This is a genomic window from Rhodanobacter ginsengiterrae (assembly GCF_050026815.1).
Taxonomy (GTDB): Bacteria; Pseudomonadota; Gammaproteobacteria; order Xanthomonadales; family Rhodanobacteraceae; genus Rhodanobacter; species Rhodanobacter ginsengiterrae.
Genome location: NZ_JALBWO010000056.1, coordinates 277,651 through 389,457 on the forward strand (window position 1 = coordinate 277,651; position 111,807 = coordinate 389,457).

At 64.4% G+C, this 111,807-nt stretch carries 103 protein-coding genes, 4 tRNA genes, 1 pseudogene and 2 riboswitches (2 of these 110 cut by a window edge); of the genes and pseudogenes, 74 read left to right on the top strand and 34 right to left on the bottom strand.

The window, feature by feature from the left end; all coding sequences use genetic code 11:
* Both ahpC and ACQGNJ_RS14140 read right to left on the bottom strand, forming a co-directional pair.
* On the bottom strand, window positions 1–302 hold the 5' portion of the coding sequence (gene ahpC, locus ACQGNJ_RS14135) for an alkyl hydroperoxide reductase subunit C (RefSeq protein ID WP_426689882.1). The gene continues 262 nt to the left of window position 1, outside the view; 302 of the gene's 564 nt are visible here — the first part of the coding sequence; its start codon is at window positions 300–302; the stop codon falls past the left edge of the window.
* 172 nt (window positions 303–474) lie between these two features.
* Complete coding sequence (locus ACQGNJ_RS14140) at window positions 475–1,788, bottom strand: dicarboxylate/amino acid:cation symporter (RefSeq protein WP_426689883.1); 1,314 nt, start codon at window positions 1,786–1,788, stop codon at window positions 475–477.
* 162 nt (window positions 1,789–1,950) lie between these two features.
* On the opposite strand from ACQGNJ_RS14140, the gene prpB reads away from it, so the two are divergent.
* Both prpB and prpC read left to right on the top strand, forming a co-directional pair.
* Entirely contained in the window at window positions 1,951–2,835 is an 885-nt protein-coding gene (gene prpB / locus ACQGNJ_RS14145; RefSeq protein ID WP_426689884.1) for a methylisocitrate lyase, read from the top strand.
* A 72-nt stretch (window positions 2,836–2,907) separates the two neighbouring features.
* Window positions 2,908–4,053: a bifunctional 2-methylcitrate synthase/citrate synthase gene (gene prpC, locus ACQGNJ_RS14150; RefSeq protein WP_426689885.1), complete on the top strand. Its 1,146-nt coding sequence runs from the start codon at window positions 2,908–2,910 to the stop codon at window positions 4,051–4,053.
* Window positions 4,054–4,149: 96 nt separating this feature from the next.
* On the opposite strand, the gene ACQGNJ_RS14155 is transcribed toward prpC, so the two are convergent.
* Entirely contained in the window at window positions 4,150–4,839 is a 690-nt protein-coding gene (locus ACQGNJ_RS14155; protein ID WP_426689886.1) for a TerC family protein, read from the bottom strand.
* 271 nt (window positions 4,840–5,110) lie between these two features.
* On the opposite strand from ACQGNJ_RS14155, the gene ACQGNJ_RS14160 reads away from it, so the two are divergent.
* The 3 genes from ACQGNJ_RS14160 (at window position 5,111) to ACQGNJ_RS14170 (ending at window position 8,885) form a co-directional block, all read left to right on the top strand.
* Window positions 5,111–6,562, top strand: coding sequence for a bifunctional 2-methylcitrate dehydratase/aconitate hydratase (locus tag ACQGNJ_RS14160; protein WP_426689887.1), 1,452 nt, complete (start codon window positions 5,111–5,113; stop codon window positions 6,560–6,562).
* Between the two features lie 313 nt (window positions 6,563–6,875).
* A complete protein-coding gene (locus ACQGNJ_RS14165; protein ID WP_426689888.1) occupies window positions 6,876–7,994 on the top strand; it encodes an OmpA family protein in 1,119 nt (372 codons plus the stop codon).
* A gap of 186 nt (window positions 7,995–8,180) precedes the next feature.
* Window positions 8,181–8,885, top strand: coding sequence for a pseudouridine synthase (locus ACQGNJ_RS14170; RefSeq protein WP_426689889.1), 705 nt, complete (start codon window positions 8,181–8,183; stop codon window positions 8,883–8,885).
* Window positions 8,886–8,934: 49 nt separating this feature from the next.
* Here the strand turns inward: ACQGNJ_RS14170 and kbl are convergent, their stop codons facing one another.
* Window positions 8,935–10,134 (bottom strand): glycine C-acetyltransferase, encoded by a 1,200-nt coding sequence (gene kbl, locus ACQGNJ_RS14175; protein ID WP_426689890.1) that lies wholly within the window; start codon window positions 10,132–10,134, stop codon window positions 8,935–8,937.
* A gap of 1 nt (window position 10,135) precedes the next feature.
* A complete protein-coding gene (gene tdh / locus ACQGNJ_RS14180) occupies window positions 10,136–11,170 on the bottom strand; it encodes an L-threonine 3-dehydrogenase (RefSeq protein ID WP_426689891.1) in 1,035 nt (344 codons plus the stop codon).
* Window positions 11,171–11,374: 204 nt separating this feature from the next.
* Here tdh and ACQGNJ_RS14185 point away from each other — a divergent pair, with 204 nt between their 5' ends.
* The 7 genes from ACQGNJ_RS14185 (at window position 11,375) to ACQGNJ_RS14215 (ending at window position 20,164) form a co-directional block, all read left to right on the top strand.
* Entirely contained in the window at window positions 11,375–13,537 is a 2,163-nt protein-coding gene (locus ACQGNJ_RS14185) for a S46 family peptidase (RefSeq protein ID WP_426689892.1), read from the top strand.
* Between the two features lie 352 nt (window positions 13,538–13,889).
* Window positions 13,890–14,858 carry a tRNA (adenosine(37)-N6)-dimethylallyltransferase MiaA gene (gene miaA / locus ACQGNJ_RS14190; RefSeq protein WP_426689893.1) on the top strand — a complete coding sequence of 323 codons (969 nt, stop codon included), beginning with the start codon at window positions 13,890–13,892 and terminating at the stop codon, window positions 14,856–14,858.
* A gap of 131 nt (window positions 14,859–14,989) precedes the next feature.
* Window positions 14,990–15,274, top strand: coding sequence for an RNA chaperone Hfq (gene hfq, locus ACQGNJ_RS14195; protein ID WP_426690064.1), 285 nt, complete (start codon window positions 14,990–14,992; stop codon window positions 15,272–15,274).
* A gap of 57 nt (window positions 15,275–15,331) precedes the next feature.
* Window positions 15,332–16,633 carry a ribosome rescue GTPase HflX gene (hflX, locus tag ACQGNJ_RS14200; RefSeq protein WP_426689894.1) on the top strand — a complete coding sequence of 434 codons (1,302 nt, stop codon included), beginning with the start codon at window positions 15,332–15,334 and terminating at the stop codon, window positions 16,631–16,633.
* A 181-nt stretch (window positions 16,634–16,814) separates the two neighbouring features.
* On the top strand, window positions 16,815–17,885 hold the full coding sequence (gene hflK, locus ACQGNJ_RS14205) for an FtsH protease activity modulator HflK (protein ID WP_426689895.1): 1,071 nt from the start codon (window positions 16,815–16,817) through the stop codon (window positions 17,883–17,885).
* Window positions 17,882–18,754 (top strand): protease modulator HflC, encoded by an 873-nt coding sequence (gene hflC / locus ACQGNJ_RS14210; RefSeq protein ID WP_426689896.1) that lies wholly within the window; start codon window positions 17,882–17,884, stop codon window positions 18,752–18,754. The genes hflK and hflC overlap by 4 nt, the downstream gene beginning before the upstream one ends.
* Before the next feature lie 117 nt (window positions 18,755–18,871).
* Window positions 18,872–20,164: an adenylosuccinate synthase gene (locus tag ACQGNJ_RS14215; protein WP_426689897.1), complete on the top strand. Its 1,293-nt coding sequence runs from the start codon at window positions 18,872–18,874 to the stop codon at window positions 20,162–20,164.
* 173 nt (window positions 20,165–20,337) lie between these two features.
* Here ACQGNJ_RS14215 and ACQGNJ_RS14220 read toward each other — a convergent pair whose 3' ends face one another.
* Entirely contained in the window at window positions 20,338–20,787 is a 450-nt protein-coding gene (locus ACQGNJ_RS14220) for a DNA-binding protein (RefSeq protein WP_426689898.1), read from the bottom strand.
* Window positions 20,729–21,355: a MarR family transcriptional regulator gene (locus ACQGNJ_RS14225; protein ID WP_426689899.1), complete on the bottom strand. Its 627-nt coding sequence runs from the start codon at window positions 21,353–21,355 to the stop codon at window positions 20,729–20,731. The genes ACQGNJ_RS14220 and ACQGNJ_RS14225 overlap by 59 nt, the downstream gene beginning before the upstream one ends.
* Before the next feature lie 58 nt (window positions 21,356–21,413).
* Here ACQGNJ_RS14225 and ACQGNJ_RS14230 point away from each other — a divergent pair, with 58 nt between their 5' ends.
* From ACQGNJ_RS14230 to ACQGNJ_RS14255, 6 genes are all read left to right on the top strand, one after another.
* Complete coding sequence (locus ACQGNJ_RS14230) at window positions 21,414–21,650, top strand: DeoR family transcriptional regulator (protein ID WP_426689900.1); 237 nt, start codon at window positions 21,414–21,416, stop codon at window positions 21,648–21,650.
* Window positions 21,651–21,782: 132 nt separating this feature from the next.
* Entirely contained in the window at window positions 21,783–22,406 is a 624-nt protein-coding gene (locus tag ACQGNJ_RS14235) for an HD domain-containing protein (RefSeq protein WP_426689901.1), read from the top strand.
* 153 nt (window positions 22,407–22,559) lie between these two features.
* Complete coding sequence (locus ACQGNJ_RS14240; RefSeq protein ID WP_426689902.1) at window positions 22,560–24,401, top strand: type I restriction-modification system subunit M; 1,842 nt, start codon at window positions 22,560–22,562, stop codon at window positions 24,399–24,401.
* 85 nt (window positions 24,402–24,486) lie between these two features.
* Window positions 24,487–25,785 carry a restriction endonuclease subunit S gene (locus ACQGNJ_RS14245; protein ID WP_426689903.1) on the top strand — a complete coding sequence of 433 codons (1,299 nt, stop codon included), beginning with the start codon at window positions 24,487–24,489 and terminating at the stop codon, window positions 25,783–25,785.
* Window positions 25,782–26,237, top strand: coding sequence for a hypothetical protein (locus ACQGNJ_RS14250; RefSeq protein WP_426689904.1), 456 nt, complete (start codon window positions 25,782–25,784; stop codon window positions 26,235–26,237). The genes ACQGNJ_RS14245 and ACQGNJ_RS14250 overlap by 4 nt, the downstream gene beginning before the upstream one ends.
* Before the next feature lie 62 nt (window positions 26,238–26,299).
* Entirely contained in the window at window positions 26,300–27,187 is an 888-nt protein-coding gene (locus ACQGNJ_RS14255) for a GIY-YIG nuclease family protein (protein WP_426689905.1), read from the top strand.
* Window positions 27,188–27,233: 46 nt separating this feature from the next.
* On the opposite strand, the gene ACQGNJ_RS14260 is transcribed toward ACQGNJ_RS14255, so the two are convergent.
* Window positions 27,234–27,437, bottom strand: coding sequence for a hypothetical protein (locus ACQGNJ_RS14260; RefSeq protein WP_426689906.1), 204 nt, complete (start codon window positions 27,435–27,437; stop codon window positions 27,234–27,236).
* On the opposite strand from ACQGNJ_RS14260, the gene ACQGNJ_RS14265 reads away from it, so the two are divergent.
* Both ACQGNJ_RS14265 and ACQGNJ_RS14270 read left to right on the top strand, forming a co-directional pair.
* Complete coding sequence (locus tag ACQGNJ_RS14265; RefSeq protein WP_426689907.1) at window positions 27,436–28,608, top strand: Fic family protein; 1,173 nt, start codon at window positions 27,436–27,438, stop codon at window positions 28,606–28,608. The genes ACQGNJ_RS14260 and ACQGNJ_RS14265 overlap by 2 nt on opposite strands.
* Window positions 28,605–31,715 carry a type I restriction endonuclease subunit R gene (locus ACQGNJ_RS14270; protein ID WP_426689908.1) on the top strand — a complete coding sequence of 1,037 codons (3,111 nt, stop codon included), beginning with the start codon at window positions 28,605–28,607 and terminating at the stop codon, window positions 31,713–31,715. Before ACQGNJ_RS14265 ends, ACQGNJ_RS14270 begins: the two co-directional genes overlap by 4 nt.
* A gap of 71 nt (window positions 31,716–31,786) precedes the next feature.
* Here ACQGNJ_RS14270 and ACQGNJ_RS14275 read toward each other — a convergent pair whose 3' ends face one another.
* Both ACQGNJ_RS14275 and ACQGNJ_RS14280 read right to left on the bottom strand, forming a co-directional pair.
* A complete protein-coding gene (locus ACQGNJ_RS14275; RefSeq protein WP_426689909.1) occupies window positions 31,787–32,818 on the bottom strand; it encodes a hypothetical protein in 1,032 nt (343 codons plus the stop codon).
* Between the two features lie 106 nt (window positions 32,819–32,924).
* A complete protein-coding gene (locus tag ACQGNJ_RS14280) occupies window positions 32,925–34,172 on the bottom strand; it encodes a S8 family serine peptidase (protein WP_426689910.1) in 1,248 nt (415 codons plus the stop codon).
* 121 nt (window positions 34,173–34,293) lie between these two features.
* Between ACQGNJ_RS14280 and ACQGNJ_RS14285 the strand changes: the two genes are divergently transcribed.
* The 3 genes from ACQGNJ_RS14285 (at window position 34,294) to ACQGNJ_RS14295 (ending at window position 35,914) form a co-directional block, all read left to right on the top strand.
* On the top strand, window positions 34,294–34,785 hold the full coding sequence (locus tag ACQGNJ_RS14285) for an RNA polymerase sigma factor (protein ID WP_426689911.1): 492 nt from the start codon (window positions 34,294–34,296) through the stop codon (window positions 34,783–34,785).
* Window positions 34,782–35,576: an anti-sigma factor family protein gene (locus ACQGNJ_RS14290; RefSeq protein ID WP_426689912.1), complete on the top strand. Its 795-nt coding sequence runs from the start codon at window positions 34,782–34,784 to the stop codon at window positions 35,574–35,576. Before ACQGNJ_RS14285 ends, ACQGNJ_RS14290 begins: the two co-directional genes overlap by 4 nt.
* Window positions 35,577–35,641: 65 nt before the next feature.
* The gene (locus ACQGNJ_RS14295; protein WP_426689913.1) at window positions 35,642–35,914 is read left to right on the top strand and encodes a hypothetical protein; all 273 of its coding nucleotides are present in this window, start codon (window positions 35,642–35,644) and stop codon (window positions 35,912–35,914) included.
* An 81-nt stretch (window positions 35,915–35,995) separates the two neighbouring features.
* Here ACQGNJ_RS14295 and ACQGNJ_RS14300 read toward each other — a convergent pair whose 3' ends face one another.
* Complete coding sequence (locus ACQGNJ_RS14300) at window positions 35,996–36,343, bottom strand: hypothetical protein (protein WP_426689914.1); 348 nt, start codon at window positions 36,341–36,343, stop codon at window positions 35,996–35,998.
* Between the two features lie 245 nt (window positions 36,344–36,588).
* Complete coding sequence (locus ACQGNJ_RS14305) at window positions 36,589–38,691, bottom strand: catalase (protein WP_426689915.1); 2,103 nt, start codon at window positions 38,689–38,691, stop codon at window positions 36,589–36,591.
* A gap of 276 nt (window positions 38,692–38,967) precedes the next feature.
* On the opposite strand from ACQGNJ_RS14305, the gene ACQGNJ_RS14310 reads away from it, so the two are divergent.
* Both ACQGNJ_RS14310 and ACQGNJ_RS14315 read left to right on the top strand, forming a co-directional pair.
* The gene (locus ACQGNJ_RS14310; RefSeq protein WP_426689916.1) at window positions 38,968–41,622 is read left to right on the top strand and encodes a M1 family metallopeptidase; all 2,655 of its coding nucleotides are present in this window, start codon (window positions 38,968–38,970) and stop codon (window positions 41,620–41,622) included.
* A gap of 183 nt (window positions 41,623–41,805) precedes the next feature.
* Complete coding sequence (locus ACQGNJ_RS14315) at window positions 41,806–42,744, top strand: sensor domain-containing diguanylate cyclase (RefSeq protein WP_426689917.1); 939 nt, start codon at window positions 41,806–41,808, stop codon at window positions 42,742–42,744.
* Window positions 42,745–42,836: 92 nt separating this feature from the next.
* Here the strand turns inward: ACQGNJ_RS14315 and gcvP are convergent, their stop codons facing one another.
* Window positions 42,837–45,707 (bottom strand): aminomethyl-transferring glycine dehydrogenase, encoded by a 2,871-nt coding sequence (gene gcvP / locus ACQGNJ_RS14320; RefSeq protein WP_426689918.1) that lies wholly within the window; start codon window positions 45,705–45,707, stop codon window positions 42,837–42,839.
* Between the two features lie 46 nt (window positions 45,708–45,753).
* Window positions 45,754–45,842, bottom strand: a riboswitch (glycine riboswitch).
* Between the two features lies 1 nt (window position 45,843).
* Window positions 45,844–45,944: riboswitch (glycine riboswitch) on the bottom strand.
* A gap of 120 nt (window positions 45,945–46,064) precedes the next feature.
* On the opposite strand from gcvP, the gene ACQGNJ_RS14325 reads away from it, so the two are divergent.
* Complete coding sequence (locus tag ACQGNJ_RS14325) at window positions 46,065–46,472, top strand: VOC family protein (RefSeq protein WP_426689919.1); 408 nt, start codon at window positions 46,065–46,067, stop codon at window positions 46,470–46,472.
* A gap of 237 nt (window positions 46,473–46,709) precedes the next feature.
* Here the strand turns inward: ACQGNJ_RS14325 and ACQGNJ_RS14330 are convergent.
* Window positions 46,710–46,796, bottom strand: a tRNA-Leu gene (locus tag ACQGNJ_RS14330).
* Window positions 46,797–46,928: 132 nt separating this feature from the next.
* Here ACQGNJ_RS14330 and rnr point away from each other — a divergent pair.
* From rnr to sugE, 4 genes are all read left to right on the top strand, one after another.
* On the top strand, window positions 46,929–49,607 hold the full coding sequence (gene rnr, locus ACQGNJ_RS14335; protein ID WP_426689920.1) for a ribonuclease R: 2,679 nt from the start codon (window positions 46,929–46,931) through the stop codon (window positions 49,605–49,607).
* A complete protein-coding gene (gene rlmB, locus ACQGNJ_RS14340; RefSeq protein ID WP_426689921.1) occupies window positions 49,604–50,350 on the top strand; it encodes a 23S rRNA (guanosine(2251)-2'-O)-methyltransferase RlmB in 747 nt (248 codons plus the stop codon). Before rnr ends, rlmB begins: the two co-directional genes overlap by 4 nt.
* The gene (locus tag ACQGNJ_RS14345; protein ID WP_426689922.1) at window positions 50,347–50,616 is read left to right on the top strand and encodes a CBU_0592 family membrane protein; all 270 of its coding nucleotides are present in this window, start codon (window positions 50,347–50,349) and stop codon (window positions 50,614–50,616) included. The genes rlmB and ACQGNJ_RS14345 overlap by 4 nt, the downstream gene beginning before the upstream one ends.
* An 80-nt stretch (window positions 50,617–50,696) precedes the next feature.
* Window positions 50,697–51,017, top strand: coding sequence for a quaternary ammonium compound efflux SMR transporter SugE (gene sugE, locus ACQGNJ_RS14350; protein WP_426689923.1), 321 nt, complete (start codon window positions 50,697–50,699; stop codon window positions 51,015–51,017).
* 116 nt (window positions 51,018–51,133) lie between these two features.
* Here the strand turns inward: sugE and phoU are convergent, their stop codons facing one another.
* The 6 genes from phoU to rnt form a co-directional block, all read right to left on the bottom strand.
* Window positions 51,134–51,850 carry a phosphate signaling complex protein PhoU gene (gene phoU, locus ACQGNJ_RS14355; RefSeq protein WP_426689924.1) on the bottom strand — a complete coding sequence of 239 codons (717 nt, stop codon included), beginning with the start codon at window positions 51,848–51,850 and terminating at the stop codon, window positions 51,134–51,136.
* Between the two features lie 117 nt (window positions 51,851–51,967).
* Entirely contained in the window at window positions 51,968–52,777 is an 810-nt protein-coding gene (gene pstB / locus ACQGNJ_RS14360) for a phosphate ABC transporter ATP-binding protein PstB (protein ID WP_426689925.1), read from the bottom strand.
* A complete protein-coding gene (gene pstA, locus ACQGNJ_RS14365; RefSeq protein WP_426689926.1) occupies window positions 52,770–53,636 on the bottom strand; it encodes a phosphate ABC transporter permease PstA in 867 nt (288 codons plus the stop codon). Before pstA ends, pstB begins: the two co-directional genes overlap by 8 nt.
* Window positions 53,636–54,640 (bottom strand): phosphate ABC transporter permease subunit PstC, encoded by a 1,005-nt coding sequence (gene pstC, locus ACQGNJ_RS14370; protein WP_426689927.1) that lies wholly within the window; start codon window positions 54,638–54,640, stop codon window positions 53,636–53,638. Before pstC ends, pstA begins: the two co-directional genes overlap by 1 nt.
* A gap of 102 nt (window positions 54,641–54,742) precedes the next feature.
* Complete coding sequence (pstS, locus tag ACQGNJ_RS14375; RefSeq protein WP_426690065.1) at window positions 54,743–55,783, bottom strand: phosphate ABC transporter substrate-binding protein PstS; 1,041 nt, start codon at window positions 55,781–55,783, stop codon at window positions 54,743–54,745.
* 177 nt (window positions 55,784–55,960) lie between these two features.
* On the bottom strand, window positions 55,961–56,620 hold the full coding sequence (rnt, locus tag ACQGNJ_RS14380; RefSeq protein WP_426689928.1) for a ribonuclease T: 660 nt from the start codon (window positions 56,618–56,620) through the stop codon (window positions 55,961–55,963).
* 208 nt (window positions 56,621–56,828) lie between these two features.
* Here rnt and ACQGNJ_RS14385 point away from each other — a divergent pair, with 208 nt between their 5' ends.
* A complete protein-coding gene (locus ACQGNJ_RS14385) occupies window positions 56,829–58,094 on the top strand; it encodes a porin (protein WP_426689929.1) in 1,266 nt (421 codons plus the stop codon).
* A 132-nt stretch (window positions 58,095–58,226) separates the two neighbouring features.
* On the opposite strand, the gene hflD is transcribed toward ACQGNJ_RS14385, so the two are convergent.
* Genes hflD through ACQGNJ_RS14400 form a run of 3 tightly spaced genes read right to left on the bottom strand, consistent with a single transcriptional unit; the run spans window position 58,227 to window position 60,491 of the window.
* Window positions 58,227–58,850: a high frequency lysogenization protein HflD gene (gene hflD, locus ACQGNJ_RS14390; RefSeq protein ID WP_426689930.1), complete on the bottom strand. Its 624-nt coding sequence runs from the start codon at window positions 58,848–58,850 to the stop codon at window positions 58,227–58,229.
* A gap of 10 nt (window positions 58,851–58,860) precedes the next feature.
* Window positions 58,861–60,009, bottom strand: a complete 1,149-nt coding sequence (gene mnmA / locus ACQGNJ_RS14395) for a tRNA 2-thiouridine(34) synthase MnmA (RefSeq protein WP_426689931.1) — start codon at window positions 60,007–60,009, stop codon at window positions 58,861–58,863.
* Complete coding sequence (locus ACQGNJ_RS14400; RefSeq protein WP_426690066.1) at window positions 60,006–60,491, bottom strand: NUDIX hydrolase; 486 nt, start codon at window positions 60,489–60,491, stop codon at window positions 60,006–60,008. The genes mnmA and ACQGNJ_RS14400 overlap by 4 nt, the downstream gene beginning before the upstream one ends.
* A 123-nt stretch (window positions 60,492–60,614) precedes the next feature.
* Here ACQGNJ_RS14400 and clpS point away from each other — a divergent pair, with 123 nt between their 5' ends.
* Together clpS and clpA are read left to right on the top strand one after the other, a co-directional pair.
* Entirely contained in the window at window positions 60,615–60,941 is a 327-nt protein-coding gene (clpS, locus tag ACQGNJ_RS14405) for an ATP-dependent Clp protease adapter ClpS (RefSeq protein WP_426689932.1), read from the top strand.
* Between the two features lie 65 nt (window positions 60,942–61,006).
* The gene (gene clpA, locus ACQGNJ_RS14410; protein WP_426689933.1) at window positions 61,007–63,277 is read left to right on the top strand and encodes an ATP-dependent Clp protease ATP-binding subunit ClpA; all 2,271 of its coding nucleotides are present in this window, start codon (window positions 61,007–61,009) and stop codon (window positions 63,275–63,277) included.
* A 110-nt stretch (window positions 63,278–63,387) separates the two neighbouring features.
* Here the strand turns inward: clpA and infA are convergent, their stop codons facing one another.
* Window positions 63,388–63,606: a translation initiation factor IF-1 gene (gene infA, locus ACQGNJ_RS14415; protein ID WP_007508585.1), complete on the bottom strand. Its 219-nt coding sequence runs from the start codon at window positions 63,604–63,606 to the stop codon at window positions 63,388–63,390.
* Between the two features lie 107 nt (window positions 63,607–63,713).
* Window positions 63,714–63,989 (bottom strand): polyhydroxyalkanoic acid system family protein, encoded by a 276-nt coding sequence (locus tag ACQGNJ_RS14420; RefSeq protein WP_426689934.1) that lies wholly within the window; start codon window positions 63,987–63,989, stop codon window positions 63,714–63,716.
* Window positions 63,990–64,081: 92 nt separating this feature from the next.
* Here ACQGNJ_RS14420 and ACQGNJ_RS14425 point away from each other — a divergent pair, with 92 nt between their 5' ends.
* The 3 genes from ACQGNJ_RS14425 (at window position 64,082) to ACQGNJ_RS14435 (ending at window position 67,203) form a co-directional block, all read left to right on the top strand.
* Window positions 64,082–64,849, top strand: coding sequence for an FHA domain-containing protein (locus tag ACQGNJ_RS14425; RefSeq protein WP_426689935.1), 768 nt, complete (start codon window positions 64,082–64,084; stop codon window positions 64,847–64,849).
* Between the two features lie 115 nt (window positions 64,850–64,964).
* A complete protein-coding gene (locus ACQGNJ_RS14430; RefSeq protein ID WP_426689936.1) occupies window positions 64,965–65,492 on the top strand; it encodes an FHA domain-containing protein in 528 nt (175 codons plus the stop codon).
* Between the two features lie 10 nt (window positions 65,493–65,502).
* Window positions 65,503–67,203 (top strand): protein kinase domain-containing protein, encoded by a 1,701-nt coding sequence (locus ACQGNJ_RS14435; protein WP_426689937.1) that lies wholly within the window; start codon window positions 65,503–65,505, stop codon window positions 67,201–67,203.
* A gap of 51 nt (window positions 67,204–67,254) precedes the next feature.
* Here the strand turns inward: ACQGNJ_RS14435 and ACQGNJ_RS14440 are convergent, their stop codons facing one another.
* Window positions 67,255–68,073: a LysM peptidoglycan-binding domain-containing protein gene (locus ACQGNJ_RS14440; RefSeq protein ID WP_426689938.1), complete on the bottom strand. Its 819-nt coding sequence runs from the start codon at window positions 68,071–68,073 to the stop codon at window positions 67,255–67,257.
* Between the two features lie 263 nt (window positions 68,074–68,336).
* On the opposite strand from ACQGNJ_RS14440, the gene serC reads away from it, so the two are divergent.
* The 9 genes from serC (at window position 68,337) to ACQGNJ_RS14485 (ending at window position 75,852) form a co-directional block, all read left to right on the top strand.
* Window positions 68,337–69,422: a 3-phosphoserine/phosphohydroxythreonine transaminase gene (gene serC / locus ACQGNJ_RS14445; protein WP_426689939.1), complete on the top strand. Its 1,086-nt coding sequence runs from the start codon at window positions 68,337–68,339 to the stop codon at window positions 69,420–69,422.
* Between the two features lie 90 nt (window positions 69,423–69,512).
* The gene (gene pheA / locus ACQGNJ_RS14450; protein ID WP_426689940.1) at window positions 69,513–70,631 is read left to right on the top strand and encodes a prephenate dehydratase; all 1,119 of its coding nucleotides are present in this window, start codon (window positions 69,513–69,515) and stop codon (window positions 70,629–70,631) included.
* A complete protein-coding gene (gene aroA / locus ACQGNJ_RS14455; protein WP_426689941.1) occupies window positions 70,628–71,938 on the top strand; it encodes a 3-phosphoshikimate 1-carboxyvinyltransferase in 1,311 nt (436 codons plus the stop codon). The genes pheA and aroA overlap by 4 nt, the downstream gene beginning before the upstream one ends.
* Window positions 71,939–72,001: 63 nt before the next feature.
* Window positions 72,002–72,781, top strand: coding sequence for a 3-deoxy-manno-octulosonate cytidylyltransferase (kdsB, locus tag ACQGNJ_RS14460; RefSeq protein ID WP_426689942.1), 780 nt, complete (start codon window positions 72,002–72,004; stop codon window positions 72,779–72,781).
* A 38-nt stretch (window positions 72,782–72,819) separates the two neighbouring features.
* Complete coding sequence (uvrC, locus tag ACQGNJ_RS14465; RefSeq protein WP_426689943.1) at window positions 72,820–74,661, top strand: excinuclease ABC subunit UvrC; 1,842 nt, start codon at window positions 72,820–72,822, stop codon at window positions 74,659–74,661.
* Between the two features lie 72 nt (window positions 74,662–74,733).
* A complete protein-coding gene (pgsA, locus tag ACQGNJ_RS14470; RefSeq protein ID WP_426689944.1) occupies window positions 74,734–75,345 on the top strand; it encodes a CDP-diacylglycerol--glycerol-3-phosphate 3-phosphatidyltransferase in 612 nt (203 codons plus the stop codon).
* Between the two features lie 71 nt (window positions 75,346–75,416).
* Window positions 75,417–75,492 (top strand) — tRNA-Gly (locus ACQGNJ_RS14475).
* A 127-nt stretch (window positions 75,493–75,619) separates the two neighbouring features.
* A tRNA-Gly gene (locus ACQGNJ_RS14480) sits at window positions 75,620–75,695 on the top strand.
* Between the two features lie 83 nt (window positions 75,696–75,778).
* Window positions 75,779–75,852: transfer RNA gene (locus tag ACQGNJ_RS14485), tRNA-Cys, on the top strand.
* A 113-nt stretch (window positions 75,853–75,965) separates the two neighbouring features.
* Here ACQGNJ_RS14485 and ACQGNJ_RS14490 read toward each other — a convergent pair.
* The gene (locus ACQGNJ_RS14490) at window positions 75,966–78,101 is read right to left on the bottom strand and encodes a putative bifunctional diguanylate cyclase/phosphodiesterase (protein WP_426689945.1); all 2,136 of its coding nucleotides are present in this window, start codon (window positions 78,099–78,101) and stop codon (window positions 75,966–75,968) included.
* 232 nt (window positions 78,102–78,333) lie between these two features.
* Between ACQGNJ_RS14490 and ACQGNJ_RS14495 the strand changes: the two genes are divergently transcribed.
* From ACQGNJ_RS14495 to ACQGNJ_RS14510, 4 genes are all read left to right on the top strand, one after another.
* Window positions 78,334–78,720 (top strand): HU family DNA-binding protein, encoded by a 387-nt coding sequence (locus ACQGNJ_RS14495; protein WP_426689946.1) that lies wholly within the window; start codon window positions 78,334–78,336, stop codon window positions 78,718–78,720.
* A gap of 329 nt (window positions 78,721–79,049) precedes the next feature.
* The gene (locus ACQGNJ_RS14500) at window positions 79,050–80,252 is read left to right on the top strand and encodes a tyrosine-type recombinase/integrase (protein WP_426689947.1); all 1,203 of its coding nucleotides are present in this window, start codon (window positions 79,050–79,052) and stop codon (window positions 80,250–80,252) included.
* Window positions 80,253–80,391: 139 nt separating this feature from the next.
* Entirely contained in the window at window positions 80,392–80,775 is a 384-nt protein-coding gene (locus ACQGNJ_RS14505) for a type II toxin-antitoxin system RelE/ParE family toxin (protein WP_426689948.1), read from the top strand.
* Complete coding sequence (locus tag ACQGNJ_RS14510) at window positions 80,759–81,061, top strand: helix-turn-helix domain-containing protein (RefSeq protein WP_426689949.1); 303 nt, start codon at window positions 80,759–80,761, stop codon at window positions 81,059–81,061. Before ACQGNJ_RS14505 ends, ACQGNJ_RS14510 begins: the two co-directional genes overlap by 17 nt.
* A 30-nt stretch (window positions 81,062–81,091) precedes the next feature.
* Here ACQGNJ_RS14510 and ACQGNJ_RS14515 read toward each other — a convergent pair whose 3' ends face one another.
* From ACQGNJ_RS14515 to ACQGNJ_RS14530, 4 genes are read right to left on the bottom strand one after another with little or no spacing between them, the layout of a single operon-like run.
* Window positions 81,092–81,772: a hypothetical protein gene (locus tag ACQGNJ_RS14515; protein WP_426689950.1), complete on the bottom strand. Its 681-nt coding sequence runs from the start codon at window positions 81,770–81,772 to the stop codon at window positions 81,092–81,094.
* Complete coding sequence (locus ACQGNJ_RS14520) at window positions 81,769–82,644, bottom strand: ComEC/Rec2 family competence protein (protein ID WP_426689951.1); 876 nt, start codon at window positions 82,642–82,644, stop codon at window positions 81,769–81,771. Before ACQGNJ_RS14520 ends, ACQGNJ_RS14515 begins: the two co-directional genes overlap by 4 nt.
* A 1-nt stretch (window position 82,645) precedes the next feature.
* On the bottom strand, window positions 82,646–84,970 hold the full coding sequence (locus ACQGNJ_RS14525; RefSeq protein ID WP_426689952.1) for an anti-phage 6A-MBL system cap2_3 protein: 2,325 nt from the start codon (window positions 84,968–84,970) through the stop codon (window positions 82,646–82,648).
* Complete coding sequence (locus ACQGNJ_RS14530) at window positions 84,892–86,064, bottom strand: anti-phage 6A-MBL system MBL-fold protein (protein WP_426689953.1); 1,173 nt, start codon at window positions 86,062–86,064, stop codon at window positions 84,892–84,894. The genes ACQGNJ_RS14525 and ACQGNJ_RS14530 overlap by 79 nt, the downstream gene beginning before the upstream one ends.
* Window positions 86,065–87,265: 1,201 nt before the next feature.
* Here ACQGNJ_RS14530 and radC point away from each other — a divergent pair.
* A complete protein-coding gene (gene radC / locus ACQGNJ_RS14535; RefSeq protein ID WP_426689954.1) occupies window positions 87,266–87,913 on the top strand; it encodes a RadC family protein in 648 nt (215 codons plus the stop codon).
* 915 nt (window positions 87,914–88,828) lie between these two features.
* Window positions 88,829–89,146, top strand: coding sequence for a DUF736 domain-containing protein (locus ACQGNJ_RS14540; RefSeq protein ID WP_426689955.1), 318 nt, complete (start codon window positions 88,829–88,831; stop codon window positions 89,144–89,146).
* A gap of 65 nt (window positions 89,147–89,211) precedes the next feature.
* Here ACQGNJ_RS14540 and ACQGNJ_RS14545 read toward each other — a convergent pair whose 3' ends face one another.
* Window positions 89,212–89,502, bottom strand: a complete 291-nt coding sequence (locus ACQGNJ_RS14545; RefSeq protein ID WP_426689956.1) for a helix-turn-helix domain-containing protein — start codon at window positions 89,500–89,502, stop codon at window positions 89,212–89,214.
* Between the two features lie 296 nt (window positions 89,503–89,798).
* On the opposite strand from ACQGNJ_RS14545, the gene ACQGNJ_RS14550 reads away from it, so the two are divergent.
* From ACQGNJ_RS14550 to ACQGNJ_RS14595, 10 genes and pseudogenes are all read left to right on the top strand, one after another.
* Window positions 89,799–90,149 (top strand): DUF2958 domain-containing protein, encoded by a 351-nt coding sequence (locus ACQGNJ_RS14550; protein WP_426689957.1) that lies wholly within the window; start codon window positions 89,799–89,801, stop codon window positions 90,147–90,149.
* Between the two features lie 321 nt (window positions 90,150–90,470).
* Complete coding sequence (locus ACQGNJ_RS14555; RefSeq protein ID WP_426689958.1) at window positions 90,471–91,226, top strand: DUF7011 domain-containing protein; 756 nt, start codon at window positions 90,471–90,473, stop codon at window positions 91,224–91,226.
* 125 nt (window positions 91,227–91,351) lie between these two features.
* Complete coding sequence (locus ACQGNJ_RS14560; protein ID WP_426689959.1) at window positions 91,352–91,648, top strand: helix-turn-helix transcriptional regulator; 297 nt, start codon at window positions 91,352–91,354, stop codon at window positions 91,646–91,648.
* A gap of 26 nt (window positions 91,649–91,674) precedes the next feature.
* Complete coding sequence (locus tag ACQGNJ_RS14565; protein ID WP_426689960.1) at window positions 91,675–92,502, top strand: replication initiator protein A; 828 nt, start codon at window positions 91,675–91,677, stop codon at window positions 92,500–92,502.
* 277 nt (window positions 92,503–92,779) lie between these two features.
* Window positions 92,780–93,418: a ParA family partition ATPase gene (gene parA / locus ACQGNJ_RS14570; protein WP_426689961.1), complete on the top strand. Its 639-nt coding sequence runs from the start codon at window positions 92,780–92,782 to the stop codon at window positions 93,416–93,418.
* Entirely contained in the window at window positions 93,415–93,666 is a 252-nt protein-coding gene (locus ACQGNJ_RS14575; RefSeq protein ID WP_426689962.1) for a chromosome partitioning protein ParB, read from the top strand. The genes parA and ACQGNJ_RS14575 overlap by 4 nt, the downstream gene beginning before the upstream one ends.
* Window positions 93,663–94,190 (top strand): DUF2840 domain-containing protein, encoded by a 528-nt coding sequence (locus ACQGNJ_RS14580; RefSeq protein ID WP_426689963.1) that lies wholly within the window; start codon window positions 93,663–93,665, stop codon window positions 94,188–94,190. Before ACQGNJ_RS14575 ends, ACQGNJ_RS14580 begins: the two co-directional genes overlap by 4 nt.
* Entirely contained in the window at window positions 94,187–94,774 is a 588-nt protein-coding gene (locus ACQGNJ_RS14585; protein WP_426689964.1) for a S26 family signal peptidase, read from the top strand. Before ACQGNJ_RS14580 ends, ACQGNJ_RS14585 begins: the two co-directional genes overlap by 4 nt.
* A gap of 436 nt (window positions 94,775–95,210) precedes the next feature.
* Window positions 95,211–97,172 (top strand): DUF3363 domain-containing protein, encoded by a 1,962-nt coding sequence (locus ACQGNJ_RS14590; protein ID WP_426689965.1) that lies wholly within the window; start codon window positions 95,211–95,213, stop codon window positions 97,170–97,172.
* Between the two features lie 47 nt (window positions 97,173–97,219).
* Window positions 97,220–97,531: pseudogene (locus ACQGNJ_RS14595) on the top strand (efflux RND transporter permease subunit); the annotation flags it as partial.
* Window positions 97,532–97,853: 322 nt separating this feature from the next.
* Here the strand turns inward: ACQGNJ_RS14595 and ACQGNJ_RS14600 are convergent.
* Entirely contained in the window at window positions 97,854–98,753 is a 900-nt protein-coding gene (locus ACQGNJ_RS14600) for an AraC family transcriptional regulator (RefSeq protein WP_426689966.1), read from the bottom strand.
* Window positions 98,754–98,933: 180 nt separating this feature from the next.
* Between ACQGNJ_RS14600 and ACQGNJ_RS14605 the strand changes: the two genes are divergently transcribed.
* Window positions 98,934–99,680: an SDR family NAD(P)-dependent oxidoreductase gene (locus ACQGNJ_RS14605; RefSeq protein WP_426689967.1), complete on the top strand. Its 747-nt coding sequence runs from the start codon at window positions 98,934–98,936 to the stop codon at window positions 99,678–99,680.
* Window positions 99,681–99,797: 117 nt separating this feature from the next.
* The gene (locus tag ACQGNJ_RS14610; protein ID WP_426689968.1) at window positions 99,798–101,255 is read left to right on the top strand and encodes an MFS transporter; all 1,458 of its coding nucleotides are present in this window, start codon (window positions 99,798–99,800) and stop codon (window positions 101,253–101,255) included.
* Window positions 101,256–101,375: 120 nt separating this feature from the next.
* On the opposite strand, the gene ACQGNJ_RS14615 is transcribed toward ACQGNJ_RS14610, so the two are convergent.
* The gene (locus ACQGNJ_RS14615) at window positions 101,376–102,272 is read right to left on the bottom strand and encodes an AraC family transcriptional regulator (protein WP_426689969.1); all 897 of its coding nucleotides are present in this window, start codon (window positions 102,270–102,272) and stop codon (window positions 101,376–101,378) included.
* A 136-nt stretch (window positions 102,273–102,408) separates the two neighbouring features.
* On the opposite strand from ACQGNJ_RS14615, the gene ACQGNJ_RS14620 reads away from it, so the two are divergent.
* From ACQGNJ_RS14620 to trbE, 11 genes are all read left to right on the top strand, one after another.
* Window positions 102,409–103,161: an SDR family NAD(P)-dependent oxidoreductase gene (locus ACQGNJ_RS14620; RefSeq protein WP_426689970.1), complete on the top strand. Its 753-nt coding sequence runs from the start codon at window positions 102,409–102,411 to the stop codon at window positions 103,159–103,161.
* Between the two features lie 17 nt (window positions 103,162–103,178).
* Window positions 103,179–103,583: a VOC family protein gene (locus ACQGNJ_RS14625; protein WP_426689971.1), complete on the top strand. Its 405-nt coding sequence runs from the start codon at window positions 103,179–103,181 to the stop codon at window positions 103,581–103,583.
* A complete protein-coding gene (locus ACQGNJ_RS14630; RefSeq protein WP_426689972.1) occupies window positions 103,580–104,569 on the top strand; it encodes a saccharopine dehydrogenase family protein in 990 nt (329 codons plus the stop codon). Before ACQGNJ_RS14625 ends, ACQGNJ_RS14630 begins: the two co-directional genes overlap by 4 nt.
* A gap of 446 nt (window positions 104,570–105,015) precedes the next feature.
* The gene (locus ACQGNJ_RS14635) at window positions 105,016–105,921 is read left to right on the top strand and encodes a LysR family transcriptional regulator (protein WP_426689973.1); all 906 of its coding nucleotides are present in this window, start codon (window positions 105,016–105,018) and stop codon (window positions 105,919–105,921) included.
* A gap of 41 nt (window positions 105,922–105,962) precedes the next feature.
* The gene (locus ACQGNJ_RS14640; protein WP_426689974.1) at window positions 105,963–106,208 is read left to right on the top strand and encodes an EexN family lipoprotein; all 246 of its coding nucleotides are present in this window, start codon (window positions 105,963–105,965) and stop codon (window positions 106,206–106,208) included.
* Window positions 106,209–106,427: 219 nt separating this feature from the next.
* Entirely contained in the window at window positions 106,428–108,425 is a 1,998-nt protein-coding gene (locus ACQGNJ_RS14645; protein WP_426689975.1) for a conjugal transfer protein TraG, read from the top strand.
* On the top strand, window positions 108,422–108,892 hold the full coding sequence (locus tag ACQGNJ_RS14650; RefSeq protein ID WP_426689976.1) for a CopG family transcriptional regulator: 471 nt from the start codon (window positions 108,422–108,424) through the stop codon (window positions 108,890–108,892). Before ACQGNJ_RS14645 ends, ACQGNJ_RS14650 begins: the two co-directional genes overlap by 4 nt.
* Before the next feature lie 59 nt (window positions 108,893–108,951).
* Entirely contained in the window at window positions 108,952–109,914 is a 963-nt protein-coding gene (trbB, locus tag ACQGNJ_RS14655) for a P-type conjugative transfer ATPase TrbB (RefSeq protein ID WP_426690067.1), read from the top strand.
* Window positions 109,911–110,252, top strand: coding sequence for a TrbC/VirB2 family type IV secretion system protein (locus tag ACQGNJ_RS14660; protein WP_426689977.1), 342 nt, complete (start codon window positions 109,911–109,913; stop codon window positions 110,250–110,252). The genes trbB and ACQGNJ_RS14660 overlap by 4 nt, the downstream gene beginning before the upstream one ends.
* Window positions 110,249–110,515 (top strand): VirB3 family type IV secretion system protein, encoded by a 267-nt coding sequence (locus tag ACQGNJ_RS14665; protein WP_027484259.1) that lies wholly within the window; start codon window positions 110,249–110,251, stop codon window positions 110,513–110,515. Before ACQGNJ_RS14660 ends, ACQGNJ_RS14665 begins: the two co-directional genes overlap by 4 nt.
* Window positions 110,516–110,525: 10 nt before the next feature.
* Window positions 110,526–111,807: the 5' portion of a conjugal transfer protein TrbE gene (trbE, locus tag ACQGNJ_RS14670; RefSeq protein ID WP_426689978.1), read on the top strand. 1,145 nt of this gene lie beyond the right edge of the window; the window shows 1,282 of its 2,427 coding nt (coding positions 1–1,282); its start codon is at window positions 110,526–110,528; its stop codon lies beyond the right edge, outside the window.

Genomic DNA, 111,807 nt, shown 5'->3' on the forward strand with positions numbered 1-111,807 from the left:
GTCGGATCGCCGACCATGGTGTAGTTGATCTTCTTCACCGCATCGGAAGTGTCGTGCCAGGCCTTGTGGGCGAAATGCGTGTCGGTCGACACCGAGTAGATCTCGACGCCGAGCTTCTGGAATTCGGCGTAGTTGTCGGCCAGGTCTTCCAGCTCGGTCGGGCAGACAAAGGTGAAGTCGGCCGGGTAGAAGAACACCACCGACCACTTGCCCTTCAGGTCGGCATCCGACACCTGGACGAACTTGCCGGCCTTGAGCGCATCGGCCTTGAACGGTTTCACTTCGGTATTGATCAGGGACATCTTGGTTTTCCCGTGGTGGTTGAACAGTGGGGATGATGCTACGGGCCATGAGGCGATAAATCTAATTGATTATCAACATGGCACCGATTGGCCTGGACTATCGTTTGCCTGGCCCGGATCTGCGGCCGGACAGGCTTGCCTCAAGCCTGTTCTGCGGCCGCATCGAGGGTACTCACGGCGCGGCCAGTCGTCCACGCAGCTGGTGGTCCACCACGGTGGCCGTGACGACATCGCTGCCCACGTTCACCGTGGTGCGCATCATGTCGAGGATGCGGTCGACGCCGATGATGATGCCGATGCCTTCGGGTGGAATGCCGAAGGTGGCGAGCAGGCCGGCGATCATCGGCAGCGAACCACCCGGAATGCCGGCCACCGCCACCGCACTCAGCACGGACAGCAGCATCAGGATCGCCTGCTGGCTCAGGCTCAGTTCCACCCCGAACGCCTGTGCCACGAACAGCACCACACAACCTTCGAACAGTGCCGTGCCACTCATGTTCATCGTGGCGCCCAACGGCAACACGAAGCCGGCCGTGCTGGGGGCGAGCTTCAGATCATCGCGGGCCACCGCGAGGGACGCGGGCAGGCAGGCGCTGCTGGAACTGGTCGAAAAGGCGGTGATCAGCAGCGGCCGGATCTGCCGGAAGTAAGGCAAGGGTGAGCGTTTGGCCAGAAAGCGCAGCCACAGCGACATGGTGCCGAACAGGTGCAGTGCCAGCGCCACGGTGCAGCCGACCACGAACACCGACAACGCCAGCAGCACGTCCACGCCGACCTTGACGATCACGCTGTAGATCATCGCCGGCACGGCATACGGGGCCAGTTGCAGCGCGAAACCGACGATCTTCGTCATCAGGTCGGTGATCGTGTCCAGCGCCATCTGCACCCGCTTGCGTTCCTTTTCGCGCAGCTGGGTGGCGGCGGCGCCAACCAGGATCGCGAACAGGATCAGTGGCAGCACGTCGCCCAGTGCATTGCGGCTGGGGCCGGCCACCGCGCCGAGCAGGTTGCGCGGCATGAACATCTCGACCAGGGTGCCGAAGCTCATCGCGGGTTGCGCGGCCTTGGTGTCGATCGACTGCTGCGCAGTGTTGCCGTACTCCTGCATCAACTGGCTGCGCGCCTGCTCGCTGAGATGATGGCCTGGCTGCACCGTATTCATCATCACCAGACCGATGGCAACGGCAATCAGCATGTTCGCGGCAAACAACATGAAGGTGCGCCCTGCCAGCGGGCCGAGCCGGTCCAGCCGACCGAGTTGAGCCACGCCGGAGGCCAGCGAGGTGAACACCAGCGGGATCACCACGAAAAACAGCATGCGCAGAAAGATCTGTCCGAACGGGTCGAACGCCGCCGCGGAGATCTTCTGCATCAAGGCCAGTGCGGGCGGGTGCAGTTGGCCGATGCCCAGGGTGATGACGGCTGCGATCACGCCGATCACCAGGCCCCGGAGAATGCGTTTCGCAAGAGGAGTCGATGTGCCCATGCGCTGAATGTACGGGGCCGCGGCAGATTCGTCACGCAAGAAATTGCGATCCATGGCCGGCCTGGCACCCATGCACATTCGGGCAGGCGCCAGGACTGCCGGAAGGTCCAATCCCGGCAAGACCTTCCGGTGGGCTAAAATGTGCGTTTTGACGGAGGCGACATGACTCAGCCCGCATCCCCAGGTACACGTTTCCGTACGGCAGTTGCCGCCGAACAGCCACTGCAGGTGATGGGCGCGATCACTGCCTACGCCGGTCTGATGGCCCGGCGGGTTGGCTACAAGGCGCTGTATCTGTCCGGGGGCGGCGTGGCCGCCAACTCGCTGGGCGTGCCGGACCTGGGCATCAGCACCATGGAAGACGTGCTCACCGACGCGCGTCGCATCGTCGATGCCACCAGCTTGCCCCTGCTGGTCGACATAGATACCGGCTGGGGCGGAGCATTCAACATCGCGCGCACGATCCGTTCGTTCGAGCGCGTCGGCGTGGCCGCGGTGCACATGGAAGACCAGGTCGGCCAGAAGCGCTGCGGGCATCGCCCGGGCAAGGAAGTGGTGTCGAAGGAAGAGATGGTCGATCGGGTCAAGGCGGCGGTCGATGCACGTACCGATCCGGGCTTCGTGATCATGGCGCGCACCGACGCGGCTGCGGTGGAGGGCATCGATTCGGCGATCGAGCGCGCGGTGGCCTATGTCGAGGCCGGCGCTGACATGATCTTCCCCGAGGCAATGAAGACGCTGGCGGATTACCGCAAATTCAAGGGTGCAGTGAAGGTGCCGATCCTGGCCAACCTCACCGAGTTTGGCTCCACCCCGTTCTTCACCACCGACGAATTGCGCGAGGCCGGTGTGGACATCGCGCTGTACTGCTGTGGTGCCTATCGCGCGATGAACAAGGCCGCGCTCAATTTCTACGAGACCGTGCGCCGCGAAGGCACCCAGAAGAACGTCATCGACACCCTGCAGACGCGCGAGGAGTTGTACGACTTCCTCGGCTATCACGCCTACGAGCACAAGCTCGACGCGCTGTTTTCGAAGCAAAGCTGACCGTACACCTAGCGTGCGGAACCCGTAGGCGGGTTCCGCCGAAAAGAACAAACCTGCACCCTGGAGAACCCGATGAGCGAGCAAGCCCTTCCCAAGGCCAAGAAATCCGTCGCCCTGTCCGGCGTGGCCGCGGGCAATACCGCGCTGTGCACGGTCGGCCGCAGCGGCAATGACCTGCATTACCGCGGCTACGATATCCACGACCTGGCCGCCAAGGGCTGCTTCGAGGAAGTTGCCTACCTGCTGGTGCACGGCGTGCTGCCGACCTGGACCGAGTTGCAGAACTACAAGGCCAAGCTGAAGCGGCTGCGCGGCCTGCCGGCACCGGTCAAGGCCTCAATGGAGCTGCTGCCGGCCGCCACCCATCCGATGGACGTGTTGCGTACCGGCTGTTCAATCCTCGGCACGGTGTTGCCGGAGAAGGACGACCACAATGTCACCGGGGCGCGCGACATCGCCGACCGGCTGATGGCGAGCTTTGGCTCGATGCTGTTGTACTGGTACCACTTCAGCCACAACGGCAAGCGCATCGAGACCGAGACCGGGGACGACTCGATCGCCGCGCACTTCCTGCACCTGCTGCATGGCAGGAAGCCGAGCGACCTGCATGCGCAGGCGCTGGACAAGTCGCTGGTGCTCTACGCGGAGCACGAATTCAATGCCTCGACCTTCGCTGCGCGCGTCATCGCGGGCACCGGCTCGGACATCTATTCGGCGATCACCGGCGCGATCGGTGCGCTGCGCGGGCCGAAGCACGGCGGCGCCAACGAGGTGGCGATGGAGATCATCGCGCGCTATCGCAACGCCGACGATGCCGAGGCGGACATCCGTGCCCGTGTCGAGCGCAAGGAGATCATCATCGGTTTCGGCCACCCGGTTTACACCGTGTCCGATCCGCGCAACGAGATCATCAAGGAGGTGTCGCGCAAGCTGTGCACCGACGGCGGCAATCCGACGCTGTTCGACGTCTCCGAGCGGATCGAGAAGGTGATGGCCGAGGTCAAGAAGATGTTCCCCAACCTCGACTGGTTCTCTGCCAGCGCCTATCACATGATGGGCGTGCCCACGGCCATGTTCACGCCGCTGTTCGTGATTGCGCGTACCTCAGGCTGGAGTGCACATGTGATCGAGCAGCGCGAAGACGGCAAGATCATCCGCCCCAGCGCCAACTACACCGGGCCGGAAGACCAGACCTACGTGCCGATCGACAAGCGCTGAGCCGGCAGGTGGCGAATCCGGGAAGCCCCGGATTCGCCACCTGCCGCGTTGCAATCGCCGTTGCACGCTGCGCGTGGCAAGTCGCTTGCCAGGCGCCTACGCCAGGTTCGATTTGATGCGCTCCCTGCGCTTGTGCAGGAACCAGCCGCCCCCGCAGATGCTGATCACGGCCAGCGCATCCAGGCCATATTTTGCCCACGCATGGGCGTCGAACCAGTCGCTCAGCAGACGGTCGTGGGTAATCATGCGGCCTGCGGTGATCGCGATCGCCGCGGCGCCGATGTACATGATGACCGGATAGCGGTCGATCAGCTTCAGGATAAGCGTCGAGCCCCAGACCACCAGCGGCACGCTGATCAGCAGCCCGAGAATGACCAGCAGCAGGTGGCCCTTTGAGGCGCCGGCGATCGCCAGAACGTTGTCCAGTCCCATCAACGCGTCGGCGGCGATGATCGTGCGCAGCGCGCCCCAGAATGTATTGCCGGCCTTGATGTCGGGGCCGTGATCGTCGCCATGGTTCAACAGTTTCCAGGCGATCGGCAGCAGCAGCACACCGCCGGCCAGCATCAGTCCGGGCATTTTCAGCAGGTAGACCACCACCGCCGTCAGTGCGAAACGGATCGCGATGGCACCAAAGGTGCCCCAGAAAATGGCTTTCTTCTGCAGATGTTTCGGCAGTCGGCTGGCTGCCATCGCAATGACGATGGCGTTGTCGCCGGCCAGCACCAGATCGAGCAGGATGATGGCCAGCAGGCCGGAGAGAAAATCGGGAGCGGTGAAATCCATCGGGTTTTCCTTGCGCGTCGGACAATGCAGTGACCACGGACGCGCGCGGCCCGTGATCACCGCAAAAGTCTCGTTCGCAGGAGGACTGCTGGACGACCGGAGCGAAGCCTCGCTCGTGTTGACGATCGTCGCACCGGGCAGGCGAGCCTGCCGCGGGAACTACTCCCTTCTGGGTGAGTGCCGATTGTCGGGGGGATGCCTGATCGCGGTCAAGCAACGCTCAGCTCGCCAGTCGGCTAAAATGGCGGTTTTCCCTGCCGCGAGATCCATCATGAGTGCGCACGATATCCGTTCCGCCGTCCGTCCCGATCCCGACCAGCCGCTGGTCGACATCGCCGATTACGTGGTCGACTACCAGGTCGACTCGAAGGAGGCCTACGATACGGCGCGCTACATGCTGCTGGACTCGCTCGGCACCGCGATGCTGGCGATGAAGTTTCCTGAATGCGTCAAGCATCTGGGGCCGCTGGTGCCCGGTGCGAACCTGCCGGGTGGCGCGCGCGTGCCGGGTACCAGCCATGAGCTGGACCCGGTGCAGGCGGCGTTTGCCATCGGCACGCAGGTGCGCTGGCTCGACTTCAACGACACCTGGCTGGCGGCCGAATGGGGCCACCCGTCGGACAACCTTGGCAGCATCCTCGCCGTGGGTGACTACTTGAGCCGCAAGGCCGAACGCGAAGGCGGCCAGCCACTGACCGTGCGCGACGTGCTCGGCTACGCGATCAAGGCCCATGAGATCCAGGGCTGCTACGCGCTGCTGAACAGTTTCAACCGGGTTGGCCAGGACCACGTGATTCTGGTGCGGCTGGCGTCGACCGCCGTGGCCACCGCCATGCTTGGCGGCGGCAAGGAGCAGATCACCACCGCCGTGTCGCACAGTTGGATCGACAACGGGTCCTTGCGTACCTATCGGCACGCGCCGAACACCGGGCCACGCAAGAGCTGGGCCGCCGGTGACGCCTGCCGTCGCGCGGTGACTCACGCGATCAATGCCGTTTACCGCGGCGTAGTGGGCTATCCGTCGGCGCTGTCGGCGAAGACCTGGGGCTTCTACGACGTGGCCTTTGGTGGCAAGCCGTTCGAGTTCGAGCGTCCACTCGGCAGCTACGTAATGGAAAACGTGCTGTTCAAGATCAGCTATCCGGCCGAATTCCACGCGCAGACCGCAGTGGAATGCGCCATGCAACTGCACGCGCAGGTGGTGGACAGGATCGACCAGATCGAGCGAATCGCCATCGAGACCCAGGAGGCGGGTTGCCGCATCATCGACAAGACCGGGCCGTTGGCGAACTATGCCGATCGCGACCACTGCATCCAGTACATGGTGGCGGTGCCGCTGATCTTCGGCCGGCTGGTGGCCAGCGACTACAACGACGACATCGCGGCTGACCCGCGTATCGACGCGTTGCGGGACACGATGAGCGTGGTCGAGAACCCCCAGTTCACCCGCGACTACTTCGATCCGGCCAAGCGCTACATCGGCAACTCGGTCCAGGTGTTCTTCAAGGACGGCAGCAGCACGGAAAAGGTCTCGATCGACTACCCGATCGGCCATCGCAAGCGGCGCGTCGAGGGTATTCCCGTCCTGTTGCAGAAGTTCGAGGCGGCCATGCAGGGCCATCTGCCGGCGCACAAGGTCAAGGCGATCATGGCCGCAACCAGCGATCCGGCGCAGCTGGATGCCATGCCCCTGCACCACTTCCTGGGCCTCTTCACGTTGTAAAGACGGCGTGAGTGGAAAATTAACAGCGGGTCGGACGCCGCGATGGGTGCCTATTCGTCCCTGTCGCGCTAAATGTTCAACCAGTACCATTGCCGTTCAAATAACGACCTTCCTGAATGAAGCCTCACCGGAAGTTGTTTGAAATAGTGTTAATTCGATCACGGCTTAACACTTTTGCTACAATCTCGCCGCTTGTCGCATAAACGCCAAGCAGGGGCTTCTAAGAGCTCTGAGTGACGTGGTTCAGCTTTGATTCGCAATTTCCGGTCAGGGTTGAACGGACGCGAAATTCTAATAATTGAGGAGACACCTGATGAAACGTACGGGCTTGTATTTTCTGATCGCGCTGGCCCTGGGCGGCGTAGGTGCCGTTCATGCGCAGGACACCGCTGCTCCGGCCGACGCTGCTCCCTCGATGACCGCTCCGTCCTATGACGGTCGCTGGTACATCGCCCCCACCATCGGCGGTTACTACAACGATACCGATCGCAACACGAACAGCCGTCAGATCTACTACGGTCTGGGCGTGGGTCGTTTCATCTCGTCGAATACCTCGCTCGACCTGTTCGTCGATCGCACCAGCCGCGACGCTGATGGTGGCGGCACTTGGTCCAACAACAACGTGGGCGCCGCGGTCCGCTTCTACGCGGGTGACTGGAACGCTTGGCGTCCGTACCTGCTGGCCGGCGTGATGGGCAGCAATCACCACGGCATCCATGGCAATGGCTGGTCCCCGGCGGCCGAGCTGGGCGGTGGCTTGTCCAAGACCATCGACGACAGCTCCGACTTCCGCGTCGAAGCCGGCTACCGTTACGACTGGGACAACAAGAGCCAGCCGACCATGGATGGCTATGGTGACTGGTTCCTCGGCTTCAGCATCGTTTCGCGCTTTGGTGCCCCGGCCGCCGCTCCGGCTGCTGCGGTCGCCACCACTCCGCCGCCGGCTGACTGCTCGACGAAGGACAGCGACAGCGATGGCGTGAACGATTGCGAGGACAAGTGCCCGGCCACCGCCGCCGGCACGATCGTCGGTCCTGACGGTTGCGCTCAGAAGGTCGTGATCGACCTGCGTGGCGTGAACTTCAAGTTCGACCGCCCGAAGAAGGGTGAGACGGACATCTCCAAGTCGCTGGCCGAGCCGAGCGCCGATTCGATCGCCGTGCTGAACCAGGCTGTCGATACCCTGCAGCGCTATCCGCAGGTGAAGGTGACGGTTGCCGGTTACACCGACTCGAAGGGCACCGACGAGTACAACCAGAGCCTGTCCGAGCGTCGTGCGTCGATCGTCTACAACTACCTGACCAGCCATGGCATCGATGCCAGCCGTCTGGAAGGCCCGATCGGTCACGGTGAAGCCAACCCGATCGGCGACAATGCCACCGACGCGGGTCGTGCACAGAACCGTCGTACGGAGCTGCAGGTTCAGCAGTAATCGAACCGCGGTAACGCAGTAATGAAAAACCCGGCTTCGGCCGGGTTTTTTCTTGCCTGTCGGATGCCGATGTACCCTCCCGGGTTGTAGCACGATGGCGCAGGCCTATACGCTAGCGCGATGCTCCGTTCCCTTTCCTCCCGTCGCGCATCTCCCGCTGCGTCCGCACAATCGCCGCGGCATGGCTTGGCCCGTGTACTGTCCAAACTGGGTGCCTGTTCGCGCAGCCAGGCTGAACAGTGGGTCCGCGCCGGCCGGGTCAGCGTGGATGGGCGAGTGGTTCGCGATCCGTATCAGCCGACCTCGATCGACCAGCACGGCCTCGCCATCGATGGCCAACCGGTGAGGCGGAGCGAAAGCGTCTACGTCGCCTTCAACAAGCCGCGCGGCATCGTGGTCAGTGCCGCCGACGAACATGGTCGGGCGACGGTGTACACCGCGCTGGCGGCAGCCGGCCTGCCGTGGCTGGGTCCGGTCGGTCGCCTGGACAAGGCCAGCGAAGGGCTGTTGCTGCTGAGCAACGACACCAGTTGGGCAGCCGGCATCACCGACCCGGCAACGCACCTGGACAAGACCTACCATGTGCAGGTGGCCGGCCAGCCAGATGCGGCGGTGCTTGCGGCGATGCTGACGGGAGTTGAGGATGGCGGTGAGCGGCTGAAGGCGCGCAAGGCCACGCTTCTGCGCGTCGGCGAGAAGAATGCCTGGCTGGAAGTGGTGCTGGACGAAGGGCGCAACCGGCATATCCGCCGGTTGCTGGCTGCCTTGGGTTTCGATGTATTGAGGCTGATCCGGGTAGCGATCGGTCCACTCGTGCTGGGTGAGCTGGCGAAAGGTCAATGGCGCCGGCTCGACCAGACCGAAGTGCGGTCCCTCACCACGCGGTCGTGACGGCTCGCTGGCCGGCGATGCTCCCGGCCGCTATCTGGCACAAGATCAATCAGCCCGCAATCACGCCCAGCTTCCTGCCCACCTTGGTGAACGCGGCAATCGCCCGGTCAAGATGCTCGCGAGTATGCGCGGCGCTCATCTGCGTGCGGATGCGCGCCTGTCCCTGCGGCACCACCGGAAAAAAGAAGCCGGTGACATAGATGCCTTCGTCCAGCAGGGCGGTGGCCATCGCCTGCGCCTTCGGCGCGTCATAGATCATCACCGGCACGATCGGATGCACGCCCGGCTTGATGTCGAAGCCGGCGGCGGTCATCTGTTCGCGGAAGTAGCGGGTGTTCTGCTTGAGCTGCTCGCGCAGGTCACCGGCACTGGCCAGCATGTCGAACACCTTGATTGCGGCGGCGACCACGTGTGGCGGCAAGGAGTTGGAGAACAGGTAAGGGCGGGAACGCTGGCGCAGCAGCTCGATCACTTCCTTGCGGCCGGTGGTAAAGCCGCCCAGGGCGCCGCCCAGTGCCTTGCCCAGGGTGCCGGTGAAGATGTCGATCTTGTCCATCACGCCGTTGACCTCGGCCGCGCCGCGGCCGGTATCGCCGAGGAAGCCGGTGCAATGGCATTCGTCGATATGCACCATCGCGTTGTACTTCGCTGCCAATGCGGTGATTTCATCGAGCTTGGCGATGAAGCCGTCCATCGAGAACGCGCCATCGCTGGTGATCAGCTTGGTGCGCGCGCCGGCGGCGTCGGCGGCCTGCAGCTGTGTCTCCAGGTCGGCCATGTCACTGTTGGCGTAACGAAAACGCTTGGCCTTGCACAGGCGGATTCCGTCGATGATCGAAGCATGGTTCAGTGCGTCGGAAATCACGGCGTCTTCTTCACCCAGCAGCGGCTCGAACAGCCCGCCGTTGGCATCGAAGCAGGCGGCGTAGAGGATGGTGTCCTCGGTGCCGAAGAACGCGGCGATCTTCGCTTCCAGCTGCTTGTGCAGGTCCTGCGTGCCGCAGATGAAACGCACGCTGGCCATGCCGAAGCCGTGCGTGTCCAACGCATCCTTGGCGGCCTGGATCACCTCGGGATGGTCGGCCAGCCCCAGGTAATTGTTGGCGCAGAAATTCAATACCTTGCGGCCGCCCTCCAGCTCGATCTCGGCGGATTGCGGCGAGGTGATGATGCGCTCGGCCTTGAACAGGCCCTGCTCGCGGATGGATGCCAGCTCGGTGGCGTAGCGGTCTTTGGCGGTATAGGTCATGTCAATTCCAGGAGCAGACGACTTTGCCGCAGGTGCCGGCATCCATCAGGTCGAAACCCTTCTGGAAATCGTCTATGTGGATCTGGTGGGTCAGCACCTTCTGCAGCGGGAAGCCGGTCAGCACCATCTGGGTCATCTTGTACCAGGTCTCGTACATCTTGCGGCCGTAGATGCCCTGCAAGGTGAGACCCTTGAAGATCACCTTGTCCCAGTCGATGCCGGCGCCGCGCGGCATGATGCCGAGCATGGCGACCTTGCCGCCGTGGTACATGCAATCGAGCATGTCGCCGAACGCACGCGGGTTGCCGCTCATCTCCAGTCCCACGTCGAAGCCCTCCATGTGCAGGTCCTTCATCACATCCTTGAGCGACTGGTTGGTGACGTTGACCACGCGGGTCGCGCCCATGTCGGCGGCCAGCTTCAGGCGATAGTCGTTGACGTCGGTAACCACCACGTTGCGCGCGCCGATGTGTTTGCAGATGCCGGCAGCAATGATGCCGATCGGACCGGCGCCGGTGATCAGCACGTCCTCGCCGATCACGTTGAATTCCAGCGCGCAGTGCGCGGCGTTGCCGTAGGGGTCGAAGAACGCGGCCAGTTCGGACGGGATCTGGTCGGGGATTGGCCACAGGTTCGAGGCTGGCATGCTCATGTATTCGGCGAACGCGCCATTGCGGTTCACGCCGATGCCGATGGTGTTCGGGCACAAATGCTGGCGACCGCCGCGGCAGTTGCGGCAATGGCCGCAGACGATGTGGCCTTCGGCCGAGACGCGATCACCGATCTTGTAGCCGGTCACGCCCGGGCCGATCTCGACAATGCGACCAACGAATTCGTGGCCGATGGTGAGGCCCGGCTTGATCGTGCGCTGACTCCACTCGTCCCACTTGTAGATGTGCAGGTCGGTACCGCAGATCGCGGTCTTCTCGATCTTGATCAGCACCTCGTTCGGGCCGACCTGCGGCATCGGCACCTCTTCCATCCAGATGCCCTGTTCGGGCTTGCGCTTGACCAGGGCTTTCATCGTCTGCGACATGGGGAATCCATCGGTGGGCCCGCAGCGCGGGCGGGGTAAATCCCGATTATAGAGTGCCGCAGCGGTTCTGCAGCCGTGATTCTCGCGGTGCGCCACGCTCGGCTCGGCCGGCGTGACCTGTCTGCCCATGACTTGCGGCATATGCCGAATATGTCCGGCTCAGGCATAAATCGTAAGTTATTGCGATTTCACCAGGAGATCCCCTTGCGCCGTCCATTGCTTGCTGCCGCCATATCCGTCGGCCTCATCTCGTCTGCCCATGCCGTCGAAGGCATGTGGCAGCCTGCCCAGTTGCCTGGCATCGCCGCTACCTTGCAGCAGCACGGCCTGAAGCTGGATCCGAAGACGCTGACCGATCTCACCGCCTATCCGATGGGCGCGATCGTCAGCCTGGGCGGCTGCACCGCGTCGTTCGTCTCACCCGAAGGCCTGGTGGTGAGCAATCATCACTGCGTCTACGGCGCGCTGCAGCTGAACTCCACGCCGGAAAACAACCTCATCAAGAAGGGCTTCCTGGCCAGGACCCACGCGGATGAACTTTCTGCAGGTCCGTCCGCGCGCGTCTTCGTTACCGAGGAAATCCGTGACGTTACTCCGCAGATCAACGCCGGGATCAACGACGCGATGAGCGGCGCCGAGCGCTACAAGGCGATCGAGCTGGCGATCAAGGAACAGGTCAAGGCGTGCGAGAGCGAAGGCTACCGTTGCGACGTCTACACCTTCCATGGCGGCTACAGCTACCAGCTGATCAAGCAGCTGGAAATCAAGGACGTGCGCCTGGTCTATGCGCCGCCCGATTCCATCGGCAAGTTCGGCGGCGACGTCGACAACTGGATGTGGCCCCGCCACACCGGCGACTTCGGCTACCTGCGTGCTTACGTCTCGAAGGACGGCACATCGGCGGCGTACTCGAAGGAAAACGTGCCTTACCGGCCCAGGCACGTGCTCAAGGTGAATCCGCTGGGGGTGGAGCAGGGCGACTATGTGATGGTCGTCGGCTATCCCGGCCGTACCAACCGCTATCGTCTTGCCGAGGAAGTGCAGAGCTCCATCGACTGGACTTATCCGACCCAGATCAAGATCTACGAAGCCACGTTGAACATCATCAACACCGCCGGCAAGTCCGACCCCGAGGTCGCGGTGAAATACGCCAGCATGGTCGCCGGCCTCAACAACTATCTGAAGAACTTCGGCGGCCAGCTTGAGGGCCTGCATCGTGCCGACGCGGTCGAGGTGAAGCGTGCGCAGGAAGCCAAGCTGGAAGCCTGGCTGAAGCAGCAGGGCGGTGTGGAAAATGCCGCGCTGGCGGCGGACATCGGCAAGCTGCGTCAGCAGATCGCCGCCAACCAGGCCACTCGCGATCGTGATCTGGCGATCGGGCTGGTGACCCGCGCGTCGATGCTCGGCACCGCGGTGCGCCTGACCCATCTGGCGAAGGAGCGGCCGAAGGCCGATCTCGAGCGCGATGCCGGTTACCAGAAGCGCGACTGGGTGCGCATCGAGGGCGGCCTGAAGCAACTGGATCGTCGCTTCGATCCGAAGGTCGACCAGCAGCTCATGGTCTACGGCCTGCAGCGCTACGTGACCTTGCCGCCGGCGCAGCGCCTGCCTGCGCTTGACGCATGGCTGGATGGCGCCAGAACCGAGGCGCAGCTGACCGCCAAGGTCGCCACGCTGTATGCGGGCAGCCAGCTGGCCAATGTCGACGAACGCATGAAGTGGTTCGCTGCCGACAGCAAGGCGATCAACGCCAGCAACGACAGCATGATCAAGCTGGCCCGCGCGCTGCAACCCGAGCTGAAGGCGATTGAAGACACCGCCGATGCCCGCGACGGCGAGATGAGCAAGCTGCGCCCGCGCTATATGCAGGCGATGATCGCCTGGAAGGATTCGCAGAAGCTGCCGGTCTATCCGGATGCAAACGGCTCGCTGCGGGTCACCTTCGGCAATGTGCAGGGCGTGGCACCGCGCGATGGTGTGAGCTACGCGCCGTTCACTACCGCGCAGGGCATCGTCCAGAAGAACACCGGGGCGGAACCGTTCAATGCACCGAAGGCCGAGATTGCCGCGATCAAGGCCAAGGCATTCGACAGCTATGCTTCGCCGAAGCTGGGCACGCTGCCGGTCAATTTCCTGGCTGACCTGGACATCACCGGCGGCAACTCCGGCTCACCGGCGATGGACGCCAACGGCCAGCTGGTCGGCCTCGCGTTCGACGGCAACTGGGAATCAGTCAGTGGCGACTGGTTGTTCAACCCCGCGTTGAATCGGTCGATCCAGGTCGACGTGCGCTACATGCTGTGGGTGATGCATCACCTCGACCACGCCGACAACCTGCTCAAGGAAATGGGCGTGCCAGCGAAGTAGACGGCGCGCTGGCCTAACCGGGGCCCGCGTCACCGACGCGAGCCCTTCCGTTTCTGTCGTTCAGAACATCCACTCGCGCAGCTAGCGATAGATCAGCGCGAAGACCACGCTGATCACGATGCAGACGACATACCAGAACTCTGCATGGTCCTTGTGCCAGATCGGCGAATGCATGGCCTGTCTCCCCTCGTGGTGCATCCGGTCATGCAGCACGCATGCCAGACCGCTGGAGCGCGGGTGGGCTGCGGAATATGGGCTCCGCGGGCTGCTTTGCCAGCGGCAGCTTCATGCGCCCGCTGTAGCAGTCGTGAAACAACCTGTATCGGTCGGCCGTGCCACTTACAATGCGCGCATGCCTGTCGATCACCGTCCCCTCGCCATCTTTCTGATGGGTCCCACCGCCTCCGGCAAGACGGCGTTGGCGTGCGCGTTGAGCGAGCATTTCCCGCTGGATCTGGTCAGCGTCGACTCGGCCCTGGTCTATCGTGGCATGGACATCGGCACGGCCAAGCCCGATCCGGCCACGCTGGCGCGATATCCCCACGCGCTGGTCGATATCCGCGATCCGGCGCAGCCATACTCGGCGGCTGATTTTCGCGCCGATGCGATTCCGGTGATGGAGCAAATCAGCATGCGGGGCAGGGTGCCCTTGCTGGTCGGTGGTACCGGGTTGTACTTCCGCGCCTTGCAGCAGGGACTGTCCGACTTGCCCGAAGCCGATCCGGCCATGCGCGCCCGGCTGGGTGAGCAGGCCCGGCAGTCGGGCTGGCCGGCGATGCATGCGCGACTGGCGCAGATTGATCCGGTCGCCGCCAGCCGCATCGACAGCAACGACACCCAACGCCTGCAGCGGGCGCTCGAAGTATTCGAGCTGACCGGTCGCCCGCTGACCGAGTTGCAGCAGCGTGGCGTCACGGCACGCTTTCCCTGGCGGGTACTCAAGCTGGCGCTGCTGCCGACCGACCGGCAACTTCTGCACGAACGCATCGCGCAGCGCTTCGACGTCATGCTGGCAACGGGCTTTCTCGACGAAGTGCGCTCGCTGCGGGCGCGCGGCGATCTCGATCCCGAGCTGCCGGCGATCCGTGCAGTCGGCTACCGGCAGGCGTGGGAGCACCTGGATGGCCGGGCCAGTGCGGCGGCATTCCGCGACCGGGCCATCTTCGCCACCCGCCAGTTGGCCAAGCGCCAGATCACCTGGCTGCGCAGTGACCATGGCGCCCGCTTGTTCGAACCGGATCGGGCCGGCCTGGCAGCCCGCGTCGCGGACGCGGTGCAGCTGTTTGTCGCGGGCGCGGAGCGGGCGCCGTCGCGAATGTGATCGCCTGCACTTGCGCGACGCAAAAATCTTCTTTCATCAAGCATTTGAAAGCAGTTAACATCCAGTCATGTTGGGCCGGAGCGCCACTGGCGTTTTTTTCCGGTCTGTTCGAGGCAAGGGGAGAACAAGAAATGTCCAAGGGGCAATCGTTGCAGGATCCATTTTTGAATGCATTGCGGCGCGAACGCGTGCCGGTGGCCATCTATCTGGTCAATGGCATCAAGCTGCAGGGGACGGTGGAATCGTTCGACCAGTTTGTGGTGCTGCTGCGCAATCAGGTCAGCCAGATGGTCTACAAGCACGCCATTTCCACCGTGGTTCCCAGTCGCAATGTGAAAATCGGCAACGGTCACGATGGTCACGACGGTCCGGACCACGCGGCGGATGCATCGACAAACACTGACGCCGACGCTTGATACGGCGGCGGTCAGCCCGCATGAATGAGGTTTGCTCCTGAAGGATCATGCCTACTCGTGTTTGACCGTCAAAAGAAAGGTGACCGCGCCCTGCTGGTCCTGCCCCATTCGCGCGGCGAGGGCGATGCGGCACGCCGGGCCGAGGAATTCGCCGAACTGGTGAAATCCGCCGGCGCCGAAGTGCTGGGTGTCGTCAACGCCCGCGTCGAGGATCCCAATCCGCGCTATTACATCGGCAGCGGCAAGGCCAACGAAGTCGCCGAGGCGGCGCGTGCGCTGGAAGCCGACGTGGTGCTGGTCGACCATCTGCTCACGCCGGTGCAGGAACGCAACCTCGAAAAGCATCTGGGTGTGCGCGTGGTCGACCGCGCTGGTCTGATCCTCGACATTTTCGCCCAGCGTGCCCGGTCGCACGAAGGCAAGCTGGAAGTGGAGCTGGCCCAGCTCAAGCACCTGGCCACCCGGCTGGTGCGTGGATGGACCCATCTGGACGCGCAGCGCGGCGGCGCGATCGGCAATCGCGGTCCCGGTGAAACCCAGCTGGAAACCGACCGCCGCCTGCTCGGCGAGCGGGTCAAGCAGCTCACCAAGCGCCTGGAAAAGGTGCAGGTCCAGCGTGGCCAGCAACGTCGCGCCCGGCTGCGCAACACGGTGCCGCGAGTGGCCCTGGTCGGCTACACCAACGCCGGCAAGTCGACCCTGTTCAATGCGCTGACCACCGGCGATGTCTACGCCGCCAACCTGCTGTTCGCCACGCTCGATCCCACCGTGCGCAAGCTGGAGGATCTCAGCTGCGGCCCGGCGGTGATCGCCGACACGGTCGGCTTCATCCGCGAGCTGCCGCATGATCTGGTCGCCGCGTTCCGCGCCACCCTCGCCGAGGCGCGCGACGCCGACCTGCTGCTGCACGTCAGCGATGCGGCGGACGAGGAACGCGAGCGCCTGCACCAGGTCGTCGACAGCGTGCTGGAGGAGATCGAGGCCGGCGACGTGCCGCAGCTTCACGTGATGAACAAGATCGACCTGGCCGGGGCGCCGCCGCGGATCGAGCGCGACGCCACCGGCAAGCCGGTGCGGGTCTGGGTGTCGGCGGCCAGCGGGGACGGCCTCGACCTGCTGCGCCAGGCACTGGGCGAACTGCTCGGTGGCGAGCGGGTGCAGTCGGCACTGCACCTGCCGCTGTCGGCCGGGCGCCTGCATGCCCGACTCAAGGCCGCCGGCGCGATCAGCGGCGAATCGATCGACGAGCACGGCTGGCAGCTGCGCATCGACGCACCGCGCAGCGTGATTGCGCCGCTCAGCGGCGGCGATCCGACCGAGGCGAAACTGCTGCAGGAACTGCTGGCCGTGGCGGAATGACGCTCGCGCCACGTGCGCGGCGGTGTTCTTGCTCTGATAGAATGCGAAGTGTTTGTGCGGTCGCGAGAGGCGGCTCGTGCAGGACTTCGACAGCTTCGGCTGAATCTCTTGCGTAACCCGGTGCAACGCGTGTTCCGGCCGTGGTTGCCGGCCTCCGAACGTCCCCAAAGGAGACTGACTCGTGGCATGGAATGAACCCGGCAACAACGGGCAAAAAGATCCCTGGAACAGGAATCGCCAAGGCGGCAAATCGCCCGTGGAAGATCTGCTGAACAAGGCCAGGAACCGTGTCGGCAAGATGGGCCAGGGTCCCGGCAACATCCTCACCGGCGTGCTGGTCTTGCTGGTCATCGGCCTGCTGTTCAGCAGCTACACCATCATCGGCGCACGCCAGCAAGGCGTGGTGCTGCGCTTCGGCCAGTATTCGCGCACGCTGGCGCCAGGCTTCCACCTGAAGCTGCCGCAGCCGATCGAATCGGTCAACAAGGTTGAGGCCACGCGCATCCGTTCGGTCACCGACAAGGTGGCCATGCTGACCAAGGACGAGAACATCATCACGATCGACTTCACCGTGCAGTACCAGGTGGACGATTCGCGCAAATACCTGTTCTCGCTGAACGATCCTGACGGCACCATTGGCGCCGCGGCCGAGGCCGCCGTGCGCTCGGTGATCGGTAGCAGCGACATGGACCAGATCCTGTCCGCCGCCGGCGCCAGCCTGGTCGCGCAGGCGCAGCAGGCGTTGCAGCAAACCCTGGACACCTACGACTCCGGCTTGCGCGTCACCGAAGTCAGTTTCCAGAATGTGGCGCCGCCAAACGAGGTGAAGGATGCCTTCGACGACGTCAACAACGCCCGCGAAGACAAGCAGAGCATCGAGAACGGCGCCCTGGCGTACGCCAGCAAGGTGGTGCCGGTGGCCCGCGGCGAAGCGGCGCGCATCGCTGCCGAAGCCTCCGGCTACAAGGCCGAGCGCATTGCCCGCGCGCAGGGCGACACCGCACGCTTCGACCTGCTGCTGACCCAGTACAAGGCCGCCCCTGAAGTCACCCGCAAACGGTTGTGGCTGGAAACGATGGAACAGGTGATGGCCAAGAATCCGAAGGTGATCGACGGCTCCGGTGGCCGCAACATCATCAACCTGCCGGCGCTGCAGGGCGGCTCGACCCCGCCCTCGCCCGAGCCGGGCACGGTGGGTGCCGTCGTGGCGCCAGCCCCCAGCGATGCGAACAGCAAGGGAGCACAGCCATGATCAGGATCGGCTCCATCGTCCTCGCCGTCCTGCTGGTCCTGCTGGGCATCAACAGCATGTTCGTGGTCAGCGAGGGGCATAGCGCCTTGCTGCTGCAGTTTGGCCGCATCGTGCGCACGGATTATCAGCCGGGCCTGCATTTCAAGCTGCCGGTGATCCAGCAGGTCATGAATTTCGACAAGCGCATCCTGTCGCTGGACGCCGCGCCGGAACGCTATTTCACCTCCGAGAAGAAGAGCGTCAACGTCGACTTCTACGTGAAGTGGCGCGTGGCCGACAACGCCGCCTACTACCGCGCCACCGGCGGCGACCAGTTGCAGGCGGCGCAGCGGCTGACCCCGATCGTCAAGGACGCGCTGCGCTTCGAGTTCAACGCCCGCACCTTGCCCGACCTGATCTCCGGTGGCCGCAAGGACATCACCGAACGGGTGCGCGCGCAGACCGACGCCTCCGCGCGCAAGAACCTCGGCATTGCGGTGGTCGACGTGCGCATCAAGCGCATCGACCTGCCCAACGAAGTCAGCGAGTCCGTGTACAAGCGCATGCGCGCCGAACGCCTGCAACTGGCCAACGAACTGCGCTTCACCGGCCAGGAATCGGCCGAGACGATCCAGGCTGACGCCGACCGCCAGGGCCAGGTGCTGCGTGCCGATGCCCAGCGCGACGCGGCCAAGATCCGCGGCGAGGGCGACGCGCAGGCTGCTGCCATCTATGCGCAGGCGTACAACCAGGATCCGGAGTTCTTCACCTTCTATCGCAGTCTCGCCGCGTATCGAAAATCCTTCGAGGACGGCAAGGGCGTGATGATCATGAAGCCCGACGACGAGTTCCTGCGCTACTTCGGCAACCCGGCGTCCGGCAAGCGCTGAGCCGGCGCCAACCCACCGAAGCGTCGTTCCGGCCCGCGCCGGGACGACGCTGAATTCTTGACGACGCCCGTCAACGGGCACGACCAGCGAAACGAGCACATCCCGGAGTAATGCAGCATGGGCAAGTCAGTAGTCATTCTTGGTGCCCAGTGGGGCGACGAAGGCAAGGGCAAGATCGTCGACCTGCTGACCGAGCGCGTCAGCGCCGTGGCGCGTTTCCAGGGCGGCCACAACGCCGGCCACACGCTGGTGATCAAGGGCAAGAAGACCGTGCTGCACCTGATCCCTTCCGGCATCCTGCGCGACGACGCGCTGTGCCTGATCGGCAACGGTGTGGTGCTGTCGCCCGAGGCGCTGATCAACGAGATCGCCGAGCTGGAGGCCAACGGCGTCGAAGTGCGCTCGCGCCTCAAGATCAGCCCGGCCACGCCGCTGATCATGCCGTACCACATCGCGGTGGATAAGGCGCGCGAGATCGCCGCCGGCGGCAAGGCCATCGGCACCACCGGCCGCGGCATCGGCCCGGCGTACGAAGACAAGGTCGCCCGCCGCAGCGTGCGCGTGGCCGACCTGATGTACCCGCACGAACTGCCGGCGCTGATCAAGACCGCGGTCGACTACCACAACTTCATCCTCACCCAGTGGCTGAAGGTCGAGCCGGTCGATTACGACACCGTGCTGAAAGATGCGCTGGCCTGGGGCGAATACATCCGCCCGATGGTCGACGACGTCGCCACCATCCTGCACGACGTGCGCGCCGAAGGCGGCAACATCCTGTACGAAGGCGCGCAGGGCGCGCTGCTGGACATCGACCACGGCACCTATCCCTACGTCACCTCCAGCAACACCACCATCGGTGGCGCGCTGGCCGGCACCGGCGTGGGCGCGCGCGACATCGACTACGTGCTGGGCATCTGCAAGGCCTATGCAACGCGCGTCGGCAGCGGCCCGTTCCCCACCGAACTGAACGACGCCATGGGCGAGCGCCTGCGCAAGGTCGGCAATGAGTTCGGCGCCAGCACCGGCCGCCCGCGCCGTTGCGGCTGGATCGACCTGGTCGCGCTCAAGCGCGCCACCCAGATCAACGGCATCAACGGCCTGGCTATCACCAAGCTCGACGTGCTCGACGGCCTGGAAACCATCAAGGTCTGCATCGCCTACGAATACCGTGGCAAGCGCCGCGAGCTGGCGCCGCTGGACGCCGACGGCTGGGACGAGTGCAAGCCGGTCTACCTGGAATTCCCCGGCTGGAGCGAATCCACCGCCGGCATCCGCGACTGGAACAAATTGCCGCCCGCGGCGCGTGCGTATCTGCGTGCGGTGGAAGAGCTGTCCGGTTGCCGCCTGGCGCTGGTCGCCACCGGTGCGGATCGCGATGACACGATCGTGCTGGATGATCCGTTCGCCTGATAGGCAGTAGCAGGAAGACGGCATATCCCCACTAGCCGTCATTCCCGCGAAAGCGGGAGAAGTTTTTCAACAGCGAAGCTGGTCATCGCACTTCAACGCCGAAGCCGGTCACCCACCTCGATCTTGCTGCTCTAGCTGTCGCCAAAAAAAGCCCCGCAATGCGGGGCTTTTTATCAAACACTGACCAGAAGATCCTGCCGATTCGCCGACAACCATTGTCGAACGTGCTTGAACAACGCATCCGCCTGCGCAATGCATTCACGCACCGATTCCGGTTCGATAAGGTCGCCGGAATAATCATTGACGTTGCGCTTCTTGCGCAGCGCGTCCATCACGATCCAGCTTTCGCGCGGCACGCCAAGCGTCAGTGACAACGTCTGGATCACCGTCTGATGGTGACCCGGCATGCTGGTGGATGGACGATAGCCATTGGCCATCAGACCGACCAAGGCGCATTGCATGATGGCCTTGTAAGCCGCATCGAAGCGTGTCTCATCGCTGATGTCTTCGACGCGCGCATCAGCAAGATTGCGGGTGGCTGCGGCCAGCAAGCGCTGTACTTCATCAGGATGCGTGGCGTGCGGTTTGATCTGGTGTGTCTTGGCCAGGTTGTCCAAGCTCATCGGGTTCTCCTATCAGCCACAATTTCGGTTCCTTCCACACCCTTGCGATAAAGCTATCCGGTTGCTTCTGGCGTTGTTGAAACTCCTCAGGACTCAGTACCGTCGGATTCACTTCGCGACGCAATGCTTCCTGCGCTGATTGAAGCGCCAGCACCGCATCAGCGAAGCCGAGCGTGCCGACCAGCATCACATCCACATCGCTGTGCGCGTGGGTATCGCCGGATGCCATCGAGCCATAGACGAACGCTCCACGGATCTGATCGGCGAGCGGCAGCAGTGCATCGCGCAAGATATCGGCTACACCAGCAGTCTTGCGCAACAGGCCCGTCAATTCATCGAAGATGGGACTCTCCGTGTTTGCGCGATAGTGGACTTGCCGGCCGATTTCCTGTCGGACAAGCAAGCCGAGTTCCGCCAGCGCGCGCAGCTCGCGATGCAACGAGCCGGCATGCGTTCCGGTGAGACGTGCAAGCTCGCGGACGTGCAGCGAAGCTTCCGGATGCAGCAGCAGGGCGCTCAATACCGCCGAGCGGGTTTGTCCGAATAGGTAGTGGGCTAAGGGCTTCATGTAGCAAATTATGCTTCATGTGTAGCTAATTTGGGAACAATCTTTATGGGCCAGTGAGATGGCTGAAGCTGCATCGATGCGAGCACCTGATCAGGTGTCGGGGAAAATGTCGGGCAAAGTGTCGGGGAAAATCCTGGCCGTCGTCCGCAGTGATCCGAACATCACCATCCCTGAATTGGCCAAACTGGCAGGCGTCAGCTCGCGAACGATCGAGCGGAACCTGTGGAAGCTGCAGGGACAAGGCCTGCTGCGCCGCGTCGGCCCGGCCAAAGGCGGTCATTGGGAACTCGGCTAACCAATCTGGTCTTTTCCACCGGGTTCCAATCGACGGAGCAAGGTGACTGCTGCTTATGCACACCGATGATCTCGCCCCTTGCGACGTGCCACGGACATCATGGGCACGGTGAAACACCCACCGGGGGACAACATGACTGCACTTACCGACCGCTTCAGCCGCGCCGTCGACTACGCCCGCGTCGCCCACGCCGCGCAGTTCCGCAAGGGCTCCGACATCCCGTACATCTACCACCTGCTCGGCGTGGCCAGCCTGGTGATCGAGTTCGGCGGCAGCGAAGACCAGGCCATCGCCGGCCTGCTGCACGACACACTGGAAGACTGCGGCGCCTCGCACGAAGCGGTGATCCGCGAACAGTTCGGCGACGCCGTCGCCGCCATCGTCAAGGACTGCACCGACGGCACCGCCGAAGGCAAGGCCAGCCACACCGACCCCGACGCCAAACGCCGCGACTGGATCGAACGCAAGCTCGCCTACCTCGCGCATCTCAAGACAGCATCCGAGCAGACCTTGCTGGTCTCCGCCTGCGACAAGCTGCACAACGCCCGGGCCATCGTGCAGGACCTGGACAACCCCGACGTGGGCACGCGCGTGTTCGAGCGTTTTACCGGCGGGCGCGAGGGCACGCTCGGCTACTACCAGGCGCTGGTCGAAATATTTTCCGAGCGCGCCTCGCCCGTCACCAGAACCCTCGATGCCGTAGTAGACATGATGCACGTGCTGGCGGGTGTCGAGTCGCGTACGGCATTGGCGTAGTACTCGCCGTATTGCGGCCAGCAGCGCGGCAGGCTCGCCATGCGCTGCGGGATTGCCGATACTCGGCAGGCTCCGTGCAGGCGATCGCACTTTCACCACGCCTGTCCGTGCTGCGCCATGGATCGACACCCATCTCCAGGTTCTCACACTCGCATGAATCAAGCTTCGCTTTCCGCCCTCATCTGGTCCGTCGCCGACCTGCTGCGCGGTGACTACAAACAGTCCGAATACGGCCGCGTGATCCTGCCGTTCACCGTGCTGCGTCGTCTCGACGGCGTGCTGGCACCGACCAAGGCCAAAGTGCTGGCCGAATACAAGAAAAAGACCGACGCGGGCATCAATCCCGAGCCATTTCTGCTGCGTCTGGTCGGCGACGCCAAGTTCTACAACACGTCGGAACTCGATCTGCCCACGCTGCTCGGCGACCAGGATCACATCCGCCAGAACCTCTACACCTACGTGCAGAGCTTTTCGTCCGCGGTGCGCGACATCTTCGAGCGCTTCGATTTCCACGCGCAGGTCGAGCGATTGGCCAAGGCCAACCTGCTGTACCTGGTTACCGAGAAGTTTGCCAACATCAACCTGCACCCGGACGCTGTCGACAACGCGCAGATGGGCCTGGTGTTCGAGGAGCTGATCCGCAAGTTCGCCGAGCTCTCCAACGAAACCGCCGGCGAGCACTTCACCCCGCGCGAAGTGATCCGGCTGATGGTCAACCTGATCTTCATCGAGGACGACGACGTGCTCGCACCGGGCAACGCCGTGGTGCGCACCATCTACGATCCGACGGCAGGGACGGGCGGCATGCTTTCGGTCGCCGCCGAGCACCTGCTGCAGCACAACCCCGCCGCGCGGCTCACCCTGTACGGGCAGGAGTTGAACGACGAGTCCTACGCCATCTGCAAGGCCGACATGCTGATCCGCGGCCAGGACGTGGCCAACATCGTCGCCGGCAACACGCTCAGCGAGGACGGTCACGGCGGCCGGAAATTCGACTACATGCTGTCCAATCCGCCGTTCGGCGTGGAGTGGAAGAAGGTCGAGAAAGCGGTGCGCAAGGAGCACGAGGAGAAGGGCTTCGACGGCCGCTTCGGCCCCGGCCTGCCGCGCGTGTCCGACGGCTCCATGCTGTTCCTGATGCACCTGCTGGCCAAGATGCGCCCGGCCACCGACGGCGGCAGCCGCTTCGGCATCGTGCTCAACGGCTCGCCGCTGTTCACCGGCGGCGCGGGCAGCGGCGAGAGCGAAATCCGCCGCTACGTGCTGGAGAACGACCTGGTGGAAGCCATCATCGGCCTGCCCACCGACATGTTCTACAACACCGGCATCGCCACCTACGTGTGGATCATTTCCAACAAGAAGCCCGCCGACCGCAAGGGCTACGTGCAGCTGATCGACGCCGGCAGCTTCTGGCAGAAGATGCGCAAGAGCCTCGGCTCCAAACGCAAGGAAATGAACGACGAACACATCGCCACCGTCACCCGCCTGTTCGGCGACTTCGCCGAAGCCGACCTGGCCACCGTGTTCGACGCCGCCGGCAAGGAGGTCAGCCGCCAGTTGATCGCCGCCGCCGAATTCGCCCCCGAGCCGCCCGCCGGCGGCAAGGTCAAGGTCGCGCCGATATCGCGCATCTTCAAAAACCAGGACTTCGGCTACACCACGATCACCGTCGAGCGCCCGCTGCGCGACGAGCAGGGCAAGCTGGTGCTGGGCCAGAAGGGCAAGCTCAAGGGCAAGCCGCAGCCCGACAGTTCACTGCGCGACACCGAGAACGTGCCGCTGGGCGAGGACATCAAGGCCTACTTCAAGCGCGAAGTGCTGCCGCACGCGCCCGACGCCTGGATCGACGAGGCCAAGAGCAAGGTCGGCTACGAGATCCCGTTCAACCGTCACTTCTACGTGTTCGAGCCGCCGCGCGATCTGCGCGAGATCGATGAGGAATTGAAGGGCGTGTCGGCGCGGGTCGTGGCAATGCTGGGGGAGTTGGCGGAATGAATGTCTCCGCAAAAGCCGCCGCCACTCCGGCCGTCATTTCCGCGAAAGCGGGAATCCAGTGCCTTGGTTTTCCATGGTGCACACCATGAGCCTGCCAAGGTATGCGGAATACAAGGACAGTGGGATGGAGTGGTTGGGTGAGGTGCCGGCGCATTGGCGTCTAGGCAGACTATCGGAACTGTGCGGATTTGAATCAGGCAAGGCCCATGAGCCGTTCGTAGATGATTCTGGCGATTTCATTTGCGTGAACTCAAGATTCGTTTCTACTGGCGGCGTTTCGCGCAAGTACTGCACCCGAAATTTTAGTCCTGCGAAAGAGGGTGATATTTTGATGGTGATGAGTGACCTTCCGAATGGAAGGGCACTCGCCAAAGCATTTCTTGTTGAAGACGGGTCTCCGTACGCCGTCAATCAGCGGGTATGCATTTTATCGCCACGGGAAAACTCTCCCAGATTCATGTTTTATCTTTTGGACAGGAACCCTTATTTTCTTCGGTACGACGACGGGGTAAGTCAGACGCACCTCTCAAACGCGACCTTTGCGAAATTCAACGCTTTTATTCCTCCGCTTCCCGAACAATCCGCCATCGCCGCCTTCCTCGTCCGCGAGACCGGCAAGATCGATGCGCTGATCGCAGAGCAGGAAAAGCTGCTGACCCTGCTGGCCGAAAAACGCCAGGCCACCATCTCCCACGCCGTCACCCGTGGCCTCAACCCCAACGCCCCGATGAAAGACTCCGGCGTGCCGTGGCTCGGCGAAGCACCGGCGCATTGGAACGTCATTCCGCTCAAGCACCTCGTTTCGCTCAAGAGCGGTGGAACGCCGAGCAAGGAGAATCTGGATTACTGGAATGGTGAAGTGCCGTGGGCGTCGGCCAGAGACCTCAAATCAGACACGCTGGGCGATACCACTGAGCACATCACTGCGGTTGCCTTGGCGTCAGGTGTATCAACGCTGTTACCTGCTGGCGTTGTGCTCGTGGTAGTTCGCGGGATGATTCTCGCGAGAACATTTCCAGTTACTGAGACACTGGTGCCGATGACGATCAATCAGGACCTTAAGGCCGTACTGCCAAAAGTCGGCCTCAATGGTTCGTTCCTGGCATGGCTACTGCGTGGAACAGCGGGCGAATCGCTGCAGCGTCTGGACGAGGCCGGCCACGGGACCAAGGCGCTACGCATGGATGCGTGGACGTCCATGCGATTGCCTGTACCGCCTGAGCCAGAGCAAAAAGAGATTGTCGCTTACATCGTGAAACGCACCGGTGAGTTGGATTCGTTGGCGGGGGAGGCGGAGCACGCTATTGCGCTCCTCAAAGAACGTCGCAGCGCCCTGATCGCCGCCGCCGTCACCGGCAAGATCGACGTAAGGCAGGTCGCATGAGCGGCAAGAGCGAAGCGGTAGTCGGTTTCATCGCCAACCTGCTGCCGCTTTACGACGACGAGCGCCACGAAGGCCTGCGGTGTGCCCGTTCGCTGATCGACGGCACGCTGATTCCTCCCATCGACGATTCACACGATGACGATCAACAGGGTTGGGTTCGCGTGCGCTGGCAAGGCGATCCCGCCCGCGAGCAGGAAACCCGCGGCGACATGCTCGCCAGCGTGGCCCTGGAGCGTTACGTCAGGCTGCATGGCGCTGGCTACGACGAGGAAGCCATCGCCGGCGAGTTGTGGTACATGGCTCGCCACTTCCACTTCAAGACTGGCTGCGACGTGTACCTGCCGCAGTTGCGTGAGCCACCGGGCCGGCTGCATGCGGCAGGGCGCAAAGCACTCGAAATGGGGCAGGGCCTGCTGGTCAATTTTTTCAGCAAGCTGACCGGTCTGGGGTGAGCGGCTATCCAAGACAATAGCCGCGTACGTAGAACACGATGTTCGACAGGGGGTAAAGATTCATGGCGACATTCCCGCAAACCATCCAGATTTTCCTTCCCTCTGGTGATCCGCAAGGGATACGCGAAGCGGCGATCACCACGCGCATCATCCGCGTGTTCGATGTGCCGCGCAGTGCGCTGGCCGAGTTCCTGGCGATGGAGGCGGCCCAACAAGTCGGGTTGTACTTCCTGATCGGCGAGAGCGAGGATAGCGACCTGCCGCAGGCCTACATCGGCCAGACCGGGTCGTTGGCCGACCGCCTCGCGCAGCACCACAAGGCCAAGGACTTCTGGAATCGCGCGCTGGTGGCGGTATCGGTGACCAACAGCCTCACCAACACCCACGTGAGTTTTCTGGAATGGTTGTCGATCCAGCAGGCCGGCAAGGCCGAGCGCTACGTACTGGAGAATGGCAACACCGGATCGCGCCCGCATACGCCGCCGCCATTGGAGGCGGAGTGTCGTGAAATCCACGAGACCATTCGGGTGTTGCTCGCCACGCTAGGGCACCCTTTGTTCGAGTCGCTCACGCGTACCACCAGCAAGCCGCAGCAGAACGAGAAGCTCTACTTTTGCCGTGGCTCCGAGGCAGATGGCCGGGGGCTGTACACCGAGGAGGGATTCGTGGTGCTCAAGGGTTCGACCGGTCGCCTCAAGACTGCCCCCTCGTTCGACTTGCACAACTATGCGCGTCATCGGCAGCGCCTGATCGAGCAGGGCGTGATGTCCGTTCAAGGCGACCGCGTGCGTTTCGAACGCGACTACCTGAGCAAGTCACCCAGCTTCGCTGCCGTATGTCTGCTGGGTCGCACTGCCAACGGCTGGTTCGAGTGGAAGGATGCGAAGGGGCGGACCCTGGACGAGGCGGAGCGGCAGTCAACCGGCAAGCTGGAGATAGCCGGCGAATGAGCGACATCTCGGTGGTATCAACTGAGCGTTGTCGTGGCCGCTGATTTCACTTCGTGCGGGAACTGAAATTAGCGGCGTCGCCGATCTCGGTTGCCCCACCGGAAACCACCGCCCGGGCCAGCCAAGGGCCGCCATTTTGTTGAATGCTGGCTTGAACAAGCCACGATCCAGCCTCTATATTCAACGCTGGCTTAAACATGGGGCGGGAGCGGCGCCATGTTAAAGGGAGCGCGACGTTGAACAGACCCATGGATGCCCACCGCGCCGGTCGCTACATCCGTCAGCCGACCGGCTATCGCGCCTTCATGCCCGAAGGGCTGCCGCCCGATCCACCGCTGGCGATGACGGGCGAGCTGGCGGGGCTGTTGTCGCGGGCCGATCGGGCGCTGGGGCGACTGGACGGTTCGGTGCTGACCCTGCCCAATCCGGATCTGTTCGTCTTCATGTACGTGCGCAAGGAGGCGGTGCTTTCGAGTCAGATCGAGGGCACGCAAAGCTCGCTGCAGGACTTGCTGGCAGCGGAGGCCGACATTTTCGACGAGGCCATGCCGCGCGATGTGGACGAGGTGGTCAACTATGTGCGCGCGATGAAACACGGGCTGGCGCGCCTGGGCGAGTTGCCGGTGTCGGTGCGACTCATTCGGGAAATTCATGCCGAGCTGATGCAAGGTGTGCGCGGTGACAAGCTGCAACCGGGCGAGCTGCGACGCAGCCAGAACTGGATCGGGCCCGCGGGCTGCACGCTGGCAACGGCGAACTACGTGCCGCCGCCCCAGGACGAGGTGCCTCGCCTGCTGGGTGAGCTGGAGCTGTTCCTGCATCGCCCGGACGAGTTGCCGCCGCTGGTGAAGATTGCCCTGGCGCATGTGCAGTTCGAGACGATTCACCCATTTCTCGACGGCAACGGTCGCGTCGGTCGCTTGCTGATCACGTTCCTGCTGACCGAATGCGGTGTGTTGCACAAGCCCGTGCTGTACCTGTCGCACTATTTCCGCCAGCACCGTCAGGCCTACTACGACCACCTGCAGGCGGTGCGCGAACGCGGCGCATGGGAAGACTGGCTGGCTTTTTTCCTGCGCGGCGTGGTCGAGGTGGCCGGCGAGGCGGCCGAGACCGCGCGGCGCATCCAGTTGCTGCGGGAGCGCCACCGGCAGGCGATCACCGAGGGTCTGGGACGCGCCGCCGGCAATGGCCACAAGGTGCTTGAAAGCCTGTTCGATCGACCGATCGTTACCGTCGCCGACGTGCGCGAGATGACTGGTACGACGTATCCCGCGGCCAACACCATGGTCGCGCGACTGGTCGAGCTGGGGATATTGCTGGAAATGACTGGCTATGCGCGCAATCGGCGGTTCCGTTACGAGCCATATGTGCGCCTGTTCACCGACGATGTATCTGACCCTAGGGAAAGCCAGGCATGAACCTGCACAGGGAAGTCCATTTCGAGCAGGCGATCTGCGATCACCTCGCCGCCCACGGCTGGCTCCACGCCAACGGCGACGGCGAGCATTACGACCGCACCCACGGCCTGTATCTGCCCGACCTGCTGGCCTGGATCGAAGCGACCCAGCCGGACAGCTGGCAGCGCCTGGCCAGGACGCACGGTACATCAGCGGGTGAACGCATCGCCGAGCGCGTGCGCAAGAACCTCAACGAGCGCGGCACGCTGGAGGTGCTGCGCCGGGGCGTGGAGATGCTGGGGTTGAAGGAGCCGCTGTCGCTGGTGCAGTTCAAGCCGGCGCTGGCGATCAATCCAGTGACCCAGCAGCACTACGCGGCGAACCGGCTGCGCGTGGTGCGGCAGGTGCGGCATTCGCCGAACAACGCGAAGGATGCGCTGGATCTGGTGCTGTTCGTCAACGGCATCGCGGTGGCCACGGCCGAGCTGAAATCCGACTTCACCCAGAGCGTCAACGATGCGGTGGACCAGTACCGCTTCGACCGTCATCCGCAGCCCAGGGGCGGGCAGCTCGAACCGCTGCTGGGTTTCCCCGGCGGGGCGCTGGTGCATTTCGCGGTGAGCCAGGCCGAAGTGATGATGACCACGCGGCTGGCCGGGCCGGCCACGCGTTTCCTGCCGTTCAATCGTGGCGACCACGGCGCGGCCGGCAACGCACCGAACCCGGACGGCTTTGCCACGGCGTACCTGTGGGAAGAGGTATGGGCGCGCGACAGCTGGCTGGAGATACTGGGCCGCTACCTGATCGGCAAGCGCGACGACAAGAAGCAGCTCACCGGCGTGATCTTTCCGCGCTACCACCAGCTCGACGCCACGCGGAAGCTGGTGGCCGACGTGCTGGCCGAGGGGGCAGGGCAGCGCTATCTGATCCAGCATTCGGCTGGCTCGGGCAAGACCAACTCGATCGCGTGGAGCGCGCACTTCCTCGCCGACCTGCACGATGCGCAGCACAGGAAGCTGTTCGACAGCGTGCTGGTGGTATCCGACCGCAACGTGCTGGATGCGCAGTTGCAGGAGGCGATCTTCGATTTCGAGCGCACCACCGGCGTGGTGGAAACCATCACCAGCGAACATGGCAGCAAGAGCGCGCAGCTGGGCCAGGCGTTGAAGGACGGCAAGAAGATCATCGTCTGCACCATCCAGACGTTTCCATTCGCGCTGGAGGAAGTGCAGAAGTTGGCAGCCACCGAGGGCAAGTGCTTCGCGGTGATCGCCGATGAAGCGCACAGCTCGCAGACCGGCGAAGCGGCGGCCAAGCTCAAGCAGCTGTTGAGCGCGGAGGAGCTTGCCGAACTGCAGGACGGCGGCGAGATCGACACCGAGACACTGCTGGCTGCCGGCATGGCGGCGCGTGCAGGCGGTAACAGGGGCCTGACCTACGTGGCGTTCACCGCCACGCCCAAGCAGAAGACGCTGGAGCTGTTCGGCCGCCCCGGTGCGGATGGCCTGCCGCAGCCATTCCACGTGTATTCGATGCGCCAGGCGATCGAGGAAGGCTTCATCCTCGACGTGCTGAAGAACTACACGCCGTACAAGCTCGCCTTCAAGCTGGCCCATGACGGCAAGGAGTACGACGAGGCGCAGGTCGAACGCAGCGCGGCGATGAAGGGGATCATGCAGTGGGTTCGCCTGCATCCCTACAACATCGCCTCCAAGGTGCAGATCGTGGTGGAGCACTACCGCGAGAACGTGCAGCCGCTGCTGGATGGCCAGGCCAAGGCGATGGTGGTGGTCGGCAGCCGCAAGGAGGCGGTGCGCTGGCAGAAGGCGATCCGCGCCTACATCGCCAGGCAGAACTATCCGCTGGGTGTGCTGGTGGCGTTCTCCGGCGAGGTGAATGATCCGGACAGCTATCCGCAGGCGGTCACCGAGACCAGCGCCGACCTCAACCCCGGCCTCAAGGGGCGCGACATCCGCGAAGCCTTCGCCCGGCCCGACTATCACCTGCTGCTGGTCGCCAACAAGTTCCAGACCGGCTTTGACCAGCCACTGCTGTGCGGCATGTACGTGGACAAGATGCTGGGCGGCATCCAGGCGGTGCAGACGCTGTCGCGCCTGAACCGCGCGTACCCGGGCAAGGACACCACCTACATCCTCGACTTCGTCAATGACGCGGCCGAGATCCTCAAGGCGTTCAAGACCTACTACGACACCGCCGCACTGGAAGCGACCACCGACCCGCACATGGTCTTCGACCTGCGCCAGAAGCTGGATGCCAGCGGTCACTACGACGACTTCGAAGTGGAGCGCGTCGCGAAAGTGGAAACCGATCCGCACGGCACGCAGGCTCAGCTCAGCAGCGCCATCGCGCCCGTCGCCGACCGGCTGCTCAAGCGCTACAAGGCCGCGCAACAGGCACGGGTCGCGGCTCTGGCCGCCGGCGACGACAAGGCAGCCGAGTCGAACAAGGATGTGCTCGATGCGCTGGTGCTGTTCAAGAACGACATGGGCGCATACGTGCGCCTGTATGCCTTCCTGTCGCAGGTGTTCGACTACGGCAACACCGCTATCGAGAAGCGCTTCATCTTCTACAAGCGACTGATCCCGCTGCTGGAATTCGGCCGCGAGCGCGACACGGTGGATCTGTCCAAGGTGGTTCTCACGCACCATACCTTGCGCAACGCCGGACGCCAGCCGCTCAGCCTCAACGGTGACGGCAGCTACAAGCTGCCGCCGATGGATGCAGTCGGCAGCGGCTCGGTGCAGGAAAAGCAGCAGGCCTATCTGGCCGAGATCATCCAGAAGGTCAACGGGCTGTTCGAGGGCCAGCTCACCGAAGACGACCAGCTGGTCTACGTCAACGGTGTGCTCAAGGGCAAGCTGCTGGAAAACGAAACCCTGATGCAGCAAGCCGGCAGCAACAGCAAGGAACAGTTCGCCAACTCGCCCGACCTGAAAGATGCACTGATGCACGCGATCATGGATGCACTGGAAGCGCACACCACCATGAGCACTCAGGCACTCGGTTCGGATCGCGTGCGCGATGGATTGAAAGACATCCTGTTGGGGCCGGCGCAGTTGTACGAGGCGCTGCGGGCCAAGTCGCAAGGCGGGGCGATGGCGCCATAGCTGATGGTTGTGCCGGGTCAACGAAAGAGCCCCCGAAAGCGGGGGCTCCTGGTTTCTGCGGTGCTGCTGGCTCAGTGCTGCTGCGCGTTCGCACTGGCGTCGGCGTTGCCGTCAGCCTGTGCCGAGGTGGAGATGCCGCCGCGGGCCGAGCTGTGTGCGCTGGCTTTGCCGCTGGCGTTGGCCGAGCCGCGGGTGCCGGAGGTCGAGCCGGCGTCGGCGTTTGCGTTGCCGTTGGCCGCACCGGAGCCAGACACGTCGATCGTCTTGTCACCGGCGCCGCGCACAGCGTTGGAGGTCGGCGACAGCAGGCCCCGCTGCATGGTGGTGGCCTCACCCGACTGTTGACTCGCGGTATTCCCACTGGCCGTGGTTGCCTGCGACATCTGGCCGGCGGCATTCGAGCCGAGCGAGCCGGCGGTATGAGCCGACTGCGTGCCGGTGGCGGTGGCTTGCTGCGCTGCGCTCAGACCAGTACGGGCCGAGCCCTCGGCTGCGCCTTCGGCGTTCGCCGACGCGTTGCCGGCCGCGTTCTGCGCGCGGCTCAGTGTGCCCTGGGCGCCACGTTTGGCCATCGAGACGGCTGAACGCGTCTGGCCAACCGCCTGGCCTGCGGCGCCGGTCAGGGCATCGCGCGTGGCTGAGGTATCGACTGCGCCGGTCGCGGACGAACCCACACCCGCTGCGCCACCCAGCGCGGCGTTGCTGCCGTTGCCGACATTGGCGTCGGCCGCACCGGTGAGGCTGCCGGCAGCGTCAGCGGCGGCCTGGCTGTTCACCTGGTGGGTGACTTGTGCCGCGGTGCCCGTCGCGGAAGCAGCGGTCGCCGCGGCGCGTTTGCGCAGGCGTTCCGCGCGCCGCTCGGCTGCCCGCTGATTGATGCCGGGGGCGTTGAGGCCGGCCGTGCCGCGCGCGGAGCCGTCGATCTGGCCGCCCACCTGGCCCATCGTCGAACTGACCGGGCTGCCCAGCCCGCCGGTGATCCCGCCGGTGAGCGAACCTCCACCCAGCACCTGGGCGTGCACCGGCGCTATCGCAGCCAAGGCAAAGGCACCAGCGATCAGGGCGATGTTGAGACTCTTGGTGTTGAGGGTCGTGTTGCGCATGGTGGGACCTCCTGCCGACGGTGGATCCGCGGCTTCCAGAGTCCTGTACGTCCGTGCCCGGAAGATCCTTCCATGCCGGCAGGTTGGGGTTGGCCAGTATTCAGGTTCACGGCGACAGCAGGCCGTAGCCGTAGCGTGGATCGCGCCCCGACGCGCCGAGGTGGCGAGCCTCGCCGATCAGGCGCTGCTGGACCCGGGCGGCGGCTCCTTCGCGCGGTGCATTCAGCCATCGCGCGGCTTTTCGCGCCACGATCGGCGCCGCGAACGACGTGCCGCGCAGCGCGTTGCGGCCGCGGCCGACCACGCCGGATGCGCAGAAGTCCACCTGGTCGCCACTGCCGGATTCGGGCAGCACGCGGTCGCGCGCGTCGACGCCGCTGACCCCGATCACCTCCGGGTACGCTGCCGGGAACAGCGGCGGTGCCGCGGGTCCGTCGTTGCCGACCGCGCTGACTAGCACGTGACCACGGGCGATCATCGCCTGCACCGCGCGCGCGAGCACCGGATTGTCGGGGCCGACCAGGCTGATGTTGATCACCGCCACATGCTCGCGCGCCATCCACGCGAGCGCGTCCACGAGATTCGAGGTGGCGCCGCCGACCGCGTCGCCGCACCACAGGTCGGCGGCGTACAACGTGTCCGGGTCACCGGCGACGAGGCGCGCGGCAACCACGGTGCCGTGCCGCGAAGGATTCGCCGTGCTGCAGCCATGCCGCTCGATGCGCGCATGTGCCAGCGCGGGGTCGGTCGGATCGACGCCGCCATCGATAAGCCCCACGCGTTGCGACGGTGCACCGGATGACGGAGCGGCCGAGGTGGTCGCACGGGCAAGGTCATCGTCGCCCGCAGGCAGGTAGAGGTGCTGGTAGGTGAAGGCCGCGTCCGGTGCGGCTCGCTGCAAGGCGCGCATGGCTTTGGCGGTACCGCGACTGCGGCTGTCGTGCAGCACCACGACGTCCAGCCCCAGCGTCGCATCTGCCGGCGTCGCGCGATCCACGCTGAAACCCAGTGCCCGCACTGCGTCGAGTTGCGCATCCGACAGGCCCATGGCGAGAAATTCGCCGCGCAGGATCGGTGCACCGTTGGGATCGACGTCGACGCGCCGCGGCTCGCTGCGTCGCAGCGCGTCGATCTGCAGTTTTCGCGTGAGGGCCAACGGTCCGCGCAGCAAGTCGTCCACGCTGCGCAAGGGTGGGGCCGGAACCATGCCGGGCAGGCCCACGCCGGGCAACTGCACGTTCGGCAGGCCCTGCACCTGGCCGAGCACCTGCGACTGTGCAGGCGTCGCGCTGACCATGGCAAACGCCATGGCCAGCAACGGAACGAGCGTGGCGAATGGACGGCGCAGCGGCATGGCCAACAGCCTCGGGAGCAACGGGGCCGGATGCTAGCATGGGCCCGCTTTACGCCCCCGAACTGCGCCGATGCGCACGAGGGAAGGAATCTTCCCCTCCGGACGTAATGGAAGGTGATGCGTGAATTCGAGCGACACCGTGCGTGAAGGACTGATCCTGCTGTTGCCGCGTCTGCGCCGCCTGGCACGCGCGCTGGCTGGGCAGGTGGCCGACGCCGACGACCTGGTGCAGATCGTGCTGGAGCGCGCACTGGCGCGGGCCGCCCAGTGGCGGCCGGACGCCGCGCTGGATCGGTGGGTGTTCGCGATTGCGCGCAACGCCTGGCGGGATGAATTGCGTGCGCGCGGCAGGTCGCAACAGCTGTTCGCGCCGGAGGAAGCCGGTGCGCTGGCTGCCGACCGCGCCGACGCACAACCCGCGCAACAGCTGGAACTGGCGATGGCATTGGCGGCGTTGCCGCCGGATCATCGCGAAGTGGTGGCCCTGGTGCTGGTTGAGGGCATGTCGTACAGCGAGGCTGCCGAGCTGCTGGAGGTACCGGTGGGCACCGTCACCAGCCGCCTGGCTCGCGCCCGCGTCACCTTGCAGGCCCATCTTGGGAAAGACACATGAATCCGATCGACGACGACACACTGCAGGCATACGTGGACGGCGAACTCGACACGTCCGACGCCGCGCGCATCGAGGCGGCGCTGGCGCACGACGAGATGCTCGCCCGCCGCGTGCGGCAGGCGCGCGACTTGCGGGCGCAGGTGCGCGCCGCGTTCGATCCGATACTCGACGAGCCGGTGCCGGCGCGTCTGTCCGCCTTGTTGCAGCCGCCATCCCCGCGTGCGGCGACGCCACTTGGACCACGCTTGCTGCCTGCGGGTGGGCATGGCCCGGGCACGACGCGGCATCGCGCGACCCGTCGCTGGTTTGTGCCGGGCGCTGCGCTGGCCGCGTCGGTGGCGCTGCTCGCCGTGGGTCTGTGGTGGTCGCGACCCGGCGACATGGTACGCATGCAGGGCGGCCAGCCATTCGCTGCCGGCGCCTTGGCTCATGCCCTCGACGAGGCGCTGGCGAGCGAACCCGATGTGCATGCGCCGGTTGCCATCGGCCTGAGTTTCCGCGCTACCGACGGACGCATCTGCCGCAGCTTCGTCCTGCGTTCGCCACCGATCCAAGCCGGCCTTGCCTGCCACGGCGATGCCGGCTGGTCGCTGCCCGTGCTCGGCGCGGCAGTCCCATCCGAAGGCGGCGAGCTGCGTCAGGCGGCGAGTGCCCTGTCGCCGGCGGTGCAGGCCGCGGTCGACGCGCGCCTGCGCGGCGAGGTCTTCAATGCCCAGCAGGAGCGTGCGGCGCGCGATGCCGGCTGGCGCCAGGTGCGCGAGGTGTCGGCACACGCTCCCGTCCAGCCTTGACTTCGGCTTCGCGTCTGCGGCGTTACGGTCGGGCGATGGTCACCTTCGACCAGGAGGAACCGCCCATGCCCGACGAACACGTCAAGACACCTGCCGACCATATCGGCAATACGGTGACGCAGCTCAAGGAGATGCGGCACTACTCGAAGAACAACGTGGAAACGCTGACGGCGGAGTGGCTGTTGTTCGACGGCGAGTTGTCCAGGCTGAAGCTGGCCGACAAGATCGCCGATCTGATGGATCGGCAAGGGCAGCTGCACGAGGCGCTGGAAAAGGCGATCACCGATCTGGAAGAGGTGCTGGAGAAGATGAAGCCAGAGCCGGAGGCCGAGGCGTAGCGTCGACGCGATGCCGGCAATGGCGTTTCGACACGACAAGGAGGCCCCGGCATCGGGGCCTCTTTTTTGTCGCGCTGTCGATCAATGCCGCTGCCGATGGATCGCGCGGCTATTGCGGTTTTCGGCGCGGTTGAGGCGGCGGGTTTCGCCCTTGGTCAGGTGGCCGTTGTGCTTCGCCTCGTCGGCGCTTTCGCGCTGGGCGATGTTGGCATCGCGCTTTTCGTCGCGGGCGGCCTGCTTGCCGGTGATGGTGCCGTTGGCGACGCCTTTGGCGGTGCGCGCCTGCTGGTTGTCGATGCGCTTGCTTACCTCATTGACGCGCGGATGGCCGGGTACGGTGGTGTCGGCGGCCATCGCGCTGGCGCTGGCGAACGCGGTGCAGGCGAGCAGGCTGAACAGGCCGAGGCGGATCATCGAAGCATTTTTCATGGCGGTGTCCTTGTGAATGGGATGCCGGCGTTGGGGTGGGGCCATGTCGTGCCGGTCATGCGGCGACATGCCGGACAGAGAACGCGGCTTGTGGCGGCGCGTTGACCGGGTGGCCGGTTCGATGGGTGATGCTGGCCTCGGGCGAAGAGCGACCCCACCCCAACCCTCCCCTGCAAGCAGGGGAGGGAGCAGAGCGACCCCACCCCAACCCTCCCCTGCAGGCAGGGGAGGGAGCGGGGTTGAGCTCAGGCCAGCGTGCGCAGCTTGGCCTCGCGCTCCCACTGCCGTGTCTTGGCGGCCTTGATGAAGCCGGCGGTGTCGCCGGCGTCGACGACACCGGCGTCCTTCCTGATGCCGCCGGCCTTCAGCACGGCTTGCGCGCCGGCGTCGGCGGCGATGGCCTTGAGGTGGCCAAAGGCATCGCGCACGAAGTCGACTGCGGCGGCTTCCTTCGCCAGCAGCTTGCCGGCGTCGTCGGACAGCACCAGCGCCACGGCGTCGAACACCACCGAGGGCGTGCCGGCGAGCTGGCCGTCGGCAGGCTGCTGCTTGCCGTCGCTGAGTCGGGCGCCGCCGACCTTGAGGCAGACGATTTTGACCGAAGCGCCGGCGGATTCGGCCGCCTTGCGCAGCGCCTTGATTGCGGCGGCGTCGGAGCCGTCATGGATCAGGATGCCGACGGCGCGGCCTTTCAGCGTGTCCTTCATATTGCCGATGATCTGCAGCGGCGGCGACGGTGGCTGGTCCTTCGCCGGCACCGCTTTCGCCTGCGCCGGCGGAAAGCCGGGCAGGGCCAGGCCGCTGGCGACGCGGCGGGCGAGATCCCCGTCGACATTGCGCAGGTGGCCGACGATGGCTTCGCGCACGTGCAGCGTTTCGACCTTGGACAGTTCGAACACGAACGCCGAGGCGATGTGCGCCTGCTCGAAGCCGGTCTGGCTGCGGTAGAACTGGCGCGCCTGGCTGTAGTGGTCGGCAAAGCTCTCGGCGCGGATGCGGCTCTTGCTGCCGTCGCCGGCCGGCTCGGCGAAACTGCGGAAGCCGCGCTCGCTGGCACGTGCGGAGGCGGGATCCAGCGAGCTGGGCTCGTAGTTGACGCGGCCTTTGGGTTGCTCCATCTGCATGTGGCCGTCGCGCTGCTGGTTGGCGAACGGACACTTCGGCGCATTGATCGGCAGCTGGTGGAAGTTCGGCGAACCCAGCCGCGACAGCTGCGTGTCGAGGTAGGAGAACAGCCGGCCCTGCAGCAGCGGGTCGTTGGAGAAGTCGATGCCCGGCACGATGTTGGCGGGGCAGTAGGCGACCTGCTCGGTCTCGGCGAAGAAGTTGTCGGGCCAGCGGTTCAGCACCATGCGGCCGATCACGGTCAGCGGCACCAGCTCCTCGGGAATGATCTTGGTGGCGTCGAGGTGGTCGAACGGGAAGCTGTCGGCCTGGGCCTGGGTGAACAGCTGCACGGCCAGCTCCCACTCGGGGAAATTGCCGGCCTGGATCGCCTCGAACAGGTCGCGGCGGTGGAAGTCGGGATCGGCGCCGGCCACCTTCACCGCCTCGTCCCATACGTGCGACTGCAGGCCGAGCTTCGGCCGCCAGTGGAATTTCACGAAGGTGCTGTCGCCGTTCTCGTTGATCAGGCGGAAGCTGTGGATGCCGAAGCCCTCGATCATGCGCAGCGAACGCGGGATCGCGCGGTCGCTCATCGCCCACAGGATCACGTGCATCGCCTCGGGGGTCAGCGAGATGAAATCCCAGAACGTGTCATGCGCGCTGGCGGCCTGCGGAAAACCGCGATCCGGTTCCATCTTCACCGCGTGCACCAGGTCGGGGAATTTCATCGCGTCCTGGATGAAGAACACCGGGATGTTGTTGCCGACCAGGTCCCAGTTGCCTTCCTTCGTATAGAACTTCACCGAGAAGCCGCGGATGTCGCGTGGGGTGTCGACCGAACCGGCGCCGCCGGCGACGGTGGAGATGCGGGTGAACAGCGGGGTCTTCTCGCCGACTTCGGTGAGGATTTTCGCGGTGGTGTATTTCTTCAGCGACTTGGTCAGCTCGAAGTAGCCGTGCGCGGCCGAGCCGCGCGCATGCACGATGCGCTCGGGAATGCGCTCGTGGTCGAAGTGGGTGATCTTCTCGCGCAGCACGAAGTCTTCCAGCAGGGTCGGTCCGCGCGGCGTGCTGCGCAGCGAGTTCTGGTTGTCCGAGACCGGGATGCCCTGATTGGTGGTCAGCGCGGGATGCTCGCCGCCAGCCAGCTGCTGCAACTCGTCGCCGTTGCCACGGCGATCGCTGGCGGGCCGGGCGGAGGATGGTTTGGCGGACTTGCCGGAAGGTTTTTTCGTAGCCATGGGGACGCTCCTGCTGGGGTCGTTGGTGCGGCGCGCGACGTCGCGGTTGAACGACCATCGTGCGAGCGATGCCGTCAACGTGCCGTCGTTCCGTATCCGTTCCCGCTTCTTGGCATGACTTCCGGCGGTGTCCGGATCCGCTGGCTGGCGTCACTATCGCGGCGGGCGGGGCAGCTGTGGCCGATCGACGGCCTTCGTCTGCCCGGCGTGTTTTCCGTATATCCATCAACGGCGTGTCCAACGGACGGCCGCACCACCATCACCTGAGGGGATCTCATGCGCAGCATTCTGGTTTCGGCGATCGCACTGGCGCTTGCCGGCGTTTCGATGACAGGCGTGGCGGCAACGCCGACGCTGGCAGCCGCGGCGAATCTCGCCACCACCCAGCTGCCGCGCACGGTAGTGCCAAGCCACTACGAGGTGGCGGTGACGCCGCATGCGGACACGCTGAGTTTCGATGGCAAGGTCACGGTGACGGTGGATGTGCTCAAGCCGACCAGCAGCATCACCCTGAACGCGATCGACATGGCCTTCTCCTCGGTCAGCCTGACGCCGACCCGGCTGAAGATCGCCATCGCGGCGCCCAAGGTGACGGTGGATGCCAAGGCGCAGACCGCGACCTTCACCTTCGCCCAGCCGATTCCCGCTGGCAGCTACACGCTGGCGATGACCTACACCGGCAAGATCGGCACCCAGGCCAACGGCCTGTTCGCGATCGACTACGACACCAAGGCCGGCAAGCAGCGCGCGCTGTACACCCAGTTCGAGAACTCCGACGCGCGCCGCTTCATCCCGTCGTGGGACGAGCCGGCGTACAAGGCCACCTTCGACCTGACGGTGACGGTGCCGAGCAGCCAGATGGCGGTGAGCAACATGCCCGTCGCCTCGACCACGGATCTGGGCAATGGCCTGAGCCGGGTGACGTTCCAGCCGTCACCGAAGATGTCGACCTACCTGCTGTTCTTCGGCCTGGGCGACTTCGAGCGCGCCACCACCATGGCCGACGGCACCGAGATCGGCGTGATCACGCAGAAGGGCAAGAAGGCGCAGGCCGGCTTCACGCTGCAGTCCGGCGCGGCGGTGCTGAAGGAATACAACGATTACTTCGGCGTGAAGTATCCGCTGCCCAAGCTGGACAACATCGCCTCGCCGGGCAGCAGCCAGTTCTTCTCGGCGATGGAGAACTGGGGCGCGATCTACACCTTCGAATATGCCTTGCTGCTGGATCCGAGCTTCTCGACCCAGTCTGATCGGCAGAATGTGTTCAACACCGCCGCGCATGAAATGGCGCACCAGTGGTTCGGCGACCTGGTGACGATGCGCTGGTGGGACGACCTGTGGCTGAACGAAGGCTTCGCCTCGTGGATGGCTGCGCGCACCACCGAGAAGCTGCATCCGGAATGGCATACCCATCTGGACGCGGTGGGCACGCGCGAGGGCGCGATGTCGCGCGATGCGGTGGCCACCACGCATCCGGTGGTGCAGCACGTGGAAACCGTGGAGCAGGCCAGCCAGGCGTTCGACGCGATCACCTACAGCAAGGGCGAGGCGGTGATCAACATGCTGGAGGCGTATGTCGGGCCGGATGCGTGGCGCGCCGGCGTGCGCAACTACATCAAGGCCCACGCCTACGGCAACACCGTGTCCGACGACCTGTGGAGCGCCGTGCAGGCCGCGGCCGGCAAGCCGGTCACCCAGATCGCGCATGACTTCACCCTGCAGCCGGGCATTCCGCTGATCCGCGTGGCCTCGTCCGCGTGCAGCAACGGCAAGACCACGCTGACCCTGAGCCAGGGCGAGTTCACCAAGGATCGCCCGAACAAGACGCCGCTGAAGTGGCACGTGCCGGTGATCGCGCAGAGCATCGGCGCCACCGAGGTCGCGCGCACGGTCGTGGATGGCAAGGCCACCCTGGACGTGGCCGGTTGCGGTCCGGTGCTGGTCAACGCGGGGCAGAGCGGCTACTACCGCACGCTGTACACGCCAGCCGAGTTCGCGGCGATCAAGGCCGACTTCGGCAAGCTGGCGCCGATCGACCAGTTGGGCCTGATGGGCGACAGCTGGGCGCTGGGCATGGCCGGCCTGCAGCCGGCGTCGAGCTATCTCGACCTGGCCCAGGTCACTCCGGCCGCGGCCGACCCGCAGATCTGGGGCGACATCGCCGGCAGCTTCTCCGGCCTGCATGGGTATTACCGCGGCGACGATGCCCGCCAGGCCCGCTTCGACGCGTTCGCGATCAAGCAGCTGAAGCCGGTGTTTGCCCGCGTCGGCTGGGAGGCGAAGGCGGACGAGGGTGATCCCACCACGATTCTGCGCACGCAGCTGATCAGCGTGCTGGCCGACCTCGGCGACGCCGACGTGATCAGGGAAGCGCAGCGTCGCTACGCGGCGCAGGCGACCGATCCCAAGGCGGTGCCGGCAGCCTTGCGCAAGACCATTCTGGGTGTGGTGGCGCGCAATGCGGATGCGGCCACCTGGGACAAGCTGCATGCAACGGCCAAGGCCGAGACCACGCCGCTGATCAAGGACCGCCTGTACTCGCTGCTCTCGATCAGCAAGGACAAGGCCTTGGCCAGGCGTGCGCTGGAGCTGGCCCTGACCGACGAGCCGGGTGCCACCAACAGCGCCGGCATGATCGGTGCAGTCGGCTACACGCACCCCGACATGGCGTGGGACTTCGCCATGGCGCATCGTGCGCAGATCGACAAGCTGGTCGACTCCACCTCCAGCAGCCGCTACTACCCGGCCATTGGCAGCAGCTCCAACGATCCGGCGATGATCGGCAAGATCAATGCCTATGCCGACGCCCACATCGCCAAGGGATCGCGCCGCGCCGCGGAAACCGTGGTCGCCAACATCACCTACCGGCAGATGGTGCGTCGTGAACGGCTGCCGGCGATCGACGCCTGGCTGGCAAAGAACGGCGGCTGAGTTCCGTCGGGGTCGCAGGAAGGGTCCCGCTTTCACCGGCGGGAGCCTTCCTGCTGTCAGGGCACGGCCCGATGAAGGGTTGGCGTTGCGGCCGGTGGACGATGTACTTTCGCGTCTGCGCGCACCTTGGCGCGGTTGCCGGCATGTGCCGGTGAGTCACGGCACTGCCCGGGTCTGGAAGTGATGGTCGATTTCGAGAACAAGCTGGAACCCGACAGCACGGTCTACCGGACGCTGCTGGAATCGACCAGGGCGATTCCCTGGAAGATCGACTGGGACAGCAAGCAGTTCAGCTATATCGGGCCACAGATCGAGGCACTGCTGGGCTGGGCGCCATCCAGCTGGCAAACCGTGGGTGACTGGGCCAGCCGCATGCACCCGCAGGATCGCGAGTGGGTGCTGAACTTCTGCGTGGCGCAGTCGGAAGCGGGCGTGGACCACGAGGCCGACTATCGCGCGCTGACCCGCGACGGCCACTACGTGTGGATCCGCGACGTGGTGCACGTGGTGCGCAAGGCCGATGGTGCGGTCGATTCGCTGATCGGTTTCATGTTCGACATCAGCGAGCGCAAGCAGACCGAGCAGAAGCTGGCGAGCCTGCAGAAGGAGCTGGAGGAACTGTCCTTCCGCGATGGGCTTACCGGCGTGGCGAACCGCCGCCGCTTCGACGCCCTGATGGACATCGAGTGGATGAATGCACGGCGCAGTGGCCAACCGTTGTCGCTGTTGCTGATGGACATCGATTACTTCAAGCAATACAACGACCGCTACGGTCACCTCGAAGGCGATGCCTGCCTGAAGCAGGTGGCCTGGGTACTGGCCTCCGCCGCGACGCGTGCGCGCGACCTGCTGGCGCGCTTTGGCGGTGAGGAATTTGTCCTGTTGCTGCCGGAAACCGACGCGGCGGCCGCGGGCAAGCTGGCCGAACGCTGTCGCGCGCTGATCCTGGCCGAACAGATCCCGCACCAGCAATCCGCGGCCGGCCCGCTGCTGACGATCAGCCTGGGCGTCGCCACCTGCATTCCCGGCCCGGACGATGCGCCGCGCGCGTTCATCGAAGTCGTCGACAGGCGGCTGTACCGCGCCAAGCAGCAGGGCCGCAACGGCATCGTCGCCAGCTAGTGGTGTGAAACCGGCTTGTTGTCCCGTCGTTCGCTGAAAAGGCCCCGCATGCGGGGCCTTTTCATTTGACCGCTGCAGGCCGCCGAAGCGGCTTATGCCTCGGCGTCTTCCTTGTACGCATCGACCGGAATGCAGGCGCACATGATGTTCTTGTCGCCGTAGACGTTGTCGACGCGGGCGACGGGCGGCCAGTACTTCTGCAGTTTCAGGCTGGCCAGCGGGAACGCGGCCAGTTCGCGCGGGTAGGCATGGGTCCATTCGCTGCCGCTGACCATGGTGGCGGTATGCGGGGCGTTCTTCAGCGGGTTGTCCTCGCGGTCCAGCTTGCCTTCCTCGACGGCGCGGATCTCGTCGCGGATCTGGATCATCGCGTCGATGAAGCGGTCCAGCTCGACCCGCGATTCGCTCTCGGTCGGTTCCACCATCAAGGTGCCGGAGACCGGGAAGCTCAGCGTCGGTGCGTGGAAGCCGAAGTCGATCAGGCGCTTGGCGACGTCCTCGGCACCGATGCCGGTGGCTTCCTTGAGCGGGCGCAGGTCGAGGATGCACTCATGCGCGACCAGCCCGTTGCGACCGGTGTACAGGGTCGGGTAGTGCGCTTCCAGTCGTTTGGCGATGTAGTTGGCATTGAGCAACGCCACCTGGGTCGCCTTGCGCAGGCCCTGCTGGCCCATCATGGTGATGTACATCCAGCTGATCGGCAGGATGCTGGCGCTGCCGAAGCTGGCCGCCGAGACCATGCCGACCGCGCTGTCCTCGCCGAGCTTCCCCGGCAGGAACGGTGCAAGGTGCGACTTCACCGCACACGGGCCGACGCCGGGGCCGCCGCCGCCATGCGGGATGCAGAACGTCTTGTGCAGGTTGAGGTGCGACACGTCCGAGCCCCACTTGCCGGGCTTGGCCACGCCGACCAGCGCGTTCATGTTGGCGCCGTCGGTGTACACCTGGCCGCCATGCGCGTGGACGATGTCGCAGATGGCGACGATGTCTTCCTCGAACACGCCGTGGGTGGACGGGTAGGTAATCATCAGCGCGGCGAGGCGATCGGAATGCTGCTCGGCGGCGCGGCGGATGTCTTCCACGTCGACGTTGCCGTTGGCGTCGCACTTGGTCACCACCACGCTCATGCCGCACAGGTGCGCGGATGCCGGGTTGGTGCCGTGGGCGGATTCGGGGATCAGGCAGATGTCGCGATGGGCTTCGCCGCGCGAGCGGTGATAGGCACGGATCGCCAGCAGGCCGGCGTACTCGCCCTGCGCGCCGGAGTTCGGCTGCAGGCTCACCGCGTCATAGCCGGTGCACTCGACCAGCATCGCCTCGAGGCCGTCGATCAGCTCCTTGTAGCCGCGCGTCTGCGTGACAGGCGCCAGCGGATGGATGTTGCCGAACTCCGGCCAGGTGACCGGGATCATCTCGGCGGTGGCGTTGAGCTTCATGGTGCACGAGCCCAGCGGGATCATCGTGCGGTCCATCGCCAGATCCTTGTCGGCCAGCGCGCGCATGTAGCGCAGCAATTCGTGCTCGCTGTGGTGCGTGTTGAACACCGGGTGGGTGAGGAAGTCACTCTGGCGCAGCAGCGCGGCGGGCAGGGCGTCGGCGGTAGCGGCGTCCAGCTCGTCGATGTTGTCGATCTCGGCGCCGAACAGGCCAGCCAGCGCGATCACGTCGGCGCGGGTGGTGGTCTCGTCCAGGCTGATGCCGATGCAGGTGCCGTGGATCTGGCGCAGGTTGATGTGCAGCGTCTCGGCACGAGCGTGCACGGCGTCGGCATCGACGTCGGTGATGTGCAAGGTGTCGAAGAAGTTCGCGCCCACCTTGACACCGGCCCGGCGCAGCGCCGCCGCGAGGATGGCGCTGAGGCGATGGGTGCGGCGGGCAATGCGGGTGAGCCCGGTGGGGCCGTGGTAGACCGCGTACATGCTGGCCATCACCGCCAGCAGCACCTGCGCGGTGCAGATGTTGGAGGTGGCCTTCTCGCGGCGAATGTGCTGCTCGCGCGTCTGCAGGGTGAGGCGGTAGGCGGCCTTGCCTTCGGTATCGATCGACACACCGATCAGGCGGCCCGGCATCGAGCGCTTGTAGGCGTCGCGGCAGGCCATGAAGGCGGCGTGCGGGCCGCCGTTGCCGAACGGCACGCCAAATCGCTGCGAGTTGCCGACCACGATGTCCGCACCCCATTCGCCGGGCGCGGCGATCAGGGTCAGCGCGAGCAGGTCGGTGGCCACCGCGACCAGGCCGCCACGCGCGTGCACGGCGGCGGCAGTCGCGCGGTAGTCGTTGATGCTGCCGAAGGTATCGGGGTACTGCAGCAGCACGCCGAACGCGTCGGTACCGGCGGCGTCGGCATCCGCGCCGATCACCAGTTCGATGCCCAGCGGCTCGGCGCGCGTGCGCACCACTTCCAGCGTCTGCGGGTGCACGCCGCTCGACACGAAGAACAGGTTCGACTTCGACTTGCACGAGCGCTTGGCCAGGGTCATCGCCTCGGCCGCGGCGGTGCCTTCATCCAGCAGCGAGGCGTTGGCGATCTCCATGCCGGTGAGGTCGGCGCACATCGTCTGGAAGTTGATCAGCGCCTCCATGCGACCTTGCGAGATTTCCGCCTGGTACGGCGTGTACGCGGTGTACCAGGCCGGGTTCTCCAGGATGTTGCGCAGGATGACGTTCGGCGTCAGCGTGCCGTAATAGCCCTGGCCGATGAAGCTGCGGAATACCTGGTTATGGTCGGCGATGGTGCGGATCTTGGCCAGCGCTTCTTCTTCGGTGATGGCGACGGGCAGTGCCAGCGGAGCAGCGGATCGGATCGATGCCGGCACGATGGCATCGGTCATCGATTCCAGCGAGTCCTGGCCGATCACGCTCAGCATCAGCGCGATTTCGGCGTCGTCCGGACCGATATGGCGTTCGATGAACGCGCCGTGGTGTTCGAGATCACGCAGGGAGGTCGGAGTGTTCGGGTTCATGACTTGGGGGCATCCGCAGACAACGTGCCGTGCCGCACGCGGGCGCCCCTCTGTCCTTTTGCCTGAGAGTTTGGAAGCGTGAGACTAGCGCTTCGTGCCCCTTCGGCGGCGGATTCAACCGCTCTCTCCAGAGTGTTCGCACATGATGGTATGGGTGCCTGAGCGATTACGGGCGTTGCGTCTTCGGCAGCGGTACGGGCCCGTGCAGCAGCCGTCCGCTTCTCCCACCATGCGTTTACCGCGACGATTATACAGGGGGAACGGGCGCTGTTGCGGCTGGCCGGAACCTGGTTCAGGGAGTCCGGGCAGCGGCCCGCGTTATGCTCGGCGGCGATGCCCCAGCTGCCCGGAGTGCCCATGATTCAAATCGGCGAGATCGACCATGTGGTGTTGCGCGCCATCGATAGCCAGGCCATGCAGCGCTTCTATTGCGACGTACTTGGCTGCCGCGAGGAGCGCCGCCAGGACGAGATCGGACTGGTGCAGCTGCGCGCAGGCCGTTCGCTGATCGACCTGGTCGCGATCGACAGCAGGCTGGGGCGCCACGGCGGCGCCGCACCGGGCGCGCAGGGCCACAACATGGATCATCTGTGCCTGCGGGTGGAGAACTATGACGAGGTGGCGATCCTGGCTCACCTGAAGGCGCACGGTGTGCGCATGGGCGAGTTGGGTTCGCGCTACGGCGCGCAAGGCGAGGGGCCGTCGATCTATCTGTACGACCCGCAAGGCAACATGGTCGAGCTGAAGGGGCCGGCGACTGTCTGAGTGAAAAGCCGTCCTTGCTGACTTCAGGCAAACCCGCAGAGACGAAGGCCGCCTTGTTGGGCGGCCTTCCTGACTTCAATCAAACCCTGAAAAGACGAAGGCCGCCTTGTTGGACGGCCTTCCTGACTTTAATCAAACCCTGAAAAGACGAAGGCCGCCTTGCTGGACGGCCTTCCTGACTTTAATCAAACCCGAAAAAGACGAAGGCCGCCTTGTTGGGCGGCCTTCGTTTACAATTGGTGCCCAGGAGAGGACTCGAACCTCCACGGAGTTGCCCCCGCTAGCACCTGAAGCTAGTGCGTCTACCAATTCCGCCACCTGGGCAGGTGTCACGTTGCTCAGCGAGCTGCGTGAGCCGCGTAATTTAGGCATCTGCCTGCGGCTTGTCAACACTTTTTCACAACCATCTCCCGCGACGTGGCATTCTCCGCGGCGCAAACATCACAAGGATACTGAGTGACCAGAAAAACTCCCCCCAAGTCCGGCGATCCGCAGGACTCGCGCCCCGCGACAAAAACTGCCAAGCGGGCACCGCGTGGCGCCGCCACGCCGGACAAGCGCAACAAGGCTGCCGCAGGCGCCGTGCGTGATCCCCATGCCGATCGCGAGGCGCAGCGTTATGCACGCCCGATCCCCAGCCGCGAGGCGATCCTTGCCCTGCTCGAAGAACGCGGCGAACTGCTGACCGAAGCGCGCATAGCCGAAGCGCTCGGCATCCACGACGAAACCGATCTGGAAGCGCTGCGCAAGCGCCTCGGCGCGATGGTGCGCGATGGCCAGATGCTGCTGGGCCGTCGTGGCGGCTACGCGCCGACACGGAAGCTCGACCTGATCGCCGGCCGCGTGCTGGCCAATGCCGAAGGCTATGGCTTCCTGCGCCCGGACGAGGGCGGCGACGACCTCTACCTGTCGCCGCAGCAGATGCGTGCGGTGATGCACGGCGACCGCGTGCTGGCCAGCGTGGTCGGCATCGACCGTCGCGGGCGCAAGCAGGGTGCGATCGCCGAGGTGCTGGAACGACGTTCGCCGCGGCTGGTAGGTCGCGTGGTGATCGATGACGGTGTGACCCTGGTGACGCCGGACGATCGCCGTCTCAACCATGACGTGATGATCAAGCCGGGCACCGAACAGGGTGCCACCTCCGGCCAGATCGTGGTGGTCGAAATCACCGCGCCGCCGACCGCCCAGCGCGGCCCGGTGGGCGAGATCCGCGCCGTGCTGGGCGAGCGGCTGCAGCCGTCGCTGGTGGTGGAGATGGCGATTGCCAGCCATGACCTGCCGCATGAGTGGCCGGCCGAGGTGCTGCGCGATGCAGCCCAGGTCGAGGCCGAAGTGACCGCTGCCGAACGCGAGGGTCGCACCGACATCCGCAAGCTGCCGCTGGTGACCATCGACGGCGCCGATGCGCGCGACTTCGATGACGCCGTGTATGCCGAGCCCAGGCGCGGCGGTGGCTGGCGGCTGATCGTGGCGATCGCCGACGTGTCGCACTACGTGCAGGTCGGCAACGCGCTGGATCGTGAAGCCTACGAACGCAGCACCTCGACCTATTTCCCCGGTTTCGTGGTGCCGATGCTGCCGGAGACACTGTCCAACGGCATCTGCTCGCTGATGCCGAAGGTCGAGCGGATGTGCATGGTCTGCGACATGCTGGTCGATGCCGATGGCAACGTGACCAAGTCGAAGTTCTACGACGCGGTGATGCTGTCGCATGCGCGCCTGACCTACGACAAGGTGTGGCAAGCGGTGGGGCTGCGCGAGAAGGAGGCCCGCCAGGAGGTGGCCGACGTGCTGCCGCAGCTGGAAAACCTGCATGCGCTGTACAAGGCGATGGCGGGCCAGCGCAAGCGTCGCGGCGCGATCGACTTCGAGACACCGGAAGTGAAGTTCCGCCTCGACCAGACCGGCAGCGTGGAGTCGATGGGCACCACCGAGCGCAACGACGCACACAAGCTGATCGAGGAATGCATGATCGCCGCCAACGTGCAGGCGGCGCTGTTCCTGGAAAGGAAGAAGATCCCTGCGCTGTTCCGCGCGCACGAGCCGCCGCCGGCGGAGAAGTACGAGGACCTGCAGCAGTTCCTGCGCGAATTCAAGCTGAGCATGCCGCCGGTGGATCGGGTCACTCCCGGCGATTTCGCCGAGGTGCTGCGCATGGTGCACGACCGCCCCGAGCGCGAGCTGATCCAGAGCGTATTGCTGCGCTCGCAGAGCATGGCGGCGTACCAGCCGGACAACCGCGGCCACTTCGGTCTGTCGTTGCAGGCCTATGCGCACTTCACCTCGCCGATCCGGCGCTATCCCGACCTGCTGGTGCATCGCGCGATCCGCTTCGCGCTGACTGGCAAGAAGCCTGACGAATACACCTACACGCCCGCCGAGATGGCGGCGATGGCGATCCACTGCTCGCAGCGCGAACGCCGTGCCGAGGAAGCCGAGCGCGACGTGGACGAGCGCTTCAAGTGCGCGTGGATGGAGAAGCACATCGGCAGCGAGTTCGATGGCGTGGTCACCGGCGTCACTTCGTTCGGCCTGTTCGTCGAACTGGACGAGTCGAAGGTGTCCGGGCTGGTGCATATCAGCCAGCTGGCCAACGACTACTATCATTTCGACGCCACCCGCAAGCTGCTCAAGGGTGAGCGCACCGGGGCGCAGTTCCGACTCGGTGATCACGTGCGCATCCAGGTGCTGCGCGCCAGCCTGGAGGATCGCAAGATCGACTTCCGGCTGGTCTCGCCGCGGACGCCGGCGACGCCGCCCACGGGCAACGGCAAGGCCTACGACTACGCCGCCAGCGGCGAGCGCTACTCGTTGCCGAAGAAGGCGGCGGCCACCGCCAAGGCGCCGGGCATGTTCGGTCGCGCCGCCAAGGCGATCGGCCGCGCGTTCGGCCGCAAGGACGCCGAGGTTGCCGTGCCGGTGCCGGCTCCGCACAAGGCGGTGTTGAGCGATAATCCGTCGGCGCGTGTGCCGGCAGCGGCACGCGGCGCGCAGCGTCCGGCCCGCAAGGCCGATGCATCGTCCTCCCGTGGTCCGCGCAGGGAGGCTTCCCCGAAACGTGGACCGGCTCCGGCCGCCGCGCCGGCAGCGAAGAAGAATTCGCGGCGCCGACCCAAACCGAAAGGCAAGTCATGAGTGAGAGCTGGATTGTCGGCATCAATCCCGTCGAAGGTGCGTTGAGCAACGATGCCGAGCGCGTACGCGAACTGCTGGTCGAGAACGGCCAGCGCAATCCGCGCGTGCAGGAGCTGGCCGAACTTGCGAAGAAGCTGAAGATCCCGGTGCAGCATCGCCCGCGCGACGAGCTGGACAAGCTGTCCGGCGAAGCGCGTCACCAGGGCGTGGTGGCGCGCTACGAGGCGGCGCCGGCGGCGCATGAGAATGACCTGGCCGGCCTGCTCGAACGCGACGGCCCCGATACCTTGGTGCTGGTGCTCGACGGCGTCACCGACCCGCACAACCTGGGCGCCTGCCTGCGCAGCGCGGCGGCGGCCAAGGTCACCGCGGTGATCGTGCCGAAGGACCGCGCGGTGGGACTGACCCCGGTGGTGCGCCGCGCTTCCGCGGGCGGCGCCGATCGGGTGCCGCTGATCGCGGTGACCAACCTGGCCCGCACGCTGCGCGAACTGAAGGATGCCGGTGTATGGATCACCGGCCTGGCCGGCGATACCGACACCACCGTCTATGGCGTCGACTTCAAGGGGCCGGTCGCCATCGTGCTGGGCAGTGAGGGCGAGGGCATCCGTCGGCTCACCCGCGAACTGTGCGATTTCGTGGCGAAGATCCCGATGCCCGGCATGATGGAAAGCCTCAACGTCTCGGTCGCCACCGGCGTGGTGCTGTTCGAGGCGTTGCGCCAGCGGAGCGTGAAACGATGAATCTGTTCTGGTACGACTGGGCCGGCTATATCGGCGTGGCGCTGGTGCTGCTGGCGTTCTTCCTGCTGCAGGAACGCAAGCTGCAGGGCAACGGCCTGATCTACCAGTCGATGAACATTTTCGGCGCGATCGGCGTGATGCTGTCGCTGGGTTTCGGCAACTTCAACCTGGCTGCCTTCATCATGCAGGTAGCCTGGCTGTTGATCGGCAGCTACGGCGTCGTGCGCGGGGTGAAGCGGCGCCACGAGACAAGCGAGCTGCCGTAACGGTGGCTCGCCCGGTGCGGGGACGACCTCGCGCCTGTTTCATCGCGGGGACGGCCCTGCATCGACAGAGGAGCGCCGCCATGGCGTGGATCTATCTGCTGCTGGCCGGCTTGTTCGAGATCGTGTGGGCCATCGGCCTGAAGTACACCGACGGCTTCAGCCGGTTGTGGCCCAGCGTCGGTACGCTGGTGGCGATGGCGGTGAGCATCGTGTTGCTGGCGATGGCGGTGAAGACGCTGCCGATCGGCACCGCTTACGCCATCTGGACCGGCATTGGCGCGGTCGGTGCGGTGGCGCTGGGTATCGTGCTGTTCGGCGATCCGGCGACCTTGTCGCGGCTGCTGTGCGTCGCGCTGATCGTGATGGGCATCGTCGGCCTCAAGCTCAGCGCAAGCCCGTAGGAGCGCACCCTGTGCGCGACGGCTCTTCATTCATGCCGTGACGCGAAGAGCATCGCGCACAGGATGCGCTCCTGCGGCGACGGTTCCGAATTTCCTGGGGCAGCTAGGGCTCCGGATCATTCGCCCAGCTTGGTGATTTCCGGGCTCGAGGTGAGGTCGCGCTTGCTGCGCTGCTTGTCCAGTTGCTCGCCGGTGACCTGAAACCACACGTTCTCGGCGATGTTGGTGGCGTGGTCGCCGATGCGTTCGATGTTCTTGGCCATGAACAGCAGGTGGGTGCACGGGGTGATGTTGCGCGGATCTTCCATCATGTAGGTGAGCAACTGGCGGAAGTAGCCGGTATAGGCTTCGTCCAGCACCACGTCGTTCTTCCATACCTGGTAGGCCGCATCGGCGTTGCGGTCGTTGTAGGCCCGCAGCACGTCACGCACTTCATCGGCAGCCAGTTCGGCCAGATGGCGCAAGCCGCCGACCGGCGCCACCGGCGCCACCATCGACAGCGGGATGGAGCGCTTCGCCACATTGGCGGCATAGTCGCCGATGCGTTCGATGTCCGAGGCGATGCGCAGCGCGGCGTACACGTTGCGCAGGTCGCCGGCCATCGGTGCGCGCAGCGCCAGCAGGCGCACCACGTCATGGCCGATTTCCTGCTCCAGCTGGTCGATCGCCTCGTCGTTGCCGACCACGCGCTGGGCGGCGCGTTCGTCGCGGCGCTCCAGCACGTCGATGGCGGCCTCCAGCTGGGTCACCGACAGTTCGCCCATGCGCACGATCTCGCCGGTGAGCCGGGTCAGTTCGCCGTCGTAACTCTTGATGATGTGGCTTTCGTTCATGGGATTCGGGATTCGTGATGGGGGATTCGGAAAGGCGCGGAGGTGTCGGCTGCTGTACTGGTTTCGGGACTGGCGGGGTGGGCTCTTTCGAATCCCCGATCCCGAATCCCGGTTCGATCAGCCAAACCTTCCGGTAATGTAATCCTCGGTCTGCTTCTTGCCAGGCTTGGTGAAGATCTTCTCGGTCTGGTCGAATTCGATCAGCTCGCCCATGTACATGAAGGCGGTCTGGTCGGAGACACGCGCGGCCTGCTGCATGTTGTGGGTGACGATGACGATGGTGAACTGGCTTTTCAGTTCTTCCACCAGCTGTTCGATACGGCCGGTGGCGATAGGATCCAGCGCGGAGGTGGGTTCGTCCAGCAGCAGCACCTCGGGCTTCAACGCGATCGCTCGCGCAATGCACAGCCGCTGCTGCTGGCCGCCGGAGAGGCCCAGCGCATTCTGCTTGAGCTTGTCCTTCACCTCGTCCCACAGCGCCGCGTTGCGCAGGGCTTGCTCGACGCGCCCTTCCATGTCCTTGCGCGACAGCTTTTCGTGATGGCGGATGCCGTAGGCCACGTTCTCGAAGATCGTCATCGGGAACGGCACCGGCTTCTGGAACACCATGCCGATCTTGCTGCGCAGGCGGTTCATCGAGTAGCGCGGGTCGAGGATGTTGTCGCCATCCAGCATGATCTCGCCCTTCGCCTCCAGCTTGGGATAGATCGCGTAGATGCGGTTGAAGATGCGCAGCAGGGTGGATTTGCCGCAACCGGACGGGCCGATGATCGCGGTGACCTTCTTTTCCGGGATGTCCATGTTGATGCCTTTCAGCGCATGGAATCCGTTGTAGTAGAAGTGCAGGTCGCGCACGGTGAGCTTGGGTGCGACAGCCGAGGTGGCTACCGCGGACGCCGGGTTCATGGCGAGGGCGGAATCAGTCATGGGACACCTTGGTGCGGGACAGGATCAGGCGGGAGGCCAGGCTCAGCAGCAGTACGAACATGGTGATCACGAAGGCCCCGGCCCAGGCCAGCGCATGCATCGTGTCGCCAGGATCGTTGGCGTACTGATAAATGATCTGCGGCAGGCTGGACATCTTTTCGATCGGATTGAACGTCATGTAGTTGTTGCCGAATGCGGTGAACAGCAGCGGCGCGGTTTCACCGCTGATGCGCGCCAGCGCGAGCAGCACGCCGGTGATGATGCCCGACCTGGCCGCACGAATCAGGATCTGCAAGGTCAGCTTCCACTGCGGCACGCCCAGCGACAGGGCCGCCTCGCGCAGGGTCGAGGGCACCAGTCGCAGCATCTCGTCGGTGGTGCGCACGATCACCGGCAGCGCGATCAGCGCCAGTGCCACGCCGCCGGCAAAGCCGGAAAAGGTGGTGGAGCCCCGGGTGAGGGCGGTGCTCGGCAGCACGATGATGGTATAGACGAACAGGCCCATCACGATCGACGGCGCCGACAGCAGGATGTCGTTGAGGAAGCGGATCGACTCGCCCAGCTTGGTGCGGTTGGCGTACTCGGCCAGCCAGGTACCGGCCAGCACGCCGATCGGCGTGGCAATGCCGATACCGATGAAATTGATGATCAGGCTGCCGACCATCGCGTTGGCCAGCCCGCCATCCTCGCCGTAGGCGGTGATCTTGGTGAACAGCTTCAGGTCCAGCGCCGTGAGGCCCTGGCGCAGGGTTTCCCACAGGATCCAGACCAGGAATGCCAGGCCGATCACGGTGGCCAGCGTGCTGAGCACCATCGCCAGCGCGTTGGTGAGGCGACGGCGCACATAGGGCGAGTTCATCAGCGCCCCTCCTTGCTGGCCAGCCGTCGCAGCATCAGTCGCGCGATCAGCAGCACGATGAAGGTGACCACGAACAACAGGAAGGCCAGCGCCATCAGCGAGGATTTCTGCAGGCCGGAGGCCTCACTGAATTGATTGGCGATGGTCGAGGCGATCGAGGTGCCCGGGTCCAGCAGCGAGGCGGACAGCTGCATCGCATTGCCGAGCACGAACGTCACCGCCATGGTCTCGCCCAGCGCGCGGCCCAGGCCGAGGAAGATGCCGCCGATCACGGCCGACCGTGTATAGGGCAACACGATATCCCACGATACTTCCCAGGTGCTGGAACCCAGCGCGTACGCCGACTCCTTCAGGCGTGTGGGCACGGTCTGGAACACTTCGCGCATCACCGATGAAATGAAGGGAATGATCATGATCGCCAGCACGATGCCGGCAACCAGGATGCTGGCGCCAAACGGGTAGTCGCTGCCGAACAGCTTGCCCACGAACGGCACGTGTTCGGCCACCCACGACAGCTTGCCGTCGTCAGGCTTGTTGCCCAGGTTGCTGGTCAGCCAGGGCTTGATATGGTTGGCGAAATACGGGGCGAAGACGAACAGGCCCCACATGCCATAGATGATCGACGGAATGCCGGCCAGCAGCTCGATCGCCGAAGCTACCGGCGTGCGCAACCAGGCCGGCGCCACCTCGGAGAGGTAGACCGCGATGCCGAAGCTGATCGGGACGGCAATCAGCAGGGCGATGAACGAGGTGGCAAGCGTGCCGTAGACGGGCACCACGGCGCCGTAGACGTCATTGCCGGGATCCCATTCCGAACTGACCAGGAAATGCCAGCCAAACGTGCTGAACGCCTCGCGGCCGCCCCACAACGTGGCGCCAGCGGCACCCAGCAGGGCCGCCAGCACGATCAGGGCGCAGCCTTTCAGCGTCCAGCGAAACAGGCGCTCGTTGCGCGCATCGCGACGGCTTCGCTGTTCGAGAATGTCGGTGGTGGCAACGGGCATGGCAACTCTGCGGTGCGGACAGCGGAAGCTCGAATGACCGTTCGCCCGCGGAGCGAATCCGCGGGCGAACGGGAAGGGGACAGTCCCGATCGAGTCAAGCCATCAATGCTTGAACTCGGAGGCCCAATAAGCCTCGATCCGGCTGACCAGGGCGGCCGGCAGAGGCACATAGTCCAGCTGGCTGGCAGCCTGCTGGCCATTCTCCAGTGACCACTTGAAGAAGTCGAAGGCCACCTTGCTGTTGGCGGCGTTCTTCGGCGTCTTGTACATGATCATCCAGGTGGTGGCCGTGATCGGCCATGCCTGCGCGCCCGGTGCATTGGTCATGATCAGGTTGAAGTCCTTGGCGCTGGCCCAATCGGCCGTGGCGGCGGCAGCGGCGAAGCCATCGGCGCTCGGCTTCATGTAGTTGCCGCTGGCATTCTTCAGGTCGATCCAGGCCAGCTTGTTCTTCACCGCATAGGCGTATTCGACGTAGCCGATCGAGCCCTTGATCTGGCGCACGTACTGCGACACGCCTTCATTGCCCTTGCCGCCCACGCCGGTCGGCCATTCCACCGCCGTGCCGAACTTGACCTTGCCGGCCCACTCCGGGTTCACCTTGGACAAGTAGTTGGTGAAGTTGAACGTGGTGCCCGAGCCGTCCGAACGATGCACCACGGTGATCTTGCCGGCGGGCAGGCTGAGGCCGGCGTTCAGTGCGGCGATCTTCGGGTCGTTCCAGTTGGTGATCTTGCCCAGGAAGATGTCGGCGAGCGTGGCGCCGTCAAGCTTGATCTGGTCAGCCTGTACGCCAACGATGTTGACCACCGGCACGATGCCGCCGACCACGATCGGGAACTGGCCCAGGCCGTACTTCTGCAGGTCTTCACCCTTCATCGGTGCATCGGACGCGCCGAAGTCGATGGTGCCTTCCTTGATCTGCGCAATGCCGGCGCCGGAACCCACCGACTGGTAGTTGAGGTGATTGCCGGTCTTCTCGGCATAGGCCGCCGACCACTTGGACATGACCGGGTAGACGAAGCTGGATCCGGCACCGGTGATATCGGTGGCGTGCGCGGCAACGCCGAAGGTCGATGCCACGGCAAGGGCGGCGACGGCAGCGAAGCGGGCGGGCCGGTTAGAGGATTTGCTAGTGGTCAACACGGTAGCTCCTTTGGGAGGGAAGTCGGATGGTACCCCGCCATTTCAGGCCCTTCGTGTTGCCATTGGATGAAATGAATGTTGCAAACAGATGACGGCGGGTCGATTTGTCATCTGGTGACTCCTTGCAACACCCGGTTTTGCCCCGGCCCGCCAGGCGAAACCCCGGCGATCGTCTCAGGCCAGATCGAGCGCAGCATGGGCCTGTTCGAACAGTTCCAGCTGGCGCCAGCGGTTGACCACGCTGCAGAACAGCTCGGCGGTGCGCTCGGCGTCATACACCGCCGAATGCGCCTCGCGGCTGTCGAACGCGTGGCCGGCGGCCAGCACCGCCTTGCTCAATACGGTCTGGCCATAGGCAAGGCCGCCGAAACTGACGGTGTCGAAACAACTGAACGGGTGGAACGGGTTGCGCTTGTGACCACAGCGACGCACCGCCTGGTTCAGGAAGCCCAGGTCGAACGCGGCATTGTGGCCCACCAGGATCGCCCGCTGGCAGCCAGCTTCGCGCACTGCCTCACGCACCACATGGAAGATGTGATCCAGCGCCAGGCGCTCGGCGAGTGCGCCGCGCAGGGGGTTGTACGGATCGATGCCGGTGATTTCCAGCGAGCGCGGATCAAGGTTGGCGCCGGGAAACGGCTCCACGTGGGTCGAGACGGTGGGCTGCAGTTGCAGGAAACCGTCGCTGTCCATGCCCAGGGGGATCGCGGCGATTTCCAGCAGGGCATCCTGTCCGGCATCGAAGCCGCCGGTTTCCACGTCGACCACCACCGGCAAGAAACCGCGAAATCGCTCGGCCATGCGTGGTGCTGTGCTGTTGCTCGATATTTCCATGCGCGAAGCATATCAGCCGCTTCGCGCGAGGTGATCTGCGGCTCCCATGAGTCCGCGCGGGCGGCGCCTTGCGACACTGTCTCGAAGGTGTCATGAAAGATGCATGCAACCGTAAAAATGCCTCGGCACACTTGTTAACTAATCGCTAGCCGGCCATCGGATCGAGGGGGCGGTTGAGATGTTTCCCACCAACTTGCGGAGTAATGACATGCGTTCGAAATTGATTGCGGTGGCGATTGCCGCCGGCTTGGGCGTTACCAGCTTCACCGTCGCCGCGGCCCCGGCCAAGTCCAGGACGACTGCTGCCCAGGCCACCAGCAACGCGGAAATCGAGCTGCTGAAGGCGCAGTTGGCCGCACTGCAGGCGAAGGTGGATTCGCTGGAGCAGCGCACCGATGCCCAGTCCGAGATCAACGTCAGCAACGGTCAGGCCGTGGACAAGGCGACCACGGTGACGGCGGCCTCCGACAGCAAGATCGCCGCGCTGGAAAAGGCGATCAACAACACGTCCCTGTCGGGCAAGATGTATTTCGACTTCAGCAACATCAGCCAGAAGAACAGCGACTCCGGCAAGACCAATGCCTCGGGCACCGGCCTGGACGTCAAGCGCTTCTATCTCGGCATCGACCACAAGTTCAACGACATCTGGTCGGCCAACCTGACCACCGACTTCAATTACGTCAGCAGCGACGGCGAGACCAACCTGTTCGTCAAGAAGGCCTACGTGCAGGGCAAGTTCAGCCAGGCGGCGGTGTTCCGGGTCGGTTCGGCCGACATGCCATGGATTCCCTTCGTCGAGAACGCCTACGGCTTCCGTTATGTCGAGAACACGCTGACCGACCGTCTGCACTACGCCAACTCGGCTGACTGGGGCCTGCACCTGGGCGGCGACATCGGGGCCAACAAATCGCTCAACTACGCGGTCTCGGTGGTCAATGGCAATGGCTACAAGAACCCGAGCCGCAGCAAGGGCGTCGACGTGGAAGGTCGCGTCGGTTTCGTGCCGTTCGAGGGCATGATCGTGGCGGTGGGCGGCTACAGCGGCCATCTGGGCAAGGAGACCCAGACTGTCAGCGCGCAGAACACCGCGCAGCGTGGCGACCTGATGGTGGCCTATGCGAGCAAGGCGTTCCGCCTCGGCGCGGAATATTTCACCGCCAAGAACTGGAACAACGTGCTCAGCCCGCTGGCCGACAAGGCCGACGGCTACTCGGTCTGGGGCAGCGTGCCGGTGGCCGACAAGGTCAGCCTGTTCGCCCGCTACGATTCGGCCAAGTTGAGCAAGGACCTGGATCGCAACGCGAAGGACACCTACTACAACGCCGGCGTCCAGTTCGATGTCACCAAGGGATTCCAGCTGGCGGTCGTCTACAAGCATGAAAAGGGCGACAAGTCGGTGTCCGCTCCGATCCCGCCGCACGTGCAGAATGTGAAGACCGACGAAATCGGTGTTTTCGGCCAGGTGGCGTTCTAAGACTGTCACATTGCCCGGGCATACTTCGATTACCGGATAGCGTTTGACGGGTTATCGCAAGGGAGTTCCACCCAGGGAAGGAAAACGGCGGGCTTTTGCCCGCCGTTTGCTTGCCTGCCGATCGGAATTTCGTCAGCGACGATCCAGCGTGGCGCCGGTCAGCAGGCCGCGTGCCAGCATGCTGCACTGGCGGCGATACAGCAGCAGCTGCCACTGACGGCCACCAAGCTGTCGCCAGAGCACGGCCGAACGCACCGCGGCGAGCAGGTTGGTGCGCACCTTCTCGACCACGCTGGGCACCTGCAGTTGCTGCGGATTGCCGCTGACCATCACCCGCGGCTTGAGGATCGAAAGCGTCGACGCATACAGCTCGGCCAGCCGCTGGTTGACCTGGCTGGAGTCCTGGCCGAAGTGCTCGACCTGCCGCTGCGCGGAAAGGATTCCCTGCTGCAATTTTTCCAGCAGGTCCGCGCGTGCCGCCAGGCTGCGCTCAAGACGCATCACGGTGACCGTCATGCGGGTCACTGCCATGTCCCGGCCGGTTTCGTCGAGCTGGGCAATCAGCGTGCGCAAGCCCAGCCGCACATTCGAGGTGTCGCCGTACACGCCGATCACCGAGGGCGCATCGATGCGGAAGACGCTGGCCACGCTGGCCTCCATCGCAGCTTCGTCGCAGCGCCCGTCATTGGCCAGTTGCTGGGCCAGGGCACAGGCCTGGAAGAGGCCGGCGAGGGCGAGCACGCGCTCTTCGGTCATGGAAAAGGTTTCAAGCACGGGGTGGAGATTCTCTTGCGGGGGACGGGGAAGAAGCGGCGAAAGCGGGCAGCAAGCCGCCATAAGCCGCATCGGTGGCGGCGATCACCGCGCCGCCGAGGCAGACCTCGCCATCGTAGAGGACGACCGACTGTCCGGGGGTGACGGCTCGTTGGGCTTCGTCGAAGCTTATCTCAAGGCCATGCTCGATCACGCTGACCGAGCAGGCCTGATCGGACTGGCGGTAACGGGTGCGCGCCGTGCAGCGGAAGTGGGCGGAAGGTGCCGTGCCATCGACCCAGGTCGGCGTTTCCGAAAGCAGCCGCCGCGAGTGCAGCCAGCGGTTTTCGCCGCCCTGGGCGACATACAGCACGTTGGCGGCCACATCCTTGCCGACCACGTACCACGGTTCGCTGCCTGCACCATGGCGGCCACCGATGCCGAGTCCGTTGCGCTGACCCAGGGTGTAATACATCACGCCCGCGTGCTCGCCGATCAATTCGCCGCCCGGGCTGCGCATCTCGCCGCGCCGGGCGGGGATGTATTGCGACAGGAAGCCGCGAAAGTCGCGCTCGCCGATGAAGCAGATGCCGGTCGAGTCCTTCTTGGCGTGGGTGGGCAGGTTGGCCTCGCGCGCCAGTTCGCGTACCCGCGATTTCTGCAACTCGCCCAGCGGAAACAGCGTGGCGGCCAGCTGGTCCTGACCGAGCGCATGCAGGAAATAGCTCTGGTCCTTGGCTGTGTCCACTGCGCGTAGCAGGCGGTAACGGCCATTCCGGCAGTCGACCCGGGCGTAATGGCCGGTGGCGATCTTGTCGGCACCGAGCGCACGGGCCTCATCGAGGAAGGTCTTGAACTTGATCTCCCGGTTGCACAGCACGTCGGGATTCGGCGTGCGTCCGGCGCGATACTCGGCAAGAAAGTGTTCGAACACGCCGTCCCAGTATTCGCTGGCGAAATTGCGCGCATGGAACGGGATGTCCAGACGCCCGCACACGGCTACGGCGTCCTTGCGGTCGGCGTCGGTGGTGCAGGGGCCGGAGCGGTCGTCCTCCTCCCAGTTCTGCATGAAGAGGCCTTCGACCTGGTAGCCGGCCTGTTGCAGCAGCAGCGCGGCTACCGAGGAATCGACGCCGCCGGAAATGCCCAGCATCACCTTCATGAGGCTTCGCCGGCAGACAGGCAGCTCAAGCTGTCCAGCGGCAGGCGTTGACCGCCGAGCCACAGGTCGATGCTCTGCAGGATCATCGGGCTGCGCAGTCGATCACCCAGCGCAGCGATCTGCGCCCGGCTCAGCCACAACGCGCGGCGGATGTCGCTGTCCAGCGGACGATCGGGGTGGTGGCTGACCGGGCGGGCGGCGAAACTGAAGCGGACCACCGCGTCGCCGTGCTCGGTGCTGCGCCACTGATGCACGCCGATCAGGTGCTGCAGCTCGACCGTCCAGCCGGTTTCCTCCAGGGTCTCGCGACAGGCGGCCGCCAGCAGGCTCTCGCCGTCATCCAGGTGGCCGGCCGGCTGGTTGTAGGCCAGTCGCCCGGCGACTTCCTCCTCTACCATCAGATAGCGGTCACCATCAGCCACCACGCAGGCTACGGTGACGTGTGGACGCCAGACTTCGGTGCTGCAGGAGACATCGGCCATGGACTTGGGCAAGGTGCACTGGAAAAGTGCCCATTGTGCCATCACCTCTGCTGACTGACCCTTGCGGGGGAGCTGCATCCACCGCGGCGTATACTTCGTACCAGAGAAAAGATCCTGACCAACATGGCCCACGAACCCGAACATCAGCACGACAGCGGCCGCGGCCTGGCGCTGGAAACCGCAAAACCGGAGGTGGCGCGGCCGCCGCTGTTCCAGGTGCTGTTGCTGAACGACGATTTCACTCCGATGGATTTCGTGGTCGAGGTGCTGCGCAGCTTTTTCAACCTCGACCAGGAACAGGCGGTGCAGGTGATGCTGCACGTTCATACCCGCGGGCGCGGCGTCTGCGGCGTATTTACCCGCGAGGTGGCGGAAACCAAGGTCACTCACGTCAACGAATATTCACGCTCCCATCAGCACCCGTTGTTGTGCACTATGGAAAAGCTCTGAGCGACCCCATTTCGTGCTCATTGCGGCGTTGAAGGCCGCTCCCACTGCAAGCGGAGACGATCCGAATGTTCAGCAAGGATCTGGAAGTCACCATCGGCCATTGCTACAAGCAGGCCCGCGAACAACGCCATGAGTTCATGACGGTCGAGCACCTGTTGCTTGCCCTGACCGAAAACCAGTCGGCGCTCGGCGCCCTGCGCGCCTGCGGGGTGGATTTGCCCAGGCTGTCGGCCGACCTGGAGCGCATCATCGGCGAAACCGTGCCGGTATTGCCCACCGGCGACGAGCGCGACACGCAACCCACGCTGGGCTTCCAGCGCGTGCTGCAGCGCGCCGTGTATCACGTGCAATCCTCGGGTCGGAAGGAGGTGACCGGCGCCAACGTGCTGGTGGCGATCTTCGGCGAGAAGGACTCGCACGCGGTGTATTTCATGCACCAGCAGGAGATCACCCGCCTCGACGTGGTCAACTACATCTCGCACGGCATCGCCAAGATCGGCGACGAGCCGGCCGCCGGTGTATCCGGTGGCGAGCGCGAGGGCGAGGAGGGTGGCGAGCCGAAGGGCAACCCGCTGCACGAGTTTGCCAGCAATCTCAACGAGCTGGCGCTGGAAGGCAAGATCGATCCGCTGATCGGCCGTGCCGACGAGATCGAGCGCACGATCCAGGTGCTGTGCCGCCGGCGCAAGAACAATCCGCTGTACGTGGGCGAGGCCGGCGTGGGCAAGACCGCGCTGGCCGAGGGCCTGGCCAAGCGCATCGTCGATGGCGAAGTGCCCGAGGTACTGGAAGACGCCACCATCTGGTCGCTGGACCTGGGCGCGCTGGTGGCCGGCACCAAGTACCGCGGCGATTTCGAGAAGCGCCTGAAAGGGGTGATTGCCCAGCTGAAGAAGCAGCCGGGCGCGATCCTGTTCATCGACGAGATCCACACCATCATCGGTGCCGGCTCGGCCTCGGGCGGCACCATGGATGCGTCGAACCTGATCAAGCCGATGCTGGCGTCAGGCGAGCTGCGCTGCATCGGCTCGACCACGTTCCAGGAGTATCGCGGCGTGTTCGAGAAGGATCGCGCGCTGGCCCGACGCTTCCAGAAGATCGACGTGGTCGAGCCGACCGTGGCCGACAGCATCGAGATCCTCAAGGGCCTGCGCTCGCGCTTCGAGGAACATCACCATGTGGCCTACACCAACGAGGCGTTGAAGGCGGCGGTGGACCTGTCGGTCAAGCACATTCCCGACCGGCTGCTGCCGGACAAGGCGATCGACGTGATCGACGAGGCCGGCGCTCGCCAGCGGCTGCTGCCCGAGGACCAGCGCACCGGCACGGTCGACGTCAGCGAAGTCGAGTACATCATCGCCAAGATGGCGCGGATTCCGGCCAAGCAGGTGTCTGCGTCGGATCGCGACGTGCTGCGCAACCTCGAGCGCAACCTCAAGATGGTCGTGTTCGGCCAGGATCCGGCGATCGAGGCGCTGGCCGCATCGATCAAGATGGCCCGTTCCGGCCTGGCCGACCCGTCCAAGCCGATCGGCTGCTTCCTGCTTGCCGGTCCGACCGGTGTGGGCAAGACCGAAGTGACCAAGCAGCTGGCCATGCAACTGGGCATCGAGATGATTCGCTTCGACATGTCCGAATACATGGAAGGGCACTCGGTGTCGCGGCTGGTTGGTGCGCCTCCGGGCTACGTCGGTTTCGATCAGGGCGGTTTGCTGACCGAAGCGGTCACCAAGCATCCGCACGCGGTGTTGCTGCTGGACGAGATCGAGAAGGCCCATCCGGATGTGTTCAACATCCTGTTGCAGGTGATGGACCGCGGCGTGCTCACTGATACCAACGGTCGCGAAGCGAACTTCAAGAACGTGGTGGTAGTGATGACGACCAATGCCGGCGCGGCGATCGCTTCACGGCGCAGCATGGGCTTCGTCGAGCAGAAGCATGAGTCCGACGCGATGGAAGTGATCCGCCGCATCTTCACGCCGGAATTCCGCAACCGGCTGGACGCGATCATCCAGTTTGGCGCGCTCGATTTCGAGCACATCCTGCGCGTGGTCGACAAGTTCCTGATCGAACTGGAGAGCCAGCTGAGTGAGAAGCGGGTGAGCCTGGACGTGGGTGGCGATGCGCGGCGCTGGCTGGCCGAGCATGGTTTCGACCCGCAGATGGGGGCGCGGCCGATGGCGCGGGTGATCCAGGAAAAGGTGAAGCGTGCACTGGCCGACGAGCTGCTGTTCGGCAGCCTGGCCGAGGGTGGCGTGGTACGCCTCAGCGTGGTCGATGGCGAGCTGAAGGTCGACTGCAAGGCGGCCGAACCGCTGCCGGCCGTGGTCGAGTAGGGCGCAAACCCGAACAGCGGGCAAAGCAAAGGCGGCGCATTGCGCCGCCTTTGTCATGTAGTGCACTTCACCACGTTTCTGCTGCGTTTCGGCAGCATCGCGCCACCGCCTTACTTCATGCGGTAGGTGATGCGCCCCTTGCTCAGGTCGTACGGGGTCATTTCGATCTTGACCTTGTCGCCCGTGAGAATGCGGATGTAGTGCTTGCGCATGCGACCGGAGATGTGGGCGATGATGACGTGCCCATTCTCAAGTTGTACGCGAAACATGGTGTTCGGCAAGGTCTCCTGGACCGTGCCTTCCATTTCGATGACGTCGTCTTTGGCCATGTGTTCCGGGGTTCACGCGCAGCCATCGTGGCCGCGTAAGCCGACGATTATGCCACGAAAGAGCGTTTGGTTAAAGAATCATCAAGCAAGCGCTGAACGGAGGCGGATCAGCTGAAATGCTCGTCCAGCTTGCGCCGGATCTCCTGCTCGACCATGCCCTTGAGCGGAGCCAGCATCAGGCCCAGCTCGGCCTTGACCTGGATCGCGTCGCTGCCGACCGCGATCGAGCCGCTGACGCCGGGGCGGGAAAACAGCAGCGTGTCATCCTGCCAGCGTCCGTCCATGCCGAACTTTTCCTTCATGCGCGCGGCAACCTGTTCCACCACGGAACGGGCCTCGGCGATCGAAAGCTGGTGCGGGCGGCGGATATCAATCTTGGGCATGGCGGGTTCCGGAATCCTGGACTGTCTGAACCGGCATCTTAACGGCATGGGGCCGCATGATAGAGTTTCGCGGTCCTTCGACCGGTTCATCCATGCGTATCGAATTTCCCAATGCGGCCCGTGAGGATTTTCACTGGACGCAGGCGTTGTTGCGGATCGGCAGCGCTGCCCACAACGATCTCGTGCTGGCCTCCGGCCAGGCGGCGCCGGAGCATTTGCGAATCCACCAGGATCGCCGTGGCTGGGTACTTGAGGTGATGCCGTCGGCCGATCGCATCTACGTGAATGCCCGGCCGGTGCGCGAGCAGGCGCTGCTGCGCGCCGGTGACGTGATCAGTGTCGGCGACTGCCGCATGTTGCTGCGTGCCAACGAGGACCCCACTCAGCGCAGCGCGCTGCAGGTGACCGAACAGGGGCGCTGCACGGTGGCGCTGCGTGCTGTTGCCGGGCCGCTGTCGGGTCGGGTCATGTCCTTGCAGAACGGCCTTGAGCTTGGCTCCTCCGCGGTGTGCCCGCTCGAACTTCCGCAGGGCGACGTGGTGCTGCTGCGGATCTTCTGGGAAGGTGGCCAGCTGTGGGTGGAGAGCCTTCGCGCCTGCGAGCGCCATCCGCTGCGGGTCAATGGAGTAGCCGTGCACAAGCTGGCCTTGCGGCCCGGCGACCAGATCGGCGCGGCGATGCACCGCTTCAGCATCGACGGCCCGGGCATGGAACCGGAGCCGGAGATCGTGATGGCCGCGGCCTGGCCGCAGCATCTGCCGGAGGAATCGGCGGGCCCCACCAGCGAGGTGTGGTGGCTGATCGTCACCGCTGCCGTGCTGGCGCTGGGCATCGCGCTGGTGTTGCTGATCCGCTTCTGAGCCGACTCGAAGCAAGACAGGTTTCATGCATCGGGCCCGACCTTCGAGGCATGATGCAGGGCCGCCCTGCTACGGTCAGTTACAATGCCGGACAGGTCCAAAGTTGAAACACCGCATGGATATTCCTCGCCCCTTGTCGCCTGCTGCCTCCGGAAAGCGTGACTCCGGTCCGCAGGGAACGCGATTCTTCGCCCAGGAGGATTTGCGTCAACTTGCGTCCGAGGCAGACCAGGCCTCCGATGGGCGGCCCAGCGCGCACAAGCCGGTGCTGGAGGGCATCAGTCCGGAGCTCGGCGGACAGAGGTTTTCCATTCATCCAGGCCGTCAGACGATCGGCCGGCTTGCCAGCAACGATATTGTTGTAACTGCCCCGAGCGTTTCCTCTTCGCATGCGTGGATCACGAACCAGCAAGGACATTGCGTGCTCATGAACACGTTGTCGACCAACGGTACATTCGTGAATGACAAGCGGATCCATCAGATGGTCCTGAGGCACGGCGATCGCGTTCGCCTCGGCGAGGTCGAATTGGTGTTTCTGACCCATGACTTCGGCTCATCCAGCCCGCGGCGGTTTGTTCGCCTGGCGATCATCGGGTTGATCGTGCTGGTCGGCCTGGCCGCGCTGGTCTGGTGGCTGCGCTGATGCGGTCGCGATGAGCGAAGGTGCCTGGCCCCGGACCCTCGGCCGCTATCGCATCGACGGGATCCTCGGCGAAGGTGCCATGGCGGTCGTCTATGCCGGCTTCGATCCCGGGATCGAACGGCAGGTGGCGATCAAGTGCCTGCATCGGGAGGTGGCTTCCGACCCGGGCTACAGGCAACGATTCCAGATCGAGGCCCGCGCCGCAGGCAACCTGACCCATCCCCACATCGTCACGATTTTCGATGTAGGCGAGACCGACGATGGTCACGCCTACATCGCAATGGAGCGCCTCTCTGGCGAGACGCTGGCCAGCCGGGTCGCGAAGGAGGGGCTGCCGCCGCTGCCGCTGATCATCGAGCTGGCCATCCAGATCGCCTCGGCACTCGACTATGCCCATGCCCAGGGTGTCATCCACCATGACATCAAGCCGGAAAACATCATGCTGGCCGAGGGATGGCAGTACGCCAAGATCAGCGACTTCGGCATCGCCGACCGTCGGCGGGCGCAGGATGCCGGCGGCGATTCCGGGGAGATCGGCGGCACGCCGGCCTACATGGCTCCGGAGCGCCTGCGCGGCGAGCCGGCCGACGCACGCAGCGACCTGTTCTCTTTCGGCGTGGTGCTTTGCTGGCTGGTCACCGGCAAACTGCCCTGGTCGGGAAGCGGAGACCTGCGCCATTTGATCAGGGAACGACAGCGCAACCCGCATCCTTCAGTGGAACCGGTCGATCCAGCCACGCCGTCGATGCTGATCGATATCGTGCGTACCCTGCTGGCGCCGGTCGCCCAGGCACGTTATCAGCGCGGAACCGAAATCATTGACGATCTGCGCGCGGCACGTCGCGAGCACGAGCGGATGCGCGAAAGACCCGTGGCCAGCCGCATCATCTCGCTGCGACTGCGTTGGGCCGGTGCCCTGGGCGTCACCTTGTGCCTGGTGCTGCTGCTGGGGCTGGCTGCCATCCATGCCCGGCAAAACACCGCCATAACGGGGCTGGCCCTGGATTTCGGTCGCTCGCTGGGACGCGTGATCGCCGGTGAGTCGGCGGAGAACCTGCTGCTGGGCGATCAGGCCGCCACCCGTGCGCTGGTGGCGGATGTCGCGCGCAACCAGCAGATCCACTATCTCGCCATCGCTGACCGACAGGGCGACATCATTGCCAGCACGCGCCAGGCGGAGGTCGGGCAGAAACTGCCTTCCCCGAGCAAGCAACCGGACCTGGCGCAATCGGATGGCATCGAAAGCTATCGCGGCGGGATCGTGGACGGTACGCATCCCCACGAGATGCTGTTGTTCGACATCCCCGTCAGCTACCAGACCAAGACCGTCGGTGAGCTGCGCCTGGGCGTCAGCAATGAACCGTTGCGCGCGGCACAGAAGACCACGTTGTGGGTGATCACGGCCGTCCTCGTGCTGACGCTCGTCGCCGTGGTCGGTGCCGCCTACTGGTTGTTCCGGCGACCACTGGCCCTGCTGGACATGCTGGGCGATGCCTTGCTCCGGGTTGCCCGGGGGGATTTTCGCTACCGCATCCGGCTTGAGCGGAGGGACGAACTGGGCCGACTGTTCGGCGCTTTCAACCTGATGAACGGCGCCTTGCAGACGCGGCATCCTCTTGCAGAGCCGTCCTCCCTGTCTGCCGTGGCGGATGACGCGACACAACCGACGCAAATCATCACGCCGTCCGCCGTCGATGAAGAGGCCGGCTGAGCCACCTGCGCTTTTCGTCTGTCCGGTCGCCGCGCTGAAGCACGGCGGAGTTCACATCTGTTTCAGTCGACGTTCGAGTTCGAGCGCCCGCGCCCGATAGATGACTGCCGGCTCGTAGTTCGGGTCAATCGCCAGGATGCGGTTCCACAGTGCGATGGCCGGGTCCAACTGCTGGTCGCGGTACAGCACGATGGCCTGTTCGTGGTAGGAAGCAAGCAGTTGTTTGCGCAGCGCCGCAGCCTGCAGTCCTTCCGGTTTCAGCCCGGGTTTGATGGACAGGGCTTCACCGAGGCGCGTCAGCGCCTGGTCGTGCTGCCCCTGATCCAGCAGCGACATGCTCTCCCTTTGCAATCGTTCCGCCTTTGCCGTTGGCGACTCGGTGACTGGAGCCGGCAGCTGCGAGTCGCCAACCGATGCAGCCGAGGCGGACAGCGGCAGCTGTATCGTTTCGCCCGCGCGCAACATCGATGGATTGGTCGATCCGTTGTAGCGGGCCAGGATCAGGAATGCTCCGGGATCACCCAGATAGCGGGCAGCCAGGGTGCTGTAGGAGTCACCCGCCTGCACCACGTGGGGCTGCGAACGGGAGCCGAGCGTCTGTTCGGGGTCGGCCACCAGCTGGCGCAACATGGCCTGTGCCGGGCGGTCGCCCGGGTGCTGCCGCAGGTATTGCCGCAGGTCGTGTTCGCCTTCACGGTAGCGGCCCAGTTGCAGCTTGTTGACGATCGCGGTGAACGACAGTTGCTGCCGGGCATCGGGTTGGGCGGATGGCGCCTCGCGTGTCGTGGTCGGACTTCCATTGACCTTCGACTTGAGTGTGTTGAGCTGGGCGCAGCCTGTCACAGCCAGCAGGGCCAACAGGACGAGCACGAACCTGGCCTGCCCGAGCCACGATCCGCCTGAACGAAGTTTTCTTGCCAATGCCTTGTGCCTCTGATCGCGACCTGTGGCCTGTTTGCCGGGCTGTTTCGGCCTCCCGACATGCTGGTTTCGCCGTCGCCCCCGCGCCCCTGAAGCATGGCATAAAGCTTCGCAGGCAATTTGTGGCAGACCCGTGAATACCTGAGCTTGACCACCCCATGTTGCGCCGCGCCATAATGCGTGAAACACACTCCGACAGGATGCAAACGCACGTGAGCAGAGTCTGGAACTTCAGCGCCGGTCCGGCCGCCTTGCCACCGGCGGTACTTGAACGTGCGCAGCGCGAACTGCTGGACTGGAACGGCAGTGGCGCGTCGGTGATGGAACAGTCCCACCGCGGCAAGCGCTTCATCGCGATGGCAGCTCAGGCGGAAGTCGACCTGCGCGAACTGATGCAGATACCGGCCGACTACGCCGTGCTGTTCCTGCAGGGCGGCGCCACCCAGCACTTTGCGCAGATTCCGATGAACCTGGCCGGTCCGGATGACAGCGCCGACTACATCGTCAGCGGACACTGGAGCGCCAAGGCGGTTGGCGAAGCCCGCCCGTATGTGCAGGTGAACGTGGCGGCCGACAGCGCGGCCGACGACTACCTGAAGCTGCCGCCGCGCGACGGCTGGCGACTCGACCCGCATGCCGCCTATGTGCACTACACACCGAACGAGACGATCCATGGCGTCGAGTTCCACGACGTACCCGAGGTTGGCGCGGTGCCGCTGGTCGCGGACCTGTCATCGAATATCCTGTCCGAGCCACTCGACGTCAGCCGCTTCGGGCTGATCTACGCTGGCGCGCAGAAGAACATCGGCCCGTCCGGCCTGGTGGTGATGATCATCCGCCGCGACCTGCTGCAGCGGGCCGGCCGGCCGATGGCGCGGATCTTCCGCTACGCCGAACACGCGGCCGCCGACTCGATGCTCAATACGCCGAACACCTGGGGCTGGTACCTGGCCGGGCTGACCTTCCAGTGGTTGCGGGAGCAGGGCGGTGTCGAGGCGATGGCCGAACGCAACCGCGCGAAGGCGGGCTTGCTCTACCGCACCATCGACGGCTCGAATGGCTATTACCGGAATCCGGTCGATCCCTCGGCGCGATCGCGCATGAACGTGCGTTTCGACCTGCATGACACGGCGCTGGACGCCGTCTTCGTGCAGGAGTCCGAGGCTGCCGGCCTGCTTGCATTGAAGGGACACAAGGCGCTAGGTGGCATGCGCGCCTCCTTGTACAACGCGGTTCCGCTGGCGGCGGTCGAAGTCCTGGTCGATTTCATGGGCGATTTCGCCCGTCGGCACGGTTGACCGGGCAGCGGAGCGATTTTTCAGGCACGATGCTGTTCCATCATCCGGACGTCCATGATTTGGACGTCCATCCACCCAGGCAGTCAACGCATGACCGATCCCGGCGACACCGACCCGACCCTCACGCCGCCGAAGACTCCGTTGGGCGAGATGCGCGAACGCATCGACGGCATCGACCGGCAGATCCAGCAGCTGATCTCCGAGCGTGCAAACCACGCGCGCACGGTGGCGAAAGTGAAGGGCGAGGGTCTCTCGGCGATCGACTACTACCGACCCGAACGCGAGGCCCATGTCTTGCGCATGGTGGTCGACCGCAACGATGGGCCGTTGTCCGATACCGAGATGGTGCGGTTGTTCCGCGAGATCATGTCCTCGTGCCTGGCCCAGGAAGATCCGCTGAAGATCGGTTTTCTCGGTCCGGAAGGCACTTTCAGCGAGCAGGCGGTGCGCAAGCATTTCGGCCACGCCGCCTACGGCCTGCCGCTGGGCAGCATCGAGGAAGTATTCCAGGAAGTCGCTGCCGGCCACGCCGACTTCGGCGTGGTGCCGGTGGAAAATTCGGGGCAGGGCATGATCCAGGTGACGCTTGACATGTTCCTCACCTCCGAGGCCACCATCTGCGGCGAGATCGAGTTGCGCGTGCACCAGTGCCTGCATTCGTTGAGCGGAAAGCTGGAAGACGTGCGCCGGATCTACGCCCATGCGCAATCGCTGCAGCAGTGCAAGACCTGGCTGCGCATCAACCTGCCGGACGTCGAGTGCATCGCGGTGTCGAGCAATGCCGAAGCGGCCCGGCTGGCGCTGCATGCCGACGATGTCGCGGCCATCGCCGGCGAAACCGCAGGCAAGGTCTACCGCCTGAAGACCGTGGCACAGGCGATCGAGGATCGCGCCGACAACACCACCCGCTTCCTGGTGATCGGCCGTTCGCTGTTCCCGCCCTCGGGCAACGACCGTACCTCGCTGCTGATCACGGTGAACGACAAGCCGGGCGCGCTGTACGACGTACTCAGCCCGTTCGCGAAGCATGGCGTCAGCCTGAACCGGATCGAGTCGCGACCGGCGCACACCGGCAAGTGGCAGTACGCATTCTTCATCGACGTCTCCGGGCATATCGAGGAAGGCGCGTTGCAGGCGGCGGTGCAGGACATTGGCACCACGGCCGCCACCGTGCGCGTGCTGGGCTCCTACCCGGTGGCGCTGCCTTGAGCGGTCGACTGGACTGGCGCAGCCAGGCGGGCCGGGCGCTGCATGGACAGGTGAGCGTACCAGGCGACAAATCGGTCTCCCACCGTGCGCTGATGCTGGCGGCGATCGCCGAGGGCAACTCGCGCATCTGCGGCTTTCTCGAGGGCGAGGACACCCGCGCCACGGCGGCGGTGCTGGCGCAGCTTGGCGTGCGCATCGACACGCCCTCGGCCGGCGAGCGCGTGGTTTGCGGCGTGGGCCTGCACGGGCTGCGGGGTACGGCGCAGCCGCTGGATTGCGGCAATGCCGGTACCGGCATGCGGCTGCTGGCCGGATTGTTGGCAGGGCAGGCGTTCGACAGCCGCCTGATCGGCGATGCTTCGTTGTCGAAGCGGCCGATGCGCCGGGTGACCGATCCGTTGGCGCTGATGGGCGCCCGCATCGACACCCGCGACGGCCTGCCACCGCTGCAGGTGCATGGCGGCCAGCCATTGCGCGGCATCCGCTACGAACTGCCGGTAGCCAGCGCCCAGGTGAAATCCGCGCTGTTGCTGGCTGGCCTGTATGCCGCGGGCGAAACCGAGATCATCGAGCCGCATCCGACCCGCGACTACACCGAGCGCATGCTCGCCGCTTTCGGCTGGCCGATCGCGTTTGCGCCGGGGCGCGCACGACTGCAAGGCGGCCATGCCCTGCGCGCCACCGATGTCGAGGTGCCCGCCGACTTTTCCTCGGCCGCGTTCTTTTTGGTGGCGGCGAGCATCGTGCCCGGTTCCGAAATTCGCTTGCCGGGGGTGGGGCTCAATCCGCGTCGTACCGGTCTGCTGCAGGCGCTGCGCTTGATGGGGGCGGACATCACGATCGAACATGAGCGTGAAGCCGGTGGCGAACCGGTGGGTGATCTGCGGGTGCGCCACGCGCCGCTGCACGGCGTGGAGCTGCCCGAGACGATCGTGCCGGACATGATCGACGAGTTTCCCGCACTGTTCATCGCCGCGGCGGTGGCCAGTGGCCACACCGTCATTCGTGGCGCGGCCGAACTGCGGGTGAAGGAATCGGACCGTATCGCGACGATGGCCACCGGCTTGCGTGCGCTTGGCGCGCGCATCGAGGAAACCCCCGATGGCGCGATCATCCATGGCGGCCGGCTGGATGGCGGTACGGTGGAAAGCCATCTCGATCATCGCATCGCGATGAGCTTCGCCGTGGCCGGGCTGGTGGCGACGGCGCCCGTGCGGATCAACGATTGCAGCCATGTAGCCACGTCGTTCCCGGATTTTCCGGCGCTGGCCAACGGTTGCGGTTTCAACTTGCGCGACGCCGGCTGATCCGTCGTCGCCGCTGCCTGTATCGTGGCGATATCACCCATCCCCCGTTCGAAGACTCCGTCCATGTCGAATGCCGTAGCTCCCTTCATCGTCGCCATTCCCGCCCGTTACGGCTCCACCCGCCTGCCGGGCAAGCCATTGCGGGAGATCGGCGGTGTGCCGATGGTGGTGCGGGTGGCCCAGCGCGCACTGCAGGCGGGTGCCAGCCAGGTGGTGGTGGCGGTGGACGACCAGCGCATTGCCGACACGCTGGCGGGGCAGCCCGGCATCGACATCTGCATGACCCGGGCCGACCATGCCTCGGGCAGCGACCGGCTGGCCGAGTGTGCGCAGCACTATGGCTGGAGCGACGACAGCGTCGTGGTGAACCTGCAGGGCGACGAGCCCTTCGCGCCGGCGGCCGGCATCCGCGCGGTGGCGCAGGCGCTGGCCGGCGACGATGCGCCGATGGCAACCCTGGCCACACCGATCATCGACGCCGAGGAGCTGTTCGATCCGAACGTGGTGAAACTGGTGCGCGCGGCCAACGGACACGCGCTCTACTTCAGCCGCGCGCCGATGCCGTGGGCGCGTGAGGCTTTTGCCGGCGACCGCAACACGCTGCCATCGGGCCTGCCGTTCCTGCGGCACATCGGCATCTACGCCTACCGTGCCAGCTTCCTCGGTCGCTACACGCGGCTGTCGCGCACACCGCTGGAGCAGACCGAGTCGCTGGAACAGCTCCGCGTGCTTGAGCACGGCCATGCTATTGCCGTGCGGCTGACGCCGGAGCCGTTCCCGCCCGGCATTGACACCGAGGCTGATCTGGAACGTGCCGAGCAATGGTTGCGCACGCAGCACTGAGCCACCATATCGGGGGCGCCGCCAACTAGAATCGTCCCATGCAACCCGCGCAATCGCCCCCCTTCGACGGCAAGGCCTTCGTTCACACACTCACTTCCGCGCCCGGCGTCTATCGCCACATCGATGCGGCTGGCGAGCTGCTCTACGTGGGCAAGGCCGGCAACCTGAAGAAGCGCGTTGGCAGCTACTTCCTGAAACCCCGGATGGAGCCGCGCATCGCCGCTATGGTGGCGCAGATCGCCCGCGTCGAGATCACCGTGACGCGCACCGAAGGCGAGGCGCTGCTGCTGGAATCGCAGCTGATCAAGTCGCTCAAGCCGCGCTACAACATCCTGCTGCGCGACGACAAGAGCTACCCGTATATCTACCTTTCCACGGGTGAGGACTATCCGCGGCTGGCCTTCCATCGTGGTGCGAAGAACCTGCCGGGCCGTTTCTTCGGACCTTATCCGAGCACCTACGCCGTGCGCGAAAGCCTCAGCCTGATGCAGAAGCTGTTCAAGGTGCGCCAGTGCGAGGACAGCTATTTCCGCAACCGCACGCGGCCCTGCCTGCAGTACCAGATCGGTCGCTGCAGCGCGCCGTGCGTGGCGCTGATCAGTGTCGAGGACTACCGCAGCGACGTGCGCCACGCCGAAATGTTCCTGGAAGGTCGCAGCAATGCGGTGATCGACGAACTGGCCGAGGCGATGGAGCAGGCCAGCAAGGCACTGCAGTTCGAACGAGCGGCGAAACTGCGTGATCAGGTCGGAGCCCTGCGCCAGCTGCAGGCGCAGCACCACGTGCAGGGCGCCAGCGCGGACATGGACGTGATCGCCTGCCGCATCGAAGCGGGCATGGCCTGCATCAGCGTGCTGTTCTTCCGCAACGGCATCAGCCTGGGCACGCGCGAGTTCTTCCCGCGACTGCCGCTGGATGCCGAGCCGGCCGATGTGCTGGCGCAGTTCATCGCGCAGTACTACCTCGACCGACCGGTGCCGCGGGAACTGATCCTGGGTGAAGCGCCGGCCGATCGCGACATCCTGGTCGAGCTGCTGAGCCAGCACGCCGGCCGCGCGGTGGAGCTGAAATCCAGCGTGCGCGGCGATCGCGCGCAATTCCTGCAGATGGCCGAGCGCAACGCGCAGGCTTCGTTGACGGCGCGACTGGCCAGCCGGCAAACCCTGGGTACGCGCTTCGATGACCTGCAGAAGCTGCTCGGGCTGGAAGCACCGCCGCGGCGCATCGAGTGCTTCGACATCAGCCACACGATGGGCGAGTTGACCGTTGCCTCGTGTGTGGTGTTCGGTCCGGAAGGGCCGGAGAAATCGCATTATCGCCGCTTCAACATCGCCGGCATCACGCCCGGCGACGACTACGCGGCGATGCATCAGGCACTGACCCGGCGCTTCCGCAAGGTGGCGGAAGGCGAGGGCGTGCGCCCTGATCTGCTGCTGATCGATGGCGGCGGCGGTCAGGTGGCGCAGGCGCTGGATGTGCTGAATGAACTGGGCGTCGTCGGCATCGAGGTGGTCGGCGTGGCGAAAGGCCCCGGTCGTCGCGCAGGCGAGGAAACCCTGGTGCTGGCCCGGCTCGAACCGGGAAGCCCGGGTCGCGAGCTGCATCCGGGTTCGTCCTCGCCGGCGCTGCATCTGGTGGCGGCGGTGCGCGACGAGGCGCATCGCTTCGCCATCAGCGGTCATCGCAAACGTCGCGAGAAGGCGCGCGAGCGCAGCGTGCTGGAGGACGTGCCCGGCGTCGGCGCACGGCGGCGTTCGGCGCTGCTGAAGGCGTTTGGCGGTATGCAGGGCATCGAGGGCGCCGGCGTCGAGGAGTTGATGCAGGTGAAAGGCATCGATCGCGGGCTGGCGGAGCGGATCTACGCGAGCCTGCATGGCTGAACTCCGGCAAACCTGTTCACTCGGCAGTAGCGTGCGGGCGTGCGAAACTGCAGCAAATCATTCGGACCCATCATGCGCATCAACCTGCCGACCTGGCTGACCCTGTTCCGCGTGGCATTGCTGCCGGTGATGGTGGTGGTCTTCTATCTGCCGTTCAGGGGCCACAACATCACCGCGGCGATCGTCTTCGTGCTGGCCGCATTCACCGACTGGCTGGACGGCTATCTGGCCCGGCGGATGAATCTTACCTCGGCGTTCGGCGCGTTCCTCGATCCGGTCGCCGACAAGCTGATGGTGGCGGTCACCCTGTTCCTGCTGGTCGAGTCGCATCGCGGTGGCTGGCCGGGCATCCTGATGGCGGTGACCGCTGCGGTGATCGTGGGCCGCGAGATCAGCGTTTCGGCGTTGCGCGAGTGGATGGCCGGGATCGGCATGCGCGCCACGGTGAAAGTCGCCTTCATCGGCAAGTTGAAGACCGTCATGCAGATGGTCGCCCTGGTGGTGTTGATCGTGCAGCACGAGAAGGCTGCCGAGGCCTTGCGGCTGTACCACATCGGCGAGGCGCTGCTGGTGATTGCCGGCGTGCTGACCATCTGGTCCGGCGTGACCTATCTGCGCGCCGCGTGGCCGCTGCTCAGCAGCGATCTGCAGAATCCGTCGGCGGGCGGCAATGAGAATCCCTGAGCGTCAGCGCATGCCGGACCAAGTCCGGGCTTGACGATCCGCAATCACGTATTAGAATGCGCGGCTCCAATGCGGGAATAGCTCAGTTGGTAGAGCACGACCTTGCCAAGGTCGGGGTCGCGAGTTCGAGTCTCGTTTCCCGCTCCAGTTCGAAATCGAGGCCCCGACATGTTCGGGGCCTCGGCATTTCGGAACCCGGATGAAATCCCTTGCCGAATTTGCCGCCGAGGCTATTCACAAGCAAATCTGTTCTGGTATGATTCGCGGCTCAGATGCGGGAATAGCTCAGTTGGTAGAGCACGACCTTGCCAAGGTCGGGGTCGCGAGTTCGAGTCTCGTTTCCCGCTCCAGTTTCAACGCAGAACCTCGGTTTTCCGGGGTTTTGTTTTTTCGAGACAACCTGCGATCATCACGATCGCACTCACGAAGCAATGGCCTGGTGGCAGAGTGGTCATGCAGCGGACTGCAAATCCGCGTACGCCGGTTCGATTCCGACCTAGGCCTCCATTGCCCGATTGGCTGTCCTCAGCCCTGAAACCCGCCTTTGGCGGGTTTTTTTGTTGGACGCAGAATTTCTGCTTGCACGAAGAAGTGGCGCGGCTGGCATGCTGACTGGAGTATCAGCAAGTCGTGGCCGCCACTTCGCTGATGGGACTGTCGGCCGGCGCTCGGCGCTCTGCCCAGCGCTGGAAGTCGTCAGCAGCCAGGGGCCTGCAGATGAGATATCCCTGCATGAGATCGCAGCCCAGTTCGCGCAGTACGTTTTCCTGTTCCGCCGTTTCCACGCCTTCGGCAATCGTGGTCATGCCGAGGCGACGGCCCACGTCGATCACGAATGCCGCCAGCGGATCGGCGATGGTCGGCTGCAGCGTGCCGATGAAAGAGCGATCGATCTTCAGTTCGTCCAGCGGCAGTTGCTGCAGGTAGGCAAGCGAAGAGTAGCCGGTGCCGAAATCGTCGAGAGCCAGTCGGAACCCGATCGCGGAAAGTTGCTGCAGGGTGTGCAGTGCCGCGTCGAAATCGCCGAGCAGGGCACTCTCGGTCAGCTCGAGGGTGAGCACCGAAGGCTCGAGGTCTGCCGCCGCCACTTGCGCGGCGATGTTCGAGACGAATTGCGGATGGGCAATTTGCCAGGGGCTGATATTGATCGAGATGCGCCCGCCGAAATCGAGACCCAACTCTCGCCACTGGCGAATGTGCTGGCAGGTACGCTCGATCACCCACGCGCCGATGGCGTGCACCAGGCCGGTCTCCTCGGCGATCGGAATGAAACTGGCCGGTGAAATCTGACCGAGTCTGGCGTGGCTCCAGCGCAGCAATGCCTCGGCGCCCACCAGCGTTCCATGCATGTCCACCTGCGGCTGGAAGTGCAGCGAGAAGTCCTGCTGTTCCAGCGCCGTGCGCAGTCCGCGCTCCAGCTCCAGGCGTGCATCGGCGTCGCGCTGCATGTGCGGCAGGAACAAGCGTGCCGCATTGCGACCGCCGGACTTGGCGCGATACAGGGCGATGTCCGCACAGCGAACGACATCGGCGGGGCCATGGCCTTCCTCGGGAAATACCGCCACGCCGATGCTGGCACCCACGCCGAGAATGCGGTTGTCGATCGCCAGCGGCGCAGCCAGTCGCCGCAGCATGCCTTCGGCCAGGCCCATCGCGCGCGCTGCCGCGCCTTCGGCATCGGCATCGGAGGCGCCCAGCAGCACGACGAATTCGTCCCCGCCAAGACGGGCCACGGTGGATGCGGCGGGCGCCACGGCGAGCAGGCTGTCGGCGATGCTCTCCAGCACCCGGTCGCCGACGTGATGACCCAGCGAGTCGTTGATGGTCTTGAAGTTGTCGAGGTCGATCATCAGCACCGCGCCGTACTGGCGCGACTGCGTCGCATCGGCGATCAGGTCGGCGAGGGAATACAGCGCCCGCAGCCGGTTGGGCAACCCGGTCAACGCATCGTGGTAGGCGGCGTGGCGCAGGTCGAGCTCGGTTTCGCGACGGATGTCCGCCTCGGCGCGCAATTCGCTGGCCGTGCGCTCCAGTTGCAGCGCATGTCCGTGCAACTGGCTGGCCAGCGAAACAGCCATCAACATGACGAAGGACAGGAAGGCGAACGCGTCCAGCGATGGGTAGGGCCTGCCCAGCGTGCTGACCACGATGGCACCCCACAGCAAGGCAATGAATTGCACCAGCAGGCACACACCCAGCATCGCGCCGCGCAGGCGCTGGCCGTCCAGGTATTGCCGTGCCGCGCTGTACAGCGCCCACATGAAAATCACATAGCTCGCCCAGCGGAAGCCATCACCCGCGAGGGAACGCGTGCCGTCAAGGGTGAACAGCGACTCTCCCCACGGCAGCACCAGCGTCGGGCCTTCGTGCAACTCCGTGTCGAATACGGTGTAGGGCTCGACGAGATTGAATGCGAACATGGCCAGTGCGGCGAGGCAGACCGCCATCAAGACATGCCGGGTGGCCGGTTTGCCGGTGTAGCAGCCGACGAAGACCATCAGTGCCGGCAAGGCCAGGATGGCTGCACCGGTAATGATGCGCAGGCCGCGAACGGCGGGAGCCAGCGAGGTGGCGACGTTCATCAGGACATTGCCGAGCGCCAGCGTGGCCAGGCACGCCGCCAGAACAGCGAAGGCAAGGTGGGTGAAGTCGTGACGCTGGCGCACGCCGATCACCAGAAATTGCACGGCGGCACCGTAGGCCAGGGCAGCGATCGCCAGCAGCGAGGCCGTGAAATAGCCAAAGCCGGGATGCATCGCCGCCGCTTCCATATGACTCCCCCAATCCGCTTCAGGCCGACGGATCCCTGGCGCGTAGCGTACGCCATACCCGCCGGAAAGTGGTCCGCACCAGGTCAGACGTGCGAATTTCCCGCGGTAATTGCAGATTTTTGTGCGAGACCCGTTGGCGGAACCCTTAAATTCCCCTACATTCAGCGTGCCGTGAGGCACTCAAACAATCCATCACATCTAGACGAGGGGGAAATTCATGGCAAAGGCACAGAAAGCAGCGGCCAAGAGCAAGCCGGCACCGAAGGCGAAAGCCGCACCGGCCGCTCCGAAGCCGATCAAGGAAGCGCTGAACAAGACCAGCCTGGTCGCGCACATCGTGGAAGCCAGCGGCGTTGTCGCCAAGGACGTCCGTGCGGTGCTCGCCGCGCTGGAAGGCGCGGTTGCAGGTTCCGTGCACAAGAAGGGCGTGGGCTCGTTCCAGCTGCCCGGCTTGCTGAAGATCACTTCGGTCAGCGTGCCGGCCAAGCCCAAGCGCAAGGGCATCAACCCGTTCACCAAGGAAGAGCAGTGGTTCGCGGCCAAGCCGGCTTCGGTCAAGGTCAAGATCCGCCCGCTGAAGAAGCTCAAGGATGCAGCGGCCTGATAAGCCCCTGTTAGTTACCCAGCGTCTGTTGTCTCAAAAGTGCGGCGGCCTTGTCTGCCGCACTTTTTTTGTGCGGCGATCAGGCATGGGTACATGCCTGGTGCCCGGACCCGGAATCGAACCGGGATACCCGTGAGGGTGAGGGATTTTAAGCGGCAGGATGAATCCTGCACCGGACACCTCTCGGCTTGGATACAGCTTGCTGTAGCGGGTTTCCCCTCGGGTCAACGCCTTGGATGATATGCCGGTGCGCGATGCAAACCGCCCCGGTTCCCGTTCGCTTGGCTCCTAGCCGGCTCCTGGAAATCGGGGATTTTCAGGAGCACCCAATGGCCAAGATCAAACTCACCAAGACCGCGGTTGAAGCCGCGCAGCCGCAGCCCTCCGACGTTGAACTCCGGGATACGCTCGTCCCCGGCTTTCTCTGCAAAGTTACACCAACCGGGAGGAAGGTGTTCATGCTCCATTACCGCACAAATTCGGGCGTGCGGCGCAAGCCATCGCTTGGATTGTTCGGTGAACTGACCGTCGAGCAGGCTCGATCGCTGGCCCGGGACTGGCTGGCAGAAGTTCGGCGCGGCGGCGACCCAAGCCACGAGAAATCGGAAGCCCGGAGGGCACCGACGGTCGAGGAACTTTGCGTCCGATTCATGGAGGACCACTCCAAGCCGCACAACAAGCCGAGCACGCAAAAGACCTACCAGTACCATATCGACAGCTACATCGTCCCGGCCTTCGGCAGCAAGAAGGCTCATGAGGTCACGCGCCACGACATCACCGCGTTGATGAAGCGCCTGGAGAAGTCACCCACCCAAGCCAACCGTGTGCTGTGCTGCGTCCGCAAGATGTTCAACCTGGCGGAGCTTTGGGGTTACCGTCCCGATGGCTCGAACCCCTGTCGCCATGTGCCCAAGTACCCGGAGAAAGGCTCGACTCGGCTCATCACCGACGAACAGATGGTCAACCTGTTTGCCTATCTAGAACGAGCCGAAATCGAATGCCTGGAGAATCCCATCTACCTGCTGGCTGTCCGGCTGCAATTCGAGTTTGCCGCCCGTATGTCGGAGATTCTGTTATTGCAATGGGATTGGCTCGACCTGCCCAACAGTCGCGTGGTCTGGCCGGACAGCAAGACCGGCGATATGTCCAAGCCCATGAGTGAGGAAGCCCGGTGGCTGCTGTCGAATGCGCCGCACTACGGCGACTCGCCCTATGTCTGCCCTGCGATTAGGGATCACCGCAAACCGTTGAGTCCCGGCTCCTACGACCAGGCGTGGCGGCGCTTCCTTGACAGGGCCGGTGTGCCGAGGGTCGGTACTCACGGCATCCGCCACCGTTCGGCCACCGACATTGCTAACTCTGGCATCCCGGTCAAGGTCGGCATGGCGTTGACCGCGCACAAGACTGTGGCGATGTTCATGCGCTACGTCCACACCGAGGACGATCCGGTGCGCAAGGCCGCCGAACTGGTGGCGAGCCGCCGCAAGTTGATTATCGGTGCATGCCGGGAACCGGAGCAGGTGGCCGTGTGAGCAGCAGCCAGCATCCCATCTCGTCGGTCCCGATTGTCGTGACGGCGACACGACAATCGGGCCGGCCACGTTCCCCGCGTAGGCACCGCGTCGGGGTCTGGAAAAGTGTACCCGTTTCGGGTATAGTTTGGAGGTCAAGATGACGCTCATCCTCAAGCGGAAGGATTTTGCGCGGTGGCAGGCAGGCGAGAAGCTGCCCGATACCGCCTTGTGCAAGGCGGTCAAGGAGATGGAACGTGGTCTGATCGACGCGGATTTGGGCGGCCACCTTTACAAGAAGCGGGTGGCCCGTCCCGGTGGCGGCAAGAGCGGCGGCTACCGCACGCTGCTGTCGGCCCGGATTGGCAGCCGCTATGTGTTCCTGCATGGGTTCCCGAAAAGCGACAAGGCGAACATCACGCAAGACGAGAAGAAGGCGCTGCAATTCGCCGGCAAGGTATTTCTGGATCTGTCTGCGGAAGACTTGTCGAAGGCGTTGCAGTCAGGCGTGTTATTGGAGGTGCATTGTGAGCAAGATCATTGAATCGCTGCGTGACGACCTGGCCGCGCTCCACGAAGTGGGTGCGATCAGCAAGGTGACGATGCGCGAGTTCGACGCGATTTGCCCGCCGCCGGTGCGGGAGTTCAGTGCTGCCGACATCAAGCACCTACGCGAAGCCTTGAAGTTCAGCCAGCCGGTATTTGCGCATCACCTGCATACCACGGCGTCGACCGTGCGCAAGTGGGAGCAAGGTGACACTCGGCCCGCCGGCCCGGCACTCAAACTGCTCAACGTCATTGCCGACAAGGGACTCCAGGCCATCATCTGACGCTTGTTCGTATCCGCAGATCCGCCGTAGCTAGGGTACGTTTGCTTTCGTAGTTCTTGAGTTGCCGACCTTCCTGCTTGCGTGCATAGCAAGGACATTCTGTACAAATCGAAATCCTGTGTTTCTCGCGGCAAATGCTGCAACCAGGTACTGACCGAGGAACCAGACTACGCATATCAAAATGCGTGACGGGTCGATACCGTTGAAATACATCACGGCGGGAACCGCAAGAACGAGAATCAGCGACATCGCCGCGATGTCGCGGAACAGCAAGTAATTCTTGTGGCTATCCGCGACCGAGGGGTCGGAATCGACTTGCTTGTAGAGGCCGTACCACTTGGCGTTCTGGTCCCGTGCGCCAACCGGAAACTCGCCGACATGCTTCTTGAGTGTCGCCAGGTCAATCCGATGATCTGCCGGCGCGTGTACCGAAAACGCCCTGGAGCCTGGGAGCGGGTACTTGATGCGCCAAAAAACGAGGATGGCCTTGACGTTTGCGGAAATGAGCGATGAGAGGATCAAGGCAGGAATCGGTAGCAACGTGGTCAAGCTGCCACGAATCACCGCCAGTCGAGTCGGCGTCAAATCTTCCACTGTCGTATGAAATGCCCAGACCAAGAGAACCAGACAATCCAAGACGAGCGTCGCCACCAGCCACGCCAGATTGCGGCCCTTGAGCGTTTTGCTGCTGTAGTCTTTGGTGTCTTTCATCCGCGATGCTCGGTTTCAATAGTGAAGTTGCGGTCATCGACTCGAATTTGAATCGTGCCATCGCGTCGTGTTGTCAGCACGCGCCGATTTTTTCCCGTAGTCGCGACGATGACGCCGTTTGGCCAGTGGTCGATGACACGTTGCCGATAGATCTGGGTCATCCGTTGCGTATCGTGGACGATGGCCTTGTCTGACATGACTATCGCCTGCGGGTGACAGTAGTTGAATGCCTCAGCACAATAGCCGTTCTCCCGCCCATGATGAGAAGCGACAAGGATGGTGGTGTCAATCAGCTCGGCTCGGAATGCCGGCTGTTCGAGCAGCGCAAGCCAACCGTCTTCTTCGAGATCACCCGGGAACAGAATCTTGAACGCCCCGTACTTGAAAAACACCGCCATACTCAGGTTGTTGGTGTCATAGAAACGCGGCGTGGAGTTCCAGAAGGCTCGGAATGTTATGCCGCCCATGTACTGATCGAACGGGGCATCCACCGGGTGGACATAGCCGGCATGAATATCCAGGTATCGCTTGATGTCCTCGGTAACCGGACCGCCAGCTTCTTTGATGATTCGCAGCACGTCAGGCGTAACGCTGCGATTTCTGATGAAGGACGAGACTGCAATGCCCTCCTGCCAGAGGTTATCCAGGTCGCTGATGTGATCGAGATCGGCGTTCGTGACGAACAGGTAATCCAGCACGTTGCGCTGGAGGTAATGCCGAATGTAGGTGCTCGGCTTCCAGCCAGTAGCGCCGTTATCCCCTGAGTCAATCATTGCCAGATGCCCTTCCACACCAAGAGGTGAGCGATGCGTGAGCATCGCGCATGCTCCATGTTGCACGTCCCACATCTTGAGGATCATTTCGCCAGGCATGTCAGCGCACCATCCCTTGGAGGATTTGAACGTCCTTCTCACCCACGATGAGCTGCACGGCCGGCAACCCATCGTCGGCCATGCCGAGCGCCAGGTGAACGAGCTGTACAAAATCGTCCCGGCTTGGTGAAGCCGAATGCCCTGGCGGATGGCTGTGCCATTCGCCGATATAGCGAACCATGCCGGCAGTTCGTTCAGAAGCATCCTTGACGGCTTCGGCGAGCCCCGCGATGCCCCGTTCGAAAAAGGCTGGACTGGCCTTGCTGTCCGAGGGAGCAGGAAGCCCGGCGACGACAACTACGGCCTTGATGTTGAAATCGTAGTAGCCAAGCAGCACGCCACCCGTTTCGTTGGGAAAACCCTGCTGACGCCATTGGCGCAACTGTTGTACGGCACCTTCGTCGATGTACAGGCCGAGCTCGCCAGGCCCAAGGCGCTGTTCTGGCCTCACAGGCACATCGTGTACCTCAATGGCGCCGCACACCGGATCACGCTGCCAAACGCGAATCAGGGCGTCCTCGCTTACCGCAGCAGCCTGAACCTGCTCGGCCAGCGTGCTCGAATGTCCCAGAATGCGCGAGTACGGCATCACCAGTGAAATGTCGCGACAACTCGCTCCGCTCCAGAACGTGCCGGTATGCCCCGCAAGATGGTTTTTGCCCCAGTCCTGCTCGATCAGCGCGCGGTAATACTGCGCCTCCAACGTGCGAAGTCGCTGCATGCGCTTTGCATCCTCGGCAAGCAACACGGCCGCATTGCCATCGGGTGTGACAAAGACGGAGAAGTGCCGTGGCAAGGCATCGACGGCGCTCGTGGCCCGCGGGTATTCAAGGATGGTCGAGGCATCGACGACCAAGGTCGCACCGGTGAGCGCCTGTGCAACAGGCTCCTGTCCAAGGTCACAAGCGTCAGCCACGATGGGGGTGATTTGGGTGGCTCCTTGCATCACTGCGGCATGCAAATCAGCGGCGACCGCAGCCTTGGTTTCGCCGATGTGCTGTGCGTAGGCCACATGACGGGAAAGGTTATGCGGCTTGATGTGGTCCTTGTCGATGACGGTCCAACGTCCCCAACCGCTGCGACCCCACAGGTTCAGCAACGCGCTACCGAGAGAGCCGGCGCCGACCAATACCCCCGTTGGACCTTCTTCCGTGATGCCGGACTGACGTCGCGCGGCGGCACCGTCGTTCTGTATCAGCACGTCCATCGGCAGCAGGAGTTGGTCACGCCATGCCGTGGACGGCTGCTGATTCAGCAGGTCTTGGTAATACCGCTTTTCATGTACCAGCAGCGCGCCACAGGCGACACCGAGTTCGAGCGTGTTGACTGGCACGAAGAACGCGCGGCGAATGCTCCCATCCGGCTCGGCGTCGGCCGCGCGACGGATCGGGATATGCAAGAGAATAACGGTTCCCGTGTCGTTGCTCGAAGCAGTGGCCCCTGCTTGGCCGATCCCAGCCTGTAGACCCGCGCGCAAAGGGCCAATGAGGTCCACATTGCGTCGCGTCAGAAGATCGTCCAACTCCCCCAGTGTCACCGGATCGCGCTCGATGAAGCCGTGAACGATGGGCGGCAAGATCAGTTCAATATGCTTGGCGGTCTTGGCCTGCGGAATGTTTGGTGCGACGGGCACCAAAAAGCAGGTGAATCCTTCGTCTGGACGTTCTTCCTGGCGGACGACGACGAACTGTTGGCCCGGATTCTGCCGCAACCTATCCAGATTCCACGGCAGGACAAGTTCGTACTTGCTCGCGAAGAACAGGTGCTCCACCGGCTGGTCTGCCGGATGCAGTTCTCCTCGGGCACTTTTTTCCAGCCACCACTGGATGCGTCGGAGAAATGCTTGCGGCGTCCAGGTGCGCATCACCGCCGCAGCCGGCTCGAAGTACAGGCAGAGACTTGCTGGCGCGCCTGGCACCCCTTGGTTCTGGTGCATCAGGACGGGAAAGTCCTGGCGCAATGCAAGAACCTCGATCAGTTTCTTGGCGTCATCTGGCACACATAGTGCCAGGCGCTCGCGATATTGGATGCCAGTCGGGTTCTTTGGCGGTACGTCATCGCACTCGACCTCCACGACAAGGCATTCACGCGTGGGGTTGCCCTCAACTGGATGGCGAAGGATTTGGACGAGCGAATAGTCGCGCTGACGCTGAATTGCATCGAGCAGCGCCTTCGCACGGGGAATGGTTAGTTCGCTGGCTTCCTTGATCTCTACGACGTTCGCGAGTTCGTGGTACGCCTCAGCCATCATCCCGCTCGCCAGCCTGCGCGCGGCGGAGTCGAAACGATGATGGCCGGCGCGCCGATGGATGCCGAGCGCTTCCACGTCACGCCGCCACTCGCAATCTCGAAAACGATCGGCTCGGGCCTGTTGGCGTTCGGTTCCTCCATCGTCACCAGAAACTTGCGTCCGCCCACTTCCCTCAAATAGCGTTCGTAGGCGTTGCGAGCCTGGATGTGCGGTGGCTGCACTTGCTCGTAGGATTCCCTGATGTCGGGAATGGGCTTGCTGCAACTAACGATGTAGGCATCGCGCTTCCCTTGCAGCAACAGTTCCTTGACCAGTGGTTTCGGCTCGGTCTCCTTGTCGCCTTTTTGACCCTCTTCGTTGAGGGCCAGATAGCTGCAATGGTGCGGAATGTTGTAGAGATCCCAGGCAAGGCGATCCTCGTTCTTGTGGTACTTCGTGGTACCAACGATGTCCTCCATTTCCTCCCACGTGGCATCGCCCACCTCCAGATAGTCGTAGTGCGCGCCGTCTGCCCGGAAACGCACGTTGAATACCAGCGAGGCGCGGTTACGGATGATGTCGCCGTCGTCGCAATGCTTGATGAAGGGGGAATGGCAGAAGAACTCGACGCCATCGTTGGCGAGCGTGAACCCCGGGACGAGGGTCCCGGCGTCAATGAAAAGGTGATCGCGCGCCGTAGCTGCTTCTCCTCGCTCTTTCAGTAGAGGCTCCAGCCAGTCCATCAGCAGCTGTGGTTTCGAGAACACCAGAATGTCCTTGCCTTCGAGCAGCCGGTGCCGGGCCTCCTGCCGGAGCAAGACCGACTCTTCTTGCTGGTGATCCTTGTCGGCTTCTTCCAGCAGCATGGCGGCGGGCACCCAAAGCTCCTGAATCTTGATTCGACCTTCGCCCTGGTACCTCTTGGCGTGCTGAAGTTCGAAGAAGTCGGTGCTGCCCTGGATGTGATCCAAGTCCGCGTGGGTGAAAGCGACAACGTCGAAATAGTCGTGATCGACGGCCTCCAAGTCCTCCTTGAGGCGAGCTTTGAGGTCGATCTCCGGAGTGTCAGCATCTTCGGCCTTGTCGCGGTGACAAAAGTCGAACAGAACGCGACGACCACCGGATAGGACGATCTGGGTGGTGTCCCCATTGCCCACCGGATAAAAAATGACTTTATGCACGTCTGCCACGGGATACTCCTTGTTCAGGAACGGTGGGCAGCGTGAACGGGTTAGCACTCTGCCGACGAGAGTGCTAACACTATATGTGCGTATGAAAATCAGGTCAATACACTAGATATAGTTTGTCAAGCCCCATTATTGGATGGGTGTCGCAGAAACGTGGGAGCGTCCCGGCGTGCCGCCGTCGGGCTCGCGGGCTGCGCCCCGCGCCTTGTGCCGAGTCGCGGCCATTCGGCTTTGATCCCTGACGTCTCCGGCCCTTGGCGGGCCTGCGCGCTCCGCTTGCCGGCGTTGTGGCGTAGTGGTGGCGGTCTTGCTGTTTCCCTTCACGGTAGAACGGCGTTCACGCCGTCAAGGGCTGCGCGTGCCAGCACGCTTGCGGCCTGGCCGTCTTCGCCCCTGATTGCTTGCGCCGCGCCGTGAGGGCACCGGTTCCGGGCAATGCCGCCCGAGCAACCGGAGCACGATCATGTCGCACTTTTCTTCCCCTTCCGAATCCTCACTGCTGGTGCACGACGCACGCGGTCGTTATCTACCGGCGACAGCGGACCAGATTCTACTGGCGGCTCGCCAGTGGGCAGTTTGGCTGCTGGCGATAGTCAGTTTCGCTGGCGAAGCTGGTTAATTGCCGTGGTGAAGGAGGGCAGGGCCGGCGTTTTGCCCTTTCTGGCGTTTGCGCCAGGCGTTACCGCAAACAACCAGCACTAGAAACCTCACCCCCTTTTCTTCACCTGACCGCCACGCCGTAGGCGCCCCAAGGGCTGCGGCCGCGGCCGGCCAGTGCCGGAAGCAAAGGGAGAGGCGCATTGCGTTGAGGCGTGGACAGGGCAGCTTGGTGCGCCCTGACGGGCTTCCAAGCTGCGCCTGCGCCGATAGTGACCGCTCGGCTGGCTACGTCAGCCTGCGCGGCCTACGTCGCGCGTGTGCGCGTCCACGCGGGACGCGGGCCGAGTTGGCCCGCTTTGTCCCCCACCGGCGAAGCCGGCGGCTCCCCCTGTCGCCTCTGCCGTGGCTTCCCGTGTCAAGGGCCAGTCGCCGACCCGGGTTGTCGCCTGCGGCTCCTGCCCGCGCCAGTCGGCTTCCTACGCGCCCTGCGGGCACGTCCCTTGACACCGCCACGGCGCCGGCAGGCCCGGTTCCCGTTCGAAAGCTGACGCGCCCGTACCGGGCGCTGCGCTTTCGGCGCTACCGAACCCAAAGGGAAAACGTGATGACTACTCGCAAACCGTATGCCGATGATTCGCTGCTGGGCCGCTTGAGCGATCGGGGCGTGAATGCTTTGTCCGATGTGGAACTGCTGGCCGTGGTCGCCGGCGCTCCCCACGCAACACAGGTGGACGCTTTCCGCCGCATGGTGTGCGAGGCGGGCAGCCTGCAGGCCGTGGTGTATGGGGAGGCGGGCATGAGTGAAGCACAACGCGCACGCGTGGCCGCAGCGGTGGAGTTGTCCCGGCGCTGCATGTACGAACAACTGGCACAGCGGCCGAGTCTGGGCAATCCCCGCGACAGTGGCGATTACCTGCGCGCGCGCCTGCGCCACCTGCCGTATGAAGTTTTCGGCTGTCTGTTTTTGGACAACCGGCACCGCGTGCTGGCGTTTGCCGAGTTGTTTCGCGGCACCATCGATGGCGCCAGCGTGCACCCGCGCGAAGTGGTGCGCGAAGCCCTCAAAGTCAACGCGGCCGCCGTGATCTTCAGCCATAACCACCCCTCGGGCGTGGCCGAACCCAGCGCTGCCGATCGCGCCATTACCCACGAGCTGCGTGATGCCTTGCAGCTGGTTGGTGTGCGCGTGCTCGATCATCTGGTGATCGGCAGCGGCGAGCCGGTGTCGATGGCCGCCCGTGGACTGATGTAGTTTCGCTGAACCTTGTCCCGCGGCCGTGTGCATGGCTCGTCTGACCGGTCGCGTGCGTGGGTTGTCGTCAGGGGCGCTGGCGCAGCCTGACTCATATCATCGAGACCCTCAATCCGATGGCCGCAACCATCCGTCGGGGTTCTTCCACACGATCTTGCTCTCGCTGAGCTGAAAGCGGCGCGATGCGCCGGGGCTTTTCTCGAACCGGGCGCGGCAGGTCTACCGCGCCCGGATTCAACGTCCACGGCAAAATCGCCCCGTCGCCGCCTTCGACCAGGCGGCGACGGGGCGGGCGCGCAACAGCCTTGCGCGCGGTACGGCCAGTCGGTGCCCGCTGGCGCGGGCAAGGTTTTGATGGCGCCCCGCCGCAATAGGCGGAGCTTGTGGGGCTACGCCCCAGCTTGCTGCGGCAGGTTGTGCCAAAGCGTGCCGTCCTCGACGCTGGCGGTCCGCCGCCTGTACGCCACGAAGGTCGGTTCACCGACACGCCGCCCAGCCTTGCCCTATGGAGCTTCCACGCCACGCCTCAAGCACGTCGCCGCAAGCTGCGGCAAGGAGCGTTCTCGCCCGTCGTTGGGGTGTTGGCCTTCCACGTCAGGGCACGAGCCGGTGAAGCGGTCACACGGGGATGCCGAGTCAGCCATATCTCCATCCAGGACAGGCGGCCCGTGCGTCCTTGGCTTGTCGTGAATCCTGGCGGGGGCGCGGCTGCGCCTTGGGCTTCATGGCCGCAACCTTCCAGCGCAAACAATTTCCCCGCCGCTACGCGGCTTCCTCGCGCAGCAAATTCTTTGCGCTTCCAGGTTCTCCACGTTGTTGCGACCGCTGCGCGGTGCGGCCAGCCCATCCCCCGCCGGCCGGCTCACAACAAGGACGCACTGGCGCGACCTTGTTCAACCCGAAAGGAGAAACATCATGGCTAACATCGGTACCTTCACCGCAGACAAAGACGGCCTCACCGGCACGCTCCGCACCCTGACGCTCAACGTCAAGGTCAAGCTGGTTCCCAACGACAAGGGCGACAGCGAGAACGCCCCCGACTTCCGCGTGCAGGCGGCCGGCCATGACATCGGCGCAGCGTGGAAGAAAGTCAGCAAGGCCGAACGGCCCTACGTGTCCGTGACCCTCGACGATCCTTCGTTCCCGGCAACCGTTTATGCTCGCCTGATCGAAAGCGAGGACGGCACGCACGACCTGATCTGGTCGCGCAGCAAACCACAACAGGCGGACTAACCGCCACCACGGCGCCCTGCCCCTTGCGGCGGGGCGCCGTGCTGCCAGAGGCAGCACGGCAAAAGCTACGCGCCGGATGCCGCGAGTTGGCTTTCCGTCGCACTCATCAGCGCCGCCGTGCTGCACTCCAGCGCGCTGGCGATCTTGAAGATGATCGCCAGCGTGGGCATGTGCTCGCCGCGCTCGATCTTTCCCAAATGGGAACGCTCGATCCCGGCCTGGTTCGCCAGCAATTCCTGGGCGACGCCGCGCTCCGTCCGCAATGCGCGCACCGCCGCGCCGAACGCCCGGGCCAGTTCGGCATCGAAGGTGGTGGCGCCGGCCGGTCGGCCGGGTTGGACGGGGCGCTTCTGCATGGACAGAAGCGTCCGGTCGAGGGACAATTAAAACCACGTTATCTTTAACTCATTGGCGGCAATTTAGCCTGTTGCCGTGTTACTGAAATCCGCTTTGACGGATTTCGACAGAACCGGAGAGCCGCTTCCGTGTCTTTCCTGATATGCACCATTGCGCATCGACGTTTCCGTGCATGTACGGATTCGATGGCTTGCGCCTTCGCGCCTCCGCACGGAAACACACATCCGCTTCGACACTTCCGCGTCTTGGCGGTAAAGCGTATCCACGCATCGTTGGTTTCGTGGGATTCCTGACCATGATCCAGCCGCTCGTTACCGACGAACAACGCACGCAACTGCTCGCCGTCGGCGAGGCACGCGCTGCTGGCCAGCCCATCGACCCGATGCCGGTGGTACGACTGTTCACGCCGGACGCGCACGCGACCTGGCTGCTGGCCGCGCTTGACCCCACCGACGGCAATACAGCTTGGGGGTTGATCGATCTTGGCATCGGGATGCCCGCGCTGGGCGTGGTGAAACTGTCGGATCTGGCCGCTATCGTCGGGCCGCTCGGGCGGCCCATCCTGCGCGACCTGTATTTCCACGCAGCACGGCCGCTGTCCGGGTATGTGCGGCTGGCACAGCTTGACGGTTCGATTCCCGACTGATCGCGCGTTGCTTCCTTTCTTTCTTGGTCTGGTTCGATACCCGGATTGTCTGAAACGCCACTCTTGCGTGGCGTGGTGGTCTGCCTGACCGAAAAAGTCACGATGTGGGACGCGGCTTGCGGCAGGGTGTTCCGTGCTGCGTGCGATTCGCGCATGCAGCGCCGTCACGATTCGGACTGCACATGCAAGATGCCGGAGCCTATCGGACTTGACGCTGCTGGTTACTTTACCTCGTGCCTGATGACGCCTTGAAGTGATGCCGTAGTCCCTGCACAGCGACGACCGTGGCGATGTTCCTGCTCAATGAGGGGAGCGTGCATCATGGCCGATCGAAGCGCCGAGCCTTGGTATCCCATCGCCGCGTATCTCTACGTGCTGCACCTCGACGGCCCTGCGCTGGCCTGGGAGTACCTGCGCAGGAACCCCGACTATCGGCGCGAATGGCTGCGCCATCGTCGCCGATCCGATGCGGCGCACGCCTGGGGCCTGCGCCTGCTCGAAGACCCGGCGAGGGATGCGCGCGATGCGCATCCCGCCTGGTTCCCCGACCACGACAGCGTGCTCCAGCTCTATCCAGAGGTCGATCCGCCGCCGGGTGCCGTCGTCTTCGCCTTCTGGCGCATTCCCGGCCACAAATGCCTGCTCCACGACGGTAAGCGTCTCATGCTGCTGGCGCGTTGGCCCGGTAGCTGCCTGCGGCTAGCGCTGGCACCGGGCCTTGCGGACGGCATGGCCTACGTCCATGTCCTCCGCGCCAGCGCCTCGGTCGGCACGCTCCAGCGCGTGTTGACGGCGTGGCTGGAACAACGGGCCGCCATTGGTAGCGTCGCGCCTTCGGCATTGGCTCGCAGCCGTCCCACGCCTGCCGCGCTGCTGGAACTGCACACCCTGCAGGCGCTCGACGCGACCCTGGCGGGCGCGTCCTTGCGCGAAACGGCGGCGGGACTTTTCGGTGTCGATACGGTCGCCGAAAGCTGGTACGCCGACGGCGGCCTGCGCTCGCGCGTGCGTCGCCTGGTACGCCGGGGCCAGACGCTGATGCACGGCGGCTATCGCCGCCTCGCACAACTCGAATGACCTGGGGAGGGTCATTTTGCCTGCGCTGCAAAACGACCCTCTGCGCAACCCGCCGCTTTTCCGAGACTGCCTCCATCCGGCCGCACTGTCGCCGCCGGTGCTCCCAATCGATGGAGGCTTCCCACATGCGACCCACTCCCGTGCGGCCCTATGCCGCCCATGCCGTTGCCCCGCAACCCGCCGCAACCACCCAGCCGCCGCGCTACCTGACCAACGAAGAAGCCGCCGACCACCTGCGGCTGTCGCCGCGTACGCTGGAGAAGCAGCGCGTGCTGGGCGGCGGCCCGCGCTTTCGCAAGTTCGGCCGACGCGTCATGTATGCCGTCGCCGACCTTGATGCCTGGGCCGATGCGCGCAGCTTCGAGGCCACGTCCGATCCCGAGTACGCCGAGCGTCACTCGGCCGACAGCCGTGCGCGCTGACCGGCGGTGCGTGGGCGGCCATCGCCATGTCCGGACCCGCACGCGAACAGCTGGCGTTGTTCCGCGCGTTGCCGGGAGACATGGCGCCGCGCGACAGCCAGGACCTGATGGCGTTTCCGTTCTTCTCGCTGGCCAAGTCGCGGCGCATCGCTCCGATCGACTTTCGCTCCGGACGCGTGATCGTGCGCGTGGAGGGTACGCAGGAGCACGGCATCGCCACGATCTGGGACGCCGACATCCTGATCTGGGCCGCGAGCCAGGTCGTGGAAGCCCGCGACGCCGGCATCCCGACCTCGCGCCTGATGCAGGCCACGCCTTACGAGATCCTGCGTTTCATCGGGCGCGGTACGTCGCTGCGCGATTACCAGCGCCTCAAGGCCGCGCTGGATCGCCTGCAATCGACGACGGTGGCCACCTCGATCCGCGAGACCACCGGGCGGCGCCTGCATCGGTTCTCATGGATCAACGAGTGGAAGGAGCGGGCGAACGCCAAGGGCATGCCGCTCGGCGTCGAACTGATCCTGCCGGACTGGTTCTACGCCGGCGTGCTCGACGCCGCCCTGGTGTTGACCATCGACCCGGCATACTTCCGGCTCACTGGCGGCATCGAACGCTGGCTGTATCGCCTCGTGCGCAAACACGGTGGACGCCAGGCCGGTGGCTGGCAGTTCGACTTCGCGTACCTGTATCGCAAATCCGGCAGCATGGCTCGGTTCTACGACTTCGCGGCCGACCTGCGTGCGCTGGTGGCGAAACAATCCTTGCCCGGCTACGTGCTGGGCATCGAGTGGATGTCCGACCGCAAAGCGGAGCTGCTGACCTTTCGGCCCGTGCCGTACACAGCACGGGGATAACTCGGGAACAAGCGGTGAATGGCCTCGTGCTATCAGACAACCAAAGTATCGTGCTATCAGGCAACACATCCTCGTGCTATCAGGCAACAAAATCGGCCGCAAGCCCAGTCACCACGCGGATTTGCGTGGTCTCTAACTTATCTAACCTAAAAACACTAACAGGTAATAGCGCCACGCCGTTGCAGTGGACAACTGCCGAAACGCAAAAGCAACGGCCCAAGCAGTCGCGTTTCGCAGGTCGATCAACGAGTCGTTTTCCGTCATGGAGAACTGTCCCATGATCGTCGCTCTGCTCAACCAGAAAGGCGGTGTCGGCAAGACCACGCTCGCCACGCACATCGCCGGCGAACTGGCGCTGCGCGGCCTGCAGGTCATCCTGCTCGATGCCGATCCGCAGGGCTCGGCGCTGGACTGGACCCAGCGACGCAGTCAGCAGGGTCTGCCGCGGTTGTTCAGCGCCGTGGGCCTCGCACGCGAGACGCTGCACCAGGAGGCGCCGGAGCTGGCACGCCGCAGCGATCACGTTGTCATCGACGGCCCGCCGCGCATCGCCGCGCTGGCGCGCTCGGCGCTGCTGGCAGCGGACCGTGTGCTGGTGCCGGTGCAACCGAGTCCCTACGACCTGTGGGCGAGTGCCGAGATGGTGGCGCTGGTCCGCGAGGCACAGGTGTTCCGGCCGGCGCTGCATGCGGCCTTCGTCATCAACCGGCGCGTCAGCACCACCGTCATCGGTCGCGAGGCGCGCAGTGCACTTGCAGAACAGCCGCTGCCATCGCTGCAATCGGAAATCCGTCAGCGCATCGTCTTCGCCGACAGCGTGGCGGCCGGGCAGCTTGCGCGCGAGCTGGCGCCCGACAGCGCCGCCGCACGCGAGATTACGGCACTGACCGACGAACTGCTGCGGTGGTCGTCATGAACCACGCACGCGGCAAGCGCATCGCCATTGGCGCACGTCCGCCAATGAACCCGCACGCCGAGGCGTGGATTCGCCAGGGCGACGGCGCCGACCTTCAGAAAGGCGACCTCTACACCGCACGACTGACGCTCGATATCACGCCTGCGCTGCGCGCACGCATCAAGGTCTCGGCGTTCACGCAGGGCGTGACGGTGGCCGAGCTGCTGCGCGCGCTACTGGAGCGCGAGTTCCCGAAGCACACGTCATGAATACTCACGCCGCTGCGCAGACGTCTGCGCCGTCATTCGCCGTGCCCGCCAGCCAGAGCTGCGGCACACCACTGACCCGTGTTTCGCTTGCTTACTTCGCACATCGGATCAACCTCTATCTGCGCTTTGGCGAACCTGCCCACACCGTGCGACTGGACCGCTGGCGGCAGGTGGCGGTGTTCCTGCCGGCGGCGATCTTCGGTCGCATCCGCTGGGAATCCAACGACTACGGCACGACGCGCTGGCAGCTCATGGTGATGCAGGCGTGCACGCCACTGGATGCCGCGCAGCGCATTCTCGGTGTGCAGCCCGGTGCGCGCCTGCTGCTACACGCCGAGGGCGAACGGCAGGTGCAGGCCGCGCTGTCGTGCATCGATGCCATCGAGGCGCTGAGCATCGCGCCGAACGCGGTTTCGCCCGCGTACTGGCGCACGTTGGGCAACCGGCTCGCTGCGCGTGGGCCGCTACCGCTGTACTCCGCTGCGCGGCACGCTGCCTGGCTGGCCGGGAGGGCGTTGTTATGACGGTCATTCCCACCACCGACACTGCGCCACGTCCTCACTCGCGCCGGCGCGCTCGCCTCGTGCTGGCGGTACTGTCCGCCGGCGGCCTCGCTTCGCTGGCCTGGGCGTCTTTCGTGTCGCCGTTGCCGCGTCTGGTCTACAACCCATCCGACAGCGTGGCGGTCGGCTGGTATCGCGTCGATCCGCTCGCACGCCATGCCGGCTCGCTGCCGCCTGCGATGCACGTCGGCAACATCGTGCTGGTTCCGTTGCCGGCCAACGCCGCCGCGCTGGCGGCGAGGCGCGGCTACTTGCCATTGCGCATCCCGCTGCTCAAGCCGATCGCTGCCGTTGCGCCGCAGCAGGTGTGCATCAACGAAGGCATCGTGCGCATCGACGGCGTGCCGGTGGCCAGCGTGCTGCGCACCGATGGCAGGGGCCGGCCGCTGCGCGCCTGGCTGTCCTGCCGGCGTCTTCGCCCTGGCGAGCTGTTCCTACTCAGTACAACCAACCCGGCGTCGTTCGACAGCCGGTATTTCGGGCCGGTGCGCGCCGATACCGTGCTCGGAGTGGCGCATCCGGTCTGGCTGGAGAAGCGGTTATGACGCCGCTCGACCTCGTGCATGTGGACCGGCGTTATGCCGTGTCGCGGCAGCGTCGCCGTGCGTGCAGCGCGAGCGTATCCGCGCCGCGCTTCGCACGGTATCCGCTGCGACATACCGACGTGTTTTCCCCCGTGCAGACGGCTTGCCCCGAGCGCGCCATGCCGATGGCATGGCAGGCGCTCGCCGGCGTGCAGGCTGCGCATCGCGCAGCGCCGCCGGGGCATCGCGTCCCCGTGCCGTCAGGCCGGGGAAAGATGCAGGGCAAGATTGAAGGGACCCGCACGCGGCCGGTCCAAAAGCCTGTCTGCACGTGGGGGTGGCGCGGCACGCGCCGGTGTGCGGCACCGTGCCGCGAGTCGGCGCAAGTTCAGGCTGGTTCAGGAGATATCGCGTGCCTGCCACTCGCTGACGCGATGGCCATGGATGGAGCTTGCCGGTGAGCCGACGTGGCCGCTCGGACGGTGACGATCGTTTCCGCCTCCGCCCCGGCGCGCCGAAGCACCGCGGCGACGCTTTCATCAACCAGGTGTTGCATCATGTGAGCAAGGCGGCCAACGCCAGCGGCGGCCGGCGCGGCAAGACACCCGGCTCCCGGCTGGGGCGCGGCCATGTGGCAGCCCGGTTCACCGGGCAGTCGCTGCCCGCCAACTCGCGACGTGCCACCGTCAAGGTGCGCTTGGTGTACCTAAAGCAGGCCGGCGCGCGCTCGACCGTCACGCACCTGCATTACATCGAGCGCGAGGGCGTGGGCCGCGACGGTGAGCCGGGCAGGGCATACGGCGCGGCGACCGACGAAGCCGACCTGACCGCATTCGAGGAACGCGGGCGCGGCGACCGGCACCAGTTCCGTTTCATCGTGTCGCCCGAAGATGGCGCCGAGTTGGGCGATCTGCACACCTATACGCGCCACCTGATGACCCGCATGGAAGCCGACCTGGGTACGCGGCTGGATTGGGTGGCGGTCGATCACTGGAACACCGACAACCCGCACACCCACATCGTGTTGCGCGGTAAGGACGACACTGGCCGCGATCTCATCATCGCGCAGGCGTACCTGACCCGCGGCCTGCGCGAGCGTGCTGCCGAACTCGCCACCGAATGGCTGGGGCCACGTACCGAACAGGAGATCCAGCGCACGCTCGCGCGGGAAGTCGAACAGGAGCGCTGGACCAGCTTGGACCGTACCTTGCAGCGCGAAGCCGTCGATGGCCAGGTGCACGTCGAACGTCTCAACGAGCCGAGGCTACACCGCCCGCGCGAGATGTTGATCGGCCGCCTGCAACACTTGCAGCGCATGGGCCTGGCGAGCCAACCGCAAACCGGCGCATGGGTGATCCACGTCGAGGCCGAGCCGACCCTGCGGGCGATGGGCGAGCGCGGCGACATCATACGCACCATGCAACGGGCGATGGGTGGCACGCAACGTGAGCTGGCCGTATTCGAGCCGGGCGGGGATGGCAGCGCCATCGTCGGACGGGTCGCCGCCAAAGGGTTGGCTGACGAGCTGTACGACAAGGGTTATCTGGTGGTGGATGGCACGGACGGCAAAGCGCACTACGTGACGCTGCCGCCGCGGTCGGAACTGGAGCAGTACACGACCGGCAGCATCGTCGAGGTCAAGGGGAGCGCCGTTGCGCGCGCCTCGGATAAGACCATCGCCGCACTGGCCGTCGATGGTTTCTACCGCACCGACCAGCATCTGGCCGTCGCCCAAAGCCTGGCCACGCCCGACCGCGATCCGCACGAAGTGGTGGCCGCGCACGTGCGCCGGCTCGAAGCCCTGCGCCGCGCCGGCATCGTGGAGCGTGTGGCCGAGGGGCTATGGAAGGTGCCGAATGATCTACCCGAGCGGGGCCGCCAATACGACAGCCAGCGCCTGGGCGGTGGCGTCGCGGTCGAACTGAAGTCACACCTGCCCATTGAGCGACAGACCCGCGTGATCGGTGCCACCTGGCTGGACCAGCAGGTAATTGGTGGCGGCAAGGGGTTGGGCGACATGGGCTTTGGTGGAGAGGTGGGGGACGCGCTGCGTCAACGTACTGACTTCCTGGTGGAACAGGGGTTAGCTGAACGGCGCGGGCAGCGAGTGATTGTGGCGCGCAACCTACTGGCGACGCTGCGCAGCCGTGAGTTGGCGAAGACCGCGCGTGACATCGCGGCCGAAACCGGCCTGGAGCATCGGCCGGTGACCGACGGGCAGCGCGTGGCCGGTATCTATCGGCGCAGCGTGCTGCTGGCCAGCGGGCGCTACGCGATGCTGAACGACGGCATGGGATTCAGCCTGGTTCCGTGGAAGCCGGTTATTGAACAGCGGATGGGGCAGCAGATTGCAGTAACGGTGCGCGGCTCGAACGTGAGTTGGGAGATTGGTCGAATGCGAGGCCCTACGGTTGGATAGCCTCATCATTGGCGACTTGGCACATCAGCCAGTGGTCATGGGTGACGTTGCAGGGACAGGAAGGGAAGCTTTTCAAGCCGCTGGCCTTCAACAAGACCTACGCGATGGCTGCAGCGGCCGGGCTGGCGGTGACGCTGGTGCCGGTGCTGATGGGTTATTTGATCCGCGGACGCATCCGTGCCGAGCGCGACAACCCACTCAACCGCGGCTTGATGCATGGCTATCGGCCGATCCTCGAAGCGGTGCTGCGTTATCCGAAAGCGACTCTGGTGCTGGCTGGTGTGCTGCTGCTCACCGCGGTCGTGCCGATGACCAAGCTCGGCAGCGAGTTCATGCCCGCGATGAACGAAGGCACGTTGACCACCACCCAGGCACAGGATGCGTCTGCCGCTTTCAACATTCCGGCACGAGATCTCGCGGGGGCAATGGGACCGACTCAGTACGCAGAACGGCATCCTGCTCACGCTCCAACATGTCCGGCGTCTGGCAATCGACAAGACCAGTGACACCAAGCCGATTCGCGAGCCCAAGGAGCTGACGATGCTGTCCACAGATACAACCGCGACCCGGACGGCAATAAGCTTGGCCTCGATAGTTTTTCCGAAGCCTAGCCCAACGAGGTCGGGCGCGGCTGCCGCAATACATCCCTAAACCGCCGCCAGCATCCGGTCACTGGGTTGGTCAAGCGTCGGTGATGGCATGCTGGATCGAGGCTTCGTCGTTGACGGGGATCGATACCTTGTACCGAGCTGCGTCCCGTGCAGGGGGCATTCCGAACATGCGCGCATATTCACGGCTGAATTGCGATGCACTTTCATAGCCTACCGAATAGGCCACCGATCCGGCGTCCTGGGCCTCGAATAGCATCAAGCGCCGAGCCGTCAGCAGCCGAAGTCGCTTCTGGTACTGGATGGGGGCCATGGATGTGACTGCTTTGAAGTGCCGATAGAAAGCAGCAACGCTCATGCCGCTCATGGCGGCGAGCGGTTCAGCGCGAATGGGTTCGGCGTAGTTGTCCCGGATCCACCCAATAGCCGGCCGAACCTGCGCGAGCCGACTATCGGCGCTGGCGATTTCACGAAGCTTGCCACCTTGGGGGCCTAGCAATACCCGGAAAAGAATCTCGCGCTCGATCAAAGGCGCAAGGAGTGCCGCTTCTTCGGGACGATCGATCAGCCTCATCAGACGTAGCCAGGCATCAATCAGTTCAGGCGTGGCGGCCGAAACGGAGAAACCGCTAGGGCTGGGCGTCGTCCCGGTGTCGTGCATCTCAACGAGCATCGCCGCGATCATTGCAGGATCGAGCGTGAGGCTCACGGCCAGATAGGGCTGCCCTGGCCCGTCCGACTGGATTTCACCAGTGGCTGGCAAATCAACGGGTACGACGAAATAGCTCCCTTGCTCAAAGCGCAAAAATTGATTGCCAACCGACAGGCTCTTTGAGCCCTGCAAAACCAGATGGAGCATCGGCTCATACACCTGATCTGCGCAGGCCTCCGCTCTCACCATCGCCACGCGCGGCAGGCCGGTATCGGTCCAACTGCTTCCTGCGCGCATCGTGATGCTGCGCAACTCATCCATCACCATTGTCATGACGCAAAGATGGCGTCATCAACGCCGCAAGGCAAGCTCATGCGAGAAGAATAGGCAAAAACAGGAGAGTAATTGGCATGGGTCCGGAACCCCTGCCGCCATATCATGATCTTGAGAGTGCAACATCGCATCTCTACACGAAATGGCTATTTAGAGAAGGACTACCCGATGAAATTGAACGGAAAAGTTGCCGTCGTGACCGGAGCCTCTAGCGGCATCGGAGCGGGCATCGCCAAGGCATTTGGTGCTGAAGGCGCTATCGTCGTCGTGAATTATGCGACCGGCAAGGATGGCGCCGACGCCGTGGTTGCCTCAATCGAGGCAGCAGGTGGCAAGGCGGTCGCAGTGCAAGCGGACATGTCCAGGTCGGCCAATGTCATTCGCCTGTTCGACACGGTAGCGGCCGATTACGGCAAGGTGGACGTGCTCGTGAACAATGCGGGCGTCGCGGTCTTCGAGATGGTCACAGATCTGACAGAGGAGGCTTTCCACAAACAGTTCAATGTGAATGTGCTGGGCTCATTTCTGGCGATCCGGGAAGCCGTGAAGCATTTTGGCGATGCCGGTGGCAGCATCGTCAACATCAGTTCGATCCTCAGCACCCATCCATCTGCCGGTGCCAGCGTCTATTCCGCGACCAAGGGTGCTGTCGACACGATGACATACGCGTTGGCTCGCGAACTCGGGCCACGCGGTATCCGGGTGAACGCGATCATGCCCGGTTATACGAATACGCCTGCCACCGATGGCAATTTCGCGGGCGAACTTGGCGCAAGGCTGCTTGCCGAAACACCGCTCGGCCGCTTCGGAGAGCCCGAAGATATTGCTCCGACAGCAGTCTTCCTGGCCTCGGATGACGCGCACTGGATCAGTGGCGAATCCATCCGGGCCACGGGCGGCGCGCGCGGCGTCTGAATCAAGGTCGGGGCTGCGCCTCCAAGTTCGAAAACCGTCGCCGACTGAACATCAGGGCGACGGTTTCCCGCGTTCATGCGGATCGCGGCCGCTAACAAGCCATCGGGAAATATCACCATGCCAAGCCTAACCCGTGGGGGCAACCCTCCCGCGTCGCGTCGACGCGCGCTCGCGCTATGGATTGTCCTCGCAGCGCAGCTCATGCTCGCGATGGATTTGATGATCGTCGTGGTAGCGCTGCCACGAATTCAGCAGGATCTGGGCTTCAGTTCAGCAGGATTGACCTGGGTACCCAATGCCTTCGGTGTGGCTTTTGGCGGCCTGCTCCTGCTTGGAGGCAGGCTGGGCGACATGATGGGGCAGGTTCGTGCTTTCAGGTCCGGACTCATCATCTTCGTTGTTGCTTCGCTGTTTGGCGGATTGGCACAGTCGCCTGCCATTCTGATCATCGCCCGCCTGGTTCAGGGTGTTGGCGCTGCACTGGCAGGGCCCAGCGCACTGGCGCTGGTGATGGTAATGGCACGTGACGAAGAGGAGCGAACTCGAGGTTTGTCGCTTTTCATAGCCGTCTCAGCGACCGGCGCGTCCGCGGGTCTGATCCTGGGTGGAATCCTCACCGACTTCCTGTCCTGGCGCTGGGCGCTTCTCATCAACGTGCCGGTGGGTGCCCTCGTGGTGATGGCCATCGGCCGTCTCGTTGCCGAAACCCATCCAAAGACAGCGCGCCTTGATATCGTTGGTGCGATTACCGCCACAGTTGGATCGATCGCACTGGTTTACGGGTTTATCAGTGCCGCGGAAAATGGGTGGACGACGGTCAGTACGCTTGGTTCTTTCGCCGGCGCAGCTATCTTGTTCATGGTTTTTTTCCTGACAGAGAAGCGCCATCAGGCGCCTCTGCTCGATCTCGCTTTGTTGCAGGACCGTTCCCGCGCCGCCGCGCTGACAGTGATGGCGTTGATCGTCGGAATGCATTTCGCGCTGCTGTTCATGCTGGTGCAATATCTTCAACGTGTGCTCGGATGGACGTCTCTTGGCGCAGGTCTTGGTTATCTACCGCTCACCGTGGCTGTCTCTGCAATCAGCCGGTTCGCACCTCGGTTAATCGCGAGGTTCGGGAGCCGCACGCTGCTCGTGAGCGGGAGTCTGATCGTAGCGGTCAGCTTGGTGGGGTTTGCTCTGCTCGCAGACGATGGCAGCTATTTTCCAGGCGTGTTGATCCCACTGCTGGTACACGCGGTAGGGATCGCCTTCATTTTTGCTCCGGGTACGGTGGCGATCATGCACGGGGTGCCGGCAGAGCATGCGGGCACCGCCTCGGGTCTGTTGCAGATGGATCAACAGATAGGCGGCGCGCTCGGGATTGCGGTCATCACGTCGATCTATGCTCTCGCTGCCGTTCCTGATCGGTTTGCATCGGGTTTCCCAGCAGCATTCATCGCAGGAGCCATCATTGCCGTCGTCGCTGCGCTCGTCGCTTGGCGAAGCATCGATCCGCGATCCGCGCAGGCCATCCCGGAAGGCCCTGAAAATAGCGCTGTTGCGGATCGCAAATTAGCCGAGGTGCGCCCGTAGGAAAGTGGTGTCATCCGCAGCGCGAGGACGGCGGCTAAGTCCGTCGGGACCAGCTTCTCCATGTGATCGAGGGTGCGCTGATCGAGGTTCGCGAGTTCCGGATTCGACCCGGCCCCTATTTCAACCAGAGTTCGTTTGGGTTGCCGCCGTCATGATTCGGGCCGTGTCACTCATCGGTGGCAGGCCGAAGGCCCGCGCGTATTCGCGGCTGAACTGCGTGGCGCTTTCGTAGCCTACTTCGAAGGCCGCCGACGTGACGTTGCGGCCAGCGCCGATCATCAATGAACGCGCCTTCAGCAGGCGGATTTGCTTCTGATACTGCACGGGGCTGAGTGAGGTCACGGACTTGAAGTTGCGATGGAAAGCGCTGGGACTCATCGCGGCTGCCCGCGCAAGCGTCTCGACACGCAAGGGCTGGGCGAAGTCGCGGCGGATCAGTTGGATCGCGAGGCTTACCCGAGCCAGCGCGGTGTCGGGCATGGCAAGGTCACGCAGCATCCAGCCTTGCGGACCTTGCAGTACGCGATAAAGAATCTCGCGCTCGTAGACGGGCGCCAATGCCGGAATGTCAGCGGGACGTTCCATCAAGCGCAGCATGCGGACCCAGGCGCCCATCAACTCCGGGGTTACGGCGGCGACCGAGAATCCGGTTTCCGATCGCTCGCTGTGAACGATTTCGGGCAAGTCGGCAATCAGGGTAGCGACGACCACAGGCTGCAGGGTCAAGGCCACGGCCAGGTAGGGTTCGCCGGATGCCGCCGGCCACACCGTGCCGACCGCCGGCAGGTCGACGGACATGACGAAATAGTTGGCTGGGCAGTAATGCAGGGTGCGATCGCCGATGGTCATCGATTTACTGCCCTGAAGAATCAGGTTGACCATCGGGTCGTAGACGGCGGCCAGCTCGTGTTCCGGAATCTTGCCCTGCACCATGGCGACGCGAGGAATGCCGGTCTCGGTCAGGCGGTTTTTCGCGTTCGCTGCCAGTGCTCGTAGTTCTTTCAGTTGTTCTTCCATGGACGGCATCTGATCGCAGTACGAGCAATTCCGCAAGCAGAAAAGCAGGAATAGGCAGGCTTGAGGCAGGAACGGGCAGAGCCGCAGACGGCTGGCGACCGATCATGCATGTACCACTTACCAAACGGCAAAAAACATGAGCGTAGTCATCATCACCGGCGCAAGCCGGGGCATCGGGGCCAGCACTGCAGTCCAGGCGGCGAAGCGCGGTTTCGGCGTCATCATCACCTACAACAGCCACGCGGCAGGAGCGCAGGAAGTCGTTCGCGAAATCGAAGCGGAAGGCGGAAAGGCCGTGGCGATGGGGCTGGATGTAAGCAAGGTCGCATCCTTTGCCGGCTTTCGTGACGATGTCGCGGCGGCGCTGAAATCAACCTGGGGCCGGGATCGCTTCGACGCGCTGATCAACAACGCGGGCTACGGACTCTTCAACGCGATCGAGACAGTCACCGAGGCCGAATTCGATGGCCTGTTGAATGTGCACCTCAAGGGTCCGTTCTTCCTGACCCAGGCGCTGTTGCCGTTGATGGCTGATGGCGGCCACATCGTCAACATGACCAGTGCGACGACCCGCGTGGCGACGCCGGGTGCGGCGCCCTATGCGGCATTCAAGGGTGGGCTGGAGGTGCTGACGCGCTACATGGCCAAGGAATTTGGCCCGCGCGGCATTCGCGCGAATTCGATCTCTCCCGGCGCGATCCGCACCGACATGACCAGCGGCGCGTTTGATCAGAGTCCGGAGTTTGTGACCATGCTCGCCGGCCAGACCGCACTCGGCCGGATCGGTGCGCCTGACGATGTCGGTCGGGTGATCGCGAGTCTGCTGGCTGCGGATAGTGGCTGGATCAACGCTCAGAATATCGAAGTCGCCGGTGGCTACAACATCTGAATCAGCGGAGCTTGATGATGCTCGATCATATTTTTCTCTCTGTAAGTGACGTCGATCGCTCGATCGCCTTCTACACGGCGGTACTCGCGCCCCTCGGTATCACCCGTCAACACGACTACGCCGGCAAGGACGGCCCTCCGGGGCATCCCGACCTCAAGGGCTTCGGGGCCAAGGGACGGGTGTTTTTCTGGCTGCGGGCAGGCACGGTCGAAGGACGGGCAGTGCATGTGGGTTTCATTGGCGCGAGCACAGCCGAGATCGATGCGGCTTATGCCGCCGCCATGGCCGCTGGCGCTACCGACAACGGGGCACCAGGCGCGCGACTTCACTACGACCCGCGCTACTACGCGGCCAACGTGCTGGACCCGGATGGCTACAGCCTGGAGTTCGTCTACAAGAGCTGGCAGCACTCGAAGCCATGAGCAAACTCCTCATTTACGGTGCGACCGGCTACACCGGGCGCATGGTCGCTCGCCAGGCCAAAGCTGCAGGGCTGGACTTTGTCATCGCTGGAAGGGACCGCGAGAAATTGGCGACGTTCGCCAAGGAACTGGATGTGCCGTGTCGAGCTTTTGAACTCGATGACGCGACCGTGCTGATGCATGTATTGAATGGCCTCCGCGTCGTGCTGAATTGCGCCGGACCTTTCGTTCGTACGGCGCAGCCGCTGATGCGGGCCTGCATTGCATCAGGTGTTCACTATTTGGACATCACAGCGGAGATCGATACCTATCGGCTGGCGGAACGACTCAGCAAGGATGCCGAGATGGCCGGGGTCATGTTGATGCCCGGCATAGGTTGGGACGTCGTCCCGACCGACTGCCTTGCCATGCATGTATCTCGCCGCGTCGAGAACCCTGTATCCCTGCGGATCGCGCTGCAGGTAGCAGGGTCGATGTCGCGCGGATCGGCGATAAGTGCCGGCGAGATCATCGGTGCCGGCCTGATGGCGCGCGTGGATGGCGTGCTTGCTCCCACGCCCGACGCCAAGTCAGGGCTGTTTGACTTCGGCGAAGGACTCGTGACCTGCGCACCACTATCCTTTGGCGATCTGATCACGGCATGGCATTCGACGGGCATTCCCAACATTGCCATGTTCGTGAACGTTACCGGCAGTGCATTTCCGGAAGGCGACTTGTCCAAGCTGCCGGACGGTCCGAGCCGCGAGGAGCGTGACGACCAGCGTGCACGCGCAATTGTGGAGGTAACAGGCGCCGACGGTGGCGTCGCGCGCTCCATGATCGAGACGGTCAACGGCTACTCCTACACGCCGCTTTCGGCAGTGGAGGCGGTGAGACGTGTGCTCGGAGGTGAGCAGCGGGCAGGATTCGACACCCCAGCTCGTCTTTTCGGTTCGAGCTTTGCGGAGAGCATTGCCGGCACGCAAATTTTCGACCAGCCGGGATGAAATAGATCGAAACATTCAATTGGCCAGTTTTCGCTGTTCGCAGCCCTTGCCGAGCAGGCGCAGCTGCCGCCGCTTTCGTTGCGCAAAAGAAAATTCAAGTGACGGGACCAGGGGCCGTTCTTGGCCGGTAGCTGCCGTTGCCAGCGGTTCTACTGGTAAGTACCGGCGGCTTGGTCAAAGTTGGCCGGAACGCCGGTCAACGGTTACCAGTATCCACGGTTGACAGCATTTCGCCGTACCGGCGCGAGCATATCAACCGGCTAGGCCATTACTCATTGGACTTGGATCGCTACCAGAGCGCCATGGCTAAAGACATCAAATTTGCCTTGTAGGATCAAGGGCTTATTGTTCTTTTTTGCGGAAATTTCCAGAATCCCGGCCGAACCTCCCGATGCTCGCGTTGGTCCGAAACGGCCATTTGGCACTATCAATTAGGAGATTGTTCCGTGGAACTTCGTCATATGCGCCGCTTTCTAGCTGTTGCCGAAGAGCTCCACTTTGCTCGCGCGGCAGATCGACTTCATATTGAGCAATCGCCACTATCGCGCGCGATCAAGGAACTCGAGTTCGACCTGGGCGTGCAATTGTTCGAGCGCACCACGCGCAGCACTCGCCTGACCTGGGCCGGTCAGGTTTTTCTCAAAGACGTGCGCCGCGTCTTCGCCGCTCTCGACCAGGCCCGGGGCAATGTGAAGGCGGCCGCGAACGGCTACCACGGCACGCTGCGCATCGCCGTGTCCGACGGCATCGTCCCATCGCGCCTGGCCGCACTCCTGGCCCAATGTCGGGCGGAGGAACCGGAAGTGGAGACCCGCTTGTTCCAGACGCCGTTCGCGCAGCAAGTCAAGGGACTGCGCAGCGATCTTTACGATGCGGGCTTTGCTCAGTCGGACGAGGTAGGCGACGGCATCCTCGCCGAGCCGGTGTGGCACGATCCGCTGGTGGCAGCCGTGCCAGCGCGTCATCCCTTGTTGGTGCACAAGCGGATTCCACTAGAGGAGCTACTGCGCTATCCGCTGGTGCTCTGTCAACCCGAAGCCTGTGAAGGCTGTGCACGGCAGATCGAGCGCGTGCTGCGCACCGTGGATGCCGAGCCGATCGTGGCCGATCGCGTAACGACGCGCGATATGCTGATCGCACTGGTTGCCGCAGGCTACGGCATCGGTCTCACCAACGCGACCCACATTGAGGACTTTCGCCATCCCGAGATCGTCACGCGACCGTTGGCCGGCCGTGCCGTCATGTTGACGACGTATCTGTTGCACCCGGACGGTGAGCCGTCAGAGCCATTGCGCCATTTCATCGATCGAGTTAGATCCGATCAAACCCCTTTGCCAGGCGACAAACCGTAAAGCGCCTCAATGGCCTGGCCTCATGTGCAGGAGAAAGCCCCATGAACAAGATCGGCGTGGTGTTGATGACTGTCACGCTCGCGGCGTGCAGCGGGGCCGCGCCCACCGATACGGTGGATTCGTTGGTGGCGCATCCCGACCGATTGCGTGCAGTCGAACAGCAGTGCGCGAACGACTACGCGAAGATGGGCGTGGTTGAATGCAATGCCGCCTCTGAAGCGCGGCATCGTTTGTTCATGGGCAACGGTCCGAAGTACACCCCGCCCAAGAAAGCGCCGAAGTTCTGAATCGTTGGCAAAGCAGCACATGATGTCGACATGTTGCTGGCTACGCCGTCGTGCGCGCACAAACCCTGTGACGCGCTGTACGTTTCCCCTGCTGGAAATTTTGCGTTTTCGATCTTCGCTATCGCGATAACGGTCTTTGACCGACACTGACCAAGGCACCGAAGCTCCGGGTCGCGGCATGTCCTGCCGCAATGACGACGAAGCAAGTCGGAGGCCGGCATGAACGGAACCAGTGTGCTGTTCGGCCAGGTACTGGTGGTGATCAGTATCGTGGTCGCGGGAACATGGGCTGCGACCCAATGGACTGCCGCACACCTGGGCTATCAGCTACGCCTCGGCGCGCCCTGGTTCGACCTGTTTGGCATGCCTTTCTATCACCCGTGGCGGCTGTTCGAGTGGTGGTACTGGTACGACGCTTATGCGCCGCGCCTGTTCCTCAAGGGCGGCGCCATCGCCGCGGCGAGCGGCTTCACTGCCGCGTTCGTCGCCATCGGCATGTCGGTGCGGCGCGCGCGGCAGTCGCGGCGCGTCACCACCTACGGCTCGGCGCGCTGGGCCGAGGCTAAGGAAATCCGCAAGGCCGGATTGACCGGAACCGCTGGCGTCTTTCTCGGCCTCCATCGTGATCGCTACCTGCGGCACGACGGCCCCGAGCATGTCCTGACCTTCGCGCCGACGCGCTCGGGCAAGGGCGTGGGCCTGGTGGTGCCGACGCTGCTCACCTGGCCGGCCTCGGTCGTGGTCCACGACATCAAGGGCGAGAACTGGCAGCTCACCGCCGGCTGGCGCGCGCGCTTCTCGCACTGTCTGCTGTTCAACCCCACCGATGCGCGCTCTGCGGCCTACAACCCGCTGCTGGAAGTACGGCGCGGCGTGCATGAAGTACGTGATGTGCAGAACATCGCCGACATCCTGGTCGATCCCGAAGGCGCGCTGGAGCGACGCAATCATTGGGAGAAGACCAGTCACGCGCTGCTGGTCGGCGCGATCCTGCACGTGCTCTATGCGGGCACCGACAAGACGCTGCGCGGTGTCGCCAACTTCCTCTCCGATCCGGCGTGTCCGTTCGAGCTGACGCTGCATCGGATGATGACGACGAAGCACCTGACCGAGGCGCCGCATCCGGTCGTCGCCTCCGCCGCGCGTGAAGTGCTCAACAAGAGCGACAACGAGCGTTCGGGCGTGTTGTCCACCGCGATGTCGTTCCTGGGTCTCTACCGCGATCCCACGGTGGCCGAAGTCACCGCGCGCTGCGACTGGCGCATCGCCGACCTGATCTCGGCCGAACATCCGGTGTCGCTGTACTTGGTGGTACCGCCGTCCGATATCAGCCGCACCAAACCGCTGATCCGGCTGATCCTCAACCAGATCGGCCGACGGCTGACCGAATCGCTGGACGGCTCGGACGGTATCGCACGCCGGCACCGGCTGTTGCTGATGCTCGATGAGTTCCCGGCGCTCGGCCGACTCGACTTCTTCGAGTCCGCACTGGCCTTCATGGCCGGCTACGGCATCCGCAGTTTCCTGATCGCGCAGAGCCTGAACCAGATCGACAAGGCGTATGGCGTCAATCACTCGATCCTGGACAACTGCCATGTGCGCGTGACGTTCGCTACGAACGACGAACGCACCGCTAAGCGCATTTCCGAGACGCTGGGCACCGCGACCGAATTGCGCGCACAACGCAACTATGCCGGCCATCGCCTGGCGCCGTGGCTAGGCCACTTGATGGTGTCGCGCCAAGAGACAGCGCGCCCGCTGTTGACGCCCGGCGAAGTGATGCAACTCCCGCCCGACGATGCCGTGGTGATGGTCTCAGGCCATGCACCGATCCGCGCGAAGAAGCTGCGCTACTACACCGATGCCAACTTCAAGCGCCGCGTGCTTGCGCCGCCGGTGTTGGCGAGCGGCCCTTATGTCGATGCACCGACGCGGCGCGCTGACGACTGGAGCGCGCTGCCTATCCCCGTGATGCCGAGTGCGCCTGCCGCAACGATCACGCTGCCTGAAGGCACGACCGACGACGGCGGCCTGCGGCACCAAACCGAGCTGGCCGACGAGGTGATCTATGCCCCGGCGCCCGACAGGATGGCCGACGACCTGGCGATGCTCGATGACGATGACCTGCCATTGCCGGTTCCCGCCCAGCTCGATCCACGCCTGCAACGTGCGGCGCGGCTGGCCACGCTCGATCCGGCGGACGGGATACCGCTATGAGCCAATACCGTCTCAATCTCTTCATCCCGCCCGAGCACGCACGGCGGCTCGATGAGCTGGCCACCAAAAAAGGCGTCTCGAAGTCGTCCATCGTCGCGGCGGCGCTGGCGTCCTGGCTGTCGCCGGACGCGGGCGACCAGCGCGAGGCGGCGATCGCCAAACGGCTGGACCGGCTCACCCGCCAGTTCGAGCGCCTGGAGCGCGACCAGTCCATCCAGATCGAAACGCTGGCACTGTTCATCCGCTACTTCCTGACCGTGAGTACCCCGGTGCCGGAGGCGCACCAGGACGCGGCGCGCGCCCAAGGCAAGGCGCGCTTCGCGCAGTTCATCGAACAGCTGGGTCGCCACCTGCTGCGCGGACACAGCCTTGTGCGTGAGCTGGTGGAGGAAATCCAGCCCGACACGGTACGGCGCGACGCTGCCGCCGCCTATGCGGACGCGCCGGCCTCGGGAGAGGCGTCATGAGCGCGCAACCACACGATCTGCTGACACCGGCCGCCCGGTCGCTGGATCGGCGTGTGCGCATGCTGCGCACGGCGATGGGGCCGCTGATCGCCGCCGCGTTGGAAGACCCGGACGTGGTGGAGATCCTGCTCAATCCGGACGGCTCGTTGTGGATCGACCGACTGTCCAGCGGGCGCACACCGACTGACGTGCAGCTTTCCGCTGCCGACGGTGAGCGCATCATCCGGCTGGTCGCTGCCCATGTGCGCGCCGAAGTGCATGCCGGCAAGCCGCTGCTGTCGGCGGAGCTGCCCGAGACCGGCGAACGCTTTGAGGGCATTCTGCCGCCGGCGGCACCGGGGCCAGCCTTCGCGCTGCGCAAACGTGCGGTCGGCGTGATTCCGCTCGAATGCTACGTCACCGCCGGGATGATGACGGCCGCGCAAGCGGGCTTCCTTGTGTGCGCCGTGCGCGAGCGCCAGAACATCCTGATCGCCGGGGGCACCAGCAGCGGCAAGACCACGCTGGCCAATGCCTTGCTCGCGGAGATCGCCGCCACCGGCGACCGCGTGCTGGTGCTCGAAGACACCGTCGAGTTGCAATGCACAGCGCGCGACCACGTGCCGCTGCGCACGTTACCGGGTGTCGTGTCGATGACGGAACTCGTGCGCGCCACGATGCGCCTGCGTCCCGACCGCGTGATCGTCGGCGAGGTGCGCGGCGGCGAAGCCCTCGATCTGGTCAAGGTGTGGGGCACGGGCCACCCGGGTGGCATCGCCACCGTCCATGCAGGCTCGGCGCACGGCGCGCTGCTGCGCCTGGAGCAACTGATTCTCGAAGTCGCCGTGACCCCACCGCGCGCGCTGATCGCCGAGGCGGTCAACGTCGTCGTCTTCATCGCCGGGCGCGGCCGTGCCCGGCGCATCCAGGACATCGCTCGCGTCGTCGATTTCGACGAGCGTGGTTACCGGCTCGACACCGTGCTGGATGCGCCGCCTTCTTCCCAGCCTTCCTCTCCCGCCACACCAGGAGTCCCGTCATGACGCGAACCCGCCTTTACGACGATCCGCTTTTCCGTAGAGCGTTGCCTTGGCTGCTGCTCCTGCTGATGTGCCTGGCGGTGACAGCCGCGCACGCGGCCGGCTCGAACATGCCGTGGGAAGCGCCGCTGCAATCCATCCTCGATTCGATCCAGGGACCGGTCGCCAAGATCATCGCGGTCATCATCATCATCGTGACGGGCCTCACGCTCGCCTTCGGCGACAGCAGTGGCGGCTTCCGGCGACTGATCCAGATCGTGTTCGGACTGTCGATCGCATTCGCCGCGTCGAGCTTCTTCCTGTCGTTCTTCAGCTTCTCCGGCGGCGCGGTGGTGGCATGAACGAGTCCACCGCCACCGGCTTCGAGGTGCCGCTACATCGGTCGCTGACCGAACCGATCCTGATGGGCGGCGCGCCGCGCACGGTGGCCATTGCCAACGGCACGCTGGCCGCCGCCGTGGGGCTGGGCCTGCAACTGTGGATTCCTGGCATCGCGCTGTGGCTGATCGGTCATTCGCTCGCCGTGTGGGGAGCGAAAGTCGATCCGCAGTTCATGCCCGTCTTCGCGCGGCACCTCAAGCACAAGCCGCTGCTGGACGTGTGAGGTCGATACGATGTTGCACCTTGCCGAATACCGCCAACGTCCCGCGCTGCTCGCGGACTGGCTGCCGTGGGCGGGGCTCGTCGCGCCGGGCGTGGTGCTCGACAAGGACGGCGCCTTCCAGCGCACCGCACGTTTTCGCGGGCCGGACTTGGACAGTGCGACGCTGGGTGAACTGATCGCCACGACCGCGCGCTTGAACAATGCACTGCGCCGGCTGGGCTCGGGCTGGGCGCTATTCATCGAGGCCGAACGCCGGCCGGCCGCGGACTACCCGCACTCGGAATTTCCCGAACCGCTGTCCTGGCTGGTGGACGAAGAACGCCGCGCCGCGTTCGAGGAAACCGGCAGCCACTTCGAGAGCGCCTATTACCTGACACTGCTGTACCTGCCGCCCGAAGAATCTCGGGCACGGGCCGGCAAGCTGCTCTACGAGAACACGCCGACCCGCGGCGTGGACTGGCGCGAACGGCTGAACGCTTTCGTCGCCGAAACCGGCCGCGTGTTCGACCTGCTTGATGGCGTGATGCCGGAAATTGCTTGGCTGGACGACAGCGAGACGTTGACCTACCTGCACGGCTGCATTTCGACGCGCTGCTATGCCATCGGCGTGCCCGAGGTGCCGTTTCACCTGGACGCGCTGCTGGCTGACACGGCACTCGTGGGTGGCCTGTCGCCGATGCTGGGCGACCAGCATGTGCGTGTGGTGACAGTGCGAGGCTTCCCGACGACGACCTGGCCGGGGATGCTCGATGATCTCAACCGCCTGGGCTTTGCCTACCGCTGGTCCACACGCTTCTTGTGCCTGGACAAGGCCGAGGCCGAGAAAGAGTTGGGCCGGTTGCGCCGGCAGTGGTTCGCCAAGCGCAAGAACGTCGTCGCGCTCTTGCGCGAAACAATCTTCCAGCAGGAATCGCCGCTGGTCGATACCGACGCCAGCAACAAGGCGAGTGATGCCGACGCCGCCCTGCAGGAGCTTGGCAGCGACCAGGTGGCCTTCGGTTACGTGACCACGACCGTCACCGTGATGGATGCCGACGCGGCAGCCGCCGACGAAAAGCTGCGCATGGTCGAGCGTGCCATCCAGGGCCGCGGCTTCGTGACGATTCCCGAAATGCTCAATGCGGTGGAAGCGTGGCTGTCCTCGATTCCGGGCCATGCCTATGCCAACGTGCGTCAGCCGATCATCTCGACGTTGAACCTCGCGCATCTGATGCCGGTGTCGGCGGTGTGGGCGGGACAGGAGAAAAACGCCCATCTCGATGGCCCGCCGCTGATCGTTACGCGTACCGATG

What these genes read in the sequence shown, in the direction of transcription:
- ACQGNJ_RS14140 (WP_426689883.1), bottom strand. Translation starts at nt 1,788, where the DNA reads ATGGGCACATCGACTCCTCTTGCGAAACGCATTCTCCGGGGCCTGGTG.
- prpB (WP_426689884.1), top strand. Translation starts at nt 1,951, where the DNA reads ATGACTCAGCCCGCATCCCCAGGTACACGTTTCCGTACGGCAGTTGCC.
- prpC (WP_426689885.1), top strand. Translation starts at nt 2,908, where the DNA reads ATGAGCGAGCAAGCCCTTCCCAAGGCCAAGAAATCCGTCGCCCTGTCC.
- ACQGNJ_RS14155 (WP_426689886.1), bottom strand. Translation starts at nt 4,839, where the DNA reads ATGGATTTCACCGCTCCCGATTTTCTCTCCGGCCTGCTGGCCATCATC.
- ACQGNJ_RS14160 (WP_426689887.1), top strand. Translation starts at nt 5,111, where the DNA reads ATGAGTGCGCACGATATCCGTTCCGCCGTCCGTCCCGATCCCGACCAG.
- ACQGNJ_RS14165 (WP_426689888.1), top strand. Translation starts at nt 6,876, where the DNA reads ATGAAACGTACGGGCTTGTATTTTCTGATCGCGCTGGCCCTGGGCGGC.
- kbl (WP_426689890.1), bottom strand. Translation starts at nt 10,134, where the DNA reads ATGACCTATACCGCCAAAGACCGCTACGCCACCGAGCTGGCATCCATC.
- tdh (WP_426689891.1), bottom strand. Translation starts at nt 11,170, where the DNA reads ATGTCGCAGACGATGAAAGCCCTGGTCAAGCGCAAGCCCGAACAGGGC.
- miaA (WP_426689893.1), top strand. Translation starts at nt 13,890, where the DNA reads ATGCCTGTCGATCACCGTCCCCTCGCCATCTTTCTGATGGGTCCCACC.
- hfq (WP_426690064.1), top strand. Translation starts at nt 14,990, where the DNA reads ATGTCCAAGGGGCAATCGTTGCAGGATCCATTTTTGAATGCATTGCGG.
- hflC (WP_426689896.1), top strand. Translation starts at nt 17,882, where the DNA reads ATGATCAGGATCGGCTCCATCGTCCTCGCCGTCCTGCTGGTCCTGCTG.
- ACQGNJ_RS14215 (WP_426689897.1), top strand. Translation starts at nt 18,872, where the DNA reads ATGGGCAAGTCAGTAGTCATTCTTGGTGCCCAGTGGGGCGACGAAGGC.
- ACQGNJ_RS14220 (WP_426689898.1), bottom strand. Translation starts at nt 20,787, where the DNA reads ATGAGCTTGGACAACCTGGCCAAGACACACCAGATCAAACCGCACGCC.
- ACQGNJ_RS14225 (WP_426689899.1), bottom strand. Translation starts at nt 21,355, where the DNA reads ATGAAGCCCTTAGCCCACTACCTATTCGGACAAACCCGCTCGGCGGTA.
- ACQGNJ_RS14230 (WP_426689900.1), top strand. Translation starts at nt 21,414, where the DNA reads ATGGCTGAAGCTGCATCGATGCGAGCACCTGATCAGGTGTCGGGGAAA.
- ACQGNJ_RS14235 (WP_426689901.1), top strand. Translation starts at nt 21,783, where the DNA reads ATGACTGCACTTACCGACCGCTTCAGCCGCGCCGTCGACTACGCCCGC.
- ACQGNJ_RS14240 (WP_426689902.1), top strand. Translation starts at nt 22,560, where the DNA reads ATGAATCAAGCTTCGCTTTCCGCCCTCATCTGGTCCGTCGCCGACCTG.
- ACQGNJ_RS14245 (WP_426689903.1), top strand. Translation starts at nt 24,487, where the DNA reads ATGAGCCTGCCAAGGTATGCGGAATACAAGGACAGTGGGATGGAGTGG.
- ACQGNJ_RS14250 (WP_426689904.1), top strand. Translation starts at nt 25,782, where the DNA reads ATGAGCGGCAAGAGCGAAGCGGTAGTCGGTTTCATCGCCAACCTGCTG.
- ACQGNJ_RS14255 (WP_426689905.1), top strand. Translation starts at nt 26,300, where the DNA reads ATGGCGACATTCCCGCAAACCATCCAGATTTTCCTTCCCTCTGGTGAT.
- ACQGNJ_RS14265 (WP_426689907.1), top strand. Translation starts at nt 27,436, where the DNA reads ATGGATGCCCACCGCGCCGGTCGCTACATCCGTCAGCCGACCGGCTAT.
- ACQGNJ_RS14260 (WP_426689906.1), bottom strand. Translation starts at nt 27,437, where the DNA reads ATGGGTCTGTTCAACGTCGCGCTCCCTTTAACATGGCGCCGCTCCCGC.
- ACQGNJ_RS14270 (WP_426689908.1), top strand. Translation starts at nt 28,605, where the DNA reads ATGAACCTGCACAGGGAAGTCCATTTCGAGCAGGCGATCTGCGATCAC.
- ACQGNJ_RS14275 (WP_426689909.1), bottom strand. Translation starts at nt 32,818, where the DNA reads ATGCGCAACACGACCCTCAACACCAAGAGTCTCAACATCGCCCTGATC.
- ACQGNJ_RS14280 (WP_426689910.1), bottom strand. Translation starts at nt 34,172, where the DNA reads ATGCCGCTGCGCCGTCCATTCGCCACGCTCGTTCCGTTGCTGGCCATG.
- ACQGNJ_RS14290 (WP_426689912.1), top strand. Translation starts at nt 34,782, where the DNA reads ATGAATCCGATCGACGACGACACACTGCAGGCATACGTGGACGGCGAA.
- ACQGNJ_RS14295 (WP_426689913.1), top strand. Translation starts at nt 35,642, where the DNA reads ATGCCCGACGAACACGTCAAGACACCTGCCGACCATATCGGCAATACG.
- ACQGNJ_RS14300 (WP_426689914.1), bottom strand. Translation starts at nt 36,343, where the DNA reads ATGAAAAATGCTTCGATGATCCGCCTCGGCCTGTTCAGCCTGCTCGCC.
- ACQGNJ_RS14305 (WP_426689915.1), bottom strand. Translation starts at nt 38,691, where the DNA reads ATGGCTACGAAAAAACCTTCCGGCAAGTCCGCCAAACCATCCTCCGCC.
- ACQGNJ_RS14310 (WP_426689916.1), top strand. Translation starts at nt 38,968, where the DNA reads ATGCGCAGCATTCTGGTTTCGGCGATCGCACTGGCGCTTGCCGGCGTT.
- ACQGNJ_RS14315 (WP_426689917.1), top strand. Translation starts at nt 41,806, where the DNA reads ATGGTCGATTTCGAGAACAAGCTGGAACCCGACAGCACGGTCTACCGG.
- gcvP (WP_426689918.1), bottom strand. Translation starts at nt 45,707, where the DNA reads ATGAACCCGAACACTCCGACCTCCCTGCGTGATCTCGAACACCACGGC.
- ACQGNJ_RS14325 (WP_426689919.1), top strand. Translation starts at nt 46,065, where the DNA reads ATGATTCAAATCGGCGAGATCGACCATGTGGTGTTGCGCGCCATCGAT.
- rlmB (WP_426689921.1), top strand. Translation starts at nt 49,604, where the DNA reads ATGAGTGAGAGCTGGATTGTCGGCATCAATCCCGTCGAAGGTGCGTTG.
- ACQGNJ_RS14345 (WP_426689922.1), top strand. Translation starts at nt 50,347, where the DNA reads ATGAATCTGTTCTGGTACGACTGGGCCGGCTATATCGGCGTGGCGCTG.
- sugE (WP_426689923.1), top strand. Translation starts at nt 50,697, where the DNA reads ATGGCGTGGATCTATCTGCTGCTGGCCGGCTTGTTCGAGATCGTGTGG.
- phoU (WP_426689924.1), bottom strand. Translation starts at nt 51,850, where the DNA reads ATGAACGAAAGCCACATCATCAAGAGTTACGACGGCGAACTGACCCGG.
- pstB (WP_426689925.1), bottom strand. Translation starts at nt 52,777, where the DNA reads ATGACTGATTCCGCCCTCGCCATGAACCCGGCGTCCGCGGTAGCCACC.
- pstA (WP_426689926.1), bottom strand. Translation starts at nt 53,636, where the DNA reads ATGAACTCGCCCTATGTGCGCCGTCGCCTCACCAACGCGCTGGCGATG.
- pstC (WP_426689927.1), bottom strand. Translation starts at nt 54,640, where the DNA reads ATGCCCGTTGCCACCACCGACATTCTCGAACAGCGAAGCCGTCGCGAT.
- rnt (WP_426689928.1), bottom strand. Translation starts at nt 56,620, where the DNA reads ATGGAAATATCGAGCAACAGCACAGCACCACGCATGGCCGAGCGATTT.
- ACQGNJ_RS14385 (WP_426689929.1), top strand. Translation starts at nt 56,829, where the DNA reads ATGCGTTCGAAATTGATTGCGGTGGCGATTGCCGCCGGCTTGGGCGTT.
- hflD (WP_426689930.1), bottom strand. Translation starts at nt 58,850, where the DNA reads ATGACCGAAGAGCGCGTGCTCGCCCTCGCCGGCCTCTTCCAGGCCTGT.
- mnmA (WP_426689931.1), bottom strand. Translation starts at nt 60,009, where the DNA reads ATGAAGGTGATGCTGGGCATTTCCGGCGGCGTCGATTCCTCGGTAGCC.
- ACQGNJ_RS14400 (WP_426690066.1), bottom strand. Translation starts at nt 60,491, where the DNA reads ATGGCCGATGTCTCCTGCAGCACCGAAGTCTGGCGTCCACACGTCACC.
- clpS (WP_426689932.1), top strand. Translation starts at nt 60,615, where the DNA reads ATGGCCCACGAACCCGAACATCAGCACGACAGCGGCCGCGGCCTGGCG.
- clpA (WP_426689933.1), top strand. Translation starts at nt 61,007, where the DNA reads ATGTTCAGCAAGGATCTGGAAGTCACCATCGGCCATTGCTACAAGCAG.
- infA (WP_007508585.1), bottom strand. Translation starts at nt 63,606, where the DNA reads ATGGCCAAAGACGACGTCATCGAAATGGAAGGCACGGTCCAGGAGACC.
- ACQGNJ_RS14420 (WP_426689934.1), bottom strand. Translation starts at nt 63,989, where the DNA reads ATGCCCAAGATTGATATCCGCCGCCCGCACCAGCTTTCGATCGCCGAG.
- ACQGNJ_RS14425 (WP_426689935.1), top strand. Translation starts at nt 64,082, where the DNA reads ATGCGTATCGAATTTCCCAATGCGGCCCGTGAGGATTTTCACTGGACG.
- ACQGNJ_RS14430 (WP_426689936.1), top strand. Translation starts at nt 64,965, where the DNA reads ATGGATATTCCTCGCCCCTTGTCGCCTGCTGCCTCCGGAAAGCGTGAC.
- ACQGNJ_RS14435 (WP_426689937.1), top strand. Translation starts at nt 65,503, where the DNA reads ATGAGCGAAGGTGCCTGGCCCCGGACCCTCGGCCGCTATCGCATCGAC.
- pheA (WP_426689940.1), top strand. Translation starts at nt 69,513, where the DNA reads ATGACCGATCCCGGCGACACCGACCCGACCCTCACGCCGCCGAAGACT.
- kdsB (WP_426689942.1), top strand. Translation starts at nt 72,002, where the DNA reads ATGTCGAATGCCGTAGCTCCCTTCATCGTCGCCATTCCCGCCCGTTAC.
- uvrC (WP_426689943.1), top strand. Translation starts at nt 72,820, where the DNA reads ATGCAACCCGCGCAATCGCCCCCCTTCGACGGCAAGGCCTTCGTTCAC.
- pgsA (WP_426689944.1), top strand. Translation starts at nt 74,734, where the DNA reads ATGCGCATCAACCTGCCGACCTGGCTGACCCTGTTCCGCGTGGCATTG.
- ACQGNJ_RS14490 (WP_426689945.1), bottom strand. Translation starts at nt 78,101, where the DNA reads ATGCATCCCGGCTTTGGCTATTTCACGGCCTCGCTGCTGGCGATCGCT.
- ACQGNJ_RS14495 (WP_426689946.1), top strand. Translation starts at nt 78,334, where the DNA reads ATGGCAAAGGCACAGAAAGCAGCGGCCAAGAGCAAGCCGGCACCGAAG.
- ACQGNJ_RS14500 (WP_426689947.1), top strand. Translation starts at nt 79,050, where the DNA reads ATGGCCAAGATCAAACTCACCAAGACCGCGGTTGAAGCCGCGCAGCCG.
- ACQGNJ_RS14505 (WP_426689948.1), top strand. Translation starts at nt 80,392, where the DNA reads ATGACGCTCATCCTCAAGCGGAAGGATTTTGCGCGGTGGCAGGCAGGC.
- ACQGNJ_RS14515 (WP_426689950.1), bottom strand. Translation starts at nt 81,772, where the DNA reads ATGAAAGACACCAAAGACTACAGCAGCAAAACGCTCAAGGGCCGCAAT.
- ACQGNJ_RS14520 (WP_426689951.1), bottom strand. Translation starts at nt 82,644, where the DNA reads ATGCCTGGCGAAATGATCCTCAAGATGTGGGACGTGCAACATGGAGCA.
- radC (WP_426689954.1), top strand. Translation starts at nt 87,266, where the DNA reads ATGACTACTCGCAAACCGTATGCCGATGATTCGCTGCTGGGCCGCTTG.
- ACQGNJ_RS14540 (WP_426689955.1), top strand. Translation starts at nt 88,829, where the DNA reads ATGGCTAACATCGGTACCTTCACCGCAGACAAAGACGGCCTCACCGGC.
- ACQGNJ_RS14545 (WP_426689956.1), bottom strand. Translation starts at nt 89,502, where the DNA reads ATGCAGAAGCGCCCCGTCCAACCCGGCCGACCGGCCGGCGCCACCACC.
- ACQGNJ_RS14550 (WP_426689957.1), top strand. Translation starts at nt 89,799, where the DNA reads ATGATCCAGCCGCTCGTTACCGACGAACAACGCACGCAACTGCTCGCC.
- ACQGNJ_RS14555 (WP_426689958.1), top strand. Translation starts at nt 90,471, where the DNA reads ATGGCCGATCGAAGCGCCGAGCCTTGGTATCCCATCGCCGCGTATCTC.
- ACQGNJ_RS14560 (WP_426689959.1), top strand. Translation starts at nt 91,352, where the DNA reads ATGCGACCCACTCCCGTGCGGCCCTATGCCGCCCATGCCGTTGCCCCG.
- ACQGNJ_RS14565 (WP_426689960.1), top strand. Translation starts at nt 91,675, where the DNA reads ATGTCCGGACCCGCACGCGAACAGCTGGCGTTGTTCCGCGCGTTGCCG.
- parA (WP_426689961.1), top strand. Translation starts at nt 92,780, where the DNA reads ATGATCGTCGCTCTGCTCAACCAGAAAGGCGGTGTCGGCAAGACCACG.
- ACQGNJ_RS14575 (WP_426689962.1), top strand. Translation starts at nt 93,415, where the DNA reads ATGAACCACGCACGCGGCAAGCGCATCGCCATTGGCGCACGTCCGCCA.
- ACQGNJ_RS14580 (WP_426689963.1), top strand. Translation starts at nt 93,663, where the DNA reads ATGAATACTCACGCCGCTGCGCAGACGTCTGCGCCGTCATTCGCCGTG.
- ACQGNJ_RS14585 (WP_426689964.1), top strand. Translation starts at nt 94,187, where the DNA reads ATGACGGTCATTCCCACCACCGACACTGCGCCACGTCCTCACTCGCGC.
- ACQGNJ_RS14600 (WP_426689966.1), bottom strand. Translation starts at nt 98,753, where the DNA reads ATGGATGAGTTGCGCAGCATCACGATGCGCGCAGGAAGCAGTTGGACC.
- ACQGNJ_RS14605 (WP_426689967.1), top strand. Translation starts at nt 98,934, where the DNA reads ATGAAATTGAACGGAAAAGTTGCCGTCGTGACCGGAGCCTCTAGCGGC.
- ACQGNJ_RS14610 (WP_426689968.1), top strand. Translation starts at nt 99,798, where the DNA reads ATGCCAAGCCTAACCCGTGGGGGCAACCCTCCCGCGTCGCGTCGACGC.
- ACQGNJ_RS14615 (WP_426689969.1), bottom strand. Translation starts at nt 102,272, where the DNA reads ATGGAAGAACAACTGAAAGAACTACGAGCACTGGCAGCGAACGCGAAA.
- ACQGNJ_RS14620 (WP_426689970.1), top strand. Translation starts at nt 102,409, where the DNA reads ATGAGCGTAGTCATCATCACCGGCGCAAGCCGGGGCATCGGGGCCAGC.
- ACQGNJ_RS14625 (WP_426689971.1), top strand. Translation starts at nt 103,179, where the DNA reads ATGCTCGATCATATTTTTCTCTCTGTAAGTGACGTCGATCGCTCGATC.
- ACQGNJ_RS14630 (WP_426689972.1), top strand. Translation starts at nt 103,580, where the DNA reads ATGAGCAAACTCCTCATTTACGGTGCGACCGGCTACACCGGGCGCATG.
- ACQGNJ_RS14640 (WP_426689974.1), top strand. Translation starts at nt 105,963, where the DNA reads ATGAACAAGATCGGCGTGGTGTTGATGACTGTCACGCTCGCGGCGTGC.
- ACQGNJ_RS14645 (WP_426689975.1), top strand. Translation starts at nt 106,428, where the DNA reads ATGAACGGAACCAGTGTGCTGTTCGGCCAGGTACTGGTGGTGATCAGT.
- ACQGNJ_RS14650 (WP_426689976.1), top strand. Translation starts at nt 108,422, where the DNA reads ATGAGCCAATACCGTCTCAATCTCTTCATCCCGCCCGAGCACGCACGG.
- trbB (WP_426690067.1), top strand. Translation starts at nt 108,952, where the DNA reads ATGCTGCGCACGGCGATGGGGCCGCTGATCGCCGCCGCGTTGGAAGAC.
- ACQGNJ_RS14660 (WP_426689977.1), top strand. Translation starts at nt 109,911, where the DNA reads ATGACGCGAACCCGCCTTTACGACGATCCGCTTTTCCGTAGAGCGTTG.
- ACQGNJ_RS14665 (WP_027484259.1), top strand. Translation starts at nt 110,249, where the DNA reads ATGAACGAGTCCACCGCCACCGGCTTCGAGGTGCCGCTACATCGGTCG.